The sequence below is a fragment of the Aquincola agrisoli genome, assembly GCF_036621135.1.
GTDB lineage: Bacteria > Pseudomonadota > Gammaproteobacteria > Burkholderiales > Burkholderiaceae_C > Aquincola > Aquincola agrisoli.
The window spans coordinates 56,538-170,934 of the sequence record NZ_JAZIBG010000044.1; the positions used below are offsets into that span (position 1 = coordinate 56,538).

General features: G+C 65.7%; 103 protein-coding genes and 1 tRNA gene (2 of these 104 only partly in view). 75 read left to right on the forward strand and 29 right to left on the reverse strand.

What is annotated here, in order from left to right; genetic code table 11:
- The 16 genes from V4F39_RS21110 to V4F39_RS21185 form a co-directional block, all read left to right on the forward strand.
- A protein-coding gene (locus V4F39_RS21110; protein ID WP_332291923.1) for a type IV pilus inner membrane component PilO crosses the window boundary here: on the forward strand, positions 1-105 show its end. 585 nt of this gene lie to the left of the window's left edge; only the last 105 of its 690 coding nucleotides appear in the window; its start codon lies off the left edge, out of view; its stop codon occupies positions 103-105.
- 5 nt (positions 106-110) lie between these two features.
- Complete coding sequence (locus tag V4F39_RS21115; RefSeq protein ID WP_378235107.1) at positions 111-662, forward strand: pilus assembly protein PilP; 552 nt, start codon at positions 111-113, stop codon at positions 660-662.
- Positions 659-2,893 carry a type IV pilus secretin PilQ gene (locus V4F39_RS21120; RefSeq protein ID WP_332291924.1) on the forward strand — a complete coding sequence of 745 codons (2,235 nt, stop codon included), beginning with the start codon at positions 659-661 and terminating at the stop codon, positions 2,891-2,893. The genes V4F39_RS21115 and V4F39_RS21120 overlap by 4 nt, the downstream gene beginning before the upstream one ends.
- Before the next feature lie 39 nt (positions 2,894-2,932).
- A complete protein-coding gene (locus V4F39_RS21125) occupies positions 2,933-5,353 on the forward strand; it encodes an autotransporter outer membrane beta-barrel domain-containing protein (protein ID WP_332291925.1) in 2,421 nt (806 codons plus the stop codon).
- 7 nt (positions 5,354-5,360) lie between these two features.
- Positions 5,361-5,924 carry a shikimate kinase gene (locus tag V4F39_RS21130; RefSeq protein WP_332291926.1) on the forward strand — a complete coding sequence of 188 codons (564 nt, stop codon included), beginning with the start codon at positions 5,361-5,363 and terminating at the stop codon, positions 5,922-5,924.
- A gap of 10 nt (positions 5,925-5,934) precedes the next feature.
- Entirely contained in the window at positions 5,935-7,062 is a 1,128-nt protein-coding gene (gene aroB, locus V4F39_RS21135; RefSeq protein ID WP_332291927.1) for a 3-dehydroquinate synthase, read from the forward strand.
- Between the two features lie 15 nt (positions 7,063-7,077).
- The gene (locus V4F39_RS21140; RefSeq protein WP_332291928.1) at positions 7,078-8,217 is read left to right on the forward strand and encodes a deoxyguanosinetriphosphate triphosphohydrolase; all 1,140 of its coding nucleotides are present in this window, start codon (positions 7,078-7,080) and stop codon (positions 8,215-8,217) included.
- A 51-nt stretch (positions 8,218-8,268) separates the two neighbouring features.
- Positions 8,269-8,979 (forward strand): transposase, encoded by a 711-nt coding sequence (locus V4F39_RS21145; RefSeq protein ID WP_332291930.1) that lies wholly within the window; start codon positions 8,269-8,271, stop codon positions 8,977-8,979.
- 220 nt (positions 8,980-9,199) lie between these two features.
- Positions 9,200-13,966 carry a glutamate synthase-related protein gene (locus V4F39_RS21150; protein WP_332292072.1) on the forward strand — a complete coding sequence of 1,589 codons (4,767 nt, stop codon included), beginning with the start codon at positions 9,200-9,202 and terminating at the stop codon, positions 13,964-13,966.
- Positions 13,967-13,989: 23 nt separating this feature from the next.
- Positions 13,990-15,465 (forward strand): glutamate synthase subunit beta, encoded by a 1,476-nt coding sequence (locus tag V4F39_RS21155; protein WP_332291931.1) that lies wholly within the window; start codon positions 13,990-13,992, stop codon positions 15,463-15,465.
- Positions 15,466-15,599: 134 nt separating this feature from the next.
- Positions 15,600-16,400, forward strand: coding sequence for an ABC transporter ATP-binding protein (locus V4F39_RS21160; RefSeq protein ID WP_332291933.1), 801 nt, complete (start codon positions 15,600-15,602; stop codon positions 16,398-16,400).
- The gene (mlaE, locus tag V4F39_RS21165) at positions 16,397-17,179 is read left to right on the forward strand and encodes a lipid asymmetry maintenance ABC transporter permease subunit MlaE (protein WP_332291934.1); all 783 of its coding nucleotides are present in this window, start codon (positions 16,397-16,399) and stop codon (positions 17,177-17,179) included. Before V4F39_RS21160 ends, mlaE begins: the two co-directional genes overlap by 4 nt.
- Positions 17,176-17,670, forward strand: a complete 495-nt coding sequence (gene mlaD / locus V4F39_RS21170) for an outer membrane lipid asymmetry maintenance protein MlaD (RefSeq protein ID WP_332291935.1) — start codon at positions 17,176-17,178, stop codon at positions 17,668-17,670. The genes mlaE and mlaD overlap by 4 nt, the downstream gene beginning before the upstream one ends.
- A complete protein-coding gene (locus V4F39_RS21175; protein WP_378235106.1) occupies positions 17,667-18,443 on the forward strand; it encodes an MlaA family lipoprotein in 777 nt (258 codons plus the stop codon). Before mlaD ends, V4F39_RS21175 begins: the two co-directional genes overlap by 4 nt.
- A gap of 136 nt (positions 18,444-18,579) precedes the next feature.
- On the forward strand, positions 18,580-19,188 hold the full coding sequence (locus V4F39_RS21180) for an MlaC/ttg2D family ABC transporter substrate-binding protein (protein ID WP_332291937.1): 609 nt from the start codon (positions 18,580-18,582) through the stop codon (positions 19,186-19,188).
- Positions 19,189-19,200: 12 nt separating this feature from the next.
- Positions 19,201-19,494, forward strand: coding sequence for an STAS domain-containing protein (locus V4F39_RS21185; protein WP_332291939.1), 294 nt, complete (start codon positions 19,201-19,203; stop codon positions 19,492-19,494).
- Here the strand turns inward: V4F39_RS21185 and V4F39_RS21190 are convergent.
- Together V4F39_RS21190 and zwf are read right to left on the reverse strand one after the other, a co-directional pair.
- Complete coding sequence (locus tag V4F39_RS21190; RefSeq protein WP_332291940.1) at positions 19,473-20,342, reverse strand: MurR/RpiR family transcriptional regulator; 870 nt, start codon at positions 20,340-20,342, stop codon at positions 19,473-19,475. The genes V4F39_RS21185 and V4F39_RS21190 overlap by 22 nt on opposite strands.
- A 286-nt stretch (positions 20,343-20,628) precedes the next feature.
- A complete protein-coding gene (gene zwf / locus V4F39_RS21195; RefSeq protein WP_332291942.1) occupies positions 20,629-22,098 on the reverse strand; it encodes a glucose-6-phosphate dehydrogenase in 1,470 nt (489 codons plus the stop codon).
- Positions 22,099-22,277: 179 nt separating this feature from the next.
- On the opposite strand from zwf, the gene tal reads away from it, so the two are divergent.
- From tal to V4F39_RS21210, 3 genes are read left to right on the forward strand one after another with little or no spacing between them, the layout of a single operon-like run.
- Positions 22,278-23,231, forward strand: coding sequence for a transaldolase (tal, locus tag V4F39_RS21200; protein WP_332291944.1), 954 nt, complete (start codon positions 22,278-22,280; stop codon positions 23,229-23,231).
- Positions 23,228-24,829: a glucose-6-phosphate isomerase gene (pgi, locus tag V4F39_RS21205; RefSeq protein WP_332291945.1), complete on the forward strand. Its 1,602-nt coding sequence runs from the start codon at positions 23,228-23,230 to the stop codon at positions 24,827-24,829. The genes tal and pgi overlap by 4 nt, the downstream gene beginning before the upstream one ends.
- 19 nt (positions 24,830-24,848) lie before the next feature.
- The gene (locus V4F39_RS21210) at positions 24,849-25,511 is read left to right on the forward strand and encodes an HAD family hydrolase (RefSeq protein ID WP_332291946.1); all 663 of its coding nucleotides are present in this window, start codon (positions 24,849-24,851) and stop codon (positions 25,509-25,511) included.
- Between the two features lie 16 nt (positions 25,512-25,527).
- On the opposite strand, the gene aqpZ is transcribed toward V4F39_RS21210, so the two are convergent.
- Positions 25,528-26,211: an aquaporin Z gene (aqpZ, locus tag V4F39_RS21215; RefSeq protein ID WP_332291947.1), complete on the reverse strand. Its 684-nt coding sequence runs from the start codon at positions 26,209-26,211 to the stop codon at positions 25,528-25,530.
- 256 nt (positions 26,212-26,467) lie between these two features.
- On the opposite strand from aqpZ, the gene V4F39_RS21220 reads away from it, so the two are divergent.
- Positions 26,468-27,448 carry a tripartite tricarboxylate transporter substrate binding protein gene (locus tag V4F39_RS21220; RefSeq protein ID WP_332291948.1) on the forward strand — a complete coding sequence of 327 codons (981 nt, stop codon included), beginning with the start codon at positions 26,468-26,470 and terminating at the stop codon, positions 27,446-27,448.
- Positions 27,449-27,463: 15 nt separating this feature from the next.
- On the opposite strand, the gene V4F39_RS21225 is transcribed toward V4F39_RS21220, so the two are convergent.
- From V4F39_RS21225 to dusB, 7 genes are read right to left on the reverse strand one after another with little or no spacing between them, the layout of a single operon-like run.
- On the reverse strand, positions 27,464-27,952 hold the full coding sequence (locus V4F39_RS21225) for an MgtC/SapB family protein (RefSeq protein ID WP_332291950.1): 489 nt from the start codon (positions 27,950-27,952) through the stop codon (positions 27,464-27,466).
- Between the two features lie 32 nt (positions 27,953-27,984).
- A complete protein-coding gene (gene ruvC / locus V4F39_RS21230) occupies positions 27,985-28,533 on the reverse strand; it encodes a crossover junction endodeoxyribonuclease RuvC (RefSeq protein WP_332291951.1) in 549 nt (182 codons plus the stop codon).
- 1 nt (position 28,534) lies between these two features.
- On the reverse strand, positions 28,535-29,509 hold the full coding sequence (locus V4F39_RS21235) for a phosphatidate cytidylyltransferase (protein ID WP_332291952.1): 975 nt from the start codon (positions 29,507-29,509) through the stop codon (positions 28,535-28,537).
- Entirely contained in the window at positions 29,506-30,135 is a 630-nt protein-coding gene (locus V4F39_RS21240) for a lysophospholipid acyltransferase family protein (protein ID WP_332291953.1), read from the reverse strand. Before V4F39_RS21240 ends, V4F39_RS21235 begins: the two co-directional genes overlap by 4 nt.
- A gap of 24 nt (positions 30,136-30,159) precedes the next feature.
- Positions 30,160-31,734 (reverse strand): bifunctional phosphoribosylaminoimidazolecarboxamide formyltransferase/IMP cyclohydrolase, encoded by a 1,575-nt coding sequence (gene purH, locus V4F39_RS21245; protein WP_332291954.1) that lies wholly within the window; start codon positions 31,732-31,734, stop codon positions 30,160-30,162.
- Between the two features lie 5 nt (positions 31,735-31,739).
- The gene (locus tag V4F39_RS21250; protein WP_332291955.1) at positions 31,740-31,976 is read right to left on the reverse strand and encodes a Fis family transcriptional regulator; all 237 of its coding nucleotides are present in this window, start codon (positions 31,974-31,976) and stop codon (positions 31,740-31,742) included.
- Between the two features lie 18 nt (positions 31,977-31,994).
- Entirely contained in the window at positions 31,995-33,020 is a 1,026-nt protein-coding gene (dusB, locus tag V4F39_RS21255) for a tRNA dihydrouridine synthase DusB (protein ID WP_332291956.1), read from the reverse strand.
- A gap of 83 nt (positions 33,021-33,103) precedes the next feature.
- Between dusB and V4F39_RS21260 the strand changes: the two genes are divergently transcribed.
- Positions 33,104-33,598 (forward strand): YqaA family protein, encoded by a 495-nt coding sequence (locus V4F39_RS21260; RefSeq protein WP_332291957.1) that lies wholly within the window; start codon positions 33,104-33,106, stop codon positions 33,596-33,598.
- A 36-nt stretch (positions 33,599-33,634) separates the two neighbouring features.
- Entirely contained in the window at positions 33,635-35,131 is a 1,497-nt protein-coding gene (locus tag V4F39_RS21265) for a carboxypeptidase M32 (RefSeq protein ID WP_332291958.1), read from the forward strand.
- A gap of 43 nt (positions 35,132-35,174) precedes the next feature.
- Here V4F39_RS21265 and V4F39_RS21270 read toward each other — a convergent pair whose 3' ends face one another.
- Both V4F39_RS21270 and V4F39_RS21275 read right to left on the reverse strand, forming a co-directional pair.
- Positions 35,175-36,197 carry a porin gene (locus V4F39_RS21270; RefSeq protein WP_332291959.1) on the reverse strand — a complete coding sequence of 341 codons (1,023 nt, stop codon included), beginning with the start codon at positions 36,195-36,197 and terminating at the stop codon, positions 35,175-35,177.
- 365 nt (positions 36,198-36,562) lie between these two features.
- Positions 36,563-38,689: a heavy metal translocating P-type ATPase gene (locus V4F39_RS21275; RefSeq protein ID WP_332291961.1), complete on the reverse strand. Its 2,127-nt coding sequence runs from the start codon at positions 38,687-38,689 to the stop codon at positions 36,563-36,565.
- A 301-nt stretch (positions 38,690-38,990) separates the two neighbouring features.
- Between V4F39_RS21275 and V4F39_RS21280 the strand changes: the two genes are divergently transcribed.
- From V4F39_RS21280 to tatC, 14 genes are all read left to right on the forward strand, one after another.
- Positions 38,991-39,425: a Cd(II)/Pb(II)-responsive transcriptional regulator gene (locus V4F39_RS21280; RefSeq protein ID WP_332291963.1), complete on the forward strand. Its 435-nt coding sequence runs from the start codon at positions 38,991-38,993 to the stop codon at positions 39,423-39,425.
- Between the two features lie 63 nt (positions 39,426-39,488).
- A complete protein-coding gene (argB, locus tag V4F39_RS21285; protein WP_332291965.1) occupies positions 39,489-40,394 on the forward strand; it encodes an acetylglutamate kinase in 906 nt (301 codons plus the stop codon).
- Positions 40,395-40,486: 92 nt separating this feature from the next.
- Positions 40,487-41,188 carry a pyrimidine 5'-nucleotidase gene (locus V4F39_RS21290; protein ID WP_332291966.1) on the forward strand — a complete coding sequence of 234 codons (702 nt, stop codon included), beginning with the start codon at positions 40,487-40,489 and terminating at the stop codon, positions 41,186-41,188.
- A gap of 165 nt (positions 41,189-41,353) precedes the next feature.
- A complete protein-coding gene (gene slmA, locus V4F39_RS21295) occupies positions 41,354-41,998 on the forward strand; it encodes a nucleoid occlusion factor SlmA (RefSeq protein ID WP_332291967.1) in 645 nt (214 codons plus the stop codon).
- Positions 41,999-42,032: 34 nt separating this feature from the next.
- Positions 42,033-42,683 carry a ligase-associated DNA damage response endonuclease PdeM gene (gene pdeM, locus V4F39_RS21300; RefSeq protein WP_332291969.1) on the forward strand — a complete coding sequence of 217 codons (651 nt, stop codon included), beginning with the start codon at positions 42,033-42,035 and terminating at the stop codon, positions 42,681-42,683.
- A gap of 115 nt (positions 42,684-42,798) precedes the next feature.
- Positions 42,799-43,668: an ATP-binding protein gene (locus tag V4F39_RS21305; RefSeq protein ID WP_332291970.1), complete on the forward strand. Its 870-nt coding sequence runs from the start codon at positions 42,799-42,801 to the stop codon at positions 43,666-43,668.
- Positions 43,661-44,119, forward strand: a complete 459-nt coding sequence (locus tag V4F39_RS21310) for an NUDIX domain-containing protein (RefSeq protein WP_332291971.1) — start codon at positions 43,661-43,663, stop codon at positions 44,117-44,119. Before V4F39_RS21305 ends, V4F39_RS21310 begins: the two co-directional genes overlap by 8 nt.
- 9 nt (positions 44,120-44,128) lie before the next feature.
- A complete protein-coding gene (gene hisI, locus V4F39_RS21315; RefSeq protein WP_332291972.1) occupies positions 44,129-44,518 on the forward strand; it encodes a phosphoribosyl-AMP cyclohydrolase in 390 nt (129 codons plus the stop codon).
- Entirely contained in the window at positions 44,515-44,862 is a 348-nt protein-coding gene (locus V4F39_RS21320; RefSeq protein ID WP_332291973.1) for a phosphoribosyl-ATP diphosphatase, read from the forward strand. The genes hisI and V4F39_RS21320 overlap by 4 nt, the downstream gene beginning before the upstream one ends.
- A 48-nt stretch (positions 44,863-44,910) precedes the next feature.
- Positions 44,911-45,297, forward strand: a complete 387-nt coding sequence (locus V4F39_RS21325) for a DUF4870 family protein (protein ID WP_332291974.1) — start codon at positions 44,911-44,913, stop codon at positions 45,295-45,297.
- 11 nt (positions 45,298-45,308) lie between these two features.
- Positions 45,309-45,656, forward strand: a complete 348-nt coding sequence (locus V4F39_RS21330; protein WP_332291975.1) for a histidine triad nucleotide-binding protein — start codon at positions 45,309-45,311, stop codon at positions 45,654-45,656.
- A 68-nt stretch (positions 45,657-45,724) separates the two neighbouring features.
- Positions 45,725-45,967, forward strand: coding sequence for a Sec-independent protein translocase subunit TatA (gene tatA, locus V4F39_RS21335; RefSeq protein ID WP_332291976.1), 243 nt, complete (start codon positions 45,725-45,727; stop codon positions 45,965-45,967).
- 31 nt (positions 45,968-45,998) lie between these two features.
- A complete protein-coding gene (gene tatB / locus V4F39_RS21340) occupies positions 45,999-46,481 on the forward strand; it encodes a Sec-independent protein translocase protein TatB (protein WP_332291977.1) in 483 nt (160 codons plus the stop codon).
- Entirely contained in the window at positions 46,478-47,260 is a 783-nt protein-coding gene (tatC, locus tag V4F39_RS21345; RefSeq protein WP_332291978.1) for a twin-arginine translocase subunit TatC, read from the forward strand. Before tatB ends, tatC begins: the two co-directional genes overlap by 4 nt.
- An 18-nt stretch (positions 47,261-47,278) precedes the next feature.
- Here tatC and V4F39_RS21350 read toward each other — a convergent pair whose 3' ends face one another.
- A complete protein-coding gene (locus V4F39_RS21350) occupies positions 47,279-48,442 on the reverse strand; it encodes a trypsin-like peptidase domain-containing protein (protein WP_332291979.1) in 1,164 nt (387 codons plus the stop codon).
- Positions 48,443-48,470: 28 nt separating this feature from the next.
- Between V4F39_RS21350 and V4F39_RS21355 the strand changes: the two genes are divergently transcribed.
- A complete protein-coding gene (locus V4F39_RS21355) occupies positions 48,471-49,220 on the forward strand; it encodes a Nif3-like dinuclear metal center hexameric protein (protein ID WP_332291980.1) in 750 nt (249 codons plus the stop codon).
- Between the two features lie 6 nt (positions 49,221-49,226).
- Complete coding sequence (pdxA, locus tag V4F39_RS21360; RefSeq protein ID WP_332291981.1) at positions 49,227-50,234, forward strand: 4-hydroxythreonine-4-phosphate dehydrogenase PdxA; 1,008 nt, start codon at positions 49,227-49,229, stop codon at positions 50,232-50,234.
- Positions 50,235-50,252: 18 nt separating this feature from the next.
- Here the strand turns inward: pdxA and V4F39_RS21365 are convergent, their stop codons facing one another.
- Together V4F39_RS21365 and mscL are read right to left on the reverse strand one after the other, a co-directional pair.
- Complete coding sequence (locus tag V4F39_RS21365) at positions 50,253-52,631, reverse strand: DUF1631 family protein (RefSeq protein ID WP_332291982.1); 2,379 nt, start codon at positions 52,629-52,631, stop codon at positions 50,253-50,255.
- A gap of 149 nt (positions 52,632-52,780) precedes the next feature.
- The gene (mscL, locus tag V4F39_RS21370) at positions 52,781-53,209 is read right to left on the reverse strand and encodes a large conductance mechanosensitive channel protein MscL (protein WP_332291983.1); all 429 of its coding nucleotides are present in this window, start codon (positions 53,207-53,209) and stop codon (positions 52,781-52,783) included.
- A 194-nt stretch (positions 53,210-53,403) separates the two neighbouring features.
- Between mscL and petA the strand changes: the two genes are divergently transcribed.
- From petA to V4F39_RS21400, 6 genes are all read left to right on the forward strand, one after another.
- Entirely contained in the window at positions 53,404-54,006 is a 603-nt protein-coding gene (petA, locus tag V4F39_RS21375; protein ID WP_332291984.1) for a ubiquinol-cytochrome c reductase iron-sulfur subunit, read from the forward strand.
- Between the two features lie 28 nt (positions 54,007-54,034).
- Positions 54,035-55,435 carry a cytochrome b gene (locus tag V4F39_RS21380; protein WP_332291985.1) on the forward strand — a complete coding sequence of 467 codons (1,401 nt, stop codon included), beginning with the start codon at positions 54,035-54,037 and terminating at the stop codon, positions 55,433-55,435.
- Positions 55,436-55,455: 20 nt separating this feature from the next.
- Positions 55,456-56,226, forward strand: coding sequence for a cytochrome c1 (locus tag V4F39_RS21385; RefSeq protein WP_332291986.1), 771 nt, complete (start codon positions 55,456-55,458; stop codon positions 56,224-56,226).
- A gap of 130 nt (positions 56,227-56,356) precedes the next feature.
- Complete coding sequence (locus tag V4F39_RS21390) at positions 56,357-56,968, forward strand: glutathione S-transferase N-terminal domain-containing protein (RefSeq protein WP_046111078.1); 612 nt, start codon at positions 56,357-56,359, stop codon at positions 56,966-56,968.
- A gap of 7 nt (positions 56,969-56,975) precedes the next feature.
- Positions 56,976-57,512, forward strand: a complete 537-nt coding sequence (locus V4F39_RS21395) for a ClpXP protease specificity-enhancing factor (RefSeq protein WP_332291987.1) — start codon at positions 56,976-56,978, stop codon at positions 57,510-57,512.
- Between the two features lie 51 nt (positions 57,513-57,563).
- Positions 57,564-57,639 (forward strand) — tRNA-Thr (locus V4F39_RS21400).
- Between the two features lie 14 nt (positions 57,640-57,653).
- On the opposite strand, the gene V4F39_RS21405 is transcribed toward V4F39_RS21400, so the two are convergent.
- A complete protein-coding gene (locus V4F39_RS21405; protein ID WP_332291988.1) occupies positions 57,654-57,977 on the reverse strand; it encodes a hypothetical protein in 324 nt (107 codons plus the stop codon).
- Positions 57,978-58,197: 220 nt separating this feature from the next.
- On the opposite strand from V4F39_RS21405, the gene secA reads away from it, so the two are divergent.
- Both secA and argJ read left to right on the forward strand, forming a co-directional pair.
- Positions 58,198-60,936 carry a preprotein translocase subunit SecA gene (gene secA, locus V4F39_RS21410; protein ID WP_332291989.1) on the forward strand — a complete coding sequence of 913 codons (2,739 nt, stop codon included), beginning with the start codon at positions 58,198-58,200 and terminating at the stop codon, positions 60,934-60,936.
- Between the two features lie 23 nt (positions 60,937-60,959).
- A complete protein-coding gene (argJ, locus tag V4F39_RS21415) occupies positions 60,960-62,189 on the forward strand; it encodes a bifunctional glutamate N-acetyltransferase/amino-acid acetyltransferase ArgJ (protein WP_332291990.1) in 1,230 nt (409 codons plus the stop codon).
- Between the two features lie 24 nt (positions 62,190-62,213).
- Here argJ and ugpQ read toward each other — a convergent pair whose 3' ends face one another.
- The 5 genes from ugpQ to ugpB all read right to left on the reverse strand — a co-directional run bounded on the left by ugpQ (position 62,214) and on the right by ugpB (position 67,262).
- Positions 62,214-62,984, reverse strand: coding sequence for a glycerophosphodiester phosphodiesterase (ugpQ, locus tag V4F39_RS21420; RefSeq protein ID WP_332291991.1), 771 nt, complete (start codon positions 62,982-62,984; stop codon positions 62,214-62,216).
- On the reverse strand, positions 62,981-64,066 hold the full coding sequence (locus V4F39_RS21425) for a sn-glycerol-3-phosphate import ATP-binding protein UgpC (protein WP_332291992.1): 1,086 nt from the start codon (positions 64,064-64,066) through the stop codon (positions 62,981-62,983). The genes ugpQ and V4F39_RS21425 overlap by 4 nt, the downstream gene beginning before the upstream one ends.
- Positions 64,067-64,078: 12 nt before the next feature.
- On the reverse strand, positions 64,079-64,930 hold the full coding sequence (gene ugpE / locus V4F39_RS21430) for a sn-glycerol-3-phosphate ABC transporter permease UgpE (protein WP_332291993.1): 852 nt from the start codon (positions 64,928-64,930) through the stop codon (positions 64,079-64,081).
- A gap of 55 nt (positions 64,931-64,985) precedes the next feature.
- A complete protein-coding gene (gene ugpA, locus V4F39_RS21435; RefSeq protein WP_332291994.1) occupies positions 64,986-65,867 on the reverse strand; it encodes a sn-glycerol-3-phosphate ABC transporter permease UgpA in 882 nt (293 codons plus the stop codon).
- A gap of 87 nt (positions 65,868-65,954) precedes the next feature.
- Positions 65,955-67,262: a sn-glycerol-3-phosphate ABC transporter substrate-binding protein UgpB gene (gene ugpB, locus V4F39_RS21440; RefSeq protein WP_332291995.1), complete on the reverse strand. Its 1,308-nt coding sequence runs from the start codon at positions 67,260-67,262 to the stop codon at positions 65,955-65,957.
- 232 nt (positions 67,263-67,494) lie between these two features.
- Here ugpB and V4F39_RS21445 point away from each other — a divergent pair, with 232 nt between their 5' ends.
- From V4F39_RS21445 to V4F39_RS21555, 23 genes are all read left to right on the forward strand, one after another.
- Positions 67,495-71,436 carry an FAD/FMN-binding oxidoreductase gene (locus tag V4F39_RS21445; protein WP_332291996.1) on the forward strand — a complete coding sequence of 1,314 codons (3,942 nt, stop codon included), beginning with the start codon at positions 67,495-67,497 and terminating at the stop codon, positions 71,434-71,436.
- Positions 71,433-71,861 (forward strand): HIT family protein, encoded by a 429-nt coding sequence (locus V4F39_RS21450; protein ID WP_332291997.1) that lies wholly within the window; start codon positions 71,433-71,435, stop codon positions 71,859-71,861. The genes V4F39_RS21445 and V4F39_RS21450 overlap by 4 nt, the downstream gene beginning before the upstream one ends.
- On the forward strand, positions 71,858-72,259 hold the full coding sequence (locus V4F39_RS21455) for a gamma-butyrobetaine hydroxylase family protein (RefSeq protein WP_332291998.1): 402 nt from the start codon (positions 71,858-71,860) through the stop codon (positions 72,257-72,259). The genes V4F39_RS21450 and V4F39_RS21455 overlap by 4 nt, the downstream gene beginning before the upstream one ends.
- A gap of 16 nt (positions 72,260-72,275) precedes the next feature.
- Positions 72,276-73,007, forward strand: coding sequence for a bifunctional demethylmenaquinone methyltransferase/2-methoxy-6-polyprenyl-1,4-benzoquinol methylase UbiE (gene ubiE, locus V4F39_RS21460; RefSeq protein WP_332291999.1), 732 nt, complete (start codon positions 72,276-72,278; stop codon positions 73,005-73,007).
- A 236-nt stretch (positions 73,008-73,243) separates the two neighbouring features.
- Positions 73,244-74,224, forward strand: coding sequence for an EpsD family peptidyl-prolyl cis-trans isomerase (locus V4F39_RS21465; protein ID WP_332292001.1), 981 nt, complete (start codon positions 73,244-73,246; stop codon positions 74,222-74,224).
- A 2-nt stretch (positions 74,225-74,226) separates the two neighbouring features.
- A complete protein-coding gene (gene epsE / locus V4F39_RS21470) occupies positions 74,227-75,087 on the forward strand; it encodes a polysaccharide export protein EpsE (RefSeq protein WP_332292002.1) in 861 nt (286 codons plus the stop codon).
- An 18-nt stretch (positions 75,088-75,105) separates the two neighbouring features.
- Positions 75,106-76,539, forward strand: coding sequence for a chain length determinant protein EpsF (gene epsF, locus V4F39_RS21475; protein WP_332292003.1), 1,434 nt, complete (start codon positions 75,106-75,108; stop codon positions 76,537-76,539).
- 18 nt (positions 76,540-76,557) lie between these two features.
- Positions 76,558-77,460 (forward strand): polysaccharide biosynthesis tyrosine autokinase, encoded by a 903-nt coding sequence (locus V4F39_RS21480; RefSeq protein ID WP_332292004.1) that lies wholly within the window; start codon positions 76,558-76,560, stop codon positions 77,458-77,460.
- Positions 77,461-77,468: 8 nt separating this feature from the next.
- Positions 77,469-78,368 (forward strand): exosortase B, encoded by a 900-nt coding sequence (gene xrtB / locus V4F39_RS21485; RefSeq protein WP_332292005.1) that lies wholly within the window; start codon positions 77,469-77,471, stop codon positions 78,366-78,368.
- Complete coding sequence (gene epsI, locus V4F39_RS21490; protein ID WP_332292006.1) at positions 78,365-79,048, forward strand: exosortase-associated protein EpsI, B-type; 684 nt, start codon at positions 78,365-78,367, stop codon at positions 79,046-79,048. The genes xrtB and epsI overlap by 4 nt, the downstream gene beginning before the upstream one ends.
- A 102-nt stretch (positions 79,049-79,150) precedes the next feature.
- Positions 79,151-80,380: an oligosaccharide flippase family protein gene (locus V4F39_RS21495; protein ID WP_332292007.1), complete on the forward strand. Its 1,230-nt coding sequence runs from the start codon at positions 79,151-79,153 to the stop codon at positions 80,378-80,380.
- 10 nt (positions 80,381-80,390) lie between these two features.
- Positions 80,391-80,978 carry a CatB-related O-acetyltransferase gene (locus tag V4F39_RS21500; protein WP_332292008.1) on the forward strand — a complete coding sequence of 196 codons (588 nt, stop codon included), beginning with the start codon at positions 80,391-80,393 and terminating at the stop codon, positions 80,976-80,978.
- A 189-nt stretch (positions 80,979-81,167) separates the two neighbouring features.
- A complete protein-coding gene (locus tag V4F39_RS21505) occupies positions 81,168-82,289 on the forward strand; it encodes a Coenzyme F420 hydrogenase/dehydrogenase, beta subunit C-terminal domain (RefSeq protein WP_332292009.1) in 1,122 nt (373 codons plus the stop codon).
- A 54-nt stretch (positions 82,290-82,343) separates the two neighbouring features.
- On the forward strand, positions 82,344-83,555 hold the full coding sequence (locus tag V4F39_RS21510) for a polysaccharide pyruvyl transferase family protein (protein ID WP_332292010.1): 1,212 nt from the start codon (positions 82,344-82,346) through the stop codon (positions 83,553-83,555).
- Positions 83,556-83,587: 32 nt separating this feature from the next.
- Positions 83,588-85,090 carry an O-antigen ligase family protein gene (locus V4F39_RS21515; protein ID WP_332292011.1) on the forward strand — a complete coding sequence of 501 codons (1,503 nt, stop codon included), beginning with the start codon at positions 83,588-83,590 and terminating at the stop codon, positions 85,088-85,090.
- A complete protein-coding gene (locus tag V4F39_RS21520; RefSeq protein WP_332292012.1) occupies positions 85,087-86,277 on the forward strand; it encodes a cellulase family glycosylhydrolase in 1,191 nt (396 codons plus the stop codon). The genes V4F39_RS21515 and V4F39_RS21520 overlap by 4 nt, the downstream gene beginning before the upstream one ends.
- Before the next feature lie 918 nt (positions 86,278-87,195).
- Complete coding sequence (locus tag V4F39_RS21525) at positions 87,196-88,200, forward strand: glycosyltransferase family 2 protein (protein WP_332292013.1); 1,005 nt, start codon at positions 87,196-87,198, stop codon at positions 88,198-88,200.
- A gap of 10 nt (positions 88,201-88,210) precedes the next feature.
- A complete protein-coding gene (locus tag V4F39_RS21530; protein WP_332292015.1) occupies positions 88,211-89,377 on the forward strand; it encodes a glycosyltransferase family 4 protein in 1,167 nt (388 codons plus the stop codon).
- Between the two features lie 62 nt (positions 89,378-89,439).
- A complete protein-coding gene (locus V4F39_RS21535; RefSeq protein ID WP_332292016.1) occupies positions 89,440-90,480 on the forward strand; it encodes a GHMP family kinase ATP-binding protein in 1,041 nt (346 codons plus the stop codon).
- Complete coding sequence (locus tag V4F39_RS21540; protein WP_332292017.1) at positions 90,456-91,055, forward strand: D-sedoheptulose-7-phosphate isomerase; 600 nt, start codon at positions 90,456-90,458, stop codon at positions 91,053-91,055. The genes V4F39_RS21535 and V4F39_RS21540 overlap by 25 nt, the downstream gene beginning before the upstream one ends.
- Before the next feature lie 7 nt (positions 91,056-91,062).
- On the forward strand, positions 91,063-91,779 hold the full coding sequence (locus tag V4F39_RS21545; protein ID WP_332292018.1) for a nucleotidyltransferase family protein: 717 nt from the start codon (positions 91,063-91,065) through the stop codon (positions 91,777-91,779).
- 8 nt (positions 91,780-91,787) lie between these two features.
- Entirely contained in the window at positions 91,788-92,339 is a 552-nt protein-coding gene (gmhB, locus tag V4F39_RS21550; protein ID WP_332292019.1) for a D-glycero-beta-D-manno-heptose 1,7-bisphosphate 7-phosphatase, read from the forward strand.
- Positions 92,339-93,463 (forward strand): DUF1972 domain-containing protein, encoded by a 1,125-nt coding sequence (locus tag V4F39_RS21555; protein WP_332292021.1) that lies wholly within the window; start codon positions 92,339-92,341, stop codon positions 93,461-93,463. Before gmhB ends, V4F39_RS21555 begins: the two co-directional genes overlap by 1 nt.
- A gap of 715 nt (positions 93,464-94,178) precedes the next feature.
- Here V4F39_RS21555 and V4F39_RS21560 read toward each other — a convergent pair.
- The 8 genes from V4F39_RS21560 to V4F39_RS21595 form a co-directional block, all read right to left on the reverse strand.
- A complete protein-coding gene (locus V4F39_RS21560) occupies positions 94,179-95,486 on the reverse strand; it encodes a DUF1501 domain-containing protein (RefSeq protein WP_332292023.1) in 1,308 nt (435 codons plus the stop codon).
- Positions 95,487-95,613: 127 nt separating this feature from the next.
- Entirely contained in the window at positions 95,614-101,349 is a 5,736-nt protein-coding gene (locus V4F39_RS21565) for a DUF1800 family protein (protein ID WP_332292024.1), read from the reverse strand.
- Positions 101,350-102,064: 715 nt separating this feature from the next.
- Positions 102,065-102,529 carry an MBL fold metallo-hydrolase RNA specificity domain-containing protein gene (locus V4F39_RS21570; RefSeq protein WP_332292026.1) on the reverse strand — a complete coding sequence of 155 codons (465 nt, stop codon included), beginning with the start codon at positions 102,527-102,529 and terminating at the stop codon, positions 102,065-102,067.
- Complete coding sequence (locus tag V4F39_RS21575) at positions 102,511-103,461, reverse strand: MBL fold metallo-hydrolase (protein WP_332292027.1); 951 nt, start codon at positions 103,459-103,461, stop codon at positions 102,511-102,513. Before V4F39_RS21575 ends, V4F39_RS21570 begins: the two co-directional genes overlap by 19 nt.
- Before the next feature lie 153 nt (positions 103,462-103,614).
- Positions 103,615-105,072: a mannose-1-phosphate guanylyltransferase/mannose-6-phosphate isomerase gene (locus tag V4F39_RS21580; protein WP_332292028.1), complete on the reverse strand. Its 1,458-nt coding sequence runs from the start codon at positions 105,070-105,072 to the stop codon at positions 103,615-103,617.
- Between the two features lie 7 nt (positions 105,073-105,079).
- Positions 105,080-106,099: a UDP-glucose 4-epimerase GalE gene (gene galE / locus V4F39_RS21585; protein WP_332292029.1), complete on the reverse strand. Its 1,020-nt coding sequence runs from the start codon at positions 106,097-106,099 to the stop codon at positions 105,080-105,082.
- An 11-nt stretch (positions 106,100-106,110) separates the two neighbouring features.
- On the reverse strand, positions 106,111-107,292 hold the full coding sequence (locus V4F39_RS21590) for a porin family protein (RefSeq protein ID WP_332292031.1): 1,182 nt from the start codon (positions 107,290-107,292) through the stop codon (positions 106,111-106,113).
- A gap of 31 nt (positions 107,293-107,323) precedes the next feature.
- Positions 107,324-108,643 carry an undecaprenyl-phosphate glucose phosphotransferase gene (locus tag V4F39_RS21595; protein WP_332292032.1) on the reverse strand — a complete coding sequence of 440 codons (1,320 nt, stop codon included), beginning with the start codon at positions 108,641-108,643 and terminating at the stop codon, positions 107,324-107,326.
- Between the two features lie 254 nt (positions 108,644-108,897).
- Here V4F39_RS21595 and V4F39_RS21600 point away from each other — a divergent pair, with 254 nt between their 5' ends.
- From V4F39_RS21600 to nudB, 6 genes are all read left to right on the forward strand, one after another.
- Positions 108,898-109,431 carry a hypothetical protein gene (locus V4F39_RS21600; RefSeq protein ID WP_332292034.1) on the forward strand — a complete coding sequence of 178 codons (534 nt, stop codon included), beginning with the start codon at positions 108,898-108,900 and terminating at the stop codon, positions 109,429-109,431.
- 10 nt (positions 109,432-109,441) lie between these two features.
- A complete protein-coding gene (gene ubiB / locus V4F39_RS21605) occupies positions 109,442-110,989 on the forward strand; it encodes a ubiquinone biosynthesis regulatory protein kinase UbiB (RefSeq protein ID WP_332292035.1) in 1,548 nt (515 codons plus the stop codon).
- 69 nt (positions 110,990-111,058) lie between these two features.
- The gene (locus V4F39_RS21610) at positions 111,059-111,424 is read left to right on the forward strand and encodes an FmdB family zinc ribbon protein (RefSeq protein ID WP_332292036.1); all 366 of its coding nucleotides are present in this window, start codon (positions 111,059-111,061) and stop codon (positions 111,422-111,424) included.
- 27 nt (positions 111,425-111,451) lie between these two features.
- A complete protein-coding gene (locus tag V4F39_RS21615; protein ID WP_332292037.1) occupies positions 111,452-112,168 on the forward strand; it encodes a DUF502 domain-containing protein in 717 nt (238 codons plus the stop codon).
- Between the two features lie 94 nt (positions 112,169-112,262).
- Complete coding sequence (gene aspS, locus V4F39_RS21620) at positions 112,263-114,053, forward strand: aspartate--tRNA ligase (protein WP_332292039.1); 1,791 nt, start codon at positions 112,263-112,265, stop codon at positions 114,051-114,053.
- A gap of 37 nt (positions 114,054-114,090) precedes the next feature.
- Positions 114,091-114,397, forward strand: partial view of a dihydroneopterin triphosphate diphosphatase gene (nudB, locus tag V4F39_RS21625; RefSeq protein WP_332292041.1) — the 5' portion only. Its footprint extends 179 nt past the window's final position; 307 of the gene's 486 nt are visible here — the first part of the coding sequence; its start codon is at positions 114,091-114,093; its stop codon lies off the right edge, out of view.

A 114,397-nucleotide genomic window follows, 5' to 3' on the forward strand; every position in this document is an offset into this window, starting at 1 on the left:
CTGGCCATGGAGGCCACCGCGCGCACCTACCGCTACCTCGACCCGCTGGAGATCGAGGAACAGCGCAAGGCCCGTGCGGCCGCCAAGGCAGGGGCCAAGAAATGAAGCCGATGCCGAGTGCCGGGCGCCGCCGCCCCGGATGGGTCGCCGCCGCGATGGTGATGGTGCTGGCCGGCCTCGCGGGCTGCGGCTCCGACGAGGCCGAGCTGCAGTCCTGGATGCAGCAGCAGAAGAACGAGGTGCGGCCGAGCGTGCAGCCGCTGCAGGCGCCCAAGCGCTTCAATCCCCAGGCTTACCAGGGCGGCGATGCGGTCGAGCCGTTCAGCCCCCAGAAGCTCAGCGTGGCCTTGAAGCAGGAAGCGCGGCAGCCGAGCAGCCTGCTCGCCGCCGAGCTGAACCGGCGCAAGGAGCCGCTGGAGGCGTATCCGCTCGACAGCATGACCATGGTCGGCAGCGTCAGCCGCCAGAACGCGCCGTATGCGCTGCTGCGCGTCGACAACCTGCTCTACCAGGTGAAGGCCGGCGACCACCTGGGCCAGAACTACGGCCGCATCACACGCATCACCGAGACCGAGGTGGCGCTGCGCGAAATCGTGCAGGACGCGTCGGGTGAATGGATCGAGCGCAGCACCAGCCTGCAGCTGCAGGAAGGCAAGCGATGAAGAACGACGAGGAGAAGCGCATCATGACCCCTTGGAAGGCCTTGTGCACGGCCATCGTGCTGGCCGTGGGCGTGCCGATCGCTGCGCTGGCGCAGACCATGATCCAGTCGATCACCAGCACCCAGCAGGCGGGCAGCGAGGTGGTGCGGATCGAGTTGAGCGAGCCGCTTGCCGCCGTGCCGGCCGGCTTCGCGGTCCAGGCGCCGCCGCGCATCGCGATCGACCTGCCGGGCGTGGGCAGCGCGCTGCCCCGTTCCAGCGTCGAGCTGAACCAGGGCAACCTGCGCTCCGTCAACGTGGCGCGGGGCGGCGACCGCACGCGCCTGGTGCTGAATCTGAAGCAGGCCGCCACCTACCGTGCGCAGATCGAAGGCAAGGCGCTGCTGATCCTGGTGGACAGCGCCGGGCCGGCCGAGGGCGTCCAGGCGGCCGCTCCCGCCGCGCCGGCCGCACCGGATGCGCCAGTGCACTTCGCGCAGCCGCTCAATGCCGACCCGCTGTCGCTGCGCGACATCGACTTCCGCCGGGGCCAGGACGGCGCCGGGCGCGTCATCGTCAACCTGCCGAACAACCAGGTGGGCGTCGACATCCGGCAGCAGGGCCAGCAGCTCGTGGTCGAGTTCCTGCGTTCCACGCTGCCCGACCGCCTGCGCCGCCGGCTCGACGTGGCCGACTTTGGCACGCCGGTGACCGCCATCTCGACGGTGCAGAGCGGTGACCGCGTGCGCATGACGATCGAGCCCCGCGGCGCGTGGGAGCACTCGGCCTACCAGAGCGACAACCAGTTCGTGGTCGAAGTGCGGCCGATGGTCATCGACCCGAACAAGCTCGTGCAGGGGCCGGGTTATGCCGGCGAGAAGCTCTCGCTCAACTTCCAGAACATCGAGGTGCGGGCGCTGCTGCAGGTCATCGCCGACTTCACCAACTTCAACGTCGTCACCAGCGACACCGTCACCGGCACCGTCACCCTGCGGCTGAAGGACGTGCCGTGGGACCAGGCGCTCGACATCATCATGCAGGCCAAGGGCCTGGGGCTGCGCAAGAGCGGCAACGTGCTGTGGATCGCGCCCAAGGACGAGCTCTCCGCGAAGGAGCAGGTCGAGCTGGAGGCCAAGAAGAAGATCGCGGACCTGGAGCCGGTGCGCACGCAGTCGTTCCAGCTCAACTACACCAAGGCCGAAGAGGTCGCCAAGGGCCTGACCGGGCAGAACGCCGGCCAGGGCGGCGGCGGTGGCGGCAGCAGCGGCGGATCGTCCGTCAACACCCGCATCCTGTCGCCGCGCGGCAGCGTCATCTACGAGACGCGGACCAACCAGCTGTTCGTCTCCGACATCCCGAGCAAGCTCGAGGAGGTGCAGGCCATCATCGCGAAGATCGACATCCCGGTGCGCCAGGTGCTGATCGAGGCGCGCATCGTCGAGGCGGACGACACCTTCGGGCGCGCGCTCGGGGTGAGGCTCGGCGCCTCCGACCTGCGCGGCCGCAACGGCGGCATCCCGGGCTGGAGCGTGGGTGGCAGCAACTACGTCACCGTGGGCGGCGGCTACAACGCGATCAACGGCCAGACGCTGCAAAGCACGCTGACGGAAGCCAGCCCCGGCTCGCTCATCAACAACCGCTTCAACAACGAGTTCGTCAACCTGCCTGCCAACGTCACCAACCTCGGCGGCGCCCAGGCCGCGACGTTCGCGCTCTCGTTGTTCAGCGCCTCGGCCAACCGCTTCCTGAACCTGGAGCTGTCGGCGCTGGAAGCCGACGGCAAGGGCAAGATCGTGTCGAGCCCGCGCGTCATCACGGCCGACCAGATCAAGGCGGTGATCGAGCAGGGCGAGGAGATCCCGTACCAGGTCGCCACGTCCAGCGGTGCCACGTCGGTGCAGTTCCGCAAGGCGAGCCTGAAGCTGGAGGTGGTGCCGCAGATCACGCCCGAGGGGAACGTGATCCTCGACGTCGACGTCGCCAAGGACAGCCGCGGCGCCACCACCAACGCCGGGCCGGCGATCAACACCAAGCATGTGAAGACGCAGGTGCTCGTCGAGAACGGCGGGACCGTCGTGCTGGGCGGCATCTTCACGCAGGAAGAGCGCGACGACGTGAACAAGGTGCCGCTGCTGGGCGACATCCCGGTGGTGGGCAACCTGTTCAAGAACACGGTGCGTTCGAGCAACAAGACCGAGCTGCTGGTGTTCATCACGCCGAAGGTCGTGACGGACCGGGTCACCGCCCGCTGATGCCGGCCCGCCCGCCCTTTTTGAATTCATAGCGAGACGATGACGATGATGCGAATGCTCAAGGCATGGCTGTGTGTCGCAGCCCTGTCGTTCATGGCCGCCTGCGGCGGCGGCGGCGGTGATGCCGGTACGCCGGTGTTGGGGCCGGGCAGCGGGGCCAGTGCGCCAGCGGGCAGTGTGTCTGCGTCCGACCTGGTGCTGACGCTGAGCGCGTCGACGATCGCCAACAGCGGCCTGGAGACCGTGGTGGCGACGGCCACGGCGCTGGACGGGTCCCGCAACACGATCGCCGGTGTTCCGGTGCAGATCAGCGTCGACAGCGGCGCAACCGCCACGACGTCCGGCACGACGACGGATACGGATGGCAGCGTGACGGCGACCATCGGCATCGGTGCCGACCGGAGCAATCGCACCATCACCGTCACGGCACGGACGGGGTCGGTCGTGCGCACCGCGACCTTGCAGGTGGTGGAGGCAGGCGGCAGCGGCGAGGCCTCCGACCTCGTGCTGGTCTTGAGTTCGGCCAACATCGCCAACAACAACAGCGAAACCGTGACGGCGACCGTGACGGCGCTGGACGGCAAGCGCAATGCGGTTCCTGGTGTCGCCGTTTCCTTGTCGGTCAACAGCGACGCGATCGCCACCCCCAGCGACACCAAGACGAATGCGTCCGGCGTGCTGACTGCGACGGTCGGCATCGGCTCGAACCAGACCAACCGCGCCATCACCGTCACGGCCACCAGCGGCTCGCTGACGAGGACGGCGACGCTGATGGTGACGGACGCCCCCAGCACGGAGACGCCCGTCGCGGCGGACCTCAGCCTGACGCTGAGCTCCGCGAGCCTGAACAACGGCGGGACCGGGACGGTGCTCGCGACCGCCACTGCGGTCGACCGCAACCGCAATGCGCTGCCGGGCATTCCGGTGACCATCGGCGTCGACAGCAGCGCGGTGGCCACCGTGAGCGGCAACGTGACGAACGCGCAGGGCGTGGTCACGGCCAACGTCGGCATCGGCGCGGACAGGACCAACCGCGTGGTCACCATCACGGCGACCAGCGGCACGCTGACGCGCAGCGCGTCGTTCCGTGTGGTGGGAGCCCGCCTGTCGGCGTCGCTGGCCCCGCTGGTCGATGCCGGCAGTGCCAACAACCAGATCGAGTACACGCTGGTCGACACCAACTCGATCGCGATGGTCGATCAGCCGATCTCGGTCACGGCCCCCGGCTTGCCGACGACGGCAGGCCGCACCGACATCAACGGCAAGTTCGTCTACTCGTACACCGCGCCCGCCACGGCGGGCACCGTGAGCGTGACGGCCACGGCGGCGGGCGACAGCCGCGTCGAGACCGTGCAGGTGCAGTTGCCCGGTTCGGGCAGCGTGGACCCGGCGGTCGGGCCCGTGCTGTCCGCGTCGGTCACGCCCAGCCCGAGCGTCATCAGCGTCAACGCGGCCGGCAGCTCGGCCAACCTGGTGGAGCTGCGCGCCCTGTTCCTCGGCAGCGGCAACAAGCCGATCAAGAACGTGCGGGTGCGCTTCGACCTGGACGGCAACGTCAGCAACACCGATGGCGTCGTGTCGTGGCTGGGCGGCGCCTATGCCTACTCGGACACGACGGGCGTCGCCCGTGGCACCTTCACGCCGGGCCTGAGGTCCAGCCCGACCAACGGCATCACGATCCGCGCGTGTTACGACACCGTCGACTTCCCGACGTCCGGCTGCCCGAATGCCACTCGGGCCACGCTGACCGTGGTGTCGGAGGCGCTCGCCGTCAGCATCCGCACCAACGAGCTGATCAAGGAAGGCCCGGCCGACCTGACCTACATCAAGGAGTTCGTGGTCATGGTGGTGGATTCGGCGGGCCAGGCGAAGGCCGACGTGCAGATCACGCCGTCGATCGACCTGCCGGCCTACTACAAGGGCTACTACCAGTGGAACGGCTTGAACCGCTGGGTGCAGGTCCGGACGCTGACCACGAGCGAGAACTACCGCTGGAACGACGCCTCCCGCGCCTGGGAGCTGGGTGCGGCGACGAGCCAGCCCTCGTGCCCCAACGAAGACGTCAACCGCAACGGCGTGCGCGAGGCGGGCACGTACGTGAGCGGCCAGGCGGCGCCGGCGTTGAGCGCCCGCGAGGAAGACCTGAACTGGAACGGCGACCTCGATGCACGGAAGTCCGACGTGGCGGTGAAGATGGTCGGTTCGTCGAAGACCGATGCCAACGGCCTGGCGATCGTGCAGATCGAGTACGGCAAGGACCTGGCGACCTGGGTCGACTTCGTCATCACGGTGACGGCCTCCGGCATTTCCGGCACGGAAGCCCGGGCCCGGTACTCCGGCCTGCTGTACGGCCAAGGCAACCTGCCCGCACCCGGCGAAGCCGTGACGAACGAGAACGCGGCGCCGGCCTTCGTCATCAGTCCCTACGGGCGTGCGGCCGTCTGTACCAATCCGAACTGATGGACGGGTGTTGATCTCCCTCATCGGCATGCCCGGCGGTGGCAAGTCCACCGTGGGGCGCCACCTTGCGCGCCAGCTCGGCCTGCCCTTCTTCGACAGCGATCACGTGATCGAGGACCGCATCGGCGGCTCGATCCGCGACTACTTCACCGCGCACGGCGAAGAGGCCTTCCGCGACCTGGAGCAGCAGGTCATCGGCGAGCTGACCAGCGACGGGGACCGCGTGCTCGCCACCGGCGGCGGCGCGGTGCTGCGCGAAGCCAACCGCGAGGCGCTGCGCGAGCGGACCACGGTGATCTACCTGCGCTCATCGCCCGAGGAGATCTACCGCCGCCTGCGCCACGACACCCAGCGGCCGCTGCTGCAGGTGCCCGACCCCCTGCGCAAGCTGCGCGACCTGTACCGCGAGCGCGACCCGCTCTACCGCCGCACGGCGCACTTCGTGATCGAGACCGGCCGGCCGTCGGTGCCTGCGCTGGTGAGCATGGTGCTGATGCAGCTGGAGCTGGCGGGCCTGGTGGACGCCTCGCGCGTGCCGTCCCCGGTCGATCGCCTGCGTTCGCACCCGTAAACTCGGGCGCATGACCGCGCCCGATCCCTCCTTCGTTTCGTTCCCGACCCGCCTCGCGCCGATCACCGTCCCGATCGCGCTGGGCGACCGCAGCTACGACATCCGCATCGGCGCCGGCCTGCTCGACGATCCGGCGACCTGGCAGGGGCTGCCGCGCGCGTCGCTGGCCACCATCGTCAGCAACGTCACGGTGGCGCCGCTGTACGCCGAGCGGCTGGCGGCGGCGCTGGCCCCGCACTACGGGCGCGTGCTGCGCATCGACCTGCCCGACGGCGAGGCGCACAAGGACTGGCAGACGCTCGACCTGATCTTCGACCGCCTGCTCGCCGAGGGGGCCGATCGCAAGACGGTGCTGTTCGCGCTCGGCGGCGGGGTGGTCGGCGACGTCACCGGTTTCGCGGCCGCCAGCTACATGCGCGGCGTGCCGTTCGTCCAGGTGCCGACGACGCTGCTGGCGCAGGTCGACTCCTCCGTGGGGGGCAAGACCGCGATCAACCACCCGCGCGGCAAGAACATGATCGGCGCGTTCTACCAACCGCTGCGCGTGCTGTGCGACCTCGGCGTGCTCGGCACCCTCTCCGACCGCGAACTGAGCGCCGGCCTGGCCGAGGTGATCAAGTACGGCCCGATCGCCGACGAGGCCTTCCTGGGTTGGATCGAGGACAACCTCGCCGCGCTGCTGGCCCGCGATCCGCGCGCGCTGGCGCATGCGGTGCGCCGCTCCTGCGAGATCAAGGCATGGGTCGTCGGGCAGGACGAGCGCGAGTCGGGCCTGCGCGCGATCCTCAACTTCGGCCACACCTTCGGCCATGCGATCGAGGCGGGCCTGGGTTACGGCGAGTGGCTGCACGGCGAGGGCGTCGGCTGCGGCATGGTGATGGCGAGCGACCTGTCGGTGCGCCTGGGCCTGATGCCGCCGGCCTTCCTGGACCGCATGGTCCGCATCGTCGAGCGCGCGCGGCTGCCGGTTCGCGGCCCCGCGCTGGGCGCCGACCGCTACCTCGAGCTGATGCGCATCGACAAGAAGTCCGAAGGGGGCGAGATCCGCTTCGTGCTGATCGAGTCGCTGGGGCGCGCCGTGATGCGGCCGGCGCCGGACGAGGCGGTGCGCGCCACGCTGGCGGCGCATACCGGCTGACCGGGCACCGCCGCGATGCTCGCGCGTTTCGCCTGCGATCCCTCCCGCTCGCGGGGGCGGCGGACGGCGGAGCCCCCGGCGCCGACGCGCAGCGACTTCCAGCGCGACCGCGACCGGATCGTGCACAGCACCGCGTTCAGGCGCCTCGTCTACAAGACGCAGGTGTTCCTGAACCACGAGGGTGACCTCTTCCGCACGCGCATGACGCATTCGCTGGAGGTGGCGCAACTGGGCCGGTCCATCGCCCGCACGCTCGCGCTGAACGAGGACCTGGTCGAGGCGATCGCGCTGGCCCACGACCTCGGCCACACGCCGTTCGGCCATGCGGGGCAGGACGCGCTGCACGACTGCATGCGCGAGCACGGCGGCTTCGAGCACAACCTGCAGAGCCTGCGCGTGGTCGACCACCTGGAGCAGCGCTACCCGGCGTTCGACGGACTCAACCTCTGCTTCGAAACCCGCGAAGGCATCCTCAAGCATTGCGCGCGCGCCAACGCGCAGCTGCTCGAGGCGCAGGAGCCCGGCGGCGTGGGGCGCCGCTTCCTGGACGGCACGCAGCCCAGCCTGGAGGCGCAGCTGTGCAACCTGGCCGACGAGATCGCCTACAACGCACACGACATCGACGATGGGGTGCGCTCCGGCCTGCTGACGATGGAGCAGCTGGACGGCGTGCCGCTGTTCGCGCAGCACCGCGATGCCGCGCTGGCCGAGCACCCGGCGCTGGCCGGGCAGGGGCGGCGCCTGCTGTTCGAGACGATCCGGCGGATGCTGTCGGCGCAGGTGTACGACGTGATCGACGCCACCCGCGCGGCCGTCGGCGCCGCGGCACCGGCCTGCGCCGACGAGGCACGGCACGCGGGCCCGCTGGTGCGGTTCAGCGCCCCGATGCGTGAAGCCGGTACCGTCCTCAAGCGCTTCCTGATGCGCGAGCTGTACCGCCACCCGCAGGTGATGGACACGACCGAGCGCGCCCGCCGCGTGGTCCGCATGCTGTTCGAGGCCTACCGTGCCTCCCCGCAAGAGATGCCTCCGGACTATGCCGACGCGCCGGACCTTCACCGCGCCGTGGCCGACTACATCGCGGGCATGACCGACCGCTTCGCCCTGCGAGAGCATGCCCGGCTGGGGGGCGAGCCCCTGTTCGACGACGCGTGATCGCGAAGTCCCCGTCATGGGAATTGGGGACGGGTTTCCTAGAATCGGCGCATGGCTCGACTTGCCCGACTCTCCATCGAAGGCGAACTGCACCTGATCCTGCAGCGGGGCAACAACGCGCAGGCTGTTTTTCTCGACGATGCCGACCGTGTCAGCTACCTGGAGAAGCTGGCCGCATCGGCGCCGGCCTGCGGCCTGGCGGTCCATGCCTACGCGCTGCTGCCCAACCAGGTGCACCTGCTGGCCACGCCGGCGTCGCCCGACAGCCTCAGCCAGTGCATGCAGACCTTGGGGCGGCGCTACGTCGCCACCTTCAACCGTCGCCATGGCCGCTCGGGTACCTTGTGGGAAGGTCGGTTTCGTGCGACCGTGGTGGAGAGTGAGCGCTACTTGTTCGATGCCCTCGTGTATGTCGACACCGCCGCCGAGCGGGCCGGCCTGGGTAGCCCGTGGCCGTGGTCCAGCGCGCCGCACCATCTTGGGCTGCGGCGCGACCCCGTCGTGACCGAGCACCCGGCCTTCTGGGCCTTGGGCAACACGCCGTTCGAGCGGGAAGCCGCCTACCGGGCACGCCTGGCACGCGGGCTGTCCACGAAGCAGGTGGAGGAACTGTCGCAGGCCCAGCAGAAAGGCTGGGTGCTGGGATCGCCGCAATTCCTCTCGGCGATGGCCCAGCGCACGGCCCGTCCGCTCGCGCCGCGTCCGCGCGGCCGTCCGCGCAAGACCGCCGCACCGGAGCCGGGCCCCACGAGCGCGGAGTGACGCGGCGGGGCTGGCACGGCCGATGCATTCAGCACGCACAAAGTGCTGAATTTATATGTCCCCAATTAATCAGGTCGCTAAATCACGTGACCTTTTAATCGGACTTGACCCTATTTATTTGGGTTGAATCCGGTGCTGCGGTGCATTAAATTCACGTCCCTTCTCCCTATACGACGTGGAGCGCGCCATGACGACGCCTGCCGAAAGCCCCGTGCCGAGCATGACCACCCTTGACGAGATCGAAGCGCTGCGCCGCGACGGCTTGTACGATCCCGCCCACGAGCACGACGCCTGCGGCGTGGGGTTCGTGGCCCACATCCAGGGCCAGAAGGCGCACAGCATCGTCGAGCAGGGACTGAAGATCCTCGAAAACCTCGACCACCGCGGCGCGGTGGGGGCCGACAAGCTGATGGGCGACGGCGCCGGCATCCTGATCCAGATCCCCGACGAGTTCTACCGCGCCGAGATGGCCGCGCAGGGCGTCGAACTGCCCCCGCCCGGCGAGTACGGCGTCGGCATGATCTTCCTGCCGAAGGAGCACGCCTCCCGCCTCGCCTGCGAACAGGAGCTGGCACGCGCCGTGAAGGCCGAAGGCCAGGTGCTGCTCGGCTGGCGCGACGTGCCGGTCGACCGCGAAATGCCGATGTCGCCCGCCGTGCGCAAGACGGAGCCGGTGATCCGGCAGATCTTCATCGGCCGCGGTCCCGACGTCATCGTGCCCGACGCGCTGGAGCGCAAGCTCTACGTCATCCGCAAGACCGCGTCGAGCGCGATCCAGGCGCTGAAGCTCAAGCACAGCCGCGAGTACTACGTGCCCAGCATGAGCTGCCGCACGATCATCTACAAGGGTCTGCTGCTGGCCGACCAGGTGGGCAAGTACTACCTCGACCTGCAGGATCCGCGGCTGGTCTCGGCGCTGGCCCTCGTGCACCAGCGCTTCTCGACCAACACCTTCCCCGAATGGCCGCTGGCGCACCCGTACCGCATGGTGGCGCACAACGGCGAGATCAACACCGTCAAGGGCAACTTCAACTGGATGCGTGCCCGTGAGGGCGTGATGAAGTCGCCCGTGCTGGGCGACGACCTGCAGAAGCTCTACCCGATCAGCTTCGAGCACCAGTCCGACACCGCCACGTTCGACAACGCGATCGAGCTGCTGACGATGAGCGGCTACCCGCTCGCGCACGCGGCGATGATGATGATCCCGGAGGCCTGGGAGCAGCACACGCTGATGGACGAGCGCCGCCGTGCGTTCTACGAGTACCACGCCGCGATGCTGGAGCCGTGGGACGGCCCGGCCGCCGTGGTGTTCACCGACGGCAAGCAGATCGGCGCGACGCTCGACCGCAACGGCCTGCGGCCGGCGCGCTACATCGTCACCGACGACAACCTGGTCGTGATGGCCTCGGAGTCCGGCGTGCTGCCGATGATCACCGAGGACAAGATCGTCAAGAAGTGGCGCCTGCAGCCGGGCAAGATGTTCCTGATCGACTTCGAGCAGGGCCGCATCGTCGACGACGAGGAACTGAAGAACCAGTTCGCGTTCGCCAAGCCCTACCGGCAGTGGATCGAGAACGTCCGCATCCCGCTCGACGAGATCGAGGCGCCCGAAGGCGCCGGCCCGCTGGCGTCGAAGGAATCGCTGCTCGACCGCCAGCAGGCCTTCGGCTACACGCAGGAAGACATCAAGTTCCTGCTGAGCCCGATGGCGCAGGCCGGCGAGGAAGGCATCGGCTCGATGGGCAACGACTCGCCGCTGGCGGTGCTGTCCGATCGCAACAAGCCGCTGTACAACTACTTCCGGCAGATGTTCGCGCAGGTGACGAACCCGCCGATCGACCCGATCCGCGAAGCGATCGTGATGTCGCTGAACAGCTTCATCGGCCCGAAGCCCAACCTGCTCGACATCAACGCGGTGAACCCGCCGATGCGGCTCGAGGTGACGCAGCCGATCCTGGACTTCGCCGACATCGCCCGCCTGCGCGACATCGCGCAGCACACGAACGGCAAGTTCAAGAGCTACGAGCTGAACATCACCTACCCGGTCGGCTGGGGCAAGGAAGGCATCGAGGCGCAGCTCGCGTCGCTGTGCGCCGAAGCGGTCGATGCGATCAAGGGCGGCCACAACATCCTGATCATCACCGACCGCCACGTCGACCGCGACCATGTCGCGATCCCGGCGCTGCTGGCGCTGTCGGCGATCCACCACCACCTGGTGCGCGAAGGGCTGCGGACGACCGCAGGCCTGGTCGTCGAGACCGGCTCGGCACGCGAGGTGCACCACTTCGGCGTGCTGGCCGGCTACGGCGCCGAGGCCGTGCATCCGTACCTGGCGATGGAGACGCTGGCGGCCCTGCACAAGGAGCTGCCGGGCGAGCTGTCGCCCGAGAAGGCGATCTACAACTACGTGAAGGCCGTCGGCAAGGGCCTGTCGAAGATCATGTCCAAGATGGGCGTGTCGACGTACATGAGCTACTGCGGCGCCCAGCTGTTCGAGGCCATCGGCCTCGACAAGCCGATGGTCGACAAGTACTTCCGCGGCACCGCCTCGCAGGTGGGCGGCATCGGCGTGTTCGAGGTGGCCGAGGAAGCGCTGCGCATGCACTGCGTGGCCTTCGGCGACGACCCGGTGCTGGCCAGCATGCTGGACGCCGGCGGCGAGTACGCCTGGCGCACCCGGGGCGAAGAGCACATGTGGACGCCCGACGCGATCGCCAAGCTGCAGCACAGCACGCGTGCCAACAAGTTCGAGACGTACAAGGAATACGCGCAGCTCATCAACGACCAGAGCCGCCGCCACATGACGCTGCGCGGCCTGTTCGAGTTCAAGCTCGATCCTTCGAAGGCGGTGCCGCTGGACGAGGTGGAGCCGGCGTCCGAGATCGTCAAGCGCTTCGCCACCGGCGCGATGTCGCTGGGCTCGATCTCCACCGAGGCGCACGCCACGCTCGCGCTGGCGATGAACCGCATCGGCGGCAAGAGCAACACAGGGGAAGGCGGTGAAGACCCGGCGCGCTACCGCAACGAGATGAAGGGCATCCCCATCGTCGACGGCACCAAGGTGTCGGACGTGGTGGGCACCAAGGTCATCGAGGCCGACTACACGATGAAGGCCGGCGACAGCCTGCGCAGCCGCATCAAGCAGGTGGCGTCGGGCCGGTTCGGCGTGACGACCGAGTACCTGGTGTCGGCCGACCAGATCCAGATCAAGATGGCGCAAGGCGCCAAGCCAGGCGAAGGCGGCCAGCTGCCGGGCGGCAAGGTGACCGAGTACATCGGCCTGCAGCGCTACGCGGTGCCGGGCGTGGGCCTCATCAGCCCGCCGCCGCACCACGACATCTACTCGATCGAGGACCTGGCGCAGCTGATCCACGACCTGAAGAACACCAACCCGAAGTCGAGCGTCAGCGTGAAGCTGGTGTCCGAAGTGGGCGTGGGCACCATCGCCACCGGCGTCACCAAGTGCAAGGCCGATCACGTGGTGATCGCCGGCCACGACGGCGGCACGGGCGCTTCGCCGTGGTCGTCGATCAAGCACGCCGGCTCGCCGTGGGAGCTGGGCCTGGCCGACACGCAGCAGACGCTGGTGCTGAACCGCCTGCGCGGCCGGGTGCGCGTGCAGGCCGACGGCCAGATGAAGACCGGCCGCGACGTTGTGATCGGCGCGCTGCTGGGCGCCGACGAGTTCGGCTTCGCGACCGCGCCGCTGGTCGTCGAAGGCTGCATCATGATGCGCAAGTGCCACCTGAACACCTGCCCGGTGGGCGTGGCGACGCAGGATCCGGTGCTGCGCAAGAAGTTCGCCGGCAAGCCCGAGCACGTCGTCAACTACTTCTTCTTCGTCGCCGAAGAGGCGCGCCAGATCATGGCGCAGCTCGGCATCCGCAAGTTCGACGACCTGATCGGCCGGGCCGACCTGCTCGACATGAAGAAGGGCATCGAGCACTGGAAGGCGCGCGGCCTGGACTTCAGCCGCGTGTTCCACCAGCCTCAGGTGCCGGCCGACGTGGCGCGCTACCACGTCGAGTCGCAGGAGCACGGCCTGGAGAAGGCGCTCGACGTCAAGCTGATCGAGAAGTGCCAGCCCGCCATCCAGCGCGGCGAGAAGGTGCAGCTGCTGGAGACGGCGCGCAACCTGAACCGCAGCGTCGGCGCGATGTTGTCGGGCGAGCTGATCAAGCACCGTCCCGAAGGCCTGCCCGACCACACCATCTTCATCCAGATGGAAGGCACGGGCGGCCAGAGCTTCGGCGCGTTCCTGGCCACCGGCATCACGCTGTACCTGATCGGCGACGCCAACGACTACACCGGCAAGGGCCTGTCGGGCGGCCGGGTGGTGGTGCGCCCGAGCCTGGACTTCCGCGGCGACGCCGGCAAGAACATCATCGCGGGCAACACCGCGCTGTACGGCGCGACCAGCGGCGAGGCCTTCTTCCGCGGCGTGGCCGGCGAGCGCTTCGCGGTGCGCCTGTCAGGCGCGACGGCGGTCGTCGAGGGCACCGGCGACCATGGTTGCGAGTACATGACCGGCGGCACCGTCGTCGTGCTCGGCAAGACGGGGCGCAACTTTGCGGCCGGCATGAGCGGCGGCGTGGCCTACGTCTACGACGAGGACGGCCAGTTCGCCAAGCGCTGCAACACCTCGATGGTGTCGCTGGAGCGCGTGGCGCCTGCGGGCGAGCAGGCGGGCGCCGACAAGCCCGCCGGCTGGCACCGGGGGACGGCCGACGAAGTGCTGCTGAAGAAGCTGATCGAGGAGCACCATCGCTGGACGGGCTCGCTGCGCGCTCGCGAGCTGCTCGACCACTGGGCCGAAGCCCGTGGCAAGTTCATCAAGGTGTTCCCGAACGAGTACAAGCGCGCGCTGTCCGAGATGGCCAGCCGCGTGGTGCTCGAAGCCACGGAAACGGGCGCGGCCCAGGAGGCCGCCGTCGCGACGGCCAAGGCCAAGACCGCCAAGGGCGGCAAGACCGTCCCGGCCAAGTGAACTGAGTAGAAAGAGCAATCGCCATGGGCAAAGTCACAGGCTTTCTGGAATACGGTCGGCTGGAAGAGGGCTACGCGCCGGTTGAGGCGCGGGTCAAGCACTACAAGGAGTTCGTGATCGGCCTCAGTGCCGACCAGGCCAAGGTGCAGGGCGCACGTTGCATGGACTGCGGCACGCCGTTCTGCAACAGCGGCTGCCCCGTCAACAACATCATTCCGGACTTCAACGACCTCGTGTACCGCGGCGACTGGCGCAACGCCATCACCGTGCTGCACTCGACCAACAACTTCCCGGAGTTCACCGGCCGCATCTGCCCGGCGCCCTGCGAGGCGGCATGCGTGCTGAACGTCAATGACGACGCGGTCGGCATCAAGTCGATCGAGCACGCGATCATCGACCGCGCGTGGGAGGAGGGCTGGGTCGAGCCCCAGCCGCCGAAGGCCCTGACCGGCAAGAAGGTCGCGGTCGTCGGTTCCGGCCCGGCCGGCATGGCGGCGGCGCAGCAGCTCGTGCGGGCGGGCCACGACGTGACCCTCTTCGAGAAGAACGATCGTGTCGGCGGCCTGCTGCGTTACGGCATCCCGGACTTCAAGATGGAGAAGTCGCACATCGACCGCCGCGTGGAGCAGATGAAGGCCGAGGGCCTGAAGGTGCGCACCGGCGTGCTGGTGGCGGGCGACAAGGGCCTGGGCGACGGCTCCAAAGTCACCAACTGGGCCAAGGACACCGTCTCGCCCGAGCAGCTGAAGGCGGAGTTCGACGCCATCGTGCTGACCGGCGGCGCCGAGCAGTCGCGCGACCTGCCGGTGCCGGGCCGCGACCTGGACGGCATCCACTTCGCGATGGAGTTCCTGCCGCAGCAGAACAAGGTCAACGCGGGCGACAAGCTGAAGGGCCAGCTGCGCGCCGACGGCAAGCACGTCATCGTGATCGGCGGCGGCGACACCGGCAGCGACTGCGTGGGAACCAGCAACCGCCACGGCGCCGCCAGCGTCACCCAGTTCGAGCTGCTGCCCCAGCCGCCCGAGCAGGAGGACCGTCCGCTGACCTGGCCCTATTGGCCCATCAAGCTGCGCACCAGCTCCAGCCACGAGGAAGGCTGCACGCGCGAGTTCGCGATCGCCACGAAGGAATTCATCGGCGAGAAGGGCAGGGTCACCGGGCTGAAGACGGTGCGCCTGGAATGGCAGGGCGGCAAGATGACCGAGGTGCCCGGCAGCGAGCAGACGCTCAAGGCCGACCTTGTGCTGCTGGCGATGGGCTTCGTGAGCCCGGTGGCGACGGTGCTGGACGCCTTCGGCGTCGACAAGGACAACCGCGGCAACGCACGGGCGTCCACCGACGCGTCGGGCGGCTACAAGACCAACGTCGACAAGGTGTTCGCCGCCGGCGACATCCGCCGCGGGCAGTCGCTCGTGGTGTGGGCGATCCGTGAAGGCCGGCAGGCCGCCCGGGCGGTCGACGAGTACCTGATGGGCAGCAGCAGCCTGCCGCGCTGACGCCGGCTACCGGAACGCTTCACCTTGCGAAGCGTTCCGGCAATTGCGGGAATCCCGTGCATGAGAGAATCATTTCTCCCGCTTCTCCAGCACAACAACAAAGCGCCGCTGCGCCCGCAGGCGCAGCCCGCCCGATGCCCGACGCATTCATCGAGATCGATCATGTGACGTTCGGATACGACCCGAGCCGCAAGATCCTCAGCGACATCAGCCTGAGGTTCGAGCGCGGACGGGTCACGGCCATCCTCGGCGGCTCGGGCTGCGGCAAGACCACGCTGCTGCGGCTCATCGGGGGCCTGGTCGGCGCCACCTCGGGCCGTGTAGTGTTCGATGGCGAGGTGGTCAACGCACGCGACAAGAACCAGCTGCTGCGCCTGCGCCGGCGCGTGGGCATGCTGTTCCAGTTCGGTGCCTTGTTCACCGACCTCAGCGTGTTCGACAACGTCGCCTTCCCGCTGCGTGAGCACACCGAACTCTCCGAGCCGCTGATCCGCGACATCGTGCTGATGAAGCTCCACGCGGTCGGCCTGCGCGGCGCGGCGCGGCTGAAGATCTCCGAGGTCTCCGGCGGCATGGCCCGGCGCATCGCGCTGGCGCGGTCGATCGCGCTCGATCCCGAACTGATCATGTACGACGAACCCTTCGCCGGCCTCGACCTCGTGTCCATGGGCGTGACCGCCAACCTGATCCGCAAGCTCAACGACGCCACCGGCGCGACGTCGCTGCTGGTCTCGCACGACGTCGCCAAGTGCATGGAGATCAGCGACCACGTCGTGCTGCTGGCCAACGGCGGGCGCATCGTGGCCCAGGGCACGCCCGACGAGCTGATGAGCTCCCGCGACGCCGAGGTCCGCCAGTTCGTGCGCGGCGAGCCGGACGGCCCGGTCAAGTTCCACTATCCGGCGCGTCCGCTGGCCGAGGAGTTCGGCGCGTGATCGACGCTGTGGCCTGGCTGGGCGCGCAGACGCTGCGCCAGTTGCGCGCCCTCGGGCACGCGACCTTCTTCTTCCTCGACCTGCTGATTTTCACGCCCGCGGCGCTGCGCCGCTTCGGGCTGGTGGTCAGGCAGATCCACGCGATCGGGCACCGCTCGCTGGTGATCATCCTGGCCTCGGGCATGGCGGTCGGCTTCGTGCTGGCGCTGCAGATGTACTACGCGCTGACGACCTACGGCGCCACCGAATCGCTCGGGCTGATCGTCAACCTGTCGCTGGTGCGGGAACTGGGGCCGGTGGTGTCGGCGCTGCTGTTCGCCGGCCGCGCCGGCACCTCGTTGACGGCCGAGATCGGGCTGATGAAGGCCGGCGAACAGCTGTCCGCGATGGAGATGATGGCGGTGGACCCGCGCAGCCGGGTGCTGGCGCCGCGCTTCGTCGGCGGCGTGATCTCGATGCCCCTGCTTGCTGCGCTGTTCTCCGCGATCGGCATCCTCGGGGCCTACGTGGTCGGCGTGATGCTGATCGGCCTGGATGCCGGCAACTTCTGGGGCCTGATGCAGGCCAGCGTGGACGTCTGGCGCGACGTCGGCAACGGCATCGTCAAGAGCTTCGCGTTCGGCATCATCTGCACCGCCGTCGCGCTCTACCAGGGTTATGAAACCCAGGCCACGCCCGAGGGCGTGGCGTTCGCCACCACCCGCACGGTGGTGATCTCGTCGCTGGCCGTGCTCGGCACCGACTTCATGCTCACCGCGATGATGTTCTCCACCCCATGAACAAGAAACGCATCGAAATCCTCGTCGGCCTGTTCGTCGTGCTGGGCCTGCTCGGCATGCTCTTCCTGGCGCTCAAGGCCGCCAACCTGGCCAGCTTCGGCCGCAACCAGACCTACACCGTCACGGCCGCGTTCGACAACATCGGCGGCCTCAAGCCGCGGGCGGCGGTGCGCAGCGCAGGCGTGGTGGTGGGCCGCGTCACCAGCATCAAGCTCGACCCCAAGACCTACAAGGGCCTGGTGACGATGGAGCTCTCCGAAGGCGTGCACTTCCCGGAAGACTCCTCGGCCAAGATCCTCACCTCCGGCCTGCTGGGCGACCAGTACGTCGGCATCGAGCCCGGCGGCACGCTGGCCAGCCTCGCGGCGGGCAGCATGATCAAGGAAACGCAATCCGCGGTGGTCCTGGAAGACCTCATCAGCCAGATGCTGTTCAGCCGGGCGGCCGACGCGGGTACCGCCCCCCCCAGCCTCGACGGGAGCCTGAAGTGAACCGATCCCCCTCCACCCTGGCCGCGCTCGCGACGGCAGCCGTGCTGTGCACCGCGTGGCTGCCCGTCGGCGCGCAGACGGCGCCTCTGCCCCTGGCACAGCCGGCGTCGGCACCCGACACCAGCGCGGACGATGCGGCGGTCGTCGTCAATGATCCTTTTGAGGGCTTCAACCGCAGCGTGTTCTCGTTCAACGAGGCGGTCGACGCCGCGGTGCTCAAGCCGGTTGCCACCGGCTACCGCAACGCCGTGCCCGAGATCGTGCGCGGCTGGGTCAGCAACTTCTTCGGCAACATCGGCGACGTCTGGTCGCTGGTCAACCTGGCGCTGCAGGGCAAGCCGCGGCAGGCCTACGACATGACTGTGCGGGTCACGACCAACACGGTGCTCGGCTTGGGCGGCATCCTGGACATCGCCACGGAAGCCGGCCTTGAACGCCATTCCGAGGATTTCGGGCAGACGCTGGGCTGGTGGGGCGTGCCCTCCGGCCCCTTCCTGGTGCTGCCGCTGCTCGGCCCGTCGCAGATCCGCGAGACCGCCGCGCTGCCGCTCGACATGGGCTGGGACTCGTCGTTCGTGCAGCACGACCCGACGCGCTATTCGTTGCTGGTGCTGGAGGTCATCGACACCCGCGCGAGCCTGCTGACCGCCACCGGCCTGCTCGACACCGTGGCGCTCGACAAGTACAGCTTCGTGCGCGATGCCTACGTGCAGCGCCGCCAGAGCCTGGTCTACGACGGCAATCCGCCCGAGTCCGGCGCGCAGCCTCGCTGATCCGCCGCCGACGGTGGTCTCCGATACCACTGTCGTACGTTGAAACAACCGGCGGGCGCCGGGGCAGAACTCGCCCGCCGCCGCCGGGTCTGATGCAGTTGGAATCCTGCCTGTGCAGGAAGAGAAAGGTTCGCTCATGTTCAAGCCCTTCGTTGCTGCCATCGTCACCAGCGTGGCGCTGGGGTCCGCCTTCGCCCAGGAGGCGCCGGACGCTTTCGTCAAGACGCTGTCCAACGACGTCGTCGATGCGGTGAAGGCCGACAAGGCCATCCAGGCCGGCGACATCGGCAAGATCAACGCACTCGTCGACACGAAGGTGATGCCCCACGTCAACTTCGAGCGCATGACCTCCCGCGCGGTCGGCGAGCAACGTTGGCAGGGCGCCAGCGCCGACCAGAAGACGAAGCTGCAGGCCGAGTTCAAGACGCTGCTGGTGCGCAGCTACGCTGGCGCGCTGCGCGAGGTGAAGCCCGCGACGACGGTCGCGCTCAAGCCCTTCCGCGGCAGCGCGACCGACAAGGAAGTCGAGGTGCAGACCGAGGTGCGCGGTGCCGGCCAACCGGTGGCGCTCAACTACCGCCTCGAGAACGCGGCCGGCGGCTGGAAGATCTATGACGTCAACGTCGGCGGCTTCTGGCTGGTCAGCAACTACACGAAGCAGTTCTCGCCGATCCTGCAGTCGGGCGGCGTGGACGGGCTGCTGGCCAAGCTGGCCGAGCTGAACAAGTCTGGCGTCAAGAGCTGAGGCGGGCGCGACATGCTGGCCCTGCCGCCCCGCCTGACTTTCGCCGATGCCTGCAGCGTGCTGGGCAGCCTGGGCGCCGCGAGCGCCGAGGCGCCCACGGCCCCTCTGGTGATCGACGGCTCGGCGCTGAAGACCTTCGATTCTTCGGCGATCGCGGTGCTGCTCGAGTGCCGGCGGGCGGCGCTGGCGGCGGGTCGGCCCTTCAGCGTGGTGAACCTGCCGGCTTCGCTGGCCGAGCTGGCCGGCCTCTACGGCGTGGCCGAACTGCTCGGCGTGGAAGCCGCTCAGGCGCCCGGCGTCGCGTAGCGCTTCGCGCGCAGGTTGCGCTTGATCTCCTGCAGCATCGGCCGCAGCTCCGGCCCCAGCCGCAGCGCGACGGCGGTGGTCAAGATGTCGATGATCACCAGGTGCAGCAGCCGCGAGACCATCGGGCTGTAGCGGTCGTGGTCCTCGGGGTGGTCTGCCGCCAGCAGGATCTGCTGGCTCGCGGTGGTCTGCTGCGCCAGCGGCGAATCGCTGGCCGTCACGACGATCGACGTCGCACCCTTGCGGCGCGCGATGTCGGCGACGTCGAGCAGGTCGCGGCTGCGGCCAGAGTTCGAGATGATCACCGCGCAGTCGCCCGGCTGCAGCATCGTCGCGCTCATCACCTGCACGTGGCCGTCGCTCACGGCCGTGGCGTACACGCCCAGGCGGAAGAACTTGTGCTGCGCGTCCTGCGCGACGATGCCCGAGTTGCCGACGCCGTAGAACTCGATGCGCTTGCCTTCGCGCCCGGCCTGCGCCAATGCCGCGATCGCGCGCTCGAAGGCGTGGCTTGCGGCATCGTTGCGGTACTTCAGGAAGGCGCTGACGGCGTTGTCGATCACCTTCACGACGATGTCGCCGGCCTTGTCGTCCTCGTCCACCGCGCGGTGCACGAAGGGCACGCCTTCGTTGACGGTGCCGGCGAGCTTGAGCTTGAAGTCGGCCAGGCCGTCGTAGCCGACACTGCGGCAGAACCGGACCACGGTCGGCTTGCTGACATGCGCACGCTCGGCCAGTTCGGTCACGGGCAGGCTGGAGAAGCTGCGCGGGTCCGACAGCACGAGCCGCGCGACGCGCTGTTCTGCAGGTGGCAGCGCCGGGATCGATGCACGGATGCGGTCTAGCACGGCAGGCCCCCGCCGGCCGCACGGGCCGCAGCGCCGGGCCGCTCCCAAGCGCGGCCCGGTCCCCTCGGGGGACCGACCAACGTAGCCGTTGGGCGAGGGGTGGTCATTACTGTGGCCGCAGCGCCGGGCCGCTCCCAAGCGCGGCCCGGTCCCCTCGGGGGACCGACCAACGTAGCCGTTGGGCGAGGGGTGGTCATTACTGTGGCCGCAGCGCCGGGCCGCTCCCAAGCGCGGCCCGGTCCCCTCGGGGGACCGACCAACGTAGCCGTTGGGCGAGGGGTGGTCATCACTGTTCTTCGGCCCAGGCGAAGCCGTCGCGCGCCACCAGCGCACTGGACGCCGGCGGTCCCCAACTGCCCGGCGCATACAGGCGCGGGGCGGCATCGTCGTTGGCCCAGGCGTCCAGCACGGGCTCCACCCAGCGCCACGCCTGCTCCTGCTCGTCGCTGCGCACGAAGAGGTTGAGCTTGCCCGCGATCGCATCGAGCAGCAGGCGTTCGTATGCGCCGACGCGTTCGCTCGAGAACGCCTTGTCGAAGTCGAGGTCGAGGAAGACCGGCGACAGGGCCTCGGTCTGGCCCGTGCCCTTGGCGGCCATCAGGTGCAGCTCCAGCCCGTCCTCCGGCTGCAGCTTGATGACGAGCTTGTTGGCGACGTTGGCTCCCGGGAAGATCGGGTGCGGCACCGGCCGGAAGTTGACGACGATCTGCGCGTCGCGCGCGGCCAGCCGCTTGCCGGTGCGCAGGTAGAAGGGCACGCCGGCCCAGCGCCAGTTCTGCACCTCGGTGCGCAGCGCGACGAAGGTCTCCGTGCGGCTGCCCGGCGGCACCTTGTCTTCCTCGAGGTAGCCCGGCACGGTCTTGCCGTCGACCGTGCCGCTGCGGTACTGGCCGCGCACCACGTCGCGCACGACGCTGTCGGGCGTGAACGGCTTCAGCGAGCGCAGCACCTTGAGCTTCTCGTCGCGGATCGCGTCGGCGTCGTTGCTCGCGGGCGGCTCCATCGCGACCATCGTCAGCAGCTGCAGCGCATGGTTCTGCACCATGTCGCGCAGCGCGCCGGTCTGGTTGTAGAACTCGCCGCGCGTGCCCACGCCGATGCCCTCGGCCAGCGTGATCTGGATGTTGGCGATGCTCTCGCGCCGCCACAGCGGCTCGAACAGTGCATTACCGAAGCGCAGCGCCGACAGGTTCTGCACCGAAGGCTTGCCCAGGTAGTGGTCGATGCGCAGCGCCTGCTGCTCGGTGAACGATGCGGCGACCACGCGGTTGATCTCCTGTGCGCTGGCCAGGTCGTGGCCCAGCGGCTTCTCGAGCACCACGCGCACCTTCGGGCCGTTGAGCTGGGCGGCTCCGAGCTGCGCGCAGATCTGCGTGAAGAGGTGTGGGCTGGTGGCGAGGAACAGCACCACCGTGTCGGCCGGCGTGCTGCGGCCTTCCTCGGCCCGGGGCTCCTCGATCCAGCGCTTCAGGCCGGCGTAGTGCTCGGGTTGGGAGAGGTCCATGCGCCGGTAGTGCAGCAGCTGCGCGAAGCGGTCGAACTCGCCGTCGGTCGGGCGCTTCGCGCTGTCGACCTCGTTGAAGCGCTCGCGGATGAACTCGCGGTAGGCCTCGTCGCTGCGTTCGTCCCGCGCCACGGCCAGGATGCGGCCACCCGGGGGCAGCTTGCCGTGCCGGAAGGCCTGGAACAGCGCGGGCATCAGCTTGCGCCAGGTGAGGTCGCCGGTGCCGCCGAAGAGCACGAGATCGAAAGACATGACTCGCAGCCTGTAATTATGTTACGGCCGGAATGATGGCGCGGTTTCTTCCATCGGTCAATGCGGACGGCCTGCGCCGTGTGGCGCCCTGGCACGTAACACGCTTGGAACCGGTTGCCGGGCCGCTCGGGTTTTAATCCGGGATGGCGTCCGTCATGCGCCCCCCGGAGCGAACCACCATGAACCAGCTCGACCAACTCAAGCAGTACACGACCGTCGTCGCCGACACCGGCAACTTCAAGCAGCTGGCGCAATTCGCGCCCCGCGACGCGACGACCAACCCCTCGCTGATCCTCAAGGCGGTGCAGCAGGCGGACTACGCGCCGCTGCTGGCCGACACGGTGGCCGCGCACCGGCGCGAGCCGCTGGCGTCGGTCGTCGACCAGGTGCTGGTGCGCTTCGGCCTCGAGATCCTGAAGGTCGTGCCGGGCCGCGTGAGCACCGAGGTCGATGCACGATTGAGCTTCGATACCGCGGCCACCATCGCGCGCGGCCGCCGGCTGATCGAGCTGTACGAGCGCGCCGGCATCGGCCGCGAGCGCGTGCTGATCAAGGTCGCCTCGACGTGGGAAGGCATCCAGGCCGCCAAGGCGCTGGAGCACGACGGCATCCATTGCAACCTGACGCTGCTGTTCGCGTTCTGCCAGGCCGTGGCCTGCGGCGAGGCGGGCATCACGCTGATCTCGCCGTTTGTCGGCCGCATCTACGACTGGTACAAGAAGCAGGCCGGCGCCGCATGGGACGAGGGGGCGAACGCCGGCCCGGCCGATCCGGGCGTCAAGTCGGTGGCGCAGATCTACACGTACTACAAGCACTTCGGCATCGAGACCGAGGTGATGGGCGCGAGCTTCCGCAACGCCGGCCAGATCCTGGCGCTCGCGGGCTGCGACCTGCTCACCATCAGCCCCGACCTGCTCGCCCAGCTGCAGGGGGCCGAAGCGCCGGTGACGCGGCGCCTCGATCCCGCGCAGGCCCGGGCCGCCGACATCCATGCCGTCACCTACAACGAGGCGGAGTTCCGCTATGCGCTGAACGAGGACGCCATGGCGACCGAGAAGCTGGCCGAAGGCATCCGGGCGTTCGCCGCCGATGCGGCCAAGCTCGACAAGATGATCGAGGCCTTGCAATCATGAGCGCCGCGCATCGCTGCGACCGCGCCGTCGCCTGGACGGCGCTGCAGGGCCACTACCAGGCCCACGGCAAGGCGCTCGACCTGCGCGAGGCCTTCGCGCGCGACGCGGGGCGCTTCGAGGCCTTCGCCGTCGAGGCGCCGCACGTGTTCGCCGACCTGTCCAAGAACCGGTGGGACCTGGCAACGAAGAAGCTGCTGCTCGACCTGGCCCGCGAATGCGGCCTGGAAGCCCGGCGCGATGCGATGCTCGCCGGGGAGCCCATCAACACGACCGAGGGCCGCGCCGTGCTGCACACCGCGCTGCGGGCTCCGGCCGGCCAGGCACCGTTCAGCGCGGAAGTGCACGAGGTGCTGAACCGCATGCTGGCCTATGTGGAGACGGTGCGCGATACCGCCGCCAGCGGCATCCGCCACGTGGTGAACATCGGCATCGGCGGCAGCGACCTCGGCCCGCAGATGGTGGTGCCGGCGCTCGATGCGTTCGTGCACCCGGCCATCACGATGCATTTCGTCAGCAATGTCGACGGCCATGACATCGCGCCGGTGCTGCGCGGGCTGAAGCCGGCCGAGACGCTGTTCATCGTCGCGTCGAAGACCTTCACGACGCAGGAGACGATGGCCAACGCGCAGGTCGCGCGCGACTGGTTCGTGGCCAACGGCGGCACCGACGTCGGCCGGCATTTCGTCGCGACGACCACGAACATCGAGGCGGCCGCCCGGTTCGGCATCACCACCACGTTCGGCTTCTGGGACTGGGTGGGCGGCCGCTACTCGCTGTGGAGCGCGATCGGCCTGCCCATCGCCATCGCCATCGGCTCCGAGCACTTCCGCGCGCTGCTGGCGGGCGCGCATGCGATGGACCGCCACTTCGCCACCGCGCCGCTCGAGGCCAACCTGCCGGCGCTGCTGGGGCTGCTCGACGTCTGGTACCGCAACTTCCACGGCTTCGGCAGCCGCAGCGTCGCGCCGTACCACCAGGGACTCAAGCGCCTGCCGGCCTACCTGCAGCAGCTGGAGATGGAGAGCAACGGCAAGCAGGTCGACCTGGACGGCGAACCGCTGCCGTACGGCACCAGCCCGGTGGTGTGGGGCGAGCCCGGCACCAACGGCCAGCATGCCTACTTCCAGATGCTGCACCAGGGCACCGACGTGATCCCGGTCGAGTTCATCGCCGTGAAGACGCCCACGCACCCGCACGCCGACCTGCAGCGCAAGCTGCTGGCCAACTGCCTGGCCCAGAGCCAGGCGCTGATGCAGGGCAAGGCCACCGACGCAGCACTGGGCGAGAAGGCGCCGACCGCATCGGCTTCGCTCGATCCGCAGACCGTGGCGCGCCACCGCACCTTCCCCGGCAACCGGCCGAGCACCACCTTGCTGCTGGAGCGGCTGACGCCCGAGTCGCTGGGGGCGCTGATCGCGCTCTACGAGCACCGCGTGTTCACCAGCGGCGTGGTCTGGGGAATCAACAGCTTCGACCAGTGGGGCGTGGAGCTGGGCAAGGCCTTGTGCAACGACCTGCTGCCGCGCCTGGCCAGCGGCGACACGGCGGGGCTGGATGCTTCCACCGCCGGCCTGCTGAAGCGGCTGACTTCCGCATGACCCGAATGGACCTGTCCCGATGCCCGTGACGCTCACCTCTTCCCCCGTGGACACCATCGTCTGGGACTTCGGCGCGGTGCTGTTCCGCTGGCGTCCGCAGGTGCTGCTCGCCGCCGCGCTGCCGCAGCGCGTCACCGACGATGCCAGCGCGGCGTACTGGCGCGAGGCGTTCTTCCAGTCCTTCGGCGGGGACTGGGCCGAGTTCGACCGCGGCACCGTGGCCGCCGATGAACTGGCCCAGCGCATCGCGCGCCGCACCGGGCTGGCGCTGGACGAGGCCCATGCGGTGATCGGCGCGGTGCCCGGCGAGCTGCAGCCGCTGGCCGACACCGTGGCGCTGGTGCATGCCCTGCGGGGCGCCGGCCACCGGCAGTTCTACCTGTCCAACATGCCGGTGCCGTATGCCGACCACCTGGAGCGCGAGCACGCCTTCGTGCGGGACTTCGAGGACGGGCTGTTTTCCGGCCGCGTGAACCTGATCAAGCCCGACGCAGCGCTGTTCGCGCTGGCCGAGGAGCGCTTCGGCCTCGTGCCCGGCCGGACGGTGTTCGTCGACGACCATCCGCGCAACGTCGAGGCCGCGCGCGAACGCGGCTGGCATGCGGTGCTGGCGACCGATGCGCAGGCGATCGAACAGGGCCTGGCCGCGCACGGCCTGCTGCGCGGGGCGCTGGCGGCCTGAAGACCGCCAGCCCGCGTCAGTCGCGGCTGCCGACCGCGCGGTAGGCCACGGCGCCGATCACCGCGCCGACGATGGGGGCCACCCAGAAGGCCCACAGCTGCTCGATCGCCCAGCCGCCCACGAAGACCGCCACGCCGGTCGAGCGCGCCGGGTTCACCGAGGTGTTGGTGACGGGGATGCTGATCAGGTGGATCAGCGTCAGGCACAGGCCGATGGCGATCGGCGCAAAGCCCGCCGGCGCGCGGCCGTCCGTGGCGCCGAGGATCACGAACAGAAAGAACGCGGTCATCACCACCTCGCACAGCAGCGCGGCCTGCAAGCTGTAGCCGCCGGGCGAATGCTCGCCGAAGCCGTTGGACGCGAAGCCGCCCAGCTCGAAGCCGGGCTTGCCGGTGGCGATCAGGTACAGGACGCCGCCCGCTGCGATGCCGCCCACCACCTGCGCGGCGATGTAGGGCACGAGCTTGCCGGCCTCGAAGCGCCCCCCGGCCCACAGGCCGATCGACACCGCCGGATTCAGATGGCACCCGGAGATGTGCCCGATGGCGTAGGCCATCGTCAGCACCGTCAGGCCGAAGGCCAGCGACACGCCGTGCAGGCCGATGCCGACCTCCGGAAACGCGGCCGCCAGCACGGCACTGCCGCAGCCCCCCAGTACCAGCCAGAACGTCCCGAAGAATTCCGCTGCGTATGCCCTCATGGTTCCACTCCTATCGTTGTTGAACTCGCCCCGGCGGCCCGCGGCCGCTCTGTGAAAGGCGGGCGCAAACTTTGACAGAGTTGCTTGCATTCGATGCGGCCAACCCCCCAGTTTGTGAATTTCTACCAGCATGGCGTGCAGGTGCGTCGCGGATGCGACATCGCCGAGGCCGGTTGGGTCGGGTTTTGGCGAGTGGCAGCGCATGCGGGCGTGAAGGACGATGAACGCCTGCCGACAGCCCGCCGAGGTCCGCTCAATGCACCTGCCCACCCGCCGCCAGTTCAACCGTTGCCTCGCCGGCGCGGCCGCCGTCCTCGGTGCGCCGGCCGCATGGCCGCAGGCCTGGCCCGCCAAGCCGCTGCGCATCGTGGTGCCCTACCCGCCGGGGGGCTTCACCGACGTCACGGCGCGGCTGGTCGCCCAGAAGCTCCAGGAGCGGCTCGGCCAGACGGTGCTGGTCGACAACAAGCCCGGCGCCAACGGGATCATCGGGGTGGATGCGGTGGCCAAGTCGCCTCCCGACGGCTACACGATGGGCGTGGTGATCGCGGCCTACGCGGCCAACACCACGCTCTATCCCAAACTGCCCTACGACCCGGCCAAAGACCTCGCCGCGGTGTCGCTGATCGGGCTGTCGCCCCTCGTGGCCGCGGTCCACAACGACGCCCCGTTCAAGACCGCCGGGGAGCTTGTCGCCTATGCCAGGCGGCATCCGGGCAAGGTCAGCTTCGGGTCCAGCGGCAACGGTTCGGCGGCGCACCTCTCCACCGAATACCTGAAGGCGCTCACCGGCAGCTACATGGTGCACATCCCGTACCGGGGCGCTGCCGCGGCGCTGACCGACCTGATGGGCGGGCAGATCCAGCTCTTCCTGGATGCTGCTTCCGGGCTCATCAACCCCGGCAAGGCTGGCAAGGTGCGTTTGATCGGCGTGGCCAGCGACCGCCGCTTGCCGGCGCTGCCCGACGTGCCGACCTTCATCGAACAGGGCGTCGCCGGCTTCACCGGCAGCACCTGGGCGGGCCTGCTCGCGCCGGCGGGCACGCCGAAGGAGATCGTCCGGCGGGTCGCCGACGAGGTGGCGCGCATCGTCCGCATGGACGACGTCAAGGCGCGGCTCGAGCAGATGGGCACCGTGCCGGTCGGGGGCACGCCCGAGCAGTTCGAGGCTTTCATCGCTTCGGAAACTGCCAAGTGGGGCAAGGTCATCCGCGACGCGAAGGTCACGGCGGACTGAGGACGGCGCGGGCGTTCAGCGCGGCTTGTTCCAGCGGCTGACCAGCCGCGGCAGCCAATGCAGGATCACCAGCGCCAGCAGCGTGCTCAGCACCGCCGAGGCCTCCCGGCCGAGGCCGACGCCGACGCCAATCGCTGCGGTGAGCCAGATGCCGGCGGCCGTCGTCAGTCCCTGGACGTCCTCTTCGTCCCGGCCCTTGATGATGGTGCCGGCGCCGAGGAAGCCGACGCCGGCCACCACGCCCTGGATGACGCGGCTCATATCCGCGTCGGAGACCCCCGCCTGCTGCGGGATCATGACGAACAGCGCGGCGCCCAGGGCGACCAGCATGTGCGTGCGCACGCCCGCCGCCTTGCCGCTGGTTTCGCGCTCCCAGCCGAGCAGGCCCCCCAGCACCGCGGCGAGCAGCAGGCGCACGACCAGCCGCGTGGCCTGGCCCAGGTCCGGCAGGTCGGAGAACTCCTGTTGCAATGCGGTGAGCACGGTTTGCCAGGCACTGTCCATCGGTCGTCTCCGTCATGCCAGCGGCGCTGCGGTCAGTAGACGCGGCCTCGGCGGTACTGCGCGTGCGTCCTGCGCGCGAGCGTCGTGGCCTGGGCCAGTGCCGCCAGCGCATGGCCCGCATGGGCTTCGGCAATTGCCAGGCCCAGGGCGTCGGCGGCGTCCTTGCCCGGCAGCCCGGGCAGCGCGAGCAGGCGCTTGACCATCTCCTGCACCTGCTCCTTGCGCGCCTGGCCGTGGCCGACGACGGCCTTCTTCATCTGCAGCGCCGTGTGTTCCGACACCGGCAGCCCGCGCGAGACGAGCGCCGCGAGTGCGGCCCCGCGCGCCTGGCCAAGCAGCAGCGTGCTCTGCGGATTCACGTTGACGAAGACGATCTCCACCGAGGCCCGGCCCGGCCCGTAGCGCTCCGCCACTTCCGACACGCCTTCGAAGATGATCTTCAGCCGACCGGGCAGGTCGCCGCGCGCCGCGGCGGCCGTCTTGATGGTGCCGCTGGCGACGTAGGCCAGCCGCGGGCCCTCGGCGTCGATGACGCCGAAGCCGGTGGTCTGCAGGCCGGGGTCGATGCCGAGGATGCGCACGTCACTGCCCCAGCCGGAAATACCAGCGCACGGAGTGGAAGAACACAGGCGCCGCGAAGCACAGCGCGGCCACGCGGTCCAGCAGCCCCACCGCGCCGGTGACCGCGCTGCGGTTGCCCCAGTGCGTGACGCCGGCGTCGCGCTTCAGCGCCGACATCACGAAGGCGCCGAAGGTGCCGCTGCCGGCGGCGATGAAGGCCATCGCCAGCGCCTGGCCCGCCTTGAAGGGCGTGGCCCAGAACAGCAGCGTGCCGACGACGGCGGCGGCCAGCGCGCCGATGGCCCAGGCGCGCAGCGAGAAGCTGCGGTCGATCTGCCGCGCGACGGGCCGCCGGCGCAGCCAGCGGCTGGCGCCCTCCTGCGCCAGCTGCGCGGTCACGACGACGAAGACCAGGAAGAACAGCAGGAACGGGCCGCGGCCGGCCTCCTGCGGAAAGTCGAGCAGCAGCAAGGCCGGCGCGTGGCTCAGGCCGTAGACGCAGACCACGATGCCCCACTGGATCTTGGCGTTGCGTTCGAGGAAGCGCTCCGGATCGCCTGCCAGCGCGCTCACCACCGGCAGCGCGAAGAACACGTAGACCGGGATGAAGACGGAGAAAAGGTCGAAGTGGCGCGTGCCGACGATGACGTACTGCAGCGGCAGCACCACGAAGAACGCGAGGATCAGGCTGCGGTGGTCGCTGCGGCGCGTGTGCTGCAGCGTGATGAACTCGCGCAGGGCCAGGAAAGAGACGATGCCGAACAGCAGCGTCGCGCCCGGCGCGCCGCCGATCCAGGCGAGCCAGAACAGCACCGCGCCGACCCACAGCGCGCGCAGCTCGCGCTTGCTGCGGTCGTGAGGGCCCTCGGGCCGGCGATCGCCCAGCCGGAACGAGCGCACGGCCAGCGCCGCCGTGGCCAGCATCAGCACGCCGAACAGGATGACGAACAGCAGCGCCACCTGCTGGTCGGCGGCCAGCTCGCGCAGGGCCCTCATGACGGCAGCCTCGGCCGCAGCGCCATCACGGCGTGGCGGGCGCGGGCCAGAAAGCCGCGCTTGTCCTCGCCGGGCTGCAGGGTCACCGGTGCGCCGAAGGTCACCGTGCACAGCACCGGCACGGGCACCACCTCGCCCTTGGGCATCACCCGCTGCACGTTGTCGATCCACGCGGGGATGAGGCGGGCCTCGGGAAAGCGTTGGGCCAGGTGGTACAGGCCGCTCTTGAACACGGCCGGCTCCTCCCGGGCGCCCCGGGTGCCTTCGGGGAAGATCACCAGCGAATCCCCGTTCGCGAGCGCGGCGGCCAGCGGCTCCAGCGGGTCCTGGTCGTCCACCCGCTGGCGGTCGACGTAGACCGCGTTGAAGACCTCGCGCGTCAGCCAGTGCTTGAAGCGGCCCGAGGTCCAGTAGTCACGCGCCGCGATGGGCCGCGTGGTGGCGCGCAGGTCGCGCGGCAGCGCGGCCCAGATCAGCACCCAGTCGAGGTGGCTCTGGTGGTTGGCGAAGTAGATGCGCTGCTCGGCCTTCGGCGGGCACCCCTTCCAGTGGCCCTGCGCGCCCGTGACCAGGCGCGCGACGAAGGCGAGGGTGAGGCCGGCGGCCTCAACCAGGAAGCGGGACATGCTCGAAGGCCGGCCTTCTGAAGATCAGTGCCTGAAGTGGCGCGTACCGGTCAGGACCATCGCGATGCCGCGCTCGTCCGCGGCCGCGATCACCTCGTCGTCGCGCATGCTGCCGCCCGGCTGGATGACGCAGGTCGCGCCGGCATCGCACACCACGTCCAGGCCGTCGCGGAACGGGAAGAACGCGTCGCTCGCCACCGCCGTGCCCTGCAGGGCCAGGCCGGCGTTGCCCGCCTTGATCGATGCGATGCGGGCCGAGTCGATGCGGCTCATCTGGCCGGCGCCCACGCCCATCGTCATGCCGTCGGCGCAGAACACGATGGCGTTGCTCTTGACGAACTTGGCCACCTTCCAGGCGAACAGCAGGTCGTCCATCTGCTGCGGCGTGGGCTGCTTCCTGGTGACCACACGCAGCTCCGACGCGGCGACGTTCTTCGCGTCGGCCGACTGCACCAGCAGCCCGCCGCCCACGCGCTTGAAGTCGAGCGTGTTCATCGCGGGCGCCAGGGGCACCTCGAGCAGCCGGACGTTCTGCTTGCCAGCGAACACCTCGCGTGCCTCGGCGGTGATGGCCGGGGCGATCAGCACCTCGACGAACTGCTTGACCACCAGCTCCGCGGCCGCCTTGTCCAGCGCCCGGTTGAACGCGATGATCCCGCCGAAGGCCGAGGTCGGGTCGGTCTTGAAGGCCTTGGCGTAGGCCTCGGCCGCCGAGGCCGCCACCGCCACGCCGCACGGGTTGGCGTGCTTGACGATCACGCAGGCGGGTGCGTCGAAGGTCTTCACGCATTCCCAGGCCGCGTCGGCGTCGGCGATGTTGTTGTACGAGAGCTCCTTGCCCTGCAGCTGGTGCCAGCCCGCCAGCGTGCCCGGCGCGGGCTGCGCGTCGCGGTAGAACGCGGCGCTCTGGTGCGGGTTCTCGCCGTAGCGCATGTCCTGCACCTTGGTGAGCTGCAGGTTCAGCACGGCGGGGTAGTCCAGGCGCTGCGGCACGTCGGGCGTGGCCAGCTCGGCGCCGGCCTGCAGGCCGCTCAGGTAGCTGGCGATCATGCCGTCGTAGGCCGCGGTGTGCGCGAAGACCTTCTTCGCGAGCATGAACTTGGTGCTGCGGTCGACCTCGCCGTCCTTCAGCTCGGCCAGCACGCGCGGGTAGTCGGCGGGGTCGATGACCACGGCCACGTCCTGCCAGTTCTTCGCGGCGGCGCGCAGCATGGCGGGGCCGCCGATGTCGATGTTCTCGATCGCGTCGTCCAGCGTGCAGCCGGCCTTGGCGGTGGCCTGCGCGAACGGGTAGAGGTTGATCACCAGCAGGTCGATGGTGCCGATGCCGTGCTCGGCCAGCGCGGCCATGTGCTCGGGCACGTCGCGGCGCGCGAGCAGGCCGCCATGCACGCGCGGGTGCAGCGTCTTCACGCGGCCGTCGAGCATCTCGGGGAAGCCGGTGATCTCCGACACCTCGGTGACGGGCAGGCCCGATTCGGCCAGCAGCTTGGCGGTGCCGCCGGTGGACAGCAGCCGGATGCCGGCGCCGTGCAGCGCGCGCGCGAAGTCGACGATGCCGGTCTTGTCGGAAACGGAAAGAAGCGCAGTAAGGCTCATGGCGGTCACTTGATCAGTTTGTGTTCGAGCAGCTTGCGCCGCAGCGTGTTGCGGTTGATGCCCAGCCATTCCGCGGCCTTGCTCTGGTTGCCCTGGGCGTGCTGCATCACCACGTCGAGCATGGGCTTCTCGACGGCGTTGAGGATCATGTCGTGGACGGCATGGGGCTCGACGCCGCGCAGGTCTCGGAAGTACTGCTCCAGGCTCTCGCGCACGCAGGCTTCGAGGTGTTTCTTGGTCATGGAAAAGGAAAAGAGGGATCAGGCCGACAGGGCGACGCAGTCGTCGTTGGCCGGCAGCCGTTCGTGCTGCTCGGCCAGGCGGTCGAACCAGTCGGCCACCGCGCGGACCTGCTGCTCGCAGTCGTCGATCAGGTTCATCCGGGCGCGGAACGCCGCGCCGCCGGGCAGCGCATGCACGGCCCAGCCGATGTGCTTGCGCGCGCTGCGCACGCCGCTCTGTTCGCCGTAGAGGCCGTAGTGGTCGTGCAGGTGCGCGACCAGCCACCGGCGCACGTCGGCCACGGGTGGCGGCGGCAGCAGCTCGCCGGTGGCGAGGTGGTGGCCGATCTCGCGGAAGATCCACGGGCGGCCTTGCGCGGCGCGGCCGATCATCAGGGCATCGGCCCCGGTGTGCGCCAGCACCGCGCGGGCCTTGGCGGGGGAGTCGATGTCGCCGTTGGCCACCACGGGGATGGCCAGCGCCGCCTTGACGGCCGCGATGGTGTCGTACTCGGCCAGCCCGCTGTAGCCCTGCTCGCGCGTGCGGCCGTGCACCGTCACCATCGCGACGCCGGCAGCCTCGGCCGCGCGGGCCAGCGCCACCGCGTTGCGCTCGGCCTCGCACCAGCCGGTGCGCATCTTCAGCGTGACGGGCACGCCGTGCGGCGCGCACGCGGCCACCACCGCCTCGACGATGCGCAGCGCGAGCGGCTCGTTCTTCATCAGCGCCGAGCCCGCCCACACGTTGCATACCTTCTTGGCCGGGCAGCCCATGTTGATGTCGATGACCTGCGCGCCGCGGTCGATGTTGTAGCGCGCGGCATCGGCCATCTCGGCCGGGTCGACGCCGGCCACCTGCACCGCGATGGGCGCGGCCTCGCCGGTGTGGTCGGCACGGCGCGAGGTCTTCAGGCTCTTCCAGAGCTCGCGCTTGGACGTCACCATCTCACTGACCGCGTAGCCCGCGCCAAGCTGCTTGCACAGCATGCGGAAAGGCCGGTCGGTCACCCCTGCCATCGGGGCGACGAAGAGCCTGTTCGGCAGCTCGATCGGGCCGATCTTCATGGGCGTGGACAGAGGGAGGGGTGCTGAAAAAGGAGGCAGGAGTATAGCGGCGCGGACCCCGTGCGCCGGGTTAACCTCCCATGATGGAAAGTTGGTTGCAGGATGGCGTGGCGGCCTTGCTCGCCGCGCTGGCGATGCCGGAGTTCGGCCTGGGGGCGGTGTTCGTCGTGTCGCTGGTGTCGGCCACGCTGCTGCCGCTCGGCTCGGAGCCGGCGGTGTTCGGCCTTGTCAAGCTCGATCCGGGGATGTTCTGGCCGGCGGTGGCCGTGGCGACTGCCGGCAACACGGCCGGCGGCGCCATCAGTTGGTGGATGGGCTACGGCGCGGAGCTGGCCTACGAGAAGGCCACGCACCACCCTGCGCGCAACCGCGCGCTGGGCTGGCTGCAGCGCTTTGGCCCCAAGGCCTGCCTGCTGTCGTGGCTGCCAGTGGTGGGCGATCCGCTGTGCGCGGTCGCGGGCTGGCTGCGCATGCCGTTCTGGCCGTGCGTGGCCTACATGGCGGTCGGCAAGTGCCTGCGCTATGTCACGATGACGGCGGCGCTGCTGTGGGTGTTCCCGGGGCGCCTGGACGGCTGAGCGCCGCCCGCGGTCCGGTTCGAACGAGGAGAGCTCTTGAGCGCCACGCCTGCCTACGATGACCTGGTGCGCCACTACCAGCGGCTGCATCGCTTCGACCACCTGGCCGCCATCGTCGGCTGGGACCAGGCCGCGAACATGCCGCCCAAGGGCAACGAGGCCCGCAGCGCGGCGATGGCCGAGCTGGCCGGGCTCACGCACCGGCTGCGCACCGACGGCGCGCTGGTCCGGCAGATCGAGCGCGCGGAGCAGGAGCCGCTCGACGACCTGCAGCGCGCCAACCTGCGCGAGATCCGCCGCGACTGGCGCAACGCCAATGCGCTGCCCGAGTCGCTGGTGCAGGCCCGGCAGCACGCCACTTCGCGCTGCGAGCACGCGTGGCGCACGCAGCGCCCGGCCAACGACTGGGCGGGCTTCCTCGAGAACTTCCGCGAGGTGCTGCGCGTGGGCCGGGAGGAGGCGCGGCTGCTGTCCGAACAGTCGGGCCTGGGCCTGTACGACGCGCTGATGGACCGCTACGAACCCGGCATGACCTGCGCGCTGGTCGACCGCGTGTTCGCGAACCTGCGCCAGTGGCTGCCCGGGATGATCGTGCGCGCGGTCGAGCGCCAGGCCGGCCTGCCCTGCATCGAGCCCGTCGGCCCGTTCCCGGTGGAGCGCCAGCGCGCGCTGTGCGAGGCGGCCATGCGCCTGCTGGGCTTCGACTTCGAGGCCGGCCGGCTCGACGTGAGCGCGCATCCCTTCTCCGGCGGCGTGCCCGAGGACGTGCGCCTGACCACCCGCTACGGTGCGGACGACTTCCTCACCAGCCTGATGGGCACCATCCACGAGACCGGCCACGGCCGCTACGAGCAGAACCTGCCGCGTGCACTGCTGGGCCAGCCCGCGGGCTTCGCCCGGTCGATGGCGATCCATGAGAGCCAGTCGCTCAGCTTCGAGATGCAGCTGGGCCGGCACCGCGGCTTCGTCGAGCGACTGGCACCGCTGGTGGCGGCGCACCTGGGGCCGCAGCCGGCGTTCGAACCGGAAAACCTCTGGCGGCTGCTGACCCGCGTGCGGCCCGGGCGCATCCGCGTCGATGCCGACGAGGTCACCTACCCCGCGCACGTGATCCTGCGCTACGAGATCGAGCGGCCGCTGATCGAGGGCGACATCGAGGCCGAGGACATCCCGGCGCTGTGGAACGCCAAGATGCAGGAACTGCTCGGCGTCGACACACGCGGCGACTACACCGACGGCCCGCTGCAGGACGTGCACTGGCCGGAGGCGCTGTTCGGCTACTTCCCTTGTTATTCGCTGGGCGCGATGTACGCGGCGCAATGGTTCGCCACGATGCGGCGTTCGCTGCCCGGGATGGATGCAAGCATCGGCCGGGGCGAACTGGCGCCGGTGTTCGGCTGGCTCGACACCCACATCTGGCAGCAGGGCTCGCGCTGGCCGACCGACGAACTGGCCCGCCGCGCCAGCGGCGAGGTATTGAATCCGGCGCATTTCAAGGCCCACCTGGAGGCGCGCTACACCCCGGGGGGATGAAGCGCGCCGGGGCCGCCGCGTCGTGCGGCGGCCCGTCGCGGCATCAGAAGCTGTGCTTGATGCCGACGTCCAGGCCGCGCGACTTGTCGCCGCCGTTCAGCGCCGGGCCGCCCGACACCACGAACTGGGCGCCGCCCTTGTTCTTGATGTACGAGAAGTTGCTGTACACCGCGGTGCGCTTGGACAGGTCGTGCACGTAGCCGATCGCGAAGAGGTCGGCCTCGTTCTTGCGGCCGTCGGCCGTGAACGCGCCGCCCTTGCCCTCGGAGTGCACGTACGAGGCGCGCACGGTGCCCGAGCCCAGCGGCACCAGAGCGCCGATGTTGTAGTGGTTCTCCTTGGCGCCGATGTACTTGAGCTGCGACCAGCCGCCCATCAGCTTGAGCATGCCGAAGTCGTAAGCGGCGGCCAGCGCGCCGTACTTGACGTTGTCGTCGTCGGTGACCTCGGTCTCGCTGTAGCCGGCGCTCACGTCCAGCGGGCCGGCCTTGTAGCCGATCAGGCCGCCGTACAGCTTGGTGCCCGAGGCGCCTTCGCCCGCGGCGGCCGTGAGCTGGCCGTAGAAGCCGCCCAGCGTGGCCGGCAGGAAGTAGCTGACCGAGTTGTCCAGGCGCGTGTGCGTGGCGTAGGCGCCGCCGTTGATGCTGCTGGCCGAGAACACGTTGGCGATCGCGCCGATGCCAGTGTCGCTGAACGGATCGGAGGCGGTCGCGACGCGGTAGGTCGGCGAGAAGTCCCGGCCCAGCCGCACTTCGCCGAAGTTGCCCGACAGGCTCACCGTCGAGCGGCGGTGCCAGAACTTCGTGGCGCTCGTGCCGGCGTCGACGTTGACCTGGCTCTCGAGCCAGAAGCCTGCCTTCAGGCCGCCGCCCAGGTCTTCCGTGCCGCGGAAGCCGAGGCGGCTGGTGGCCACACCGCCGGACGACAGCAGCACCTGGTCGCGGTCGCCGTTTTTGACGTAGCGCACGCCGGCATCGAGGATGCCGAACACGGTCACCGAAGACTGCGCGCTGGCCGTGCCGGCGACGGCTGCGAGCGCGGCGAAACAAAGGAGGGAACGCTTCATTGGAACTCCGTGAGGGATCGATGGGTGAGAAAGGCCTTGCTGTGGCGGCACCTCTCGTGGGATCGGGTGCCGTTCGATGGGGCGCGGTCTGCTTTGGTGCGATCGGCAGGCCGTCCCCGCGGGGACGGAAAACCGTCGATCGGCCCCGGCGGTCCGTCTCGTGCGGCATGCCGGATCGAACCCTCCGCCACACGCCGTATCTCGCCGGCGACACGGGGCAGGTGCATGGAGGAATCGGTGGCATACCGCCGGTTGGGAACCGGTCGGGGTATCCACCTAGAGCAATTATTCGGCCAGGGAATGCACGAGGCGCCGGCCGCCCCAAAGCGATGCGTGCAGCCCGTGGGGCCGGGCCGTGCGCCCGCCTAGCGGTGGCGCAGCAGCCGCAGTCCGTTGGCCACGACCAGCAGGCTGGCGCCCATGTCGGCGAACACGGCCATCCACATCGTGGCGCTGCCCAGCAGCGCGGCGACCAGGAAGGCCGCCTTGATCCCCAGCGCCAGCGAGATGTTCTGCCACAGCAGCGCATGCGTGCGGCGCGACAGCCTCACCGTCTCGGCGATGCGGCGCAGGTCGTCGTTCATCACCACCACGTCGGCCGCCTCGGCCGCGGTGTCGGAGCCGGCCGCGCCCATCGCGATGCCGATGTCGGCACGCGCGAGGGCGGGCGCGTCGTTGATGCCGTCGCCGGCCATCGCGGTCGCGCCGTGCTCCCGCTGAAGCCCCTCGATCGCGGCGAGCTTGTCTTCGGGCAGCAGGTTGGCGCGGGCTTCCGCGATGCCGGCCTCGCGGGCGATGGCCTCGGCGGTGGCGCGGTTGTCCCCGCTGAGCATCACCGTCCGTATGCCCAGGGCGTGCAACGCCGCGATCGCTTCGCGGGCGTGGGGCTTGATCGTGTCCGCCACCGCAAACAGCGCCAGCACGCCCTCGTCGTCGGCCAGCAGCGTGACGCTGCGGCCGGCTGCCTCGTGGCCCGCCAGGGCGGCTTCCAGGGCCGGGCTGCACTGTCCGCGCTCCTCGATCGTCCGGTGGCTGGCCAGGACGAAGTCGCGTCCGTCGATCCGGCCGGCGACGCCGCGGCCGGGCAGGGCCGTCGCCTGCTGCACGTGGGCGCTCGGCGGCGGCAGGCCGGCGGCGATGGCCTGGGAGACGGGATGGTCGGAGGCCTGTGCCAGCGCGGCGGCGATGGCGCCCAGCGGCTCCCGAGGTGCGGAAGGCTGCATCGGCTCCCATGCCACCAGGGCCGGCCGGCCCTCGGTGACGGTGCCGGTCTTGTCGAGCGCCACCATCTTGAGCCCGCGTGCGTCTTCCAGGAATGCGCCCCCCTTGATCAGGATGCCGCGCCGCGCCGCGGCGGCCAGCCCGCTGACGACGGTGACCGGCGTCGAGATCACCAGCGCACAGGGGCAGGCGATCACCAGCAGCACCAGCGCCTTGTAGAGCGCGTCGAGCCCCGCCCATCCGAACAGCCACGGGCCCAGCGCGGCCACCGCCAGCGCGACGGCGAACACCGCCGGCGTGTAGACGGCCGCGAAGCGGTCGACGAAGCGCTGGGTCGGCGCGCGCGAGCCCTGGGCCTGTTCGACCGCCTGGATGATGCGGGCCAGCGTGCTGTGGTCGAACGAGGCGCCCACGCGCACGTCGAGCAGGCCCGCCTGGTTGACCGTGCCGGCGAACACCGGGTCCCCGGGCGCCTTGTCCACCGGGATGCTTTCCCCGGTGACGGGCGACTGGTCTATCGTGCTGCGGCCCTCGGCCACCGTACCGTCGAGCGGCAGGCGCTCGCCCGGCCGGACCCGCACGACCGCACCCACCGGCACGGCGGCTGCCGGCTGGTCGGCCCACTGCCCCCCGGGCTGCAGCACGCGGGCCGTCTGCGGCGCGAGCGCGAGCAGGCCCTGCAGGGCGCGGCGCGAGCGGTCGACGGCCCGCGCCTCGATGGCCTCGGCCAGGGCGTACAGCGCCATGACCATTGCGGCCTCGGGCCACTGGCCGATCGCAAAGGCGCCGGTGACCGCCACGGCCATCAGCGCATTGATGTTCAGCCGCGCATGCCGCAGCGCTTGGAGGCCTTTGACGTAGGTGCCGAAGCCGGCCAGGCCGATCGCCGCGGCCGCGGTGGCCATGCCGGCGACGCGCCAGGCCAGCGTGTCGGGCGCCAGGAAATGCAGCAGTTCGGCCACGACCGCGAGCGCCAGGGCTGCCGCCAGCCGAAGGGTGCCGCCCGCGGGCGTGGCGGGCGCCGCATCGCCGGCCAGGGGCGTGGCCGTGTAGCCGGCCGCCCGGATACGCTGCACGGCCGCATCGACCACCGGGGGCGGCGCGTCGACGGTCAGCGTGCGGCTGCCGAGGTGGAAGCCGAGCGCGCGGATGCCGGCCAACGGCTCGAGCGCACGGCGGATGTCGGACTCCTCGGCGGCGCAGTCCATCTGCGGGACGTGCAGCCTCGTGCCCTGGCCGGGGGCGAGGGCCGGCGGGGGTGACGCGTGCACCGCGCCGCCGCCGCAGCAGGCGCCGGCGGCGTGGCCGGGGTGGGGGGCATGCGCGTGGCCGTGCGCGTGTTTGTGAGAGTGGGTGTGGGGATGATCGTGCGAATGGCCGTGCGAATGGCCGTGCGAATGGCCGTGCGAATGGTGCGGATGGTCGTGCGTGGGACCGTGCGCCGGATCATGGGCGTTCGCGCGAACGGGGGGATGCGGATGCGTGGGGGCCATGCCGGCATTGCAAACCCTGGAGCCGCTCCGGAGTCAAGCCGCTACAGTGGCCTGTGCCTTTCCCCTGCAAGGAGGGATGATGCGGATCGGAGAACTGGCGGCGGCGGCCGGGATGGATGTCGAGACGGTGCGCTTCTACGAGAAGTCGGGCCTGCTGCCGGCGCCTGCGCGCGGCGACAACAACTACCGTCGCTACGAGGCCGGCGCCTTGCAGCGGCTGAAGTTCATCGGCAACTGCCGTGCGCTCGACATGAGCCTCGACGAGATCCGCGTGCTGCTGGCCCACATCGACGGGCCCGGGGCGGATTGCTCGGCGGTCGACACCGTGGTGGCCGAGCACCTGGGCCACGTGCGGGAGCGGATCGCGGCCTTGCAGGTGCTGGAACAGCAGCTCTCGCTGCTGCAGAACTCCTGCCAGCATGCACGGCCCGGCGAGCTGTGCGGGATCGTGCTGGCCTTGGGCGAGGCGCGGCCGGCCGACGCCGCGCCGGCGCGTGGCGTGCACAGCCGCTGACACCCGGCGGGTGGGCTGCGTCCCTACAATCGAACGATCATTTGCTGCGTCGCACCAACTGCCATGACCGCACCGACCGTCCCAGACCTCCAGCACATCGCGCCGCGCGAGCAGGCCGAGATCCTGGCGCAGGCGCTGCCCTACATCCGCAAGTTCCACGGCAAGACCATCGTCATCAAGTACGGCGGCAACGCGATGACCGATCCGGCGCTGCAGCAGGACTTCGCCGAGGACGTGGTGCTGCTGAAGCTCGTCGGCATGAACCCGGTGGTGGTGCACGGCGGCGGCCCGCAGATCGACGAGGCGCTGAGCCGCCTGGGCAAGAAGGGCACGTTCATCCAGGGCATGCGCGTCACCGACGAGGAGACGATGGAAGTCGTCGAATGGGTGCTGGCCGGCCAGGTGCAGCAGGACATCGTGGGCCTGATCAACCAGGCCGGCGGCAAGGCCGTGGGCCTGACCGGCCGCGACGGCGGCCTGATCCGCGCGCGCAAGCTGAAGATGGTCGACAAGAACGACCCGAGCGTGGAGCACGACGTCGGCCAGGTGGGCGAGATCGAGTCGATCGACCCCAGCGTGGTGAAGGCGCTGCAGGACGACCAGTTCATCCCGGTCATCTCGCCCCTGGGCTTCGGCGCCAACAACGAGAACTACAACATCAACGCCGATGTGGTGGCCGGCAAGCTGGCCGAGGTGCTGAAGGCCGAGAAGCTGATGCTGCTGACGAACACGCCGGGCGTGCTCGACAAGTCGGGCAAGCTGCTGACCAACCTGTCGGCCCGCGAGATCGACGAACTGTTCGCCGACGGCACCATCTCCGGCGGCATGCTGCCCAAGATCGCCGGCGCGCTCGATGCGGCCAAGGGCGGCGTGAACGCCGTGCACATCATCGACGGCCGGGTGCCGCACGCGATGCTGCTGGAGATCCTCTCGGATCAGGCCTACGGCACGATGATCCGGTCGCACTAGATGGCGCAGGGCGTGTCCGGCGCCGCGGGCTCGGCGGGGCCCGGCCGCCTGCTGCTGCCCGCACCGCAGCCCGCCGGATCGAAGGCATCCCGGTGAACCGGACCGTCTGGCTGTTCGACCTCGATGACACGCTGCACGATGCAGGCGCCTATGTGTTCGGCGCGCTGCACGAGTCGATGGGCGCCTATGTGCAGCGCGAGCTGCAGGTGCCGCCCGACGAGGCGGACCGCCTGCGCCGGCTGTACTGGCTCCGGTATGGCGCGACCCTGCTGGGGCTGGTCCGCCACCACGACGTGAAGCCGGCGCATTTTCTTCGCGAGACGCATTTGCTCCCGGACCTGGAGGAACGGGTCACCGGTCACCGGCATGACCTGGCGGCGCTGCGCCGGCTGCCCGGCCGCAAGGTCATCCTCACCAATGCACCGCGTGCCTATGCGCTGCGCGTGCTCGCGGTGCTGGGCATCGCACAGTGGTTCGATGCCGTGGTGACGATCGAGGACATGGCGATGTTCGGCCAACTGCGGCCCAAGCCCGATGCGCGGATGCTGCGCGCGGTGGCCGCGCGGCTGCGGGTGCCGGTCTGGAGATGTGTGCTGGTCGAAGACACGCTGCAGCATCAGAAGGCGGCGCGGCGCATCGGCATGCACACGGTGTGGATGCAGCGCTTCGGCCGCCGCGCCGGCCTGCCGCAGCAGCGGGCCGTGCGCTGGACGATGCGGCCCGGTTACGTCGACAAGGCCGTTCGCCGCCTCGGTGATCTCCTCCAGCACGGACGGCATCGACCACGCGGGTAAACCCGATTCAACGCGTCGACTGCGCACTTTTGCCGGCTTCACAACGCCCTCGGGAGGCCGACGTGAAAGCGGCACGAACCCTTGAGGTGAGTGTTTGCAGGGGAGATGCGAAATTGTTTCTGCGTGCAAGAATCAATCGCACCGTTGACTCTTTCGCACTTCGCGATGGCTGATCCTTTATCGATCCCGGAGAGCGGCCGGCCGGAGTCCAACGAAGGCCCGCCGGTGCGCAAGCGGCCCAAGCCGGGCGAGCGCCGCGTACAGATCCTGCAGATGCTGGCCTCGATGCTGGAGCAGCCCGGCGTCGAGCGCATCACCACGGCCGCGCTGGCCGCCCGGCTCGAGGTCAGTGAAGCCGCGCTGTACCGCCACTTCGCCAGCAAGGCACAGATGTTCGAGGCGCTGATCGAGTTCATCGAAAGCAGCGTGTTCTCGCTGGTGAACCAGATCGTCGAGCGGGAGCCGCTGGGCCAGGTGCAGGCGCAGCGCAGCGTCGCCGTGCTGCTGCAGTTCGCTGAGAAGAACCCGGGGATGGTGAGGGTGATGGTGGGCGATGCCCTGGTGTTCGAGAACGAGCGCCTGTCGGCCCGCATGAACCAGTTCTTCGATCGTCTGGAGTCCGTGCTGCGCCAGAGCTTGCGCGGCGCGGCGGAGAAGGCGGGCTCGGAGACGCCCACCGTCGACAGCCAGGTGCGCGCTTCCGTGCTCACGGCCTTTGCGATCGGGCGGCTGCAGCGTTATGCACGGTCCGGCTTCAAGCGAAGCCCGAGCGAGTACCTGGACGCGTCGCTGGAACTGCTGGCCCGCTGAGCCGCGGGGCACGTCGGCTGCTACCGTGGCAGCCATGATGGATCTGATCTGGGGCGGTGAGCCCCTGCGGCTGCTGCCGCAGAAGGCGGCCTTGCTGCCCGAGCGGCGCATGCTGCTGGTGGCCGATGCCCATCTCGGCAAGGCGGTGAGCTTTCGGCGGCTGGGCGTGCCGGTGCCGCAGGGCACCACGTCCGACACGCTGGCCCGCCTCGACGGCCTGGTGGCTTCGCACGGCGTCGAGCACATCGTGTTCCTCGGCGACCTGCTGCATTCGGCGCATGCCCATGCGCCAGCCACGCAGGCGGCCATCGGCCGGTGGCGGGACCGCCACCCGCGGCTGGCGCTGACCTTGGTGCGGGGCAACCACGACGATCGTGCGGGCGATCCACCGCCCACGCTCGGCATCCGCTGCCTGGACGAGCCCTGGGCATTGGCGGGCGTGGCGCTGTGCCACCATCCCCGTGCCGTGCCCGGCAGGGCGGTCGTGGCCGGCCACGTGCATCCGGGCGCCTGGGTCGGGCGCGGCCTGGATCGCATGCGCCTGCCTTGCTTCCACCTGCATTCGGGCGTGGCGGTGCTGCCGGCGTTCGGCGGTTTCACCGGGCTGCATGCGGTCGAGCGTGTGGCGGGCGACCGGGTCATCGCGGTCGCGGAGGGGCGGCTGTTCGACGTGCCTGGCGGATGAGCCGGGGCCGGCCCCGGTGTGCCCGCTCGCTAAACTGGCCGTTTTTGCCTGACCCTTCGCACCCGAATGAAGCTGCTGACCCCGCCCTCGCGCGTCTCCGCCCGAGGTGGCTGACATGGCGATCGACCTCGACCACCTGATGCGGCGCGCCGATGCGCTGCTCGCGCGCCTCGAAGCCGTGCTGCCGCTGCCCGCTGCTGCGCCCGACTGGGATGCCGCCATCGCCTGGCGCTACCGCAAGCGCCGGGGCAGCGGCGTGCTCGAGCCGGTGAAGCATGTGTCCACCATCCGCCTGGCCGACCTGAAGGAGGTGGAGCCGCAGAAGGAGCGCCTGGTCCGCAACACTGAGCAGTTCGTGGCCGGCCGCGCGGCCAACAACGTGCTGCTGACCGGCGCCCGGGGGACCGGCAAGAGCTCGCTCGTCAAGGCCTGCCTGAACGAGTTCTCCGGCCGCGGCCTGCGCTTGATCGAGGTCGACAAGGCCGACATGGTCGACGTGCCCGATCTGGTCGACCTGGTCGGCGAGCGGCCCGAGCGCTTCATCATCTTCTGCGACGACCTGAGCTTCGACGAGGGCGAGCCGGGCTACAAGGCATTGAAGTCGATCCTCGACGGTTCGGTCGCGCAGGCGAGCGACAACGTGTTGATCTACGCGACCAGCAACCGCCGCCACCTGCTGCCGGAGTACATGAAGGAGAACCTGACGTACACGCACACCGAGGATGGCGAGGTGCACCCGGGGGAAGTCGTGGAGGAGAAGATCTCGCTGTCCGAGCGCTTCGGGCTGTGGGTGAGCTTCTATCCCTTCAGCCAGGGCGAGTACCTGGCGATCGTCGCGCAGTGGCTGCAGCACTTCGGCGTGCCGGCCGAGCGCATCGAGTCCGCCCGGCCCGAGGCGCTGGTGTGGGCCCTGGAGCGCGGCTCGCGGTCGGGCCGCGTGGCTTTCCAGTTCGCGCGCGACTATTCGGGCCGCAGCGATGCCTGAGGAGGCCCCCGCGCAACAGGCGTCCGGCGAACGCGTTCCGGTCGATGTCGCGGTCGGTGTGCTCATCGACGGCGGCGGCCGCTTCCTGCTGACCTCCCGGCCCGAGGGCAAGGTCTACGCCGGGTACTGGGAGTTCCCCGGCGGCAAGCTGGAGGCGGGCGAATCGGTCGAGCAGGCGCTGCGCCGCGAGCTGCACGAGGAACTGGGCATCACCATCGGCGCGGTGCAGCCGTGGCGCATCGAGGTGGTCGACTATGCGCACGCGCGCGTGCGCCTGCACTTCTGCAAGGTCTTTGCTTGGGACGGCGCCTTCGAGATGCGGGAGGCGCAGCAGATGGCCTGGAACACGCTGCCGGTGGATGTCTCGCCGGTGCTTCCCGGGACGGTGCCGGTGCTGCGCTGGTTCGCCGAGGAGCGCGGCTTCTCGGGCCCCACGCACGCCGCGACTTAAACTGCCCCCATGGACTGGCTCGACAGCATCAAGTGGGACCGCGACGGGCTGGTGCCCGTCATCGCGCAGGAGCGCGGCAGCAAGGACGTGCTGATGTTCGCGTTCATGAACCGCGAGGCGCTGGCGCGCACGGCCGAGATCGGCGAGGCCGTCTACTGGAGCCGATCCCGGCAGCGCCTGTGGCACAAGGGCGAGGAGTCAGGCCACATCCAGAAGGTCCACCAGATCCGCATGGACTGCGACAACGACGTGGTGCTGCTGGAGGTGACCCAGTTGGGCCACGAGCCCGGCATCGCGTGCCATACCGGCCGGCATTCCTGCTTCTACCAACGCCTGGACGGCGGCGGGTGGCAGGCCGTCGATCCGGTCTTGAAAGACCCGGAAAGCATCTACAAATGAGCGGCAACGACACGCTGGCACGGCTGGCCGAGGTGATCGAGTCCCGCAAAGGCGGCGATCCGGGTGCGAGCTACGTCGCGCGCCTGTTCAGCAAGGGCACCGATGCCATCCTGAAGAAGATCGGCGAGGAAGCCACCGAGACGGTGATGGCCGCCAAGGACGGCGACCGCGCCAAGATCGTCTACGAGGTGGCCGACCTGTGGTTCCACTCGATGGTGGCGCTGGCGGCGTTCGATCTGCGGCCGGCCGACGTGCTGGCCGAACTCCAGCGCCGCGAGGGACTCTCAGGGCTGGAGGAGTTCGCACTGCGCAAGGCGCAGCAGCGCGAGCAGGACGGCGAATAGTTCGCCAGCGGCCCTGGGGCCGCGCCACACGCGCCCGGGAGCCTTTGGATGAGCCAGATAGTCGACGTGGTGGAAGATCCGGGCCGCGAGCAGTCGCTGCGCACGATCGGCCATATCAGTTACGCGCTGCACGCCATCGTCGCGGTGGGCGCGGTGGTGCCGGCCTTCCAGCCCGGCGTGCTGCTGCTGATCGCCGCGTTCATCCTCGACCTGGTGAAGCGGCCCGATGCGGACGGCACCTGGCAGGCCACGCACTTCCGCTGGCGCATCCGCAGCGTGGTGTGGGCGGCGGGGCTGTACATCGTCACGCTGCCGCTGTGGCTGCTGTTCTACATCCCGGGCTGGATCGCGTGGGGCATCATTTCGATCTGGTTCCTGTACCGCGTCGTGCGGGGTTGGCTGAACCTCAACGATCGCCGAGCGATGCCCGAATGACCCACCACGCCATGCATACCGACTCCAACTGCATCTTCTGCAAGATCGTCGCCGGCCAGATCCCGTCGAGGAAGGTCTACGAGGACGACGAACTGCTCGCCTTCCACGACATCGCGCCCTGGGCGCCGGTGCATGTCCTGATCATCCCCAAAGTCCACATCGCCTCGATGGTCGATGTGGCCGAAGCACACGCTGCCCTGCTGGGGCGCATGATGGTCCTGAGTGCCCGGCTGATGCGGGAGCTGGGGGTGACCAACGGTTACCGGCACGTCATCAACACCGGCCGCGACGGCATGCAGGAGGTGCCCCATCTGCACCTGCATGTCATGGGCGGCCCCCGTCCCTGGTCGAAGGGCTGACCCTCCAGCGCAGCAAGGCTGTCACGAGGGCCCCCTAGAATCGACCGTATTCGTTTCAGGAGATTGACATGGGTTCGTTCAGCATCTGGCATTGGCTGATCGTGTTGCTGGTCGTCGTGCTGATCTTCGGCACCAAGAAGCTGAAGAACATCGGCTCCGATCTCGGCGGCGCCGTCAAGGGTTTCAAGGACGGCGTGCGCGGTGGGGCCGATGGTTCCCCCGAGACGCCGGCGGCCCCGCAGCAGCAGGTCGGCGCGCAGCGCAGCGCCGATCCGCACACGGTCGACGTCGAAGCCAAGAGCAAGTCCTGAGCGCCGGCGCGCAGTGGGTTGAGAGCCGCGCATGATCGATTTCGGTTTCGACAAGATTGCGCTCATCGGCGCGGTGGCGCTGATCGTCATCGGCCCGGAGCGTCTGCCCAAGGTGGCCCGCACGGTGGGGCACTTCGTGGGCAAGGCGCAGCGTTACGTGGCCGAAGTCAAGGCCGAGGTCAACCGGTCGATCGAGCTCGAAGAGCTGAAGAAGATGAAGACGCAGTTCGAGGACGCTGCACGCAACGTCGAGCAGACGGTCCACAGCGAGATGAGCCAGCATACGAGCGACCTGGAGCGGGACTGGGCGGACGCTTCCACCGCAGGGCATGCGCCGGCGGTGGGCAGCGATCCCCTGGCCACGCCGGTCCCTGAATACAGGCATCCGCACAAGAACTGGCGGCTCAAGCGCGGGGCCGTACCGCAGTGGTACAAGCAGCGCAACGGCATCCGCAGCAAGGCGCAGTCGGGTGCAGCGCGTGTGGCGCGGCATCGTCCGAAGCGGGCGTCATGAGTGCGCCCGAGAAAGACGAACTCGAGGGCACCGAACAACCCTTCGTTTCGCACCTGATCGAACTGCGCGACCGCCTCATCCGGGCGCTGATCGCCGTCGGCGTGGTGTTCGGGGGGCTGTGCCTGTGGCCGGGCCCGGGCGGCCTCTACGACCTGCTGGCGCAGCCGCTCGTGGCCACGCTGCCGCAAGGCGCGACGCTGATCGCCACCAACGTCATCTCGCCGTTCGTGGTGCCGTTGAAGATCACCCTGCTGGCTGCCTTCCTGGTGGCGTTGCCGGTGGTGCTGTACCAGGTCTGGGCCTTCGTGGCGCCGGGGCTCTACTCGCACGAGAAGAAGCTGGTGCTGCCGCTCGTGGTGTCGAGCACGCTGCTGTTCTTCGTCGGGGTGGCGTTCTGCTACTTCTTCGTGTTCGGCCAGGTGTTCAAGTTCATCCAGGGCTTTGCGCCCAAGAGCATCACCGCGGCGCCGGACATCGAGGCCTACCTGAGCTTCGTGCTGACCATGTTCATCGCGTTCGGGGCCGCGTTCGAGGTGCCGATCGTGGTGATCGTGCTGGCGCGCATGGGCCTCGTGAGCATCGAGAAGCTGCGGTCGTTCCGCGGCTATTTCATCGTGCTGGCGTTCATCGTGGCAGCGGTCATCACGCCGCCGGATGTGGTGTCGCAGCTGGCGCTGGCCATTCCGATGTGCCTGCTCTACGAGGTGGGCATCTGGGCGGCCCAGCTGTTCATCAAGCACACCAAGGCGCCCGAGAGCGAAACCACCGCCAGCAGCTGACGGGCTGCCCGGCAGCCCTCAGCGCATCGTGGCACGCGGGCGCTGTGCGACCCGCACCTGCAGGTCGACCGCCTGGCGGCCCCGCTGCACGCCGATCTCGACGGTGGAATCGGGCTTCAGCGCCGCCACCGCGCTGAGCAGCTGCTGCGTGTTGGTGACGGCGTGCCCCTGGACGCTGACGACGACGTCGCCCGGCCGGATGCCGCCCTGGCTGGCGGGGCCGTCCTGCAGCACGCCGGTGATCAACACGCCCTCGGTCACGGGCAGCTGGAAGGTCTCGGCGATCTCCGGCGTCAGGTCGCGAGGCTCCACCCCGATCCATCCGCGCGTGACGGTGCCGTCGCGGATCAGGCTTTCCATCACCTGCCGCGCCGAGTCGGCGGGAATGGCGAAGCCGATGCCGAGGCTGCCGCCGCTGCGCGAGAAGATCGCCGTGTTGATGCCGACGAGGTTGCCGTTCACGTCCACCAGGGCGCCGCCGGAGTTGCCGGGGTTGATCGCGGCATCGGTCTGGATGAAGTTCTCGAAGGTGTTGATGCCGAGCCGGCTGCGGCCCATGGCGCTGACGATGCCCGACGTGACCGTCTGCCCCACGGCGAACGGGTTGCCGATGGCCAGCACGATGTCGCCGACCTGCAGTTCGTCGACGTGGCCGAAGGTGACCGCCGGCAGCCGGTCGAGCGAGATCTTCAGCACCGCGACGTCGCTCTCGGGGTCGGCGCCGATCACCTTGGCCGAGGCCTGGCGGCCGTCGGCGAGCTGGACTTCGATCTCGCTCGCACCGTCGATGACGTGGTTGTTGGTGAGCAGGTAGCCTTCCGGCGACACGATGACGCCCGAGCCGAGGCCGCGCTGGGGCTCCTGGCGCTGCGGGCCGTTGCCCTCGCGGAAGAAGAACCGGAACCAGGGGTCGTCGACGTGCGGGTTGCGCTGGGGCGCGCGCAGCGCGGTGACGCTGACCACCGACGGGGCGGCCTTGCGTGCCGCCGCGCTGTAGCCGGACAGCGCCGCGCTGGCGGGCGTGGCCGACGCCACCGGCGCGCTGACGATCGACACGATTTCCGGCAGCAAGGGCTGGCCCGGGCGCCGGGACAGCCAATCGGGCTTCAGCGTCGCGACGACGAACAGCAGGGCCAGCGACACGGTGACGGCCTGCGAGAAAATCAGCCAGGTTCTACGCATTCAACAGGAAGCAGGGGGCAAGCTTGTGATGGTCCAGCGCGACGAAATCGACCGATACCTGAACCGGCTGCTGGCGGTCGACCGCTTCAAGGATTATGGGCCGAACGGTCTGCAGGTCGAGGGGCGCGCCGAGGTGCGGCGCATCGTCTCCGGCGTGACGGCGAGCCGCGCACTGATCGACGCGGCCATCGAGGACGGCGCCGACACGCTGGTCGTGCACCACGGCCTGTTCTGGCGCGGGCAGGACGGGCGGCTGACGGGGTGGTTGAAGGAGCGTGTCGCGCGCCTGATGGCGCACGGCATCAACCTGTTCGCCTACCACCTCCCGCTGGACGCCCACCCCGAGCTGGGCAACAACGCGCAGCTCGGGCTGCAGATCGGCCTGGTGGCCGACGGGCGGTTCGGCGATCAGGAGCTCGGCTTCATCGGTACCGCGAACGGCCTCGACAGCGTCGAGGGGCTCGCGATGCGGATCGGCGCGGCACTGGGCCGGGCGCCGCTGGTCCTGCCGGGCGACGGGCGGTCCCTGGGCCGCGTGGCCTGGTGCACCGGCGGGGCGCAAGGCTACTTCGAGTCGGCGATCGCGGCCGGCGCGGACGCGTTCATCACCGGCGAGGTGTCGGAGCCGCAGGCGCACCTCGCCCGGGAGACAGGGGTGGCCTTCCTCGCCTGCGGCCACCATGCCACCGAGCGTTACGGCGCGCCTGCGCTGGGAGCGCACCTGGCCGAGCAGTTCGGCGTGGCGCACCGCTTCATCGACATCGACAACCCCGCCTGACGCCCCATGGCCGAAACCCCCCTTCCTCTGCTGCTGACGCTGGGCGACCCGTGCGGCATCGGGCCGGAGATCGTCGTGCGGGCGGTGCAGGCGGGCGATGCCCGTGGCTGCGTCGTGGTCGGCGATGCCGGCGTTTTGCGCCGCGCGATGGCGCTGGTGGGGCGCTCGTGGCCCATCGCGCTGCTGGACCGTGCCACCGACGTGGCAGGCTGCCCCCCGCGCTGCATGCCCTTGCTGAAGTCGCCATCGTTCGGCGGGTTGGCGGGGCTGCCCTGGGGCCGGGTCGATGCCCGCGCGGGTGCGGCGGCCGCCGCCTGGATCACCCGGGCCGTGGAAGCCGTCCAGCGGGGGGAGGCGGGCGGCGTCGTGACGGCGCCGGTGCACAAGGAGGCGTTGAGTGCCGCAGGCGTGCCCTTCCCGGGCCACACCGAGATGCTGCAGTCGCTGTCCTCCCGGGACGGGACCGCTCCGCCCGTGCGCATGATGCTGGCCAATCCCGAACTCAAGGTCGTGCTGGTGACCATCCATGTCGCGCTGCGCAGGGCGCTGGAGCTGCTCGATTTCGACGCCGTGCTGTCGACGCTGCGGATCGCGCACGCGGCGGCTGCACGCTGGGGCCAGGCGGCACCGCGCATCGCCGTGGCCGGGCTCAACCCGCACGCCGGCGAAGGGGGGCTTTTTGGCGACGAGGAGCTGCGCTACATCGGCCCCGCCATCCAGGCGGCCCGCGCGGAAGGCATCGATGCCCAGGGGCCGTTCCCGCCCGACACGGTGTTCATGCGCGCCCGCCGCGGGGCATTCGACCTCGTCGTCGCGATGACACATGACCACGGCCTGATCCCGGTGAAGTACCTGGGGGTGGAAGACGGCGTCAACGTCACGCTGGGCCTGCCGTTCGTGCGGACCAGCCCCGACCATGGCACCGCGTTCGACATCGCCGGCCGCGGCGTGGCGGACGCGTCGAGCCTGGTGGCGGCCATCCGGATGGCGCGCCGCCTGGCGGGTGGCGGCTGACGCCCGCGGCGTCAGCCGTCAGTTGCGCAGGCTGCCGGCCGGGCGCAGCGCGGCGAGTTGCTTGCGCGCCCGCGCGGTGGCGCGTTCGATCAGGAAGGCATTCTCGAAGGCCCGGAAGCGGCCCGCCTCGCACAGGCGGTGCAGCATGCGCGAGGTCAGCGACACGGTCTTCTGGTGCTTGCCGCCGGTGGTGAAGACAAAAAACGCGCGCCCGGGGCTCACATAGTTGAGCTTGACCTTCTGCCACTGCTCGTCGACGAGCATCTGGTAGGCGAAGCCGAGCTGCACATGATCCGCCAGGGAAGGGCCGCTGGCAGGCTCGACCGGCTCGGGTGGCGGCAGGCCGTCGATGTTGATGTCGACGGCGCTGATCTCCGGCTCGGCGCCGAGGTCGATGTCGACGTTGCGCTGCCAGTTCACCGACTGCTCGCGCACGAGGCCGATCTGCTCGGCTTCCTCGTCGCTGAAGTGGGCCTGCTCCACCGCGTCGTTCAGCACGGGCAGGGCGGCGCCTTCGGCGGCGCGGGGCAACGGCATCGCAAATGCGGCTTCGAGCTGCTTGACGAGCAGGTTGTGATCCAGCACCCGCGGCGACTGCCCCTTCAGCGATTCGGCGTGCGCCGGCAGCAGCTCCGCGAAGAAGGCCTTCTTCGCCGGCTCCGGCCAGCCGATCATCGCCAGGCCGTGGTTCAGGTCCTTCATCAGCTGCGGCAGCTGCATCAGGAAGTTCTTGCGGTCGGTGGGGGTGCCTTTCGGCTGGACGCTGACGACCACGTCACGCGCGGCGCCCTTCAGCCGCAGCGCCAGTTCGCCCGATTCCCCGCCCCGGCGTGCCGCCAGCACCAGCGCCTGGCTCCAGACCTGCGACAGGAAATCGCGCAGGAACGCTGGCATTTCGGCGCCGGCGAGCGCGGACTGCAGCTGCCGCATGTACTGCTGCTGGACGCGGAGATCGTGCTCCTTGGCCTCCACGAGCTGCGGCGCATTGCTGCCTTGCTGCTGGACCTCCTGGCGCGCCTGGTCGGCGATGAAGGCTTCCAGCGCGCCGAGCTTCTGCTCGTAGACCTCCATCTGGTCGAAGTCGCCGTTGACGATCTCCTGGACCAGTTCGCGCACGTGCCCGAGGAACTGCTGGCCCGGCCCGCTCGCAAAATCGTCGAAGGCGCAGGCCAGCGATGCGATGCGGTTGACGAAGCGGCGCACCGGGTGGCGGCGCGACGAGAAGAAACTGGGGTCGCCGAGCGCCACCCGCAGCACCGGCAGCTGCAGCCGCGCGATCTGCCGTGCCATCTGCGGCGGCACCTTCGGATCGGACAGGATCTGCTCGAAGAGGCTGCCCACCACGTCGATCACCATGTGGTCCAGGCGGCCGGTGGACGCCTGGCGCAGCTCGTCCCGGTGGGCGTAGATCAGGTTGGCTGCCGGTGCATGGCCGGAGGCCGCGAAGCCGGAGGCGAAGCCACCCGATGCGCGCGCGTCGTCCGTGCCGCCCCCGCCCCCGCCGGCGGCAGCCAATTGGCGGATCAGGCCCATCAGGTGGGCGTCTACCTGGCCGAAGGGTGTGCCGGTGCGCGCTCCGTGCATCGGCAGCGGCCTGCTCGCCGGCGTCGGCACACCCCGCAGCCCGTGCGTCGGATAGGCGGGGCCATGGCGCGGCCCGTGCGCCGTGGCGGCCTCGTCGGCCAGCGCGCCGCTGCGGCTCGACAGGCCGTCGTAGCCCGACGTGTTGAAGCCGAGGTCGTTGCCCGGGCCTTGCACCCCGCGCAGGGCGAGGCTCACCGGCTGGATACCGCTATCGCGCAGCGCAGCGACGATCTCGCCGTACACCTTCGGCATCAGGTCGGCCAGGCTGCGGCCCAGTTCGATCCCGAGGAGCTTGCGTACCTCCGGGCGATCCGATACCGCCTCGACGGCGGACAGCAGCGCCTTGCCGATCAGCTCGGGCCGCAGCGGGTTGCGCTCATGGTCCGGCCTGCCCAGGCGCAGCAGCGAGCCGACGTACGCATCCAGCTCCCGGAGCTCCCATTCGCAGGCGTGCTGGATCGTGAGGCCGAAGCGGTCGGCGTTGATGTTGGCTTCGACCTCGTGGTCGTCCACGAGGCTCAGCGCTTCCCAGGGGGTGACGGTCGGCGAGCGCTGGGAGTCGCGCCGGGGCGTGGTCTCGCGCTGGATCTGCTGGTCCAGCGTGTCGTTGAAGGTATGCCCGAACGCCGCCTGCTTGCGATTGAGCTCGAACTGCGCAGCCAGGAAGTCGTCGCGTTCGTGGATCTTCAGGCTCGACAGCGCGGCCAGCCCGAGGCTGTCGACGCAGCGCTGCGCCGCCTCGCGCGCGGCGTGCTTGATCCGGAGGGCTGCCGCCTGGAGGGCGGCCTCTGAACGCGAAGGGGGCGGATTCATGGTGCGCACAGCAGCCTGAAGAGGCACGATGGCAGGCACGGCGGCCCCAAAGCCGCCGCGCAGGATGGCGCTGATATCGGCAAGTATGGGCTCAAATTCAGGCCATGGCGGCCCGCGCCGGCTGGGGTGGCCGGCGCTGAAACGGATGCTTACCTCTTCAGTGCGTCGCGGATCTCGCGCAGCAGCGTGATGTCTTGGGGCTCGGCGGCCGGCGGTGCCGCGGGTTCCTCGCGCTTGAGCCGGTTGATCTGCCGCACCATGACGAAGATGATGAAGGCGAGGATCACGAAGTTCAGCGCCACCGTCAGGAAGTTGCCGTAGGCCAGCACCGGCACGCCCGCCTTGGTCAGTGCGTCGTAGGTCATCGGTCCGTTGTAGCCCGCTGGGGGGCTCGCGAGCAGAACGAAGTAGTTCGAGAAATCGAGGCCGCCGAAGATCCGCCCGACGATTGGCATGATCACGTCCTTCACGAGCGAATCGACGATCTTCCCGAACGCCGCACCGATGATCACGCCAACGGCGAGATCGATGACGTTGCCCTTCATGGCGAAGGCCTTGAACTCACTCATGAAACTCATGTTGCTGCTCCTCGAGATGCTCTGCCCGTGGCCCTCAGGGGCCTCTTGTCGGCGAGCGCAGTATTGCCGAAGGCGATTGCTGTGCGTCCTGCGGGAGAATGCGTGCCACGTCCGTTAGAATCCTAGGTTGCCCCAGACGGAAACCTACGTGTGTTTCTTGTCGCGTCTTCCAGCGAATGCCATCAGAGGACCTCATGAGTGACCACCAAGTCGACAAAGCCAAACGCACGTGGCTCGTCGCATCCGGATGTGCGGGTGCCGTGGGCGGCATTGCAGTCGCCGTGCCCTTCGTCTCGACGTTCACGCCGTCGGAGCGGGCCAAGGCGGCTGGCGCGCCGGTCGAGGTGGACATCAGTTCGCTGCAGCCGGGCGAGAAGGTGACGGTCGAGTGGCGCGGCAAGCCGGTTTGGGTGATCCGCCGCACGCCGCAGCAGATCGAGGAGCTCAAGAAGCTCGACGGCCAGTTGGCCGACCCCACGTCGGCGCGCAAGCCGGAAGAGATCACGCCGATGGAGAGCTGCCGCAACGAGTGGCGTTCCATCAAGCCGGAGTACCTCGTGGTGGTCGGCATCTGCACGCACCTGGGCTGCTCGCCGACCGACAAGTTCGTGGCGGGCCCGCAGCCCTCGCTGCCCGATGATTGGCAGGGCGGCTTCCTCTGCCCGTGCCACGGCTCGACCTTCGACATGGCCGGCCGCGTTTTCAAGAACAAGCCCGCGCCGGACAACCTCGAGGTGCCGCCGCACATGTACCTTTCCGAGACGCGCCTGCTGATCGGCGAGGACAAGAAGGCCTGATCTCCAAGAAAGACCCGAGGCAAACGACATGGCGGAATTCAAGCAAGCCCCGGCCGGCGCGTCCCTCCCGCAGCAGTTGCTGACGTGGGTGGACAACCGGTTCCCAGCCAGCAAGCTGTACAAGGAGCATCTGTCCGAGTACTACGCACCGAAGAACTTCAACTTCTGGTACTTCTTCGGATCGCTGGCGCTGCTGGTGCTGGTCATCCAGATCGTCACCGGCATCTTCCTGGTGATGCACTACAAGCCGGACGCCACCCTCGCGTTCGCCTCGGTCGAGTACATCATGCGCGATGTGCCGTGGGGTTGGCTGGTCCGCTACATGCACTCGACCGGCGCCTCGGCCTTCTTCGTGGTCGTCTACCTGCACATGTTCCGCGGCCTGCTGTACGGCAGCTATCGCAAGCCGCGTGAGCTGGTCTGGGTGTTCGGCTGCGCGATCTTCCTGTGCCTGATGGCCGAGGCCTTCATGGGCTACCTGCTGCCCTGGGGCCAGATGTCTTATTGGGGCGCACAGGTCATCGTGAACCTGTTCGCTGCCGTGCCGTTCGTCGGCCCCGACCTGGCGCTGCTGATCCGGGGCGACTACGTGGTGAGCGACGCGACGCTGAACCGCTTCTTCAGCTTCCACGTCATCGCCGTACCCCTGGTGCTGCTGGGCCTCGTCGTCGCGCACATCATCGCGCTGCACGAGGTGGGCTCGAACAATCCGGACGGCGTCGAGATCAAGGCGCACAAGGATGCCCAGGGCCGGCCGCTCGACGGCATTCCCTTCCATCCGTACTACACGGTGCACGACATCCTCGGCGTCAGCGTGTTCCTGATGGCCTTCAGCGCGATCGTGTTCTTCGCGCCGGAACTGGGCGGGTACTTCCTCGAGTACAACAACTTCATCCCTGCCGACCCGCTGAAGACGCCGCCGCACATCGCGCCGGTGTGGTACTTCACGCCGTTCTACTCGATGCTCCGCGCGACCACCGACGACCTCGTCAACGTGCTGTGCGTGATCATCGGCCTGGCGGCGGTGCTGTCGTTCGTCAAGCTGCGCGCCAACATGATGATCAAGGTGGCGGTGCTGGTGGCTGCCGCGGTGGCCGTGCTGCTGCTGAAGACCTTCGACGCCAAGTTCTGGGGCGTCGTGGTGATGGGCGGCGCCGTCATCATCCTGTTCTTCCTCCCCTGGCTCGACCACAGCCCGGCGAAATCGATCCGCTACCGCCCGACCTGGCACATGTACATGTACGGCGTGTTCGTCGTGTTCTTCCTGGTGCTGGGCTACCTTGGCATCCAGCCGCCCTCGACGGCGGGCACGATCGTGTCCCAGGTGGGTACGCTGTTCTACTTCGGCTTCTTCCTGCTGATGCCGTGGTGGAGCCAGATCGGCACGTTCAAGCCGGTGCCTGACCGCGTGGTCTTCAACGCCCACTGAGCCGCCGGAGCACCGAAACCATGAAAAAGATTCTTCTCTCCCTGCTGGCTTCGCTGGCGTTGGTGTCAGGGGCGGCCCGCGCGGCGGAAGGCGGCGTGGCGCTGGACAAGTTTCCGACCGAGCGCATGACCGATCTGGCAGCGCTCCAGCATGGCGCCAAGCTGTTCGTCAACTACTGCCTGAACTGCCATTCGGCCGCGTTCATGCGCTACAACCGGCTGCGCGACATCGGCCTGACGGACGAGCAGATCAAGGCCAACCTCGCGTTTCCCACGGCCAACGTGGGCGACATGATGAAGGCGTCGATCGATCCCAAGCAGGCGAAGGAATGGTTCGGCGCCACGCCGCCCGACCTGACCGTCGTGGCGCGTTCGCGCGCGAGCCACAGCGGCACGGGCGCAGACTACCTCTACACCTACCTGCGCACGTACTACCGCGACGACACCAAGGCGACGGGCTGGAACAACCTGGCGTTCCCCAGCGTCGGCATGCCCCACGCGTTGTGGGAACTGCAGGGCCAGCGTGTGGCGCAGTTCGCCGAGGAGCGCGACCCGCACGACCACGCCAAGACCGTCCACGTCTTCAAGGGCTTCGAGCAGGTGTCGCCCGGCAAGATGAGCCCCACCGAGTTCGACGGCGCCGTGGCCGACCTTGTCGCGTTCATGCAGTGGATGGGCGAGCCGCAGCAGAACTACCGCGTCCGGCTGGGCGTGTGGGTGCTGATCTTCCTGGGGTTCTTCACGTTGATCGCGTGGCGCCTGAACGCCGCGTTCTGGAAGGACATCAAGTAGTTGTCCTGCGCGGCCTGGACCTTCGAGGTGCAGGTCGTTGGCGCAGTGGTGCCGGCCGGCCCACTGCGCTTCGTGTTTTCTGAGCTTCGATGCTCACTGTTCGATTCGTTAGTAGAAGGGGCCCGCTGCCATGATGGTGCTTTACTCCGGAACCACCGATCCTTATTCGCACCGCTGCCGCTTCGTGCTGTTCGAAAAAGGAATGGACTTCGAGATCCGCGACGTGGATCTGTTCGCCAAGCCCGAGGACATCGCGTTGATGAATCCGTACAACGAGGTGCCCATCCTCGTGGAGCGTGATCTCATCCTGTATGAGTCCCACATCATCAACGAGTACATCGACGAGCGCTTCCCGCATCCGCAGCTGATGCCCGGCGATCCGGTGGCGCGTGCGCGGGTGCGTCTGTTCCTGCTGAATTTCGAGAAGGAGCTGTTCTCGAACGTGAACCTGCTCGAAAGCCGCGGCGTCAAGGCCACCGAGAAGCAGCTCGAGAAGGCCCGTGCGCAGATCCGCGACCGGCTGACGCAGCTGGCGCCGATCTTCCAGAAAAACAAGTACATGCTGGGTGACGACTTCTCGATGCTCGACGTCGCGATCGCGCCGCTGCTGTGGCGCCTCGACTACTACGGTATCGAGCTGTCGAAGAACGCGCTGCCGCTGCTGAAGTACGCCGAGCGCATCTTCTCTCGGCCTGCCTACATCGAGGCGCTGACGCCGTCGGAAAAAGTGATGCGCAAGTGACCCGGCCATGACGGCACCCACCGCTCCCGAAGGGCAGGGCACATCGACCCGTCCTTACCTGATCCGCGCGCTGCACGACTGGTGCACGGACAACGGCTTCACGCCCTACGTGGCCGTCTTCGTCGATCGCAGCGTGCAGGTGCCGATGGAGTACGTGAAGAACAACGAGATCGTTCTGAACGTCGGCTTCGAGGCCACCAGCGGGCTCAAGCTCGGCAACGAGTTCATCGAGTTCCGGGCGCGGTTCGGCGGGGTGGCGCGGGACATCGTGGTGCCGATCGACCATGTCGTGGCCATCTATGCACGCGAGAACGGGCAAGGCATGGCTTTCCCGATGCCGACCGACGTGGCCGGCGCAGGCATGGCCAGCGAGCCCGCGGCGCTGCCGACCGACGACGGCACGCCCCCGGCGGCCGTTCCGGCCGCGCGAGGCCTTCGGTTGGCGTCCGAGGCGGACGACCGCGACGACACGCCCGCCCCGGGCGATGAACCGCCGGAACCGCCGGCCGGCGGCAGCCGTCCGTCGCTCAAGCGCATCAAGTAGGGGCGCTGCGCCGGCGCCTGCCGGCAGCCTCTAAAATCGCCAGTCGCCGTTGCCGGCTTAGCTCAGTTGGTAGAGCACCCGCCTTGTAAGCGGAAGGTCGTCAGTTCGACTCTGACAGCCGGCACCAGACCTTGCCCCGGTTCAGGCTGGGCTGGCGAGCACGCGGATGCGGATCGCCGGCGTTGGCAGCCCTGCCTCGCGCAGGAGGTCATCCAGCCGCGGGAGCATCTGCCTCAACTTGGCACTCACCGCCGCATTGGTGACCAGCAGGGCCCAGCCTTCGTCGTCGACCGGACCCGGCTGCACATGGCGCCGCAGCGCCGGTGGCAGCGCGGGCTTGATCACTTCGTAACGTTCATTCGACGCACGCACGCGTTCGACCAGCCGCAGCAAGGGTGCGCTGGCGTCCAGCGCCTCGCGGATCGGTCGGGTGGCGGGTCCGGTCGGCGTGGGCTTGTGGCTCATGGGTGCAGTCTAGCCCCGGTGATAGACTCGTTTGGCTTTGGGTTTTGCACTGCGGCGCCGTGTGGCGGGGAGCGCCGCCGACCGCTTGCCGGCAAGCGGCATCCAAAGCGTTGCAAACGGGGCTCCAGCCCCAAGCTGCATGCATCCCGGCTGCGCCGGCTCATCCATCCGTCGGCAGGTCCCCCGGACCTGCTGTCTCCCCTTCAGCATCGTTCAGCGCATGTTGCCCAAGCTTCTCACTTCGATTTTCGGTAGTCGCAACGATCGACTGATCAAGCAATCCCGGGTGATGGTGCAGCGCATCAATGCGCTCGAGCCGCAGTTCGAGAAGCTCGACGATGCGGCCCTGCAGGCCAAGACCGCCGAGTTCAAGCAGCGCCTTGAAAAAGGCGAGTCGCTGGATGACCTGCTGCCCGAGGCGTTCGCGACCGTCCGCGAAGGCAGCAAGCGCGCACTGAAGATGCGGCACTTCGACGTGCAGCTCATCGGCGGCATGACGCTGCACCAGGGCAAGATCGCCGAGATGCGCACCGGCGAAGGCAAGACGCTGATGGCGACGCTGCCCGTCTACCTGAATGCATTGGCCGGCAAGGGCGTCCACGTCGTGACCGTCAACGACTACCTGGCCCGCCGCGACGCGGAGTGGATGGGTCGCCTGTACAACTTCCTGGGCCTGACGGTCGGCGTGAACGTGCCGGGCATGGGCCGCGAGGAGAAGCAGGCCGCCTACAACGCCGACGTCACCTACGGCACCAACAACGAGTTCGGCTTCGACGTCCTGCGCGACAACATGGTCTACGAACTCGCGGACCGGGTGCAGCGCAAGCTCCACTACGCGATCGTCGACGAGGTCGATTCGATCCTGATCGACGAGGCACGCACGCCGCTGATCATCAGCGGCCAGGCGGAGGACCACACCGAGCTCTACGTGCGCATCAACGCCGTCGTGCCCAAGCTGAAGAAGCAGATTGGCGAGGCCGATCCGCGCACAGGTGAAGGCGTGATCGAGGCGGGCGACTTCACCGTCGACGAGAAGAGCCACCAGGTGTTCCTGACCGAGGAAGGCCACGAGAACGCTGAACGCATCCTGGCCGAGGCCGGCCTGCTCGCCGAGGGCGCCAGCCTCTACGACCCGGCCAACATCACGCTGATGCACCATGTGTACGCGGCGCTGCGTGCGCGGCACCTGTACAACCGGGACCAGCACTACGTCGTCCAGAACGGCGAGGTGGTGATCGTCGACGAGTTCACCGGCCGCCTGATGACGGGCCGCCGCTGGAGCGACGGCCTGCACCAGGCGGTCGAGGCCAAGGAAGGCGTGAAGATCCAGAGCGAGAACCAGACGCTCGCGTCGATCACGTTCCAGAACTACTTCCGCATGTACGGCAAGCTGTCGGGCATGACGGGCACGGCCGACACCGAAGCCTACGAGTTCCAGGAGATCTACGGCCTCGAGACGGTCGTGATCCCGCCGAACCGGCCGACCATCCGCAAGGACGAGCTCGACCTGGTCTACAAGACCAACACCGAGAAGTTCAATGCGGTGATCGAGGACATCCGCGACGCGCACACACGCGGCCAGCCGGTGCTGGTGGGCACCACGTCCATCGAGAACTCCGAGCTGATCTCCAAGCTGCTGACGCAGGCCAAGCTGCCGCACCAGGTGCTCAATGCCAAGCAGCATGCCAAGGAGGCGGAGATCGTCGCGCAGGCAGGCCGGCCGGGGGTGATCACCATCGCCACCAACATGGCAGGCCGCGGCACGGACATCGTGCTGGGTGGCAACGTCGAGAAGCAGGTGCAGATCCTGGAAGCGGACGAGAGCGTGCCCGCCGACGAGAAGGCCCGCCGCATCCAGCAGCTGAAGGACGAGTGGCAGAGCCTGCACGACAAGGTGCGGGGCGAGGGCGGCCTGCGCATCATCGCTACCGAACGCCACGAATCCCGCCGCATCGACAACCAGCTCCGCGGCCGGGCGGGCCGCCAGGGCGATCCGGGGTCGTCGCGCTTCTACCTGTCGCTCGAAGACCCGCTGATGCGCATCTTCGCGGGCGACCGCGTGCGCGCGATCATGGACCGGCTGAAGATGCCGGAAGGCGAGGCCATCGAGGCGGGCATCGTCACACGCAGCATCGAAGGCGCGCAGCGCAAGGTGGAGGCGCGCAACTTCGACGTGCGCAAGCAGCTGCTCGAGTACGACGACGTCGCCAACGACCAGCGCAAGGTCATCTACCAGCAGCGCAACGAGATCCTCGAATCCGAATCGGTCGAGGAACAGATCGTCAACCTGCGCCGAAGTGCACTCACCGACGTCGTGCGCAACCACGTGCCGGCGGAAAGCCTCGAGGAGCAGTGGGATCTCGACACCCTGCAGGCGACGCTGCGCGACGAATGGCAGCTGGAAGTGCCGTTGAAGTCGATGGTCGAAGGCAGCAACAGCGTCACCGACGATGACATCGTCGAACACGTGGTGAAGGCCGCCGACGAGGTGTTCGATGCCAAGGTGAGCGTCGTCGGCAAGGAACAGTTCAATCCCTTCATGCGGATGGTGCTGCTGCAGTCGATCGACACCCACTGGCGCGAGCACCTCGCGTCGCTGGACTACCTGCGCCAGGGGATCCACCTGCGCGGCTACGCGCAGAAGAACCCGAAGCAGGAGTACAAGCGCGAGGCCTTCGAGCTGTTCTCGCAGATGCTCGACCTCGTCAAGCTCGAAGTCACCCGCGTGCTGCTGACCGTGCGCATCCAGTCGCAGGACCAGGTGGCGCAGGCTGCCGAGGCGATCGAGCAGAGCGCGAGCCAGGTGAGCCACGTCACCTACACGCATCCGAACGAGGACGGCTCGGTGTCGCAGGAGTCGGCGGAGGCCACCGACGCGCTGCCGCGCGTGGGCCGCAACGATCCCTGCCCCTGCGGCAGCGGCAAGAAGTACAAGCAATGCCACGGCAAACTGGCCTGATCCGCGACTGACAGGAGCCCGCGATGCCCGTCAACCTGCAAGCCCCGAACCCCGCCAGCCTGAAGCCCGTGCCCGGCGTGCGCCTCGGCGTCACGATGGCCGGCGTGCGCAAGGCCAACCGGAAGGACCTGGTCGTGCTGGCGCTCGACGCCGGCACGCAAGTGGCGGGCGTGTTCACGCGCAACCGCTTCTGTGCCGCGCCGGTGCAGGTCGGGCGCGAGCACCTCGAGGCCGGCCAGGGCATCCGTGCGCTGGTGATCAACACCGGCAATGCCAATGCGGGCACCGGTGCGGACGGCCTGGCACGTGCACGTGCCACTTGCGCGGCGCTGGCGCGTCTCCAGGGCGTGGCACCCGAACAGGTCATGCCGTTCTCCACCGGCGTGATCATGGAGCCGCTGCCGGTCGACCGCATCGAGGCGGCGCTTCCGGCCGCGCTGGCGGATCTGCGTGCCGACGGATGGGCCGACGCGGCCCTCGGCATCATGACGACCGATACGCTGCCCAAGGCGGCGTCCCGGCAGGTGGCCATCGGCGGCAGGACCGTCACCGTCACCGGCATCTCGAAGGGCGCGGGCATGATCCGCCCGAACATGGCGACGATGCTGAGCTTCGTCGCCACCGATGCGGCGGTGGACCCCGGGGTGCTGCAGACCTTGGTGCGCGACGCCGCGGACCTGAGCTTCAACCGCATCACCATCGACGGCGACACGTCCACCAACGACACCTTCATCGTGATGGCGACCGGCCGGGCGGGTCATGCGCCGATCACCGGCCTGGATTCACCTGACGGGCAGGCGCTGCGCGATGCGCTCGTGGCCGTGGCCACCGAACTCGCCCAGGCGATCGTGCGCGACGGCGAGGGTGCGACCAAGTTCATCACCGTGCAGGTCGATGGCGGCGGCAGCGATGCGGAATGCCGGCAGGTGGCCTATGCGATCGCGCATTCGCCGCTGGTCAAGACGGCGTTCTTCGCCAGCGATCCCAATCTCGGCCGCATCCTGGCCGCCGTCGGGTACGCCGGCATCGAGGACCTGGATCAATCGAAGATCGATCTGTTCCTCGACGACGTGCATGTCGCACGCGCCGGTGGCCGGCATCCGGATTACCAGGAAGCGGACGGCCAGCGTGTGATGAAGCAGAGCGAGATCACCGTGCGTGTCGACCTGCACCGCGGGCATGCCCAAGCCACGGTGTGGACCTGCGATCTATCGCACGACTACGTCAGCATCAACGCCGACTACCGTAGCTGACGGCGCTCGCCGGACGCGGCGGCCTTACTCGCCAGCGTCCGCGGCGGCCGGGGCGAAGCGGTCCACCGCGTCGGTGATGATGCCGTCGATGCCGGCAGCGCACAGCCGATGGGCATCGGCCGGATCATTCACGGTGTAGCACAGGCTTTGCAGCCCGGCGCCATGGATGCGCCCGATCACCGCTGCATCGAGCAGCGTGTGGTTCGCCACCACCGCCACGCAGCCCAGGGCCTGCGCTTCGTCGAGCCAGCCCTCGCGCAGGGTGTCCAGCAGCAAGGCGCGGGGCAGGCCGGGCGCGGCGGCCCGGGCGCCTTCCAGGGCCTCGGGCTTGAAGGAACTGAGCAGCGGCGGCATGGCATCGGCGTGTGGCGCCCACCAACGCTGCGCATGCTCGGCCACCACCTCGCCGGTGGCACGCTCCTGCCCCGGCGTGGGCTTGATCTCGGCGTTCAACAGATACCGATTGCGCAGCACGTGCCGCGCCAGCGCCTGGAAGCTCGGCAACGGCTCGCCGGCATGGCTGCGGGAATGCCAGCCCCCGGCATCGAGCAGCGAGAGCGCGTGCCATGAGCGTTCGCCAGCGACGCCCTCGCCGTTGGTCGTGCGCTGCAGCGTGGTGTCGTGCAGCAGGAAGGGCACGCCGTCGGCACTGAGCTTCACGTCGCACTCGAAGGCGCGGTAGCCGTAGGCGGCCCCGAGGCGGAAGGCCGCCAGCGTGTTTTCGGGCGCCAGGCGCCCGGCGCCGCGGTGAGCGATCCAGCGCGGACTGGCCCAGCGTGGCCGTGCCGTGCTCACCTCGGCTCCACGCGCTGGCGGGTGCCGGCGTCGAACCAATGCAGGTGTGCCGCCGTTGCCAGCAATTGCACCGTCTGCCCCACGACGGGCGCCCGGTCCGCGCTGTCGACGCGTACCGTCACGAGCTCCGCGTCCGGCGACAGCCGGCCGTAGATCAGCCGCTCGGCCCCCAGCGTCTCGATCATCTCCACCGTCAGCGGCCAGCCCCCGTGCCCATGGGTGTCGGCGAGGGTCAGGTGCTCCGGGCGAACGCCGAGCACCAGCGCACCCGCCCGCGGCGCCGGCGCGGGCAGCGCCAAGCCGGCGGCCCCGGCGGTGAACCGTGAGCCGTCCGCCACGCCCTCGATCAGGTTCATCGGCGGAGAGCCGATGAAGCCCGCGACAAAAGTGGTCGCCGGCCGTGTGTAGACCTCGTCCGGCGTGCCCACCTGCTCCATGCGGCCGGCGTTCATCACGATCATGCGTTGGGCGAGCGTCATCGCCTCGACCTGGTCGTGCGTGACGAACAGGGAGGTGACGCCCAGTTCGCGGTGCAGCTTCTGGATCTCCAGCCGTGTCTGCGCGCGCAGCTTCGCATCGAGGTTGGACAGCGGCTCGTCGAACAGGAACACCTGAGGCTGCCGCACGATGGCCCGGCCCATCGCCACGCGCTGGCGCTGGCCGCCCGAGAGCTGCCGCGGCTTGCGATCGAGCAGCGTGCCCAGCTCCAGGATCTTGGCCGCCTTCTGCACCCGTGCCTCGATCTCGGCAGGCGGCACCCGGGCGATCTTCAGGCCGTAGGCCATGTTGGCGTAGACCGTCATGTGCGGATACAGCGCGTAGTTCTGGAAGACCATGGCGATGTCCCGCCCGGCCGGTTCCACGTCGTTCACCACGCGGCCCCCGATGGCGATCTCTCCGCCGCTGATCTCCTCCAGCCCGGCCACCATGCGCAGCAGCGTGCTCTTGCCGCAACCCGAGGGCCCGACGATGACGATGAATTCGCCGTCGGTGATCTCCGCGTTCACCCCGTGGATCACCTGCAGCGCGGCGGGCCCGTGGCCGTAGCGCTTGACGACGTTGCGGATGGAAATGGCTCCCACTTGTGGTTCTTCCTATTTTTCGGTATCGACCAGGCCCTTGACGAACCACTTCTGCATCAGCATGACCACGAGCGCGGGCGGGATCATCGCCAGCATCGCGGTGGCCATGATCAGGTTCCACTCGTTGCCGGCCTCGCCGCCGGCGATCATGCGCTTGATGCCGATCACCACCGGGTACATGTCTTCCTGGGTGGTCACCAGCAGCGGCCAGAGGTACTGGTTCCAGCCGTAGATGAACTGGATGACAAACAGCGCCGCGATGCTGGTGGCCGACAACGGCACCAGCACGTCCTTGAAGAAGCGCAGCGGGCCGGCGCCGTCGATGCGGGCGGCCTCCACCAGCTCGTCGGGCACCGTCAGGAAGAACTGCCGGAACAGGAAGGTCGCGGTGGCCGAGGCGATCAGCGGCACGGTGAGCCCCGCGTAGCTGTTGAGCATGCCCAGGTCGGAGACCACCTTGTAGGTCGGGCCGATGCGCACCTCCACCGGCAGCATCAGCGTGACGAAGATGGCCCAGAAGAAGAACTGCTTGAACGGGAAGCGGAAGTACACCAGCGCAAAGGCCGACAGCAGCGAGATGGCGATCTTGCCGAGCGCGATGACCAGCGCGCTGATGAGGCTGACCATCATCATGCGGCCGACGGCGGCGTTGGAGCCCGAGCCGCTGCCCCCGCCGAAGAGCGCGGTGCGGTAGTTGTCGAGGAAGTGCGCGCCGGGCAGCAGCGGCATCGGCTGCTGGACGATGTCGGTGGCCGTGTGCGTGGAGGCGACGAAGGTCAGGTAGACGGGGAACGCCACGATGGCGACTCCGAGCAACAGGACGACATGGGCGAGGATGCCCAATGTGGTGCGGCGTTCGACCATGTCAGTGCTGCCCCGTCATCGGGTGGCGATGGCGCAGGGGGCTGGGGGGCTGCATTCAGTAGTTCACTTTCTTCTCGACAAACTTGAATTGCACCACCGTCAGTGCGATGACGATCGCCATCAGCACGACGGACTGCGCGGCCGAGCCGCCCAGGTCCAGCGCCTTGAAGCCGTCGTAGTAGACCTTGTAGACGAGGATCGCGGTGTCCTTGCCCGGGCCGCCCTGCGTGGCGGCGTCGACGATCGCGAACGTGTCGAAGAACGCGTAGACCACGTTGATGACCAGCAGGAAGAAGGTCGTGGGCGACAGCAGCGGGAACTGGATCGTCCAGAACCGCCGCCAGGGCCGCGCGCCGTCGATCGCCGCGGCCTCCACGAGCGACTTCGGGATGCTCTGCAGCCCCGCCAGGAAGAACAGGAAGTTGTAGGAGATCTGCTTCCACACCGCCGCCATGACGATGAGGGCCATCGCCTGGCCGCCGTTGAGCAGGTGGTTCCAGTTGAAGCCCATCTGGGCCAGGGCGTAGGACACCACGCCGATGCTGGGCGCGAACATGAAGAGCCACAGCACGCCCGCCACCGCCGGCGCCACCGCGTAGGGCCAGATCAGCAGGGTGCGGTAGAACGTCGAGCCCTTCAGCACCCGGTCGGCGAACACCGCCAGCACCAGCGAGATGCTGATGCCCAGCACCGCGACCAGCACGGAGAAGATCGCCGTGGTGCTGAAGGAGGCGAGGTAGGTGGGGTCATCCCACAGACGCTCGAAGTTCTCGAGCCCGACCCACTCCACCGAGGTGCCGAACGCGTCGGACTGCTGGAACGACTGCAGCAGCGCCTGCCCCGCCGGCCAGAAGAAGAACACCGCGATGATGATCACCTGCGGTGCGAGCAGCGCCCACGGCAGCCACCCGGAGCGGAAGACGACGCGTTTTTCCATGTGTCCGGCGGCGTGGCCGACCCTTTGCGATGTTGTTGTTATTGTCGGTGGCCCGCGGCCGCCAAAAGGCGCCGCGGGCGCGCGCCGTCAACGGCTGTTGGCTTTCTGGAAGCGTTCGAGCTGCTCGTTGCCCCGCTTGACGATCGACTGGAGCGCTTCCTTGGCGGTCTTCTTGCCGGCCCAGACCTGCTCGAGCTCCTCGTCCTCGATGGCGCGGATCTGCAGGTAGTTGCCCAGGCGGATGCCGCGCGACTTGTCGGTCACCTTGCGGATCATCTGGTTCACGGCGACGTCGGTGCCGGGCTTTTCCTTGTAGAAGCCGGAGTCCTCGGTCAGCTTGAACGAGGCCAGCGTGACCGGCAGGTAGCCCGTGCGCTTGTGGCTGGCCGACTGCACCTCGGGCTGCGAGATGAAGTTGAAGAACGTGGCCACGCCCTTGTACTCCTCCGCCTTCTTGCCGGACATGACCCACAGGCTCGCGCCGCCGATCACCGTGTTCTGCGGCGCGCCGGGGACGTCGGGGTAGTAGGGCAGCGGTGCCAGCCCGTACGCGAACTTGGCGTTCTTGGCCACGTTGCCGTAGAAGCCGGACGACGTGTTGATCATGGCGCACTCGCCCGCGACGAACGTCGCTTCCGGCGTGTTGCTGCGGCCCTTGTAGACGAACAGGCCCTGCTTGGACATGTTGGCCAGGTTCTCGATGTGGCGCAGGTGCAGCGGCGAATCGACGGCCAGCCGGGTGTCGAGGCCGCCCAGGCCGTTGCGCTTGGTCGCGAACTCGACGTTGTGCCAGGCCGAGAAGCTCTCGAGCTGCGTCCAGTTCTGCCATGCGGTGGTGAAGGGGCACTTGTGGCCGCTGGCCTTCAGCTTGGCGGCCGCGGCCACCACTTCAGGCCAGGTGGCCGGTGCCTTGTCGGTGGGCAGGCCGGCCGCCTTGAAGGCGTCCTTGTTGAAGTAGAAGATCGTGGTCGAGCTGTTGAACGGGAAGCTCAGCATCTCTCCGTTGGGCGCGGTGTAGTAGCCCGCCACGGCCGGGATGTAGGCCGCCGGGTCGAACTTGTAGCCGGCGTCCTTCATGACCTTGCCGACCGGGATCACGGCGCCCTTGCTCGCCATCATCGTCGCGGTGCCGACCTCGAACACCTGCAGGATGTGGGGCGCGTTGCCGGCGCGGAACGCGGCGATGGCGGCCGTCATCGACTCGTCGTAGGTGCCCTTGTAGGTGGGCACGATGCGGTACTGGCTCTGGCTTGCGTTGAACTCCTTCGCCAGGTCGTTGACCCACTCGTTGTTGACGGCGGTCATCGAGTGCCACCACTGGATCTCGACTTGGGCCTTGGCGCCGAAGGACGCGGCCAGCACGGCCGAGGCCAGTGCGAACGACTTGAAATGCATGCAGGAAACTCCGTGATGGGGAGGAAAGGACAGGGAAGGATCGTCCAGTATTTGCCGATTTGATGACAGTCGCATTTCTGTCATGGAAGGGTGGACCTAGGCAACCGGGATAACCCGCCGCGCGACGGGCCGCCGCCACAGGAGCGGCAGGAGGCGTGCGGTAACATGCAACCCCCCTTGCGTCATACCCCGCCCGGTGCCGTCGCCCGGGATGCGGCGGCGGTTGATCGACATGAATGCACCGCTTGCTGTGAACACCCTGGCTGCTCCCGGCCTCGCCGCCGAAGCGATCGGCGAGCAGGCGCCGCGCCTGCGCGAGATCCCGTACAACTACACCTCGTTCTCCGATCGAGAGATCGTGATGCGCCTGCTCGGCGAACGGGCCTGGGCGTTGCTTGACCGCCTGCGCGGCGAACGCCGCACCGGCCGCTCGGCCCGCATGCTGTACGAGGTGCTGGGCGACATCTGGGTGGTGCAGCGCAACCCGTACCTGCAGGACGACCTGCTCGACAACCCCAAGCGCCGCGGCCTGCTGGTCGAAGCGCTGCAGCACCGGCTGGGCGAGATCGGCAAGCGCCGCGATCCGCAGACGGACCCGCAGCGCGATGCGCTGGTGGGCGAGCTGCTGGTGCTCGCGCAGGCCGCAGTGGCCTCGTTCGCCGCCTCGTTCGACGGGATGGGCGAGCTGCGCCGCCGCGCCCGCCGTGCGCTCGGCCGCCACACGGCCAAGGACAACATCAAGTTCGACGGCCTCTCGCGCGTGTCGCACGTCACCGACGCGACCGACTGGCGGGTCGAGTACCCCTTCGTCGTGCTCACCCCCGACACCGAGGCGGAGATGGCCGGCCTGGTCCAGGCCTGCGTCGAGCTCGGACTGACCATCATCCCGCGCGGCGGCGGCACCGGCTACACCGGCGGCGCGATCCCGCTGACCTGGAAAAGCGCGGTCATCAACACCGAGAAGCTCGAGCGCATGAGCGAGGTCGAGAGGGTGTCGCTGCCGGGCGTGGCGCATCCCGTGGCCACCGTCTACACCGAGGCCGGCGTCGTCACCCAGCGGGTGGCCGATGCCGCGGAGCGCGCGGGCTTCGTCTTCGCCGTCGATCCCACCTCGGCCGAGGCCAGCTGCGTGGGCGGCAACATCGCGATGAACGCAGGCGGCAAGAAGGCCGTGCTGTGGGGCACGGCGCTCGACAACCTTGCCTCCTGGCGCATGGTCACGCCCGAAGCCAAGTGGCTGGAGGTGACGCGCCTGGACCACAACCTCGGCAAGATCCACGACGTCGAATGCGCGCGCTTCGAACTGCGCTACTTCGACGCCTCCGGCAAGACGCTGGAGCGCACCGAGACGCTGGAGATCCCGGGCCGCACCTTCCGCAAGGAAGGCCTCGGCAAGGACGTCACCGACAAGTTCCTGGCCGGCCTGCCGGGCATCCAGAAGGAAGGCTGCGACGGCCTGATCACCAGCGCCCGCTGGGTGGTGCACCGCATGCCGGCGCACACCCGCACGGTGTGCCTGGAGTTCTTCGGCAACGCGAAGGATGCGGTGCCCAGCATCGTCGAGATCAAGGACTTCATGTTCGCCGAGGCGCGCAAGCCCGGCGGCGCGATCCTGGCGGGTCTCGAGCATCTTGACGACCGCTACCTGAAGGCCGTCGGCTACGCGACCAAGAGCAAGCGCGGCACGTCGGTGCCGGGCGGGCTGCCCAAGATGGTGCTGATCGGCGACATCGTCGGCGACGACGAGGCGGCCGTGGCGCGCGCCGCGAGCGAGGTGGTCCGCATCGCCAACAGCCGCGCGGGCGAAGGCTTCACCGCGGTGAGCGCGGATGCGCGCAAGAAGTTCTGGCTCGACCGCAAGCGCACCGCCGCCATCGCCCGCCATACCAATGCCTTCAAGATCAACGAGGACGTGGTGATCCCGCTCGAGCGCATGGGCGAGTACACCAACGGCATCGAGCGCATCAACATCGAGCTGAGCCTGCGCAACAAGCTGGCGCTGCTCGACGCGCTGGAGGCGTTTTTCCTGCGCGGCGACCTGCCGCTCGGCAAGAGCGACGATGCGGGCGAGATCCCCAGCGCCGAACTGCTCGAGGACCGCGTCCAGCAGGCGCTGCAGCTGCTGCGCGAGGTGCGCACCCTCTGGCGCGGTTGGCTGGAGGGGCTGGACGGCGGCGGCGACGGCCAGCGCAGCTTCTTCGAGCTGCTGCAGGACACCACCCTGCGGGCCTCTTGGAAGAGCCAGGTGCGCAAGCCGCTGCAGGCGATCTTTGCCGGCGGGGCCTTCGCGCCCATCCTCGAGGCCTGCACGCGCATCCACAAGGAGGTGCTGCGCGGCCGCGTGTGGGTGGCGCTGCACATGCACGCCGGCGACGGCAACGTGCACACCAACATCCCCGTCAACAGCGACAACTACGAGATGCTGCAGACCGCCCACGAGGCGGTGGACCGCATCATGGCGCTGGCGCGCCGCCTCGACGGGGTGATTTCCGGCGAGCACGGCATCGGCATCACCAAGCTGGAGTTCCTCAGCGACGAAGAGCTGCAGCCGTTTGCCGACTACAAACGCCGCGTCGACCCCGAGGGCCGCTTCAACCGCGGCAAGCTGCTGCGCCACGACGCGGCCGATGCCGCCGCCGAGGTGCGCGCCGCCGACCTGCGCCATGCCTACACGCCGAGCTTCGGGCTGATGGGGCACGAGTCGCTGATCATGCAGCGCAGCGACATCGGCGCGATCAGCGACTCGATCAAGGACTGCCTGCGCTGCGGCAAGTGCAAGCCGGTCTGCGCCACGCACGTGCCGCGCGCCAACCTGCTCTACAGCCCGCGCAACAAGATCCTCGCCACCTCGCTGCTCGTGGAGGCCTTCCTCTACGAGGAGCAGACGCGGCGCGGCGTCAGCATCAAGCACTGGCAGGAGTTCGAGGACGTCGCAGACCACTGCACGGTGTGCCACAAGTGCGCCAACCCGTGCCCGGTGAAGATCGACTTCGGCGACGTGTCGATGAACATGCGCAACCTGCTGCGCAAGATGGGCCAGAAGAGCTTCCGCCCCGGCAATGCGGCGGCGATGCTCATGCTCAACGCCACGAACCCGCAGACGATCAAGTTCGTGCGCAGCGCGATGGTGGACGTCGGCTTCAAGGCGCAGCGGCTGGCGCATGACGTTCTGAAGCTGGCCGCCCGCAAGCAGACCAGCGCGCCGCCGGCCACGGTGGGCAATGCGCCGCTCAAGGAGCAGGTCGTCCACTTCATCAACAAGAAGCTGCCGGGCGGCCTGCCCAAGCGCACCGCACGCGCGCTGCTCGACATCGAGGACAAGGCCTACGTGCCGATCATCCGCAACCCGGCGACGACCACGGCCGAGACCGAGGCCGTCTTCTACTTCCCCGGGTGCGGCTCGGAGCGGTTGTTCTCGCAGGTGGGCCTGGCCACCCAGGCGATGCTTTGGCACGCGGGCGTGCAGACCGTGCTGCCGCCGGGCTACCTGTGCTGCGGCTACCCGCAGCGCGGCTCGGGGCAGTACGACAAGGCCGACCAGATCATCACCGACAACCGGGTGCTGTTCCATCGCGTGGCCAATACGCTGAACTACCTCGACATCAAGACCGTCGTGGTGAGCTGCGGCACCTGCTACGACCAGCTCCAGGGCTACGAGTTCGACAAGATCTTCCCCGGCTGCCGCATCGTCGACATCCATGAATACCTGCTGGAGCGCGGCATCACGCTGCCCGCGGCCGACCAGGGCGCCTACCTGTACCACGACCCCTGCCACAGCCCGATGAAGCAGCAGGAGCCGATGAAGACGGTGAAGGCGCTGGTGGGCGAGGGCGTGCTGAAGAGCGACCGCTGCTGCGGCGAGAGCGGCACGCTCGGCGTGTCGCGGCCCGACATTTCCACGCAGATCCGCTTCCGCAAGGAAGAAGAGCTGCGCAAGGGCGAGGCGGCGCTGCGCGGCAGCGGCGCGGTGAAGGCGGGCGAGGACGTCAAGATCCTCACCTCCTGCCCCAGCTGCCTGCAGGGCCTGAGCCGCTACGGCAACGACTTGCAGAACGGGCTGCTGGAGGCCGACTACATCGTCGTCGAGATGGCGCGCAAGCTGCTGGGCGAAGCGTGGATGCCCGAGTACGTGCGCCGTGCCAACGAAGGCGGGATCGAACGGGTGCTGGTGTGAGCGCCTCCACGTCGTGCGAGCTGTGCGTGCAGGCTGGTGGCATCCCGGTCTGGCAGGACGGCGACTGGCGTGTGATCCGCGTGGCGGATGACGCCTTTCCGGCCTTCTACCGGGTGGTGAGCCGGCGCCACGTGGCGGAGTTCACCGACCTGCCCGAGGCCGGGCGCGTGCGGGTGATGGCGCTGGTGGCCGCCGTCGAACGTGTCCTGCGCGACCGGCTGTCGCCCACCAAGGTCAACCTGGCCTCGCTCGGCAACGTCGTGCCGCACCTGCATTGGCACGTGATCGCCCGGTTCGACTGGGACAGCCACTTTCCGCAGCCCGTCTGGGGCGCTGCGCAGCGTGTGGTGGCGCCCCCGCCCGCGCAGCGCCTGCGCGTGCCCCTCGACCAACTGGATGCCGCCGTCGCGGCCGCCCTCGCATGACCACGCCACGCCCTGTCGGAATCACCGTTCACCAGCAGTCGAAGCAGCTCGAGGTCGGCTTCGACGACGGAACGACGTATGCGATCGCCTTCGAGCTGATGCGGGTGTATTCGCCTTCGGCCGAGGTGCAGGGCCACGGGCCGGGGCAGGAGGTGCTGCAGACGGGCAAGCGCGACGTGGGCATCGTCGACATCGCCGCGGTGGGCCATTACGCCGTGCAGCCGACTTTTACCGATGGCCACGATTCCGGCATCTTCACCTGGGAATACCTTCACTTCCTGGGCTCGCGCCAGGACGAGCTGTGGCGCGAATACGAGGCCAAGTTGCAACAGGCCGGTGTCGATCGTGACGCCCCGATGCCCACGGCCGGGGGGCACGCGTGCGGCGGCCACCACTGAACAACAGGAGCCCACGATGACGCAGACGCACTTCGGCTACCAGACCGTCGACGAACAGGAGAAGGCGCAGCGCGTGCGCGGCGTTTTCGACTCCGTGGCGTCGAAGTACGACGTCATGAACGACCTGATGTCGATGGGCATGCACCGTGCGTGGAAGGCCTACACGGTGGCGGTGGCCGACCTGCGCGAAGGCGGCCGGGTGCTCGACATCGCGGGCGGCACGGGCGACCTGGCGCGGGCGTTTGCGCGCAAGGTGGGGCGCACGGGCGTCGTCGTGCACACCGACATCAACGAGGCCATGCTGCGGCAGGGGCGCGACCGCCTGCTCGACGAGGGCGTGGTGCTGCCCACCTCCATCTGCGACGCCGAGCGCCTGCCGTTCCGCGATGCGAGCTTCGACCTGGTGAGCGTCGCCTTCGGGCTGCGCAACATGACGCACAAGGATGGTGCGCTGGCGGAGATGAACCGGGTGCTTCGCCCGGGCGGGCGCTTGCTCGTCCTCGAGTTCTCCAAGGTGGCCGCACCGCTGCAGAAGGCCTACGACTGGTACTCCTTCAGCGTCCTGCCGCGCCTGGGCCAGTGGGTCGCGGGGGACGCCGAGAGCTACCGGTACCTGGCGGAGTCGATCCGCATGCACCCGGACCAGCAGACGCTGAAGGCGATGATGAAGGCGGCCGGCTTCGGGCACGTGGACGTGCACAACCTCACGGGCGGGGTGGTGGCGTTGCATGTGGGGATCAAGTGCTGAAAATCAGCCTTTAGGCCGTCTGTGAGGTTCGGGCTCCCCTTTTCGGGGGGAGTGCGCGCTCGCCTCCCGGCGCACGCTGTGTGTCACGTCACGGCCCGTCAGGGCTTACACGGATCTGCCACGGACCTGCCTATACACTCGCCCTTTGGGGCTGCGTCGAGCCATCGCCGCGCGATAGTCCTACCTCCAAATATTCGACTGTCGAGACTACGGCCTTGCGCAGCAAGGCGGGAGATATGAGCGTGACGACCCGAGCCGATCAGTACACCCACCCTCGCTTTACCTTGCGCGTGGCCTGCATTGCAGCCGCAGCCGCAGCTGTGCTGCTGGTGGGTTGTGGCGACAACAAGGAAAAAGCAGCCAGCCAGACGGCCGCCAAGGTGAACAAGGAAGAGATCACCGTTCACCAGATCAACTTCGTGCTGCAACAGCAGCGCGGCCTGCGCCCTGAGCAGACCGAAGCCGCCAGCAAGCAGATCCTCGAGCGGCTGATCGACCAGGAACTGGCCGTGCAGAAGGCCACCGACCAGAAGCTGGACCGCGACCCGCGCGTGGTGCAGCAGATGGAAGCCGCCAAGCGAGAGATCATCGCGCGCGCCTACGTCGAAAAGGTCGGCGAAACGGCCTCCAAGCCCACGCCTGACGAAGTGCGCAAGTACTACGACGAGAAGCCGGCCCTTTTCAAGGAGCGCCGCATCTACAACCTGCAGGAGCTGGCGATCGAAGCCAAGCCCGAGCAGGTGGACAGCCTTCGCACGAAGCTTGCTGAAGCGAAGAACGTGAACGAATTCGTCGAATACCTCAAGGCCAACGAGTTCAAGTTCGCCGGCAACCAGGCTGTGCGGGCCGCCGAACAACTGCCTCTGGCCAGCGTGGACAACTTCGCTCGCCTGCAAGACGGGCAGGCCGTTCTGCAGCCCTCGCCCAACGGCGCGCAGGTCATCGTGCTCGTCAACTCGCGCAGCCAGCCGGTGACGCTGGAGCGTGCTACGCCGGCGATCGAGCAGTTTTTGCTGAACGACCGGAAGCGCAAGTTGGTCGAAGACGAGGTGAAGCGGCTGCGGGGTGAATCGAAGATCGAGTACGTCGGCAAGTTCGCCGACGGTGCCGCTAGCGCGCCCGCCGCGTCGCCGGCACCCGCGCCAGCCCCCGCTCCGGCGCCTGCCGCCAGTGGTCTGGATGCCTCCTCAATCAGCAAAGGGATGGGACTGAAGTGATGATGGCCAGCTTCAAGCAGAACAACTGGGCCCGCGCCTGCGTGGGCGCCGTGGTGGCCTCCATGGCCCTGGCGGCCTCGCTGCCGCTGCACGCACAAAACACTGCGCCCAACGCACCGATTCCTGCCTCGTCCACACCCGAATACCGCCTGGGCGCGGGTGACGTGGTGCGCATTACCGTCTACCAAAACCCGGACCTGACGCTGGAAACCCGCGTCAGCGAATCGGGCGTCGTCTCGTATCCGCTGATCGGTCAGGTTCGCCTGGGCGGTCAAAGCATTTCGGCGGCCGAGCGCGCCATCGCCGACGGGCTGCGCAACGGCAACTTCGTCAAGCAGCCGCAGGTCACCATCGCGGTGCTGCAGGTGCGCGGCAACCAGGCCAATGTGCTGGGCCAGGTGAACCGCCCGGGCCGGTACCCGCTGGAAGTGGCCGACATGAAGCTGACGGACCTGCTGGCCATGGCCGGCGGCACCGCTGCCACGGGTGCTGACATCGTCGTCATTACCGGCACGCGCAACGGCAGGCCATATCGTGCCGAGGTGGATTTGCCCACCATCTTTGCCTCGCAATCTCGCGGCGAAGACATCGTCATTCAGAACGGCGATGCCATCTGGGTGGATCGCCAGCCAATGGTCTACATCTACGGTGAAGTGCAGCGCCCCGGCCCGATGCGGCTGGAACGCGGTATGACGCTGATGCAGTCGTTGGCCACTGGTGGTGGGCTTAACCAGCGCGGCACGGAAAAGGGCATCCGCGTGCACCGCAAGGGTGCCGACGGCAAGGTACAGATCATTACGCCGGCGATGGATGACGTCATGCGAGATGGCGACGTGGTGTATGTGCGTGAAAGCCTGTTCTGATTTCACTGGTAGCCTGTCATGACCTTCGGACAATTTCTTTCGATCCTGCGGGCGCGTAAGTGGGCGGCTCTGTTGGTGTTTCTGTTGGTGGTGGGCACCACGGTCGGCGTGAGTCTGGTGCTTCCCAAGCAGTACGACGCCACGGCCAGCGTGGTGATCGACATCAAGCCGGATCCGATCAGCGTAATTGCGTTTCAGGGGATGGCGATGCCCAGCTTCATGGCTACGCAAGCTGACATCCTGGTGAGTGACCGGGTCGCACTGCGCGTCATCCGCGACCTGCGGCTGCTGGAGAGTCCCCAGCTTCGCGAGCAGTGGCAGACGGAGGGAGATGGCGAGGGGACTTTCGAGCAATGGTTGATCACGCTGCTACACAAGAAGCTGGATGTGAAGCCCAGCCGCGAAAGCAACGTCATCAACATCAACTATCGGTCGCCCGATCCGCGCTTTTCGGCTGGCTTGGCCAATGCGTTTGCGCAAGCCTATATCGCTACCACGCTGGAGCTGCGGGTGGACCCGGCCAAGCAATTCAGTGCCTTCTTTGTGGCCCAGAGCAAGGAGGCCCGCTCCGCGCTGGAAGAGGCCCAAGCCAAGTTGTCGGCCTACCAACGTGAAAAGGGCATCATCGCCGCCGACGAGCGGCTGGACGTGGAAAACGCCCGCTTGGCCGAGCTGAGCAGCCAGTTGGTGCAGATTCAGGCGATCAGTGGCGAAAGCAGCAGTCGCCAAGCGCAGGCGCAAGGCGCCAGCGGCGACCGCCTGCAGGAAGTATTGAGCAACCCTCTGATCGGCGGCCTCAGGGCTGACCTGACCCGCAATGAGGCCAAGCTGCAGGAGTTGAACAGCAAACTCGGCGACAACCATCCTCAAGTCGTGGAGGCCAAGGCCAACATTACCGAGTTGCGCGCCCGTATCGACGCTGAGATCCGCCGCGTGACCGGTGGTGTGACGGTGACCAACACCATCAACAAACAGCGCGAGGCCCAGGTGCGAGGGGAATTGGAGGCCCAGCGCGCCAAATTGCTGGAGATGAAGGCCGTTCGCGACCAGGGCCAAGTGCTGGTGCGGGAAGTTGAGAACGCGCAGCGCGCTTACGACGGCGTAATGCAGCGCCTGAATCAGACGGCGATGGAGAGCCAGACCAACCAGAGCTATGCGAACTTGCTGACAACTGCTCAACCGCCGGCTGAGCACGCCAGTCCCAAGATGGTTCTGAACACCGCCCTTGCGGTTTTCTTGGGAGCACTGCTGGCGTTGGGTGTCGTGCTGCTGTTGGAACTGAGCGACCGCCGCGTGCGGAAACCTGAAGATGTGATTGCATCTCTGGGCCTCCCGGTGCTGGGCGTGTTGCCTACTCCCAATGCCAAGCGCTTTATGTCGGGTAAGCACTCGCTGATGCTGCAACATCGTGCGATGGGTCTGCCGGCTCCGCAAGCCAACAAGGGCGCCTGAGCGCCGAGCGAAGATCTCATGGCTAAGTTCAAAGATTACAACGCGACCGAAGCTGCCGGTTTGGCGCCCGACCAAGGTGCCGGCGTGGCAGACCGGTCCATCGGCTCAATCATTGCCGAGACGCGCAACCTCAGCACTGACCAAGTTGAAAAGGTGCTTGCCCATCAGAAGGCGAAGGGGGTCCGCTTCGGTGAGGCCGCCGTAGCCCTGGGGTATGCAAGCACCGATGATGTGCTGTTTGCTCTCAGCCAGCAGTTCCACTATCCCTATGCAGCAGAAGGCAACCGCAAGGCCAACCCCGAATTGGTTGCGCTGAATCAGCCTTTTGGAGTGCAGGCAGAGAGCTTCCGCGCCATCCGCAGCCAGATAATGATGCGCCTCTTCAATGAGGGTCAGGAACGCAGGGCGATCGCGGTGGTGAGCCCAGATTCCGGTGACGGGAAAACCTATTTTGCGGCCAATTTGGCTGTGACCTTGGCGCAGTTGGGCGGGCGCACCCTTCTGGTGGACGCCGATCTGCGTGGGCCTCGCCAGCACGCGGTGTTTGGCATCGACAACAGCGCGGGGCTGTCAGGCATCCTAAGCGGGCGCGCAGAGTCGAAGGTAATTCAGCAGGTGGCGGGCGTCCCAAGTTTGTTTGTGCTGCCTGTGGGCATTACCCCACCGAACCCGCTGGAGCTTGTTGAACGCCCTGCATTTGGACTATTGGTCCGTGAGCTCTTATCCAAGTTCGACCACGTGGTGGTGGACACGCCTGCGGCGCAGTATGGTAGTGATAGCGCAGTGATCGCTGCACGCTGTGGAGCGGCGCTGGTGGTGGCCCGACAGGGACGAAGCCAAGTGCTAAGTCTGCAGGATCTAGTGGCCAATCTAGCCGAGACTCCCGCCAAACTGGCGGGAGTCATCTTCAACGAGTTTTGAGAATTGTGATGGCACAAGGCTCTACGCTTACAGATTCGCCGGCCGAACAGCGTACTCTGGTGCCACCCGGCCTTGATTGGGTGGCCCTAGGAGCCTTGGCTGTCGCATTCCTCGCGATGTACCTGCCGAGCTATTTGATGTTGGCTGAACGTGTTTGGCCAACAGATGAGCAGGGACATGGTCCGATTATTCTTGCTGTGTCAATTTACCTCTTCTACGCGAAGCGGAAAGAATTGATTGCATGTGAACCTCGCCCTGCACTGCTCGGAGGCTTTGCGCTACTTGCGTTGGGGGTGTTGCTTTACGCGGTTGGCCGATCTCAATTCATTATGTTTTTTGAGCTGCTGTCCCAGCAGCTTGTGTTGATCGCTTTGTTGTTGCTGTTCTTTGGCACGCGGGGCCTGCGTGTTGTTTGGTTTGCCGTATTCTTCCTGCTGTTCATGGTTCCGTTGCCAGGTTCAGTGGTGAGTAGTATCACAGGTCCATTGAAATCTGCAGTATCCGCCGTGGCTTCGACGGTGTTGTACCAAGTTGGCTACCCGATAGGCCGCGCGGGTGTCGTGTTGACTGTGGGCCCGTATCAGTTGCTTGTGGCGGACGCTTGTGCTGGACTGAATAGCATGTTCACCTTGGAGGCATTAGGGCTTCTTTATATGAACCTGATGAACTACAAGAGCGCGCTGAGAAACGTGATACTGGCAACACTGATCATTCCCATTTCTTTCGTCGCCAATATTGTTCGCGTGATTATTCTGGTGCTTGTGACTTACCATCTTGGCGACGAGGCCGGGCAAGGGTTCATTCACGGTTTTGCTGGCATGGTTTTGTTTCTCGTTGGCTTGATATTGATATTGATGGTAGACAAGGGTTTAGGTTTGGCCTTCAGGGGAAGGAGCGTCCGCACATGAATCCCTCACGCCGGCGGGCTGGATTTGCGTCTCTGCTGATGATCACTGGGGCAGCACTTGGCTACGTAGGGAAGCCGTCAAAGAACATGGCTGACGAGATCGGCATGCCGGACTTAGAGGCAATGTTTCCGAAGCAGTTCGGAGAATGGAGCTTGGAGCCATCTGGCGCCGTCATTCTCCCTTCGCCGTATCTTCAATCGATCCTCGATAAGATTTATAACCAGACTTTGGCGCGAACCTATGTGAATACCAAAGGTTCTCGCATCATGCTGTCAGTCGCTTATGGTGGCGACCAGTCTGATGGCACGAGCGCTCATCGACCCGAGGTCTGCTACCCCGCCCAAGGCTTCGCGATTACCGCCAACACGCAGGACTATTTGCAGCTGCCAAACACGAAGATCCCGGTGCGTCGGCTGATGTCAGTGTTGGGTCCTCGCCAAGAGCCTATCACCTACTGGGTGATCGTCGGCGACGAGGTGGTGACGACCGGAGTCGGGCAGAAGCTCGCGCAGATGCGGTATGGCTTGCGAAACCTTATAGCTGACGGCATGCTAGTTCGAGTTTCAAGCATTGATGCCGATATGAAGCGAGCTTACAACCTTCATACGGAATTCCTTTTGGACTTGTACGCGGGTATGGCGGGTTCCAGCGCTGATCGTGTATTTGGTCGTGCTGGCTGAGTTCCGGCAGCGATGCGCGCTGGACGTTAACGCTGTGGGCTCGTCGTCTGTCGCGCGCTTACGCGCGTCAAGTGTCATGGTAAGCCCATTTGCATAGCGTTAATGCGTCTTGACTTGATATACACGACGCTTGCGGTGGGCAGCAGGCTGGCAGCGAGTCTATTTCTTTTCTTGTTGCTGGCTCGCCTATGGGGGCCTGAAGTTTTCGGAAACTATAGTTTCCTCTTCAGCTGCAGTGCGCTGCTAGTGTTGATCGTAGATTTCGGGTTTCCACTCTATCTTGTCAGGGAAGTATCACTCCGCCGGAACAACGCACCAGAGATAGTCGCGCGTGCGTTCCAGGCAAAAACCATATTGTGCCTTTTGCTGGTGGCTCTCGTTGCTGTCAGTGCGCTGTTGCTGCATGACTCAATGGCATTTGTCTGGCTGGCATTGTCGTTGTTGTCAGCCGCGATCGCAAACTCATATGCCGAGTTTTTTCTCGCGCCTCTTCGATCGCTCGGGCGCTTTGATCTAGAAGCAAAGCTTGTCCTCTCGGCAAATGCCCTCTACCTCGTGACTTGCTGCGGGGCAGCGTGGTTTATTGGGTCCCCTGAGTCGGTCGCTATAGCATCGTTCCTTTCTCGTCTGATTTTCGCTTTGACGGCCTATTTTGCGCTAACGCGTCTGACCCCTATAGTGGTTGTCAGCGGGAATTGGGCTAGTTGGCCTAAGACTCTGAAGAAAACGTGGCCCTATGGGGTTGACGGATTCCTCGTTAGTGCTTGGAGTCAACTCGATATCGTCATAGTTCAAGCGTTGTTCGGGCCTCAGTCCACAGGATTATATGCGGCAGGCCAAAAAGTCGTGCTAGGCGTAATTGCGTTGGCCCCGATTGTCGGAAACATCGCGGTGCCTCGTCTGTCAGGACTATCTAACGTTGCAGGATCAGCCTTTTGGGCTGAAGCAAAAAGTACAGCACTGAAACTGATGTGTATTGGTACCGTTTTTGCTGCGCCGATGGTACTGGCGCCTCAACTTGTCACGCAACTATTGTACGGGCGTAGCTTTCTCCAGCTGGCTGAATTTTTGCCATGGTTTGGCGCTATTGTCCTGATTCGATATTCGGGTGCGGTGGCTGGAGTAATCGCCACTTCCCTTGGAAAGCAAAAGCATCGGGTTTTTTCTCAAGTTGTTGGCTTATGCGTCGCACTTTTCGGATGTTTGTGGCTCTCCTCAGGATCATACAGTTTGATGCATTTTCTCTTTATCTGGTGCATTTCCCTCTCTGTCGTCTCGGCAGGCAACTTTGTTGCCGTCAGGTGTGCAGCCAGAGTTTCGGGGCCGAACTAGGAGAAATGCCTTGGGCCTCCTGGATAAAATAATCGTCAAGCTTGCGCGTCGCAACGAGATGAGGAGCCGCTATCTCAGGAAATACTTCCAAAGTAAACATCGCATCGTTGTTGGCATGTATAGCTACGGTTGCTTTGATGCGGATCGCATCGGTGCCGACACAACTATTGGGCGGTACTGCTCCATTGCGCCGACAGTTCAAGTGCTTCGGCGAAATCACAGCATCCACGCAATCTCTATGCATCCCTTTCTATTCAATTCGTCGGTACCATTTGATGTGAAGCGTGAGATTCCCTATTTTCCGTGCATCATTGAAGACGATGTCTGGATCGGGCATGGTGCAATTATCCTGCCCGCCGTAAATAAAGTAGGGCGAGGGGCGGTAGTGGCAGCTGGGGCGGTCGTAACAAAGAATGTTCCTCCGTACAGCATCGTTGCCGGAAATCCAGCGCGCGTGATTCGCATGCGTTTTGGAAGTGAAACGATTGAACAAATCGAGTCGACACGCTGGTGGATGCTCGACGAAAATGAACTCGCTGCCAAACTTCGGGAGCTGGGCGAGGGCGCGTTCTGCCCTGAGCGAATTGGCATCCCGTAATCAGGATATGGAGGGTGTGTACGCTTCTACTTATAGGGTTTCGGCGTTCAGGGTCATCGTTCGGGAACTTTGACTTATTGACTTCAGGGAGAGATTTTGAGCTATAAGACGCTGGATGACATACTCCAAGCCGGAATGTGCACTGGGTGTGGGGCGTGCGTAGCTGTATCTCTGGAAGGAGGCCTGGAGATGCGCATTGACGCGGCGGGATTCGCTAGACCGATCGTTTTACGCCCGATATCTGACGAGGATCATCGCAAGATAGTTTCGATCTGCCCCGGGATCAGTCTCGTCCACGAATCCTCAACTCCCGCCGGTGTTGATTATCACCCGATCTGGGGGCCCGTCAAAAAGTTAGCTGCCGGATATGCGCGAGATACGCGCGTTAGGCATCGTGCCTCGTCTGGCGGTTTGCTTTCTGCCATGCTAGTTCACCTCCTTGAATCAAGGAAGGTTGACTACGTATTGCATATTCGAGTTTCCGCGGACGATCCTTTCAGGAACGATGCGGTAATTAGTTCCACTGCAAACGATGTGTTGTTGGGTGCCGGGTCACGATACGCGCCTGCGTCCCCAGTGGCATTACTCGGCACGGCGCTGAAAATGAATGGGAAGTTTGCCTTTGTAGGCAAGCCTTGCGACGTCGCTGCTGTGCGGAGGCTGTTGGTTATTCGGCCTGAACTCCAGGATAGAGTTCCCTACTTGCTTTCTTTCATGTGTGCGGGTACGCCAAGCATTATTGGGACGCATGAAGTAATCAAGCAATTAGGTCTTGGGCAGAAGATTATCAAGAGCTTCCGATACCGAGGTGACGGTTGGCCTGGTTTGACAAAAGCTGAGGCACTGGATGGTACCGTAGCAAGTATGGATTACAACACCAGCTGGGGTCAGATATTAAATCGGCATTTGCAACTGCGATGCAAAATTTGCCCGGACGGGACCGGCGAATTTGCTGATGTGGTCTGTGCAGACGCATGGTATGGCAAAGGGGGATATCCCGACTTCGCGGAGCGCGAAGGTCGGAGTCTCCTAATCACACGGACCGCCCGGGGGGGTCAGCTCGTCAAGGAAGCAGCGGACTCGATTGTTCTAGAACCTTTCGGCATTGATGATTTGCGCCAGATTCAGCCATACCAATTTCACCGAAAGGCGAGCATCGTGGCGCGTATCGCCGCAATGCGGTTATTTGGGCGGCGTGTTCCCAGATACACAGGACTGCATTTGCGCAGGGCGATGTGGCACATACGCCCGTTTCAGCTGCTTCGTGAATTCCTGGGTACAGGTAAGAGGGTTATTGGTGGCAGGTTGTAGCGACCACACGCAGCTCAATTATCTATGGAATTCTAGACACATCCTGCAGCAAATATGAACGAGAACACAAAAAGCCAGCTTAGATCGCATGCGATCAGGGTGTGTCTGCTGTGGCATGGCGTCGACTCCGGCAATCTCGGAGTGCGGGCCCTAACGGAGTCGCAGATCCACTTAATTCGACAAGCTGCGGATGCAGTGGGAACTCACGTCGACTTTGAGATCGTCGGCTGGGCCGGGTCCTCAGACCCGGGAAAGTTTCGTCAGCTGGGTGTTCAACTTGTAACGCCGGTAAACGGGCGGAGCATGCTGTCTCGATCTGGCGTTCGCGCCGCGTTTCGGCGAGCGGATGTAGTGCTCGATATCGGCGAGGGCGACAGCTTCTCTGATATATACGGATTAAAGAGGCTGCTGTATTTCGCTGTTACCAAATGGATGGCGACCACAGGCAGCGTGCCACTCGTCCTTAGCCCTCAGACCATCGGACCATTCTCGTCTTGGTGGTCGATCGCCATATCTGATTTTTGCCTTAGGCGAGCGGCTAGTATTTTCCCGCGCGACGAGTTGTCTCGTCAGTACGTTGCAGCGCGCAATTTGGGGGTGTCTTTTGACGAGATTGTCGACGTCGCTTTCGCGCTGCCTTATGAGCGCACAAGTCATGGGCGCGCTGATCACTTGACTGTGGGAGTCAACATTTCCGGATTGCTTTGGAATGAAGCTTCTGGGTCTAACCGCTTCAAACTGCAACTTGACTACAGAGCGCTCACTCGGCAACTGCTTGAGCACTTCACTCGTATGGATGCTGTGCACGTGGTGCTGGTACCCCACGTGCTGGGGGAGGCAGGCTCAGTTGACGATGATCTGTCGATCTGCGAGGCGATGCAGCGCGAGTTTCCGAACACATCTATCGCCCCACGATATGACGGCCCGTCAGCGGCAAAGAGCCATATTTCAGGATTTGATTTCTTTATTGGCGCGCGCATGCACGCGTGCATTGCAGCTATCTCGTCTGGTGTCCCGGTTGTGCCCCTTGCTTATAGCCGCAAGTTTACTGGCTTGTTCAATACGGTAGGTTACCCTCACGTCGCTGACTGCCGGTCACTGGATGTCTCAGCCGTCATGAGTTTGGTGCGACAAACGTTTGAGCAGCGAGCGCATCTATCGGCGACAATTCAAGATGCTAATGATATCGCCGCAGCCCGACTAAAAATTTACACCGACAAAATTGCAGAATTGCTTGCAAGCGCAAAAAATCGGGATTCGATTTAGATGTCTTGCGGTTAGAAAGAATTGGCGAACACATGTTGCAATCTCATCGAGGGAGCCGCGTCCATCCCTTCGCCATCGCGCTGTTTACAGTCCTGGGGGCAGCGTATCTTCTGCTCGTTGGCCTAGCGATCGCGATTCTGCCGCCCGCCTTTGCGCTCATTTTTGGAGTACTCCCGCTCCCATTCCTTCTCACGAATAGGATTTTCGATTTTCCCGCTCCTGAACGGCTGCTGCGGTCGTCATTTGCGCTTTCCATCGTTCTGTTCCTCCTTTGGCCTCGGTATCTGTCGTTCAATTTCGGTGGCCCCGACTTGGTCCCAGCCCGGCTGTTGTATGGGCTACTACTGGTGACCTGGTTCGGCGCGTTGGCCTCACCTTCGTTCCGCAAAGCGACCCTCAAGACATTTAGCGATCGCCGTGGCTGGCTAGCCCTGCTTGCCGCCTATTTTCTTATACGACTGGCAAGCGTTGTGGGGTCGGAGGCGTTCGGTCTGTCCGCATACCAAGTCGCAAATGAGCTATTGACGGCTGGTCTGATTGTTCCGATTTTTTATTCTGTCTTTAACACCAACGCGAACATCCAGAAACTGCTCTGGTCGATTGTCCTTGCTGGAGCCATCATCGGAGTCTTGACTGTGGTCGAGCGGGCGCTGGGCCGAACTCTGTTTGCCAATGTAAGGCTGCCCGGAATGACGGTGGATTCCGAATGGCTTTACGCGGCGATTATGGAGAAATCTCGTGGCGGATCGTATCGCGCCCAGGGTACATTCTCGCATCCATTGCTCCTCGCAGAGTTCTCCGCCTTCGCCTTACCCATATGCTTATATTTTTGTGCCGTGGCAAAAGGAGTTCGTCGAATACTTTCAGCACTCGCCGTGCTGCTGGTAATCATCGCGGGCGCTTTGAGTGGATCGCGGGCTGCTTTTGCGGCCTTACCCATTGGGCTGGTGATGTGCGCCACGATACTGATGTGCAGACAGTGGCTAGTTAACCGGCAACTAGGTGTCGCCAGCGTAATCTTGTCGCTCTCATTCGTTGTTGGCATATTTGGCATTGCGCTTCTATGGTTGACTGGAACCATTGACAGTAGCCTTGTTTCGGGGCGCACGTACGCTGAGGCGTCGAGCACGAACACGCGGCTTGACATGTTGGCACGTGGTATTCCAAAGATCCTTGAGCATCCATTTCTCGGCTATGGCCCGGGACTGTCTGCATACATTGCTGGGGTAAAGAACAGTATTGCGCTAACAATTGACAGCTATTATTTATCTCTTGCCATTGATTCTGGGTTGCTTGGCTTGGGTGTTTTTGCACTGCTGTTCATCGGTGCGCTTTTATTCGGGTTGAAGAGGGCAATATCATCGTCGGATGATTTCGATTTGATGCGAGGAATGGTTGCGGTTTCTCTTCTCGGTATGTTGCTTGTCAAGGCCATTCTGTCTACACCGCACAATGCCCCTTTGATGCTCCTCGGTCTTGCGCTGATCACCGCAGTTCCGAAAAACAGCGTTCCAGTCAGAGGTGACAATCAATGATCCCCATGATATGCGGCCAGCTGATTTCATTCCTCTTGCTCGCATTGTTCATGTGCCACAGTAAGGGTGGCGATTTGACCGTGAAGGAGGGGCAGTATTATTTGAAAGATGCAAGACCATTCCGCGGGGTAGGTGTTAATTACTTTGACGCGATAAATCGTAGTATCAACAACCCGCAGGATATTTCCGCAATTGCGGGGCTTGCTGAACTCAAAAAACATGACGTTCCGTTCGTGCGGGTGATGTTTGGTGGGTTTTGGCCCGCAGAACTTAAGCTGTATGAAACAGACCCAATTTCATATTTCGCTGTGCTTGATCGCTTTGTGCGGGCTGCCGAGGAGCATGGCATAGGGATAGTTGCATCTTTGGCATGGAACTACGCAGCTATTCCGGACCTGGTTAATGAGCCAATGGACGCTTGGGGTCAGCCGAATAGCAAAACGACGGCATATTTCAACAGGTACGTGTCAGCAGTTGTGGATCGCTACAAGGCTTCGCCCGCTATCTGGATGTGGGAGTTCGGCAATGAAATGGCCTTGTACGTGGACCTTCCGAATGCAAAAGAATGGCGACCAAAGGTGAATGTTGCAAAAGGTACTCCCTCATTGCGACGAGACACCGACGATCTAAGTGGTCGTGACCAATCAGTTGCCTACTCCAACTTTGTTAGCGCCGTAAGGAAAGTTGACGCCAAAACGCCCCTTAGCACAGGTAACGCGCTTCCGAGACCTTATGCCTTTAACAACTGGCGGAACAGATCTTGGCAGGCAGATAATCGGGAGCAGTTTTGCGATATGCTACTTCGAGATAACCCAGAGGGTTTTGATGTAATTTCTGTGCATGCTTATCCCCACAATCGTGGCTACTTTGATCGTGGGCGCGTCGGTTCTAATGTTGAAGACGCCTTGGCCGCAGCATCCACATGTGCGAAGCGTGTCAGACGGCCGATTTTTCTGGGTGAGTTTGGTGTGTCCGATGATGATCCTGCTGTTAAGGGCAGGTCAAGCGGAGAAGTACTTAAGGGCCTGCTGGGCACTATTGAAAAAGAAGGCATAGGGCTCGCGGCGTTGTGGGTATACGACTTTCCATTTCACGAGGCAACAATCAACGTTACTGCAACAAACAAGCGTGCATATCAGTTGGACATGCTTAGGCAGATCAACAAGCGTTTACGCACATCGAACTAAGAAAGGCTAAGCAAAGCAGGCACGTGCCGTGCTTACCTCAGCCTATTGGGGCAGACCTGCCGACGACAATGAGCCAACGCCGCCTTGTAACACCCGAGTTCGCACCAATGACGAAGCGGACCCGTGGGCATGTTCTGCCGGACATGGATAGAGAGAGGCCGTGGCGGCGTCTGCTCGCGGTGATCGAGCTGTGGTACCCGACAAGTGGGCCCATAAGATGCCGGCCAGTGGGTTCACCGAAGATGCGGCGCATATACCCACGACAGCAGTGGTACGACCCGGTGTGTAGTTCCCCAACGTTGCGGAAACTTCGCCTGTTATTCGTCATTCACGAGGTGACGCGGGCGTTTTCGAACAAAGCGCTCACTTGGCCACGTGGGGTGCGCTCCTGCGCGCCGACATCAATATGGAACCAGGTTCACTCCCGAGACCCAATTCGACGAAGACTGCAAACGGCGAGTGTGGACTCGACGTGCGCACGGGCAGGAGGAGCAAGTGGCTACGGCACCGCATGGAGGCCCGCGGCGACGTGCGCGAAGAATCGAGTTTGGTGCGCTCGCGGGGCAGTGCCGTGGCCGACGTGTGTGGCTCGGCCCGCGCCAGCGTTCTAATGCATCGTGACAAAGCCGACACACACGGTGGTGTTTGCTACGCGGCGTCGATAAGCGCGCCGGGAGGTTGAGGGCCTCCAATGCCAAATCGGTGATGCATCCGAGATGATAGCCGGCGACGGTTGCTGGCCCATGGCAAAGTGAGCTATTGATTGCGAAGAGCGGTTCTGTGGAAGCAAAACCGACTCAAGATGAAAATTTTGGCGTGGTTGGATAATTGAATCGCCATTAGCATTATTGCCCGCACTCAAAATGACCGGAGTTGTGTCGCAGAGCTTTTAACTACTCGATAGGTTACATACCGAGCATGACTACAGTCGCTATCATTCTTGTTAACTGGAAAGGTTCAGCCGACACGCTTGAGTGTCTTACGTCTGTACTTCAACTCAGTGGTGACTTCCGTATTCATGCGATCGTGGTTGACAACGCATCGCCGGACGACTCTGTCGTGCGCATAGAGCAGTGGCTTGCAGGCAAAGGAACTGTCGAGATCAGGGAAGCCGGTGCTGGGCCGCACTGGCGAGCAATTGTTCGCGCTGTCACCTGTGAAGTGTCCCCGAACCGATATGTCTCCTTGGTTGTCGGCAGATCAAATAATGGCTTTGCTGCGGGTAACAATATTGGCATCCAGTTTGCGGATCAGCTTACAACGGTCGATTACTACTGGATCCTCAATAACGACACAACTGTGCATGTCGACGCAGTGAGACATCTGTGCGCCCGTATGGAAGCCAATTCTTCCTTGGGAATCTGTGGATCTACTTTAGTTCATGTTCAACCTGCAGGCCGCGTGCAAGCATACGGGGGCGTCCATTATTCATATGTTACTGGTAGAGGCTTTCATATCGGGGCCGGCGAGTCAATCGGGGCGCCGCCTCCAAATAACGTAATAGAGCCTCAACTGACGTACGTGAGTGGCGCAAGTATGTTCGTCCGTCGAGCATTCGTCGAGCGCGTTGGTCTAATGTCAGAGCGATACTTTCTGTACAACGAGGAATTGGATTGGTGTTGGCGGGGTCGTGGTTTATTCGAGCTTGGTGTGGCGACGGCGGCTATTGTCTATCACAAAGAGGGGATGTCAATTGGAACCGAAACGCAAGCCAGGCCTGCGAGCATCCTTTCGGACTTCTACCAATGCCGGAACAAATTGATGTTTGCAGCCTCGTTCACGCCGGTCTGTTACCCGACGGTTTGGATTTTTATCGCAGCGCGCGCGTTAAAGAGGCTCAGGCAAGGGCATTTCGCGAATGCAAAGGTCATCGCACGAGTGTTGCTCGGGTGCCGAAGCTTTAAATATTATTGGACCAGTTGAGGAAATGTCCGTGAGTAAAGCGTCCCCTGTTCACAGCGCAGTCATCGAGCCCGTCGGAGGCCATGGCGGCTGCAATTATTATGACTTTGCACTTTGTCAAAGTATTACCGCCGCTGGCGGCCGAGCGGATCTTTACACCTGCGATAAGACAGAAGTCACTGGAACTGAGGGTTTTTCGATTCACAAGAACTATGTGGGGGTTTATGGCCCAGACGCCGCGTGGTTGCGGGCGCTTCGCTTTGTCCGCGGTGCGTTCTCTTCGGTTCGGCACGCTTGGTCAAAGGGTGCACGTGTCGCGCACTTCCACTTTTATCACGTCGGACCGCTTGAAGTTCTCAGTATTGTCTTGGCGCGCCTTTTTCGTTTAAAGGTAGTCATAACGGCACATGACGTGGAGGCATTTAAACGGGGGCTGTCCGTACCAATCTTTGTCCGTTGGGCCTATGGGAATGCCGACCAAGTGATCGCCCATAATATGGTCAGCCGAGACGAGTTGCTAAATACTCTGAAAATACCCAGTTCTCGGGTTCGAATTATCCCTCATGGGAACCATCTTCAATATGTGCCGGCAGAGGTGACTCGGTCGTTAGCTCGATCCAAGTTGGGCTATTCCGACGACGAGTTTGTGATTGTATTCTTTGGCCAGATCAAAGAGGTCAAGGGGCTGGATGTCCTTATCAAAGCGTTTGCGAAGTCATATGAAGCCCACCGGAATTTGCGTCTCCTGATCGCTGGAAAGGTTTGGAAAGACGATTTCGGCAAGTATGCCACCATCATTTCGGATCTCGGAATTGAGCAAGTTGTGCGCTGTGAGATTAGATACATTCCAGATGGCGAGGTGGCATACTTCTACCAGTGTGCTGACCTCATTGCTTTGCCATACTTGAAGATATATCAAAGCGGGGTCGTTTTGATGGCGATGAGTTATGGGCGGCCAGTGCTGGTTTCAGATATACCTGGTATGCTTGAAGTTGTTGAGGACAATGTGAGCGGTTTGGTATTTCGTTCCGGCGACCCGATTGATATGTCCAGACGCATCTCACAGGCTGTGGAGTCGCGCGCGTTGCTAGACCGCGTCGCGGAGGGGGGCGCGAGGCGTGTTGCCGAAGACTATGATTGGGGTGTCATCGGACGGTCGACTCTGGAGTGCTACAACGCAACTCTGATACCTCGATAATCGTTGCTAGACAGAGCTTGGTCGCCGACTTCAACTCTTAAGTCCAGAAAGGATTTGCCAACGTGTCCATCATTATTCGCTCAAGAGCACCGCTTCGATTGGGGCTTGCTGGCGGCGGTACAGATGTGAGCCCCTTCAGTGACGTCCATGGCGGTGTCGTCCTGAACGCAACAATTGATTTGTATGCTCAGGCGATTCTCGAACCACGAACTGACGGCAAAGTTGTTTTCGTTGCCGCGGACCGTAACGAGCGAGTTGAGCTTTCCGCAGCGTCGGTGCTTGAAGACGTTGAGCCGCTTCGTTTGCATAAAGGGATCTACAGCCGAATCGTCAGGCAGTTCAATGGTGGGAGACCGTTATCGCTCACGCTAACGACATTCGCAGACGCGCCTGCTGGGTCAGGTCTTGGAACGTCGTCTACGATGGTCGTCTGTATCCTGCAGGCGTATGCTGAATGGTTACGGCTTGGTCTTGGGGAATATGATATCGCCAAGCTTGCATATGAGGTTGAGCGTATTGATCTGGGCTTGGCTGGTGGCAAGCAAGATCAGTATGCAGCTGCATTTGGTGGATTCAATTTCATTGAGTTTGGTAGTAAGGGGGTTCTTGTCAATCCGCTCCGAGTTAAGGATTGGATTATCAACGAGCTCGAGGCTTGCACAGTTCTTTACTACACTGGTCAATCGCGGGAGTCGGCCGGCATCATTCAGCAGCAGATCGACAACACTAAGGCTGGAAATGCACAGTCGGTGGAAGCGATGCTCGATCTAAAGCGCGATTCGTTTCTTATGAAGGAGGCCGTGCTGCGCGGCGATCTTCAGGCGTATGCCTCCATCCTCGGACGATCTTGGCAATCAAAAAAGCAAATAGCTTCGAATATCTCAAATTCGGCAATTGACAAGGTTTACGATTGCGCGCTTAGCGCAGGCGCATTGGCGGGAAAGATTTCAGGAGCGGGCGGTGGTGGGTTTATGATGTTCTTTGTCCCAGCGGTCAAGCGTATGGATGTTCTGCGTGAGCTCTCCAAGCATGGCGGCGAGGTCATGAATTTTCACTTTACTGAAATGGGAGTCCAATCATGGTGTCAGAGTCTGATTCGGTAATCCGCGAGTGGTTGTTGGAATCAATTTCGGTTAAGCAGGCTGTTCTTGACGACGTTCAGTTGCTGGAACAAGTTAGAGCAGTGGCAGAGCGATGCGCACACGCTTGCTTGGCGGGTAACAAGGTGCTTTTCGCCGGCAATGGTGGCAGTGCTGCCGATGCACAACATCTTGCAGGTGAATTTGTGAGTCGATTTAATTACGACCGACCGGGTCTTTCATCATTCGCGCTCACAGTGGATACTTCTGTCTTGACGGCCATCGGGAATGATTATGGGTATGAGCGTGTGTTTGCGCGCCAAGTTCAAGCTTGCGCCAAACCCGGTGACGTTTTGATTGGTCTGTCGACGTCCGGCAATTCACCGAACATCCTGGCGGCATTCGATCAAGCGAGGAGCATGGATGTCTACACAATCGGGATGACTGGACTTACTGGCGGAAAAATGGCTTCTTTATCGGATGTCTGTATCAGAGTCCCTTCGACGGAGACACCTCGAATTCAAGAGTGCCACATTACCATTGGTCATGTAATTTGCGGGCTGGTAGAGCGTCAGATTTTTCCACAGACAGGTCGGTGAGGTCGAAATGGATGCTGTAGTTCTTGCTGGAGGGCGCGGCACGAGATTGAGTCAGCATGTTCCAAATGTGCCGAAACCAATGGCCTGTGTTGCTGGGCGGCCTTTCATTGATTTCCTGCTTCACGCATTGGTTGACGAAGGGGTCACTCGCATTATTCTCTCCGTCGGGCACCTTGCGGATCAGATAGTCGCCCACGTAGGATCTCGGTTCCGTGGGGTGCCAGTTGTCTACGCCCGCGAGGACGAACCGTTGGGAACGGGCGGTGCTATACGCCTGTCTCTGAAGTTGGCGTCTACTCCCCGCGTTATTGTTGTCAATGGCGACACCTTTCTCGATGCGCCGTTGACGCGGTTCTTTAGATTCTGTTCTGATGCGCAGGCTAAGGTTGGCGTTGTAGTTCGTTTAGTGCCTGAAGCGTCACGTTATGGCGCATGCGTTCTCGAAGGGACAACCGTTGTTCAGTTCGGTGAGAAGACCGGGGTTGGACCTGGCCTGATCAACGCCGGCATCTATTGCTTGGAGCGTCAACTGCTAGAAGGCATGGAGTTGCCGAACGCTTTTTCTTTCGAACAGGACGTGCTGGCTGCCAAGCTGCAGCTATTAAAGCCTGTGGGATTTGCAGTTGACGGATATTTTATAGATATCGGTATCCCAGGTGACTACGATCGGGCTCAGTCGGAATTGCCAAAAGCTTTTTCTTCAAGGTTTTCAGGCAGGTTATGACTTCAAAATTGGTCATTCTCGACAGAGATGGCGTGATCAACCACGATAGCGAAGCATATATCCGATCACCTGACGAGTGGGAGCCCATAGACGGCGCAATTGAGGCAGTCGCTTCCCTTTCACAGGGCGGTATTGATGTTGTGGTCGCTACGAATCAGGCGGGCGTTGCCAAGGGTATATTCAACCAAGCTACCTTGGACGCAATTCACTGCAAGCTCCTGAACTGTGTCCAAGCGCGTGGTGGTGTGATACGACGCATCTATTGTTGCACCCATCATCCGGAAGCGGGCTGCCAGTGCCGTAAGCCTCAGCCTGGAATGCTGCGCGCGGCGTGTGGTGACTTCGGAGTGCTGCCGTCTGAGACTATCTTTGTCGGCGACTCAATGCGGGACTTGTTGGCTGCGGAAGGTGCTGGATGTATTCCTGCCCTTGTGAAGACCGGTAATGGAGTAAAAACCCTTGCGACCGCGAATATTCCTGCTGGCACAATGGTTTTTGACTCTCTTGAAACGTTTTCAGGTTGGTATCTGAGTGATTTTTCGGCGCCAAGAGCACGTTAATGAAAAGAATATTGAGAATACTAGGTACTCGTGGGGTTCCGGCGGCGCATGGAGGCTTTGAAACTTTTGCCGAGTACTTGGCTCTTTATTTGATCGCTCGCGGTTGGCGGGTGGTTGTTTATTGTCAGATAGATGGTGATGGCGACGTCAGTTATGATGCGTGGGAAGGGGTTGAATGTGTGAAGATCCCAGTTGATCGCCCTGGGGCCGCAGGGACGATGATTTTTGACTGGATGGCGATTCGCCACGTTTGTAATCTCCCTTCAACTGAGCGCGGCCTTTGCCTGACGTTGGGCTATAACACTGCGGCATTTTGTGCGTTGCTGCGTGTATACGGTGTGCCCAACATCATCAATATGGATGGCATCGAGTGGTCGCGAGCTAAATGGGGGCGGATTGCAAAGACTTGGTTTTGGTTGAACGACTGGGCTGGTTCATTAATTGGCAACCATTTGGTTGCTGACCATCCTGCGATTGCGGACCACCTCGCAACACGTGTGTCGCGGTCGAAGATTACAACCATTCCGTATGGTGCGGAGAGGCTACAGGGCGTGGATGAGCGTGCTGTACGCGACCTGAATCTGAATCCGGGTAAGTTTCTGACCGTTATTGCCAGGCCGGAGCCTGAGAATTCGGTTCTTGACGTCGTTCTCGGGTATTCGATGAAGCCGCGACCGTTCGGCTTGGTTATTCTGGGTAATTACGACAAGGCGAACTCTTTCCACCGTGCGGTTCTTGACTCCGCGGGTCCGGGGGTCCGCTTCTTGGGCGCGATTTACGACAAGCGGATGGTGCAAGCGTTGCGCTATCACAGCATGGCGTATGTGCATGGTCATCAGGTTGGAGGCACCAATCCTTCCCTGGTGGAGGCGCTCGGGGCTGGAAATGCGGTGATTGCGCACGATAATCGATTCAATAGGTGGGTTGCTGGCGACTCCGCGCTGTACTTCGACGGTGCGAGAGAGTTTTCGGATCGGCTGGAGCAGATAGCCAATGACCCGGAGATCCTGCTGCAGATGCGCTCAGCGTCGTCTACGCGATTTTCGGCGGGGTTAACCTGGCCGCAGGTTTTGGGGCAATATGAAAAATTGCTCGATGAATGGTCAGCGACCCAGGCTGCTTAGGTTCGTGTAGGTCTTTGATTTACACGTTGGCGGTTGATGGTCTTTTGTCGGCGGCCCCGGAGGCGCCACAGGCGAGTAAGGCTTCGTCCTTGAGGCTGATGGGTTGCTAGCTCATTGGCCAGGAGGCGGTCTAGCTTGGTATCGGCCGTATGGTGTGCCGCGCCTGGGGGCTATGTCAGGGGTGGCCAGGCAGCCGCGGGCGGGATCGCGGCTCGGCCGCAAGCGTTGGGCAATCGTTGACGATTCTCAGTAGGTCGGCTCGTGTGACTGGGGCGCCAGCGGCGCCAGTGCCGAGCTCCAGTGCCATCCTCGATGCGCGCCAACATGGGCAGCCTGGCCGCGAACCCGCCTTTGCCGCGCAGGATGCTTGCGTCCTCGGTATTTAACGGCCAACTATCCCCGCCGTGGAATTTCCACGTGAGTTCCGGCGCCAATGCAAATGCTCGCAAGACCTGAATCGCTGTCGCCTGGTCGTCTCTGCGTTTCGGTGCACTGGGTGATGGGACTCAAACCCACGCGACCAGTATCAAAAGCTGAGTGGCGAAAGCCAGGGCGCATAGTGTGGCGGTGGTCGACGTGCTGTTCGCGATGGTTACGCGTGATCCATAACCATCGACTAGAAGTTCAGAGTCTAAAGCACGCGGCCCATGAGTGCGACCAGCCCGCAATTAGATGGCGGCAATTGTGTATCGGAGGCATTTCGGCGGCCCCTCGATTAAATCATGAAGTTCGGTGGTGGACCGAATTGTGCGAGGTCTGGCAGCACAAACTTCAGTTCGGCTGAGCTAAGGCCGAGCCAGGAGCCCATTGACGCGGCCATTTGAGAAACTGCCGTCGTCGGTAGTAGTCGTCCGGAGCCAATATCGGTGGACGTTCCGAGCGCGGGAATAGGGAAGTCGCCGTAGATTCTCCGTCCTTTTACACCGCCTCCCGCTACGAAGTGATGGCTACCCCAGCCGTGATCACTTCCGTCGCCGTTGGAAAGTAGGGTCCGCCCGAAATCGCTGGCTGTGAATAAGGTCACTGCATCCAGCATTCCGAGCGACTCCATAGCAGAGAGAAAGTAATCGATCGAATGAGCAACTTGTTGCATTTGACCTGGCTGGATTCTCATCTGATCGGCGTGCGTATCAAATCCACCCATTGAAACAAAGAAGACCTGCCGCCTCATTCCCAGCCGCTGATTGGCAGCGATCATTTGCGCTACCGTTCGCAATTGCATCGCTAGGTTGGTCTGATTGAGAGTTGTTTCTGCGGTTCCATTCAGGACGGCTGTGGCTGGGATCTCTGGCGCTGCCGCAGAATTCATGGCCAGCTGCAAAACGCTGTTGGCGCTAATGCTTCTTTGGAGAATCCTTGAATATTCTCTTTGAATAAGATCTGGACCGCTACTGGCCAAAGCTTTTTGTAATGCCCCAGGAGCCCTGTTGCTACCGAAGATGTTGGTTGCGGCTAGGCCGTTGATGATGGCGGCTCCTTCGGGCGCAACCTGGAACTGAGTTACCGAGTGCCCTGTGAGGAAGACTGTATTGCCAGCTGCTGAAGTTGCTGTAAACACAGGGTAGCCGTTGGCAGTGGCTAGCAGATCGGCCATTCGACCACCCCAGCCGGAACTTGCACCTTCCGGCGCTAAGCTTTGCCACGTCGAGGCTTGATCGTTGTGAGAGAACAATTTCTTGGGTACTCCAATTCCGGCGGAGTACTCTGATTTGCTGATAGGGCGGGAAAGCGGGCCAACGTTCGCAATGACCGCTGCTTTACCTGCTTCATACCATTTTGCCAATGGCGCTATTTCTTGAGGCATTGCGAAGGCACGGCCTTCCGCCTGGGATGTGCTACTCAATGGTCTTAGCTTTGCCTTGGGCCAAGCGAGATCGCCGCGCGCCCGGGCATACTCTGCATAGCCATCCGTATCCACCGGCACGATCCAGTTGTGCATATCACTCCCGCCATGCAGGAAGACACAGACCAGCGCTTTGTATCCGCCGCCCGTCGTTGCGGCATGACCCGGCTGTGCGGCCATCGCGGCCAACGCAGCGAGTTGAGTCCCGAATGGAGCGGCGGCCTGCAGAGAAGAGAGCGGGCGCAGACTGCCCATCGCTGTTAGACGACGGAGGAAGCCACGGCGTGAGTGGTTTTGGTTCATGCTTTTAACGTTGAATTAGATAATCCGGCGTTGCAAGAGCCAAAAACAAGGCTATGCGCGCTCTGTTTGTATGACTAGCACTGTCGTTGCCTTGCACTGCGGACATTGCGTCCATGATCTCTGCCTTTAGAGCGCTTTGCATTCTTCCGGCATGGAGTATTAGATTTAGCTGCTCTATCAAAAGATCGGGACGACCGGCCTCGCTGATCGTTGCAAGTGGCTTAAGATTCGCTGTCACGTCTCTGATGCCGTTCGCCCACCCTAGGCCCCCTCCTGCCATATTAAAAGCAAGATTTACCCAGCGCGCGGTGGTCGCCTCATCAACAATCTGCAATTCGGGTACGGTCGCATTCGTTGAGCTAAGGCTCGTGTTGGGTGGTATATAGCCCGGCCTAAAATAGTTGAAGACGCTGGGTGAGTGCCATGGACGTTGTGCCATGGCATCGAGATCGTAGTTGATCAGGTAATCTCCGGACGCCGACTGCGCTCCGGTTGCCCGCAACCACTGCGTCACTGCCAGCACCGGCTCTTTCAATTTCGTAATGCTTCCTTCAGGTGGACTGGTCGCTTCACTGTCCAAGAGTATTGCACGGGCAACGGCGCCGAGATCGCCGCGCACGCCTTTACCGTTGTCGTTGAAAACGCGAGCTATACGAGCAACGTATCCTGGTGTCGGATGACTGGTGACCAACCGTTGAATCAGTTGCCGCCCAATAAATGGGCCTACGTTGGGATGGTTGAACAGGACGTTCAGCGCGGCCTGCATGTCCGCGTCGGCCGAGTTCCCGGCCGGAAGTACAGTTGCCCAAGGCTTCGTGGCGAACAGTCGCTTTTCCACCAGAGAATGCATTCCCGGGTAGGGTTTCATGCGCTTAAGATCGATCTTCTCATCAAGCGCAGGGTCCGTCAGAGTAGGCAGGCCCCATCGGAAATTGCTCTCATTCAACTGGGCATCTTTGAATGCCCAACTCCAGCCTGTGAAGACTTTGGACAATGCCATCACGTCATTGTTGCTGTACGTCTCAACGGCTTGGCCCATGCCGTCCACAACAGGCGTGCCGTCGATATTCAGTTCATGCAGCCCTATCGTGAACAGTTGCATGATCTCTCGTGCGAAGTTCTCGTCTGGCATTCTCCCAAGGCTGATGTCTTCCGGACGATTCCGCATGTGTGAGAGATACAGACCCATCATGGGGCTGAGTGCAATGTCCTCAAGAAGATTTCTATAATTGCCGAATGCGTGTTTATGTAGCGTGTCCACATAATTAGCATAACCGCGCGCATGTTGATAAACGGTCGAGTCAGCCTGTGAAACCATCAGGATTTCATGCAGTGCAAATGCCATTCGGCGTCGTAGCTGGTCTGGGCTGGTTGTGGCAGCCTTCCAGAACTTCTGACCGATCCAAAGGGGCGAATATTGACTGCCGGTCGGACGGTATGCGGTTCCGAGGGAGAATTTCTTTTCGATGTGATTGACGTACTCCGGCACAAAGGGGTAGGCCATCTGCTCGTCAATCCAGGCTGCCCTCCCCATGCTGAGCACTTTGTCGATCTCAGCTGCTGTGGCGCCAAAGCTCGCTTGCTGGAGAAAGCGAGCTGCCGCATTTTGCGTAGCGCTGCTACCGGCGCCTGTGACATCAGAAATTGTGAATCGGAGTGCCCCGTTGACGTAGGCTGCTCCTGTCGTGGGTGACGCTTGGTTTCCGTCTGTCGCTGCCGCTCCGTTGCCCGCGTCGAACAACGTGCCAGTTGCAGATGAGGCAAGGACCCAGTTCCCACTGCGGACGTGCACGACATACAGATTTCTGTCTGCTCCACCCACTTGTGCGTCGTTGGTGAACACGATGTCGATCTTGTCGCTTGGTCGAATCGTCGGTACTCGGACTTGGTAGTCGGTCGGCGTGGTTGCGGTCACTTCTCTGGAAGCTACAAGCACACCGTTGATTCGAACCTCCACCTGGGCCCCGACTCCGCCGGCGACGTCGGCATACGCGCGGATGGTCAGGATGTCGTTGATGTTGGACGTTGGCCAGACGGCAGAGAGGTCGCCCGACGCATAGACCACGCCCGGAGAAGAGGGCGTGATGAACGTTTGGCCGCTGATGGCGTACTGGACGTTGAGCGTACGTTCGACGCCATCGACGGTTCCTCGGTTGGAGAAGACGACCGCGACCTTCGACCCTGGCTTGATGGCCGTGGTGGGCATCGCGTAGTCAACCGGCGTAGTGGATTTCACCTCGACGCTGGAAACAGCCACGCCATCCACCCACAGCAGCATGAAGGCACCGACGCCGCCCGCCGGCGTGGCGCTGGCACGCACAGTCACGGTCTCGGTGAGGTTTGGTGCTGGCCAGTTCATGCGCAGTGAACCGCCCCAGTACAGATTGCCTGTGCCGATCAAGGTGTCCTTGCCGTCGAAGGCTGCGGCGGCGACGCCCCTGTCATAGACGTTGCCCGTTTGGCCAGGGAGCATCACGGTATTGCTGGTCGTCAGGTACGCGACGAACAGGTTGTGGTCCTCTCCGGCGGGCGAGTCGTTATTAGCGAAGACCACGTCGACTTTGCGCCCTTGACCCATGGGGGGCACGGCAAATCGATAGTCGGCAAAGACAGTGGATTTGACTTCTGTCGCGCCGACCATGACGCCGTCCACGTACAACTGCATCAGGGCGCCCACACCTCCGGCCAGATCGGCCCGCGCGCGGACATTGAGCGAATCGGTCAGATTCGGCTCGGGCCAGTAAGCGCTGAGGTTACCGACGCTGCTGGTCGGTTGGAGCACGGTCTTGCCGGAGATGAGATACGACACCAACGCAGCGCGGCCTGCTACCTCGTTGGTGTTGCGCACCTCGATACGCTGTCCTGCCTTGAGTGGCAGCGTTGGCATGGAGATATCCGTCGGCGCTGTGGAACGCACCTCGAACACTCCAAGGACGACGCCGTCCGCCACGACTTCCAGCACAGGCGCGACGTTGTCGGCCAGCCAGGTGCTACTGACACGAAGGGTCAGCGTGTCGCTCATGTTGGACGCCGGCCAGACGCCGCGCAGCGCGCCGTTGTTGCTCAGCGAGGCAGACGCAGCCGACTGATTCGCCCAGTCGTAGGCAGCCAAGCCGATGCCGGCATCAAAGAAGACGCCGCGATCGGTGGGGCGCAGTACGGTAGCTCCAGCCAGCAAGTAGTGAACGTTGAGCAGACGTGTGACACCCGCGACGGTGCCGGCATTGACAAAGGCCACATCGACCTTGCTTCCCGGGCCGAACTTCGGGGCGGCGAAGCTGTAGTCGGCAGGCGTCGCACTGGTGACGTCGGCCGTGCCAACCACCACATCGTCCACACGCACCACCATGCGCGGCGCAGCACCACTGGAAGTGCCGCTGGCACGCACCGTGATGCGGTCAGTCAGATTTGCTTGCGGCCATGTCAAGCGCAGAGCACCGTCCCAGAACAGACCGGTTCCGCCGGGCTGCACGTCGATGCCATCGAAGGCCGCTGCACCGACTCCGCGGTCCACCGTGGCAGTCGTGGGACCGGGCACAACTGCTGTGGCGCCGCGCGTCAGTTGCAACACGTGCAAGTTGCGATCCCCACCCCCGGTGTTAACTGTGTTGTTTACGTAAACAACATCAATACGGCTCCCCGGCTTGATTGTGGGCACTCTGATCGCGAAGTCTTCAGGGGTCGTGCTCCGGACCTCCTGCGTCGCCGCGAGGACGTCGTCGATCCAAACTTGCATCTGGGCCCCCATTCCTCCCGCTATATCGGCGTAAGCGCGGATCGTCAGGGTGTCATTGATGTTGGGTTGTGGCCAGACGGCAGACAGCTCGCCTGAAGCATGGGAGACGTTGGCAGATGAGGGCGTGATGAGTGTCGAGCCGTTGATGGCGTACTGGACGTTGAGCGTACGTTCGACGCCATCGACGGTTCCGGGGTTTGAGAAGACGACCGCGACCTTCGACCCTGGCTTGATGGCCGTGGTGGGCATCGCGTAGTCAACCGGCGTAGTGGATTTCACCTCGACGCTGGAAACAGCCACGCCATCCACCCACAGCAGCATGAAGGCACCGACGCCGCCCGCCGGCGTGGCGCTGGCACGCACAGTCACGGTCTCGGTGAGGTTTGGTGCTGGCCAGTTCATGCGCAGTGAACCGCCCCAGTACAGATTGCCTGTGCCGATCAAGGTGTCCTTGCCGTCGAAGGCTGCGGCGGCGACGCCCCTGTCATAGACGTTGCCCGTTTGGCCAGGGAGCATCACGGTATTGCTGGTCGTCAGGTACGCGACGAACAGGTTGCGGTCCTCTCCGACGGGCGACTCGGGGTTAGCGAAGACCACGTCGACCTTGCGCCCTTGACCCATGGGGGGCACGGCAAATCGATAGTCGGCAAAGACAGTGGATTTGACTTCTGTCGCGCCGACCATGACGCCGTCCACGTACAACTGCATCAGGGCGCCCACACCTCCGGCCAGATCGGCCCGCGCGCGGACATTGAGCGAATCGGTCAGATTCGGCTCGGGCCAGTAAGCGCTGAGGTTACCGACGCTGCTGGTCGGTTGGAGCACGGTCTTGCCGGAGATGAGATACGACACCAACGCAGCGCGGCCTGCTACCTCGTTGGTGTTGCGCACCTCGATACGCTGTCCTGCCTTGAGTGGCAGCGTTGGCATGGAGATATCCGTCGGCGCTGTGGAACGCACCTCGAACACTCCAAGGACGACGCCGTCCGCCACGACTTCCAGCACAGGCGCGACGTTGTCGGCCAGCCAGGTGCTACTGACACGAAGGGTCAGCGTGTCGCTCATGTTGGACGCCGGCCAGACGCCGCGCAGCGCGCCGTTGTTGCTCAGCGAGGCAGACGCAGCCGACTGATTCGCCCAGTCGTAGGCAGCCAAGCCGATGCCGGCATCAAAGAAGACGCCGCGATCGGTGGGGCGCAGTACGGTAGCTCCAGCCAGCAAGTAGTGAACGTTGAGCAGACGTGTGACACCCGCGACGGTGCCGGCATTGACAAAGGCCACATCGACCTTGCTTCCCGGGCCGAACTTCGGGGCGGCGAAGCTGTAGTCGGCAGGCGTCGCACTGGTGACGTCGGCCGTGCCAACCACCACATCGTCCACACGCACCACCATGCGCGGCGCAGCACCACTGGAAGTGCCGCTGGCACGCACCGTGATGCGGTCAGTCAGATTTGCTTGCGGCCATGTCAAGCGCAGAGCACCGTCCCAGAACAGACCGGTTCCGCCGGGCTGCACGTCGATGCCATCGAAGGCCGCTGCACCGACTCCGCGGTCCACCGTGGCAGTCGTGGCACTCGGAATGACAGCAGTTGTTCCCGCCGATACCTGCTCCACAAACAGGTTGCGGTCGGCACCATTGGCGGTGTCGATGGTGTTGTTGATGTACGCGATATCGAGCTTCGACCCCGGCCTCAACGACGAGACCGAAAATTGGTAATCCGTGGGCTCAGTGGCCCTCACTTCAGCACTGCCGACCAAGGCGCCATCGAGCCAGACCTGCATGGTCGGACCGATGTTGTTTGACATCGTTGCGTGCGCACGCACCGTCAAGGCAGTCGAGTCTCGGCCAACTGCGCCACTTGCCAGGATGCGCGCGGTTGCAGTCGTTCCAGGCGTGTCAGCGGCACTTGGCTCGATGGACCCACCGCCGCCGCATGCCGCCAAGAGAGAGATCAACAAACCGGCGGAAGCAAGGCGTAGGGTCTGGATTAGGCTATGCGTCATGTGCGCAGCGGGTCATAAGTTGTGGCACGCTCGGAGGGTTAACTGCCCTTCCAGTGCTTGTGCATGTCTCGCACTTGGGTACCAGGGAAGACGACGCCAACTGCAGGCCGGACGACAGGTTTTTTGGCGGTGGAGCAGGGTGTCGGATGGCGTGCAGAGGCCGATGCTCTCGATTTCGGCGGTGGACCTGGTCATTTAAGTGGCTTGCTGTAACCGGACGTTGCTCGTCTGGAAGAAGCGTGTGGCCTGCGCAAGTGCCCGACTGGGGTGTGTGTGCAGCCTGCCGGGTCGCTTCTGTAAGCGCATCGGACAATTGGTCACTCAAGTGCCACTGCCAGGAAATGGCATCGTGAAGCTTGAACTTCGTCCGTCGCATAGGGGTCCGTCGCCGACGGTGGCGCAGATGCGTTCAGCTCATAGACGTAGCAGCCTCGCCGCCGCGCTGCCTATGCCGGTCCAGACGATTCCAGTACGCGGGATTGTCAGGCCCGTCCTGCGAACGTCACTAGGTGTCGGGATGCACTCGGTACGCTGCACGCCTCGACGCATTGGCCACGAGCTCTTGCCTCGGACGATCTGCACCGGCGTGACGAACAGCGGGTTGTTTCTACCGCACCCAGCGGTACGAAGCGTCGATTGACACGCACAGAATTAATGGCCATAGCCCGCGTGCCAGCGGCGTCCATGGATTCCGCGCCTGCAATGTTGCACTACTTCAAGGCACCACCACCTCGATACCCGGATGGCGCTGGCGGATGCAGGCGGCCAGCGCTTGCTTGGCCCCCTCGTCGCCGTGCACTAAGCGCACCTGGCGCGGTGCGCTGCGCATGCGGCCGACGAAGTGCAGCAGGTCCTGCTGATCGGCGTGGGCCGAGTAGCCAGCTAGCGTGTGCACCTGGGCACGGATGTCAATGCGCTGGCCGTCTAGATCGACCCACCCACCGCGCGGCCCGTGCTGCTGGATGGCCCGCCCGGCCGTGCCGGCGGCCTGGTAGCCGCAGAACAGCACGTCGTGCCGGGGGTCGCCGAGCATGGCCTTCAGGTAGTTGACGATGCGCCCGCCACTGCACATGCCGCTGGCGGCGATCACGATGGCCGGCCGGCCCGAGCGGGCCAGGCCCCGCACCATCTGCAGGTGGGCGGCGTGGTCGGCCACCGTGGTCACCTGGTCGAAGGCCAACGGTGGCGGCCGGCCGCCAGCTTGCGGCGGGCCTCGGCATCCCAATGCTCCTTCAACCGGGCATAGCCGGCGGTGAAGTCGGCGGCCAGCGGTGAATCGACGACGATCTGCACATCCCCCCAGGCCAGCCCCGGCGCGGCCTCGCGCTGGGCATGGCGGTGGATGATCTCTTCCAGCTCGTACAGCAGTTCTTGCGTGCGGCCGATGCTGAAGGCCGGCACCAGCACCGTGCCCCCATTGCTGAAGGCGTGCTCGCACAGCGCCTGTAGGCGCTGGCGGCGGGTCTTGCGGCTGTCGTGCACCCGGTCGCCGTAGGTGCTTTCGAGCACCAGCACGTCGGCGCGCATCGGCGATCGGGGTGCCGGCAGCAGCGGCGTGTAGGGCGCACCCAGGTCGCCGGAGAAAACCACGCGTTGGGCGGTCTGGCCCTTCTGGGTGGCGTCGAACTCGACGAAGGCCGATCCCAGAATGTGGCCGGCCGGATGCAGGCGCACCCGCAGGCCGGGGCTGCCCGCCACCACCGTTTGCCAGTGCTTGTAGGGCAGCGGCACGGTGCGGTCTTTCAGCAGCGCCAGGAACTTGCCGATCAGGTTGCGGTTGCGGGTGAAGCCCACTTCCAGCGCGTCTTCCAGCACCAGGGGCAGCAGTTGCGCGCTGGCGTGGCTGCAGTAGATCGGGCCGCGGAAGCCGGCAGCCAGCAGGTACGGGATGCGGCCGACGTGGTCGATGTGCACATGGGTGACGACCAGCGCGCGCACCTTGTCGAGCGGGAAGTCGATCTCCAACTGGCTGGCGTTGGCGCCGTCGGGCGATGTCTCGGCGCCCTGGAACAGGCCGCAATCGACCAGCACGGCCTGGCCGTCCGGCAGCGTCAGCCGATGGCAGGAGCCAGTGACGCCACGCACGGCGCCATGGTGGGTGAATTGCAGCATGGCCAGGTCTCACGGTGAGGTGTCATGGCGTAGCTGCCGAGGTGGCAGGCCTACGCGCCGGTACTTCACTTCCCAAGGGCACATCCACCAACACCGTATCGGCGGGTGGAGCGCTGCGTGTAGACCTGTTTACATGCCGTTTTTGCGCGCTGCTTACTTCGGCGCTCTGCCGTAGGTGTCCTCGAACCGCACGATGTCGTCCTCGCCCAGGTAGCTGCCGCTCTGCACTTCGATGATCTCGAGCGGCACCTTGCCGGGGTTGGCCAGGCGGTGGGTCTGGCCCAGGGGGATGTAGGTGCTCTGGTTCTCGGTGAGGATGATCACCTTCTCGCCATTGGTCACTTCGGCGGTGCCGCTCACCACGATCCAATGTTCGGCGCGGTGGTGGTGCATCTGCAGGCTCAGGCTGGCGCCCGGCTTGACCATGATGCGCTTGACCTGGTGGCGCGGGCCGTTGTCGATGCTGTCGTACCAGCCCCAGGGGCGGTGCACCTTGCGGTGCAGCGTGTGCTCGCCGCGCTGTTCGGCGTCCAGGCGGTTGACGATCTTCTTCACGTCCTGGCTGCGGGCGCGGTCGGTCACCAGCACGGCGTCGGCGGTTTCCACCACGATCACGTCGTCCAGGCCCACCACGCTCACCAGGCGGCTGGTGGCATGCACGAGGGTGTTGCGGCTGTCGGCGAACACGGCGTCGCCCACGTGGCTGTTGCCGGCTTCATCCTTGGGTGCCACCTGCCAGACGGCTTCCCAGGCACCCAGGTCGTTCCATCCGGCGTTCAGCGGCACCATGCGGATGGCGGCCGGGCTGCCCGGGCACTTTTCCATCACCGCGTAGTCGACCGACTCCGAAGGCACGGCCGCGAACTCGGCCTGGCCGGGCCGCACGAACTTGTCGTCGATCTTGCGCGCAGCCCAGGCGGCGCGTGTGGCGCTGGCGATGTCGGGGCGGAAGCGCTCCAGCGCGTTCATCCAGGCCGACGCGCGCAGTACGAACATGCCGCTGTTCCAGTAGTAGCTGCCTTCGGCCAGGTAGCGTGCAGCGGTGGCGGCGTCGGGCTTTTCGACAAAACGTTCCACCGCGGCGATGCCTTCGGCGGCCGACGCGAGGATGTAGCCGTAGCCGGTTTCCGGCCGGTCGGGCGTGATGCCGAGGATCACGATGGTGCCGTCGGCGGCGGCTTCGACCGCCTGGGTCAGCGCGCGGTTGAAGCTGCCGCTGTCCGTCACCGTCTGGTCGGCGGGCGTCACCACCAGCACCGGGTCCTGGCCGCCTTCCAGCGCCTGCAGCGCAGCCAGCGTCAGCGCCGGTGCGGTGTTGCGGCCCATCGGTTCCAGGATGACGGCGCTGGGCTCGGCCTTCAGCTCGCGCAGTTGGTCCAGCACCAGGAAGCGGTGCTCTTCATTGCCCACCACCAGCGGCGGATGGACGGCCTGGGTGGGGCTGGCCAGCCCCTGCAGCCGGGTGACGGCCTGCTGGAACAGGCTGGTGTTGCCCGATAACACCAGGAACTGCTTGGGGTAGCCGGCGCGCGAGAGCGGCCACAGGCGGGTTCCCGAGCCACCCGCCATGACGACGGGGGTGATGGGCGGATGGGAGGCAGTGCTGTTCATGGAGTTTCTAGGTCTCGAATCCGTGGGGGTTCATGCGCTGCCAACGCCAGCTGTCTTCGCACATGCGGGCCAGGTCGTGTTGTGCCGTCCACCCCAGCAGCGATTGCGCCAGGGCGGGGTCGGCATAGCAGGCGTCGATGTCGCCGGGCCGGCGGGGGGCGATGTCGTAGGGGACGGGGCGGCCGCTGGCGGCCTCGTAGGCGCGCACCAACTCCAGCACGCTGTAGCCGCGGCCGGTGCCCAGGTTCACGGTGAAGGAGCCCGGCGTTTCCAGCAGGCGGCGCAGGGCCGCCACGTGGCCTTCGGCCAGGTCCGTCACGTGGATGTAGTCACGCACGCCGGTGCCGTCCGGCGTGTCGTAGTCGTTGCCAAACACCTGCAGCCGCGCCCGCTTGCCCACCGCCACCTGGGCCACGTAAGGCATCAGGTTGTTCGGAATGCCGCGGGGGTCTTCGCCGATCTGCCCGCTCGCGTGGGCGCCCACGGGGTTGAAGTAGCGCAGCACGCCGGTCTGCCAGTGCGGTTCGGCGGCGCCCAGGTCGGCCAGGATCTGCTCGCCGATCAGCTTGGTCTGGCCGTACGGGTTGGTGGCCTGCAGCCGGGCTTGTTCGGTGATGGGCAGCGCCTCGGGTTTGCCGTAGACCGTGGCACTGCTGCTGAACACGAAGCGGTGGCAGCCATGGCGGCGCATCGCCTCGCACACGGTCAGCAGGCCGCCGATGTTATTGGCGTAGTAGCTGAGGGGCTTGGCGGTGGATTCGCCCACGGCCTTGAAGGCCGCGAAGTGCACCACCGCATCGATGCGGTGGCGCTGGAACACCGACTCGACGAAGGCGGCGTCGGTGACGCTGCCTTGCTCGAACACCGGCTGCTCGCCGCCCAGCAGCGCCTGCAGGCGCTGCAGCACGGCCGGCGAGCTGTTGGAAAAGTCGTCCAGCCCGACCACCTGGCAGCCGGCGGCCCCCAGCGCCAGCCATGTGTGCGAAGCGATGTACCCGGTGGCGCCGGTCAACAGGATGGTGGTCATGAACCGGCACGTCAGAGTTGCAGGGCGAATTGCCCGTAGCAGCTGGCGGTGCGCGAGTCGTACGGAACCGACAAGACGGAGGACGACGAGCGCGACTCGTAGCCCACGCTGCAACCCACCGTCAACGACCGCATCGCCATCCAGCGCAGGCCCACTGTGACGAAGCGTGTGTTGTCTCCGCCACTGGCCGAGAGGTTCAGCACAGAGGCATCCAACTTGCGGTGCACGTAACGCACGCTGGCATCGGCGGCCACCTTGGAGGTGACTTCGTAGGTGGCGCGGGTGCCGATGGAAGTGCTGATGCGGCTGCTGGTCAGCACTTGGTCGGCCGATCCGCCCAGCAGGCTGATTTCTTCGCCGGTGTCGCGCGTCAGGCTGGTGACGAAGCGCAGCTTGCCGGTGGGCCGCCAGTCCCAGTTGACGTCGCCGGTCAAACCGCTGAAATCGGCATTGCTGGCCACGCTGTGGCTGGTGTCGCTGAGGCTCACTCGGCCGTTGATGCTGCTGTTGCCGGTGGGCGTCCAGGTGGCGGTGAAATCGATGTCGCGGCGGTCGTATTCGTCGCGCGGGTTGCGGTCGGCATACTCGCCTTTGGTGAAGCGCAGCGCCGCCCCGGCGGTCAAGGCGCCGCTGAAGCGGTACCGCAGGCCGGCCGACACGGCGTTCTGGTCGAAATTGCGGCCCCGGTAGGCATTGAGCGAGTAGTCCACCCGGCGATAGGTATAGCTGGTCTCGGCGGTCAGCCGGGTGACCACCCCCACACGCGCCACCGCGCGGAAGCTCAGGTCGCGCAGCGTGTTCTTGTCGCTGTTGCCGGGGGCGATTTCATAACGCGCCAGGCTTTGATTGGCGTTCAACTCCACCGTGCCCGAGATGCGCTCGATCGTCGCCCAGTCCACGCCGGCCTTCAGCCCGTAGCCGGTGTTGTCCAGCGAGCCGTTGTCCATGAACTTGTTGGCGCTGACCGTGGCGTTGCCGTACACGCGCTGGCGGCCGATGGTCTGGTCCACGCCGCCGTACAGCGAGGTGGTGGAGATGGTGTCCGATACCTCGTTGTTCTGGGTCCGGTAGATGTTGGACTCGTGCGTGAAGGACTGCGACACGCCGATGTAGTAGGGTGTGCTTTGCGCATGCGCGCCGCCCGCGGCGCACAGCACGGCCGCGATGGGCAGCAGTCGGGTTCGCAGCACCATGCCGGTTCTCCTTTGAGTGTCGTTCTTGGGTTCAGTACGCATTGCGGTCAAACAGCATCACCCGCACCGTGCGCACGATGATCTGCAGGTCCAGGCCGAGCGTCCAGTTGCGCAGGTACTCCAGGTCGTACTCCACCCGCTGCTGCATCTTCTCGATCGTCTCGGTCTCGCCCCGCAGTCCGTTGACCTGCGCCCAGCCGGTGATGCCCGGCTTCACCTTGTGGCGCACCATGTAGGCCTTGATCAGCTTGCGGTACTGCTCGTTGTGGGCCACGGCATGCGGGCGCGGCCCCACGATGCTCATCCGGCCCTGCAACACGTTGATGAATTGCGGCAGCTCGTCGAGCGAGGTCTTGCGGATGAATGCACCGAACGGCGTGATGCGCGGGTCGCCGCGCTGGGCCTGCTTGACGACGGACCCGTTGTCCATCGAGCGCATCGAGCGGAACTTGTAGACGATGATCTCTTCGCCATCCAGGCCGTTGCGCTTCTGCCGGAAGATCACCGGCCCGGGGGAACTGAGTTTCACGCCGATGGCCAGCACCAGCAGGATGGGCGAGATCAGCACCAGGATGATGCTCGCCAGCACGATGTCGCTGATGCGCTTGACGAGCTCGTTGGTGCCAGTGAAGGGCGTCTCGCAGATGCCGACCACGGGGATGCCGTTCATGTCCTGCAGCCGCCCCTGGATGATGCTGATGCCGAACACGTCGGGCACGAAGAAGATCGATGCGGTGGTGCCCTGGATGCTCTCAAGCAGCTGGAGGATGCGCGGCTGGGAGCCGAGCGGCAGCGTGATGTACACCTCCTTGATGCCGTGCTCGTGCACGTAGGGCGCCAGGGCGGCCAGGCGCCCCAAAAGCTGCCCCGCGGCGGCGCCGTCGACGCGTTCATCGGCCCGGTCATCGAAGTAGCCGATGAAGTCGCTGCCTTGCTCCCGGTGGTCCATCAAGGCCTTGGCCACCTTCACGCCCAGCGCCCCGGCCCCCACCACGACCGCGTTTCGGCGGGCTTCCGGCCGTGCGGCGTGCTTGCGCAGCACGTGCCGGCCCGCCATGACGGCCAGCCACTGCAGAATCGGCGTGGCGACGGCCCATGCGATGAGCACCTGCTCCTCGAAGTAGGTGAAGCTGCGCGTGGCGTAGCCGCACAGGCCCAGGATCGCCAGCAGCGTCACCCATGAGCTGACGATGTCCGTCGCCGCCGCGATGCCCGCATCCTTGAACCGGTTGCGGCCCGGAAAGGTCAGCGCAAACACCAGCAGGCACAGCACCAGGTCGGCGCGTCCGACCGGGACCTCGAAGGCCGCGGTGGCCACCAGCAGCACCAGCACGGTGATCACCGGTTCCATGAACGCCGCGACGAACGATGTGACCGATTGGGGCGCGCTGTAGAACCTTCTGGTGTAACTGCGGTCTTCGAACATGTTGGTGGGTCACGGTGGCGGCGGAGGCGGCGCGAAGGCGGCTGGCCGCGCTGCGGACAGGGTCAGCAAGGGCTTGCTGCTGGCCCCATAGGCAAAAAAACATTCTCGCTCAATTCGATGACGGCTCCGCCGCGGCCTGCAAGTCCAGATGCAACCGGTGCCCTCCCTACAATCCATGCATGTTTCGCAGCCTCCAAGCCCTGTTGGCCCCTGCGCTCGTGGAGCGCATGGTGCTGATGGCCAACCACGTGCTGGCGTCCGAGCCCGTCGCCACCGAACGCCTTCGTCCCCATGCCGGCCGCAGCATCGGCGTGGAGTGGACCGAGTGGCCCGGGCTGCTGCCGGCGCCGCCCGTACTTTTGTTTCACGTCACGCCGGCCGGGTTGCTGGAGTGGACGCCCGACGGCGGGGCGCCGGCGCTCGCTGACCTGGTCATGCGCATCGACGCCCGCCGGCCGCTCGAGATGCTGGCGCAGGTCGCCGCGGGCGGCCGGGTGCCGATGGAAGTGCAGGGTGATGCGGCGCTCGCGGCCGACGTCAACTGGCTGGTCGACAACGTGCGCTGGGACGTGGAGGCGGACCTGGCGCGTGTCATCGATCCCCGCCTGGCGCACGAGGTGGCCGGCGTGTCCCGGGCCCTGGTCAAGGGCCTTCGCTTCGCGCTGAGCACCGGTGCAGGCTGGGCGGCGCGCTGGCGCGCCGGGCGCACGTGACCGCCCCGCGATGAGGCGGCTCGCGAGGTTGTTGCTGATCGTCGTCACGCTGCTGCGGTTCGGCGTGGACGACATCGCGTTGTCGGGTTTCCGGCAGGGATGGGTGCGCTGGCTCGCCCGGGTGGTGACGCTGGGCCGCCGGTTCGATGCCCCGCGCGGCGTGCGGCTGCGCATGGCGCTGGAGCGCCTGGGCCCCATCTTCGTCAAATTCGGGCAGGTGCTCTCGACGCGCCGCGACCTGCTGCCGCGCGATGTGGCCGACGAACTGGCCAAGCTGCAGGACGACGTGCCCCCTTTCCCGGGCGAACAGGCGGTGGCGCTGGTCGAACGTGCGCTGCGCAAGCCGCTGTCGGCCGTTTTTTCGCAGTTCGACACCCAGCCGGTGGCCAGTGCGTCGATCGCGCAGGTGCATTTCGCGACGCTGCTGTCGGGCCGCGAGGTGGCGGTGAAGGTGCTGCGCCCGGGCATGCTGGACGTGATCGAGGACGACCTGGCGCTACTGCACCGCCTGGCGCGCTGGGTCGAGCGGGTCAGCGTCGACGGCAAGCGGCTGAAGCCGCGCGAGGTGGTGGCCGAGTTCGATATCTACCTGCATGACGAGCTGGATCTGATCCGCGAAGCCGCGAATGCGGCCCAGTTGCGCCGCAACATGCAGGAACTGGGCCTGTGCCTGGTGCCCGAGATGGTGTGGGACCTCTGCACGCCGACGGTCATGGTGATGCAGCGCATGGACGGCGTGCCGATCAGCCAGGTGGAGCGCCTGCGGACGGCGGGCGTCGACATCAAGAAGCTCGCGCGCGACGGCGTGACGATCTTCTTCACCCAGGTGTTCCGCGACGGCTTCTTCCATGCCGACATGCACCCCGGCAACATCCAGGTCAGCACCGCGCCGATGACCTTCGGTTGTTACATCGCGCTCGATTTCGGGATCATCGGCACGCTGACCGAGAACGACAAGGAATACCTCGCGCAGAACTTCATCGCGTTCTTCCGGCGCGACTACAAGCGCGTGGCCGAACTGCACGTGGAGAGCGGCTGGGTGCCGCCGGAGACGCGTGTCGACGCGCTGGAAAGCGCGATCCGCGCGGTCTGCGAACCGCACTTCGACCGGCCGCTGAAGGACATCTCGCTGGGGCAGGTGCTGATGCGCCTGTTCCAGACGTCGCGCCGCTTCAACGTCGAGATCCAGCCCCAGCTGGTCCTGCTGCAGAAAACCCTGCTGAACGTCGAAGGCCTCGGCCGCCAGCTCGATCCCGACCTGGACCTGTGGGCCACCGCCAAGCCCTTCCTGGAGCGCTGGATGAACCAGCAGATCGGCTGGCGCGGCCTGGTCGAGCGCGTGAAGAACGAGGCGCCGCGCTACGCCCAGCTGCTGCCCGAGCTGCCGCGCCTGGTGCACCAGAGCCTGCAGAGCCGTGCACGGGCGGATGAGGTGAGGGCGCTGCGCGACCTCGTCGCAGAGCAGCGCCGGACCAACCGCCTGCTGCTTGCGCTGGTGTGCGCCGGCCTGGGTTTCGGCTTGGGCGCGGTGGGGGTGCAGCTCCTGCGCATGCTGTAGCGCAGCACGGCGGCTAGAATACCGGGTTCCGTCCATCTGCCTCGCTCCACGCGTTCCAAGGGTTCTGTCATGCCGATCTACGCCTATCGCTGCGCCGAATGCGGCCACACGAAAGACGTGCTGCGCAAGCTGTCCGATCCGCCGCTGACGACTTGTCCGGCCTGCGGCGCCGAGGCGTTCGAGAAGCAGGTCACCGCCGCTGGCTTCCAGCTCAAGGGCTCGGGGTGGTACGTGACGGACTTCCGCAACGGCTCGTCCGGCGGCGCGGCGGCGGCCAAGCCGGCGGCCGGCGGCGACGGCACCCCGGCCGCCCCTGCGGCGGCAGCCGGCAGCGACAGCGCGCCCGCACCGGCCGCATCGGGCGAGGCCGCCAAGCCGGCCGCCCCGGCGGCGCCCGCGGCGTCGAGCGGCAGCGGCCCCAGTGGCGGCGCCTGAGCTTTGCGCCCTGCCCGGGAAACCGCCTTGAAAAAATACCTGCTTGCCGGCCTGCTGGTCTGGCTGCCGATGGCAGTCACCGTGTGGGTGCTGCACGCGGTGCTGGGGCTGATGGACGGCGTCTTCGGCTGGATCCTCAGCACCTCGCAGGCGGTGCTGCCCGGCGGGGCGCACGGGCCCATCGACGCCCTGCGCGAGGTGCCGTTCCTGGGCCTGCTCGTCGTCGTCGTGCTGCTGCTGCTGACGGGTGTCTTCGCGACCAACATCGCCGGGCAGTGGGCCCTGCGCCAGGGCAGCCGCGTGCTGCACCGCATCCCGATCGTCAAGTCGATCTACAGCTCGGTCAAGCAGGTCTCCGACACGTTGTTCTCCAGCAATGGCAACGCCTTCCGCGAGGCGGTGCTGGTGCAGTACCCCCGCGCCGGTGCCTGGACGATCGCCTTCATCACGGGCCGCCCCGGCGGCGAGGTGGCCAGCCGCCTGTCGGGCGAGCATGTGAGCCTCTACGTACCCACCACGCCCAACCCGACCTCCGGCTTCTTCCTCATGGTGCCGCGCAGCGAGGTGATCACGCTGCGCATGAGCGTCGACGAGGCGTTGAAGTACATCATTTCGATGGGCGTGGTGGCACCGCCGCCGTCGGCTTCCTTGCCCGCCATGCCTCCCTTGCCGCCGGGAGGGCTGGCGCCTCCCGCGCCCATCGAGTCGCCCGCGCCCGAGGTGGAGCGAAATCTGGCGGGCTGAGCGCCTGGCACGCGCCCAGCCCGACGCGGCCGGCGCCCGCGCCGCCCCCCGTGCCCGCCACCCGCAAGAACCCCCGCATTCCGGAGAGATTTGAATGAGAACCTCGTATTGCGGCCTGGTCAGCGAAGCGCTGATGGGCCAGACGGTCACCTTGATGGGCTGGGCCCAGCGCCGCCGCGACCATGGCGGCGTGATCTTCATCGACCTGCGTGACCGCGAAGGCATCGTCCAGGTCGTCTGCGACCCCGACCGGCCCGAGATGTTCGCCACCGCCGAAGACGTGCGCAGCGAGTTCTGCCTGAAGGTCGTCGGCCTCGTGCGTCCCCGCCCCGCGGGCACCGAGAACGCCAACCTCACCAGCGGCAAGGTCGAGGTGCTGTGCCACGAGCTCGAGGTCTTGAACGCCAGCGTCACGCCGCCGTTCCCGCTCGACGACGACAACCTGTCGGAAACCACCCGCCTGACCCACCGCGTGCTCGACCTGCGCCGCCCCGCGATGCAGCACAACCTGATGCTGCGCTACCGGGTCGCGATGGAGGTGCGCAAGTACCTCGACGAGCATGGCTTCATCGACATCGAGACGCCGATGCTCACCAAGAGCACGCCCGAAGGCGCGCGCGACTACCTGGTGCCAAGCCGCGTCAACGACGGGATGTTCTTCGCGCTGCCGCAGAGCCCGCAGCTCTTCAAGCAGCTGCTGATGGTCTCCGGCTTCGACCGGTACTACCAGATCACCAAGTGCTTCCGGGACGAAGACCTGCGCGCCGACCGCCAGCCGGAATTCACCCAGATCGACCTGGAGACCTCCTTCCTCACGGAGGGCGAGATCCGCGAGATCACCGAGAACATGATCCGCACGGTGTTCCGCAAGACGCTCGGCGTCGAGCTGCCCGAGTACCCGGTGATGACCTACGCCGAGGCGATGCACCGCTTCGGCTCCGACAAGCCCGACCTGCGCGTCAAGCTCGAATTCACCGAGCTGACCGAGGTGATGGCGGACGTCGACTTCAAGGTCTTCTCCACGCCCGCCACCACCAAGGGCGGCCGTGTCGTCGCGCTGCGCGTGCCCGGCGGCGGCGAGATGAGCCGCGGCGAGATCGACGGCTACACCGAGTTCGTCAAGATCTACGGCGCCAAGGGCCTGGCCTGGATCAAGGTGAACGACCTGGCCAAGGGCCGCGAAGGCCTGCAGAGCCCCATCGTCAAGAACCTGCACGACGCCGCGCTGGCCGAGGTGCTCAAGCGCACCGGCGCCCAGAACGGCGACCTGCTGTTCTTCGGCGCCGACAAGGCCAAGGTCGTCAACGACGGCATCGGCGCGCTGCGCGTGAAGATCGGGCACAGCGAGTTCGGCCGCAACAAGGGCCTGTTCGAGGACCGCTGGGCGCCGCTGTGGGTGGTCGACTTCCCGATGTTCGAGCACGACGAGGAGGCCGACCGCTGGGTCGCGGTGCACCACCCGTTCACCGCGCCGAAGGACGGCCACGAGGACCTGATGGACACGGCACCCGACCAGTGCATCGCCAAGGCCTATGACATGGTGCTCAACGGCTGGGAGCTTGGCGGCGGCTCGGTGCGTATCCACCGCGCCGAGGTGCAGAGCAAGGTCTTCAGCGCCCTGAAGATCGGGCCGGAGGAAGCGCAGCTCAAGTTCGGCTTCCTGCTCGACGCGCTGCAGTACGGCGCACCCCCGCACGGCGGCCTGGCCTTCGGCCTCGACCGCCTGATCACGCTGATGACCAAGGCCGAGTCGATCCGTGACGTGATCGCCTTCCCGAAGACCCAGCGTGCGCAAGACCTGCTGACCGGCGCGCCGGGCCCGGTCGACGAGAAGCAGCTGCGCGAGCTGCACATCCGCTTGCGCAACCCGGTGGCGCAGGGCTGATCCCTCCGGGTGTGATGCCCGCCGGCCGAGGGCTGACATGACCCGCGCCTACAAGATCCCGGAGTCGGTGCTGGTGGTGATCCACACCCCGGCGCTCGACGTCCTGCTGATCGAGCGGGCCGACCATCCCGGCTTCTGGCAGAGCGTCACCGGCTCGAAGGACCACCCCGACGAGCCGCTCGGCGAGACCTGCGCCCGCGAGGTGCGCGAGGAGACCGGCATCGTCATCGGCAGCCCCGCCGTGCCGGCCGATGCGCTGCGCGACTGGCAGCTCGCCAACCTCTACGAGATCTACCCCGTCTGGCGGCACCGCTACGCGCCGGGGGTGACGCAGAACACCGAGC

What these genes read in the sequence shown, in the direction of transcription:
- V4F39_RS21115 (WP_378235107.1), top strand. Translation starts at nt 111, where the DNA reads ATGCCGAGTGCCGGGCGCCGCCGCCCCGGATGGGTCGCCGCCGCGATG.
- V4F39_RS21120 (WP_332291924.1), top strand. Translation starts at nt 659, where the DNA reads ATGAAGAACGACGAGGAGAAGCGCATCATGACCCCTTGGAAGGCCTTG.
- V4F39_RS21125 (WP_332291925.1), top strand. Translation starts at nt 2,933, where the DNA reads ATGACGATGATGCGAATGCTCAAGGCATGGCTGTGTGTCGCAGCCCTG.
- aroB (WP_332291927.1), top strand. Translation starts at nt 5,935, where the DNA reads ATGACCGCGCCCGATCCCTCCTTCGTTTCGTTCCCGACCCGCCTCGCG.
- V4F39_RS21140 (WP_332291928.1), top strand. Translation starts at nt 7,078, where the DNA reads ATGCTCGCGCGTTTCGCCTGCGATCCCTCCCGCTCGCGGGGGCGGCGG.
- V4F39_RS21145 (WP_332291930.1), top strand. Translation starts at nt 8,269, where the DNA reads ATGGCTCGACTTGCCCGACTCTCCATCGAAGGCGAACTGCACCTGATC.
- V4F39_RS21150 (WP_332292072.1), top strand. Translation starts at nt 9,200, where the DNA reads ATGACCACCCTTGACGAGATCGAAGCGCTGCGCCGCGACGGCTTGTAC.
- V4F39_RS21155 (WP_332291931.1), top strand. Translation starts at nt 13,990, where the DNA reads ATGGGCAAAGTCACAGGCTTTCTGGAATACGGTCGGCTGGAAGAGGGC.
- V4F39_RS21160 (WP_332291933.1), top strand. Translation starts at nt 15,600, where the DNA reads ATGCCCGACGCATTCATCGAGATCGATCATGTGACGTTCGGATACGAC.
- mlaD (WP_332291935.1), top strand. Translation starts at nt 17,176, where the DNA reads ATGAACAAGAAACGCATCGAAATCCTCGTCGGCCTGTTCGTCGTGCTG.
- V4F39_RS21180 (WP_332291937.1), top strand. Translation starts at nt 18,580, where the DNA reads ATGTTCAAGCCCTTCGTTGCTGCCATCGTCACCAGCGTGGCGCTGGGG.
- V4F39_RS21185 (WP_332291939.1), top strand. Translation starts at nt 19,201, where the DNA reads ATGCTGGCCCTGCCGCCCCGCCTGACTTTCGCCGATGCCTGCAGCGTG.
- zwf (WP_332291942.1), bottom strand. Translation starts at nt 22,098, where the DNA reads ATGTCTTTCGATCTCGTGCTCTTCGGCGGCACCGGCGACCTCACCTGG.
- tal (WP_332291944.1), top strand. Translation starts at nt 22,278, where the DNA reads ATGAACCAGCTCGACCAACTCAAGCAGTACACGACCGTCGTCGCCGAC.
- pgi (WP_332291945.1), top strand. Translation starts at nt 23,228, where the DNA reads ATGAGCGCCGCGCATCGCTGCGACCGCGCCGTCGCCTGGACGGCGCTG.
- V4F39_RS21210 (WP_332291946.1), top strand. Translation starts at nt 24,849, where the DNA reads ATGCCCGTGACGCTCACCTCTTCCCCCGTGGACACCATCGTCTGGGAC.
- aqpZ (WP_332291947.1), bottom strand. Translation starts at nt 26,211, where the DNA reads ATGAGGGCATACGCAGCGGAATTCTTCGGGACGTTCTGGCTGGTACTG.
- V4F39_RS21220 (WP_332291948.1), top strand. Translation starts at nt 26,468, where the DNA reads ATGCACCTGCCCACCCGCCGCCAGTTCAACCGTTGCCTCGCCGGCGCG.
- V4F39_RS21225 (WP_332291950.1), bottom strand. Translation starts at nt 27,952, where the DNA reads ATGGACAGTGCCTGGCAAACCGTGCTCACCGCATTGCAACAGGAGTTC.
- V4F39_RS21235 (WP_332291952.1), bottom strand. Translation starts at nt 29,509, where the DNA reads ATGAGGGCCCTGCGCGAGCTGGCCGCCGACCAGCAGGTGGCGCTGCTG.
- V4F39_RS21240 (WP_332291953.1), bottom strand. Translation starts at nt 30,135, where the DNA reads ATGTCCCGCTTCCTGGTTGAGGCCGCCGGCCTCACCCTCGCCTTCGTC.
- purH (WP_332291954.1), bottom strand. Translation starts at nt 31,734, where the DNA reads ATGAGCCTTACTGCGCTTCTTTCCGTTTCCGACAAGACCGGCATCGTC.
- V4F39_RS21250 (WP_332291955.1), bottom strand. Translation starts at nt 31,976, where the DNA reads ATGACCAAGAAACACCTCGAAGCCTGCGTGCGCGAGAGCCTGGAGCAG.
- dusB (WP_332291956.1), bottom strand. Translation starts at nt 33,020, where the DNA reads ATGAAGATCGGCCCGATCGAGCTGCCGAACAGGCTCTTCGTCGCCCCG.
- V4F39_RS21260 (WP_332291957.1), top strand. Translation starts at nt 33,104, where the DNA reads ATGGAAAGTTGGTTGCAGGATGGCGTGGCGGCCTTGCTCGCCGCGCTG.
- V4F39_RS21270 (WP_332291959.1), bottom strand. Translation starts at nt 36,197, where the DNA reads ATGAAGCGTTCCCTCCTTTGTTTCGCCGCGCTCGCAGCCGTCGCCGGC.
- V4F39_RS21280 (WP_332291963.1), top strand. Translation starts at nt 38,991, where the DNA reads ATGCGGATCGGAGAACTGGCGGCGGCGGCCGGGATGGATGTCGAGACG.
- argB (WP_332291965.1), top strand. Translation starts at nt 39,489, where the DNA reads ATGACCGCACCGACCGTCCCAGACCTCCAGCACATCGCGCCGCGCGAG.
- slmA (WP_332291967.1), top strand. Translation starts at nt 41,354, where the DNA reads ATGGCTGATCCTTTATCGATCCCGGAGAGCGGCCGGCCGGAGTCCAAC.
- pdeM (WP_332291969.1), top strand. Translation starts at nt 42,033, where the DNA reads ATGATGGATCTGATCTGGGGCGGTGAGCCCCTGCGGCTGCTGCCGCAG.
- V4F39_RS21305 (WP_332291970.1), top strand. Translation starts at nt 42,799, where the DNA reads ATGGCGATCGACCTCGACCACCTGATGCGGCGCGCCGATGCGCTGCTC.
- V4F39_RS21310 (WP_332291971.1), top strand. Translation starts at nt 43,661, where the DNA reads ATGCCTGAGGAGGCCCCCGCGCAACAGGCGTCCGGCGAACGCGTTCCG.
- hisI (WP_332291972.1), top strand. Translation starts at nt 44,129, where the DNA reads ATGGACTGGCTCGACAGCATCAAGTGGGACCGCGACGGGCTGGTGCCC.
- V4F39_RS21320 (WP_332291973.1), top strand. Translation starts at nt 44,515, where the DNA reads ATGAGCGGCAACGACACGCTGGCACGGCTGGCCGAGGTGATCGAGTCC.
- V4F39_RS21325 (WP_332291974.1), top strand. Translation starts at nt 44,911, where the DNA reads ATGAGCCAGATAGTCGACGTGGTGGAAGATCCGGGCCGCGAGCAGTCG.
- V4F39_RS21330 (WP_332291975.1), top strand. Translation starts at nt 45,309, where the DNA reads ATGCATACCGACTCCAACTGCATCTTCTGCAAGATCGTCGCCGGCCAG.
- tatA (WP_332291976.1), top strand. Translation starts at nt 45,725, where the DNA reads ATGGGTTCGTTCAGCATCTGGCATTGGCTGATCGTGTTGCTGGTCGTC.
- tatB (WP_332291977.1), top strand. Translation starts at nt 45,999, where the DNA reads ATGATCGATTTCGGTTTCGACAAGATTGCGCTCATCGGCGCGGTGGCG.
- tatC (WP_332291978.1), top strand. Translation starts at nt 46,478, where the DNA reads ATGAGTGCGCCCGAGAAAGACGAACTCGAGGGCACCGAACAACCCTTC.
- V4F39_RS21350 (WP_332291979.1), bottom strand. Translation starts at nt 48,442, where the DNA reads ATGCGTAGAACCTGGCTGATTTTCTCGCAGGCCGTCACCGTGTCGCTG.
- V4F39_RS21355 (WP_332291980.1), top strand. Translation starts at nt 48,471, where the DNA reads ATGGTCCAGCGCGACGAAATCGACCGATACCTGAACCGGCTGCTGGCG.
- pdxA (WP_332291981.1), top strand. Translation starts at nt 49,227, where the DNA reads ATGGCCGAAACCCCCCTTCCTCTGCTGCTGACGCTGGGCGACCCGTGC.
- V4F39_RS21365 (WP_332291982.1), bottom strand. Translation starts at nt 52,631, where the DNA reads ATGAATCCGCCCCCTTCGCGTTCAGAGGCCGCCCTCCAGGCGGCAGCC.
- mscL (WP_332291983.1), bottom strand. Translation starts at nt 53,209, where the DNA reads ATGAGTTTCATGAGTGAGTTCAAGGCCTTCGCCATGAAGGGCAACGTC.
- petA (WP_332291984.1), top strand. Translation starts at nt 53,404, where the DNA reads ATGAGTGACCACCAAGTCGACAAAGCCAAACGCACGTGGCTCGTCGCA.
- V4F39_RS21380 (WP_332291985.1), top strand. Translation starts at nt 54,035, where the DNA reads ATGGCGGAATTCAAGCAAGCCCCGGCCGGCGCGTCCCTCCCGCAGCAG.
- V4F39_RS21385 (WP_332291986.1), top strand. Translation starts at nt 55,456, where the DNA reads ATGAAAAAGATTCTTCTCTCCCTGCTGGCTTCGCTGGCGTTGGTGTCA.
- V4F39_RS21390 (WP_046111078.1), top strand. Translation starts at nt 56,357, where the DNA reads ATGATGGTGCTTTACTCCGGAACCACCGATCCTTATTCGCACCGCTGC.
- V4F39_RS21395 (WP_332291987.1), top strand. Translation starts at nt 56,976, where the DNA reads ATGACGGCACCCACCGCTCCCGAAGGGCAGGGCACATCGACCCGTCCT.
- V4F39_RS21405 (WP_332291988.1), bottom strand. Translation starts at nt 57,977, where the DNA reads ATGAGCCACAAGCCCACGCCGACCGGACCCGCCACCCGACCGATCCGC.
- secA (WP_332291989.1), top strand. Translation starts at nt 58,198, where the DNA reads ATGTTGCCCAAGCTTCTCACTTCGATTTTCGGTAGTCGCAACGATCGA.
- argJ (WP_332291990.1), top strand. Translation starts at nt 60,960, where the DNA reads ATGCCCGTCAACCTGCAAGCCCCGAACCCCGCCAGCCTGAAGCCCGTG.
- ugpE (WP_332291993.1), bottom strand. Translation starts at nt 64,930, where the DNA reads ATGGTCGAACGCCGCACCACATTGGGCATCCTCGCCCATGTCGTCCTG.
- ugpA (WP_332291994.1), bottom strand. Translation starts at nt 65,867, where the DNA reads ATGGAAAAACGCGTCGTCTTCCGCTCCGGGTGGCTGCCGTGGGCGCTG.
- ugpB (WP_332291995.1), bottom strand. Translation starts at nt 67,262, where the DNA reads ATGCATTTCAAGTCGTTCGCACTGGCCTCGGCCGTGCTGGCCGCGTCC.
- V4F39_RS21445 (WP_332291996.1), top strand. Translation starts at nt 67,495, where the DNA reads ATGAATGCACCGCTTGCTGTGAACACCCTGGCTGCTCCCGGCCTCGCC.
- V4F39_RS21455 (WP_332291998.1), top strand. Translation starts at nt 71,858, where the DNA reads ATGACCACGCCACGCCCTGTCGGAATCACCGTTCACCAGCAGTCGAAG.
- ubiE (WP_332291999.1), top strand. Translation starts at nt 72,276, where the DNA reads ATGACGCAGACGCACTTCGGCTACCAGACCGTCGACGAACAGGAGAAG.
- V4F39_RS21465 (WP_332292001.1), top strand. Translation starts at nt 73,244, where the DNA reads ATGAGCGTGACGACCCGAGCCGATCAGTACACCCACCCTCGCTTTACC.
- epsE (WP_332292002.1), top strand. Translation starts at nt 74,227, where the DNA reads ATGGCCAGCTTCAAGCAGAACAACTGGGCCCGCGCCTGCGTGGGCGCC.
- epsF (WP_332292003.1), top strand. Translation starts at nt 75,106, where the DNA reads ATGACCTTCGGACAATTTCTTTCGATCCTGCGGGCGCGTAAGTGGGCG.
- V4F39_RS21480 (WP_332292004.1), top strand. Translation starts at nt 76,558, where the DNA reads ATGGCTAAGTTCAAAGATTACAACGCGACCGAAGCTGCCGGTTTGGCG.
- xrtB (WP_332292005.1), top strand. Translation starts at nt 77,469, where the DNA reads ATGGCACAAGGCTCTACGCTTACAGATTCGCCGGCCGAACAGCGTACT.
- epsI (WP_332292006.1), top strand. Translation starts at nt 78,365, where the DNA reads ATGAATCCCTCACGCCGGCGGGCTGGATTTGCGTCTCTGCTGATGATC.
- V4F39_RS21495 (WP_332292007.1), top strand. Translation starts at nt 79,151, where the DNA reads ATGCGTCTTGACTTGATATACACGACGCTTGCGGTGGGCAGCAGGCTG.
- V4F39_RS21505 (WP_332292009.1), top strand. Translation starts at nt 81,168, where the DNA reads ATGCGCATTGACGCGGCGGGATTCGCTAGACCGATCGTTTTACGCCCG.
- V4F39_RS21510 (WP_332292010.1), top strand. Translation starts at nt 82,344, where the DNA reads ATGAACGAGAACACAAAAAGCCAGCTTAGATCGCATGCGATCAGGGTG.
- V4F39_RS21515 (WP_332292011.1), top strand. Translation starts at nt 83,588, where the DNA reads ATGTTGCAATCTCATCGAGGGAGCCGCGTCCATCCCTTCGCCATCGCG.
- V4F39_RS21520 (WP_332292012.1), top strand. Translation starts at nt 85,087, where the DNA reads ATGATCCCCATGATATGCGGCCAGCTGATTTCATTCCTCTTGCTCGCA.
- V4F39_RS21525 (WP_332292013.1), top strand. Translation starts at nt 87,196, where the DNA reads ATGACTACAGTCGCTATCATTCTTGTTAACTGGAAAGGTTCAGCCGAC.
- V4F39_RS21540 (WP_332292017.1), top strand. Translation starts at nt 90,456, where the DNA reads ATGGTGTCAGAGTCTGATTCGGTAATCCGCGAGTGGTTGTTGGAATCA.
- V4F39_RS21545 (WP_332292018.1), top strand. Translation starts at nt 91,063, where the DNA reads ATGGATGCTGTAGTTCTTGCTGGAGGGCGCGGCACGAGATTGAGTCAG.
- V4F39_RS21555 (WP_332292021.1), top strand. Translation starts at nt 92,339, where the DNA reads ATGAAAAGAATATTGAGAATACTAGGTACTCGTGGGGTTCCGGCGGCG.
- V4F39_RS21560 (WP_332292023.1), bottom strand. Translation starts at nt 95,486, where the DNA reads ATGGCCGCACAGCCGGGTCATGCCGCAACGACGGGCGGCGGATACAAA.
- V4F39_RS21565 (WP_332292024.1), bottom strand. Translation starts at nt 101,349, where the DNA reads ATGACGCATAGCCTAATCCAGACCCTACGCCTTGCTTCCGCCGGTTTG.
- V4F39_RS21575 (WP_332292027.1), bottom strand. Translation starts at nt 103,461, where the DNA reads ATGCTGCAATTCACCCACCATGGCGCCGTGCGTGGCGTCACTGGCTCC.
- V4F39_RS21580 (WP_332292028.1), bottom strand. Translation starts at nt 105,072, where the DNA reads ATGAACAGCACTGCCTCCCATCCGCCCATCACCCCCGTCGTCATGGCG.
- galE (WP_332292029.1), bottom strand. Translation starts at nt 106,099, where the DNA reads ATGACCACCATCCTGTTGACCGGCGCCACCGGGTACATCGCTTCGCAC.
- V4F39_RS21590 (WP_332292031.1), bottom strand. Translation starts at nt 107,292, where the DNA reads ATGGTGCTGCGAACCCGACTGCTGCCCATCGCGGCCGTGCTGTGCGCC.
- V4F39_RS21595 (WP_332292032.1), bottom strand. Translation starts at nt 108,643, where the DNA reads ATGGAACCGGTGATCACCGTGCTGGTGCTGCTGGTGGCCACCGCGGCC.
- V4F39_RS21600 (WP_332292034.1), top strand. Translation starts at nt 108,898, where the DNA reads ATGTTTCGCAGCCTCCAAGCCCTGTTGGCCCCTGCGCTCGTGGAGCGC.
- ubiB (WP_332292035.1), top strand. Translation starts at nt 109,442, where the DNA reads ATGAGGCGGCTCGCGAGGTTGTTGCTGATCGTCGTCACGCTGCTGCGG.
- V4F39_RS21610 (WP_332292036.1), top strand. Translation starts at nt 111,059, where the DNA reads ATGCCGATCTACGCCTATCGCTGCGCCGAATGCGGCCACACGAAAGAC.
- aspS (WP_332292039.1), top strand. Translation starts at nt 112,263, where the DNA reads ATGAGAACCTCGTATTGCGGCCTGGTCAGCGAAGCGCTGATGGGCCAG.